This is a genomic window from Streptococcus sp. 517s (genome assembly GCF_054445985.1).
On the sequence record NZ_CM136847.1, the window covers coordinates 100,001 to 215,343 of the forward strand.

A 115,343-nucleotide genomic window follows, 5' to 3' on the forward strand; every position below is an offset into this window, starting at 1 on the left:
AGGAACGGTTGAGTTTCGCAGTGTTTGTACTCAGCCGCTTGATAGGACTTTTGCTTCTGCAGCCTTTCACTTGGGATTGTTGGTTAATTTAGACAAACTGGAATCTTACTTAGAAGCAGCACCTTTCTTTAAAGTATTTGGGCGTAATTATAAGTTTTTAAGGCGACAATTTTCTAAAAAACAACTCACAGATGAGGAGGAAGCTGCGATTCGAGAGTTTTCTAAAGGCTTACTCCTTCTAGCTGAGCAAGGACTGGAGAAGAGAGGCAAGCATGAAATGACCTACTTACAGCCTTTGAAAGAAGAATTGGGACTATAATTTCTCTTATAAAGCGAGAATTTTCTGAAAAATCATGATATAATGAAAGAGACTATAGATAAAGGATAGAGAGTAATGACATTAGTTTATCAATCAACGCGTGATGCCAACAATACAGTAACTGCCAGCAAAGCAATTTTGCAAGGTTTAGCGACGGATGGTGGTTTATTTACACCGCTTACTTATCCAAAGGTGGATTTGGACTTTGAAAAATTGAAAGATGCTTCTTACCAAGAAGTGGCTAAATTAGTTTTGTCAGCCTTTTTAGATGACTTTACTGCGGAGGAGTTGGACTACTGTATCAACAATGCCTATGATAGTAAGTTTGATACTCCAGCTATTGCGCCATTGGTGAAACTGGATGGGCAATACAACTTGGAACTCTTCCATGGTTCAACCATTGCCTTCAAGGATATGGCCTTGTCTATCTTGCCATACTTTATGACGACGGCCGCTAAAAAGCATGGTTTGGAGAACAAAATCGTCATTTTGACAGCGACATCTGGTGATACTGGGAAAGCGGCTATGGCAGGGTTTGCGGATGTGCCTGGAACTGAAATTATCGTCTTTTATCCAAAGGATGGTGTCAGCAAGGTACAAGAGTTGCAAATGACTACTCAGACTGGCGACAATACTCATGTTATCGCTATTGATGGAAACTTTGATGATGCGCAAACAAATGTGAAACATATGTTTAACGATATAGCTCTTCGTGAAAAGTTGGCTGCCAATAAACTGCAATTTTCATCAGCTAACTCTATGAACATTGGTCGTTTGGTACCACAGGTTGTTTATTATGTCTATGCCTACGCTCAGTTGGTCAAGGCTGGTGAGATTGTGGCTGGTGAAAAGGTCAATTTCACAGTACCAACAGGAAACTTTGGAAACATCTTAGCTGCCTTTTATGCTAAGCAAATTGGTCTACCAGTTGGCAAATTGATCTGTGCTTCAAATGACAACAATGTCTTGACTGACTTCTTTAAAACACGTGTTTACGATAAGAAACGTGAGTTTAAGGTGACGACTAGTCCATCTATGGATATCTTGGTATCTTCAAACTTGGAGCGCTTGATTTTCCATCTTTTGGGAAATGATGCGGTTAAGACAGCTGAACTCATGAATGCCTTGAATACACAAGGACAATATGAATTGACAGACTTTGATGCAGAGATTCTGGATCTCTTTGCAGCTGAATATGCGACTGAGGAAGAAACAGCAGCAGAAATTAAACGTGTTTATCAAACAGATGCCTATATTGAGGATCCACATACGGCGGTTGCCTCAGCAGTTTATAGAAAATACCAAGCGGCTACTGGCGATGAGACTAAGACAGTGATTGCTTCAACAGCTAGTCCATACAAGTTCCCAGTAGTTGCAGTAGAAGCTGTAACAGAAAAAGCAGGTTTAACTGACTTTGAAGCTTTGGCTCAATTACATGAAATCTCAGGAGTGGCAGTGCCACCAGCAGTTGATGGCCTTGAAACAGCACCGGTTCGTCATAAAACAACAGTGGCAGCTGCTGATATGCAAGCAGCAGTGGAGGCTTATCTAGGGCTTTAAGACAGAGGGAGTAAACTCGGTTGGGAAACCAACTGAGTTTCTTTTCATCAGGAGGAGAGATTGTTTAAGAAAAATAAAGACATTCTTAATATTGCATTGCCAGCTATGGGTGAAAACTTTTTGCAAATGCTCATGGGAATGGTGGACAGTTACTTGGTCGCTCACTTGGGACTGGTAGCTATTTCGGGTGTTTCAGTGGCTGGCAATATTATCACCATTTATCAGGCGATTTTTATCGCTCTGGGAGCTGCTATTTCCAGTGTTATTTCAAAAAGTTTGGGGCAGAAAGATCAGTCCAAGCTAGCCTACCATGTGACTGAGGCGTTGAAGATTACTTTACTATTAAGTTTCCTTTTAGGAGCTTTGTCTATCTTCGCTGGACAAGAGATGATAGGACTCTTGGGGACGGAGAGGGATGTAGCTGAGAGTGGTGGAATCTACCTATCTTTGGTGGGTGGATCAATTGTTCTCTTGGGCTTGATGACGAGTCTAGGTGCCTTGATTCGTGCAACGCATAATCCGCGTCTACCCCTCTATGTTAGTCTTTTATCCAATGCCTTGAATATTCTTTTTTCAAGTCTAGCTATTTTTATCCTTGATATGGGCATAGCGGGTGTTGCTTGGGGGACTATCTTGTCTCGTTTGGTTGGTCTTGGGATTTTGTGGTCGCAATTAAAACTTCCTTATACGAAACCGACTTTTGGACTGGATAAAGATTTACTGACCTTGGCTTTGCCAGCAACTGGAGAGCGGCTTATGATGAGGGCTGGAGATGTAGTGATCATTGCTTTGGTCGTTTCTTTTGGGACGGAGGCAGTGGCGGGAAATGCAATCGGGGAGGTTTTGACCCAGTTTAACTATATGCCTGCCTTTGGTGTCGCTACGGCAACGGTCATGCTGGTAGCTCGAGCAGTTGGAGAGGATAATTGGAAAAGAGTAGATAATTTGAGCAAACAAACCTTTTGGCTTTCTCTGCTTCTCATGTTACCCTTAACTCTCAGTATCTATGCCTTAGGGATACCACTGACTCATCTATATACGACGGATCCTATAGCAGTCGAAGCGAGCGTTTTGGTGGCACTATTTTCTCTATTGGGAACTCCCATGACGATAGGAACAGTCATCTATACTGCAGTTTGGCAGGGTTTGGGGAATGCTCGACTTCCCTTTTATGCAACAAGTATTGGGATGTGGTGTATCCGCATTGGAACAGGATATCTGATGGGGATTGTTCTTGGTTGGGGTTTACCTGGTATTTGGGCAGGGACTCTTTTGGATAATGGTTTCCGTTGGTTATTTCTACGTTACCGTTACCAGCGTTATATGATGTTGAAAGGATAGAAGATGCAAAAAACAGCTTTTATTTGGGATTTAGACGGGACTTTATTGGATTCTTACGAAGCGATTTTGTCAGGGATTGAGGAGACTTTTGGTCAGTTTTCTATTCCTTATGATAAGGAGAAAGTGAGAGAGTTTATCCTCAAGTTTTCTGTGCAGGATTTGCTTGTGCAGGTGGCAGAAGATAGAAATCTGGATGCGGAAGTGCTCAATCAGGTACGTGCCCAGAGCTTGGCTGAGAAGAATGCTCAGGTAGTTTTGATGCCATGTGCGCGTGAGGTGTTGAATTGGGCAGACCAAGTAGGGATTCGGAACTTTGTTTACACTCATAAAGGGGACAATGCTTTTGCCATTCTCAGAGACTTGGGGTTGGAATCCTATTTCAAAGAGATTTTAACCAGTCAGAGTGGCTTTGCGCGCAAGCCCAGTCCAGAAGCGGCGACCTATCTGCTAGACAAGTATCAGCTGGATCCTGAGAACACCTATTATATAGGAGACCGGACTTTGGATGTGGAATTTGCCCAGAATAGTGGGATTCGAAGCATTAACTTTTTAGAATCTTCTTTTGAAGGCAATCACAGGATTCAAGCACTAGCAGATATTCCTCATATTTTTGAGAGTAAGTAACGAGAAGATTGTGTCAGTTTTGTGACAGAAACCTAACAAACTATTTCAAGTAATCGAGTTTGTTACAGGGAATAGACAGTTCTATTAAATAGGCCCGAGAGGGCTTTTTTTTTCTTTTTTTGTGTTATGATAGACGGGTACTCATTTGAAAGGAATATGAACGAATGAAGAAAAGAATTATTTTTGCCTCAACAGTAGCCTTGTCATTTGCCCCAGTATTGGCAACCCAAGCAGAAGAAGTCCTTTGGACTGCACGTAGTGTTGAGCAAATCCAAAACGATTTGACTAAAACGGACAACAAAACAAGCTATACAGTACAGTATGGTGATACCTTGAGCACCATTGCAGAAGCCTTGGGTGTAGATGTCACAGTTCTTGCTAATTTGAACAAAATCACCAATATGGACTTGATTTTTCCAGATACTGTCCTCACTACAACTGTCAATGAGGAGGAAGAAGTGACGGAAGTTGAAATCCAAACTCCTCAAGCAGATTCTAGTGAAGAAGTGACGACTGCGACAGCTGATTTGACGACCAACCAAGTAACAGTCGATGAACAGACGGTTCAAGTAGAAGATCTTTCTCAACCAATTGAGGAAGTACCCAGTGCAACCGAGACGGAAAAACCAGCAGAAGTAGCGCCAAATTCAGAAGCTTCTGAGATCGCGACTGCTACTGAAGAGACACCATCTACAGAAGAACCTGTGGCAGAAGAATCAGCTGAAACGACTCCAGAAGAAGCACCAGTTGCAGAAACAACTGAATCAACTAGTCCAGTTGAAGAAGAAACTCCTCAAGCGCCAACACTAAGTACTGAAGAAACGACAACAACGACTCCAGCAGAAGCCCCAGTAGCAACTGAAACACCTGCTGATACAACAGGAACAAGTGCAGCAGAAGAAACAACAAATTCTGATACTACAACTTTGACTTATCAAGCAGAGCAAAGCCAAACTCCTTCAAGAATTTATTCAGCTCCAGCGGCTCCTGACTATGCAGGACTTGCTGTAGCTAAGTCTGAGAATGCTGGTCTTCAACCACAAACTGCAGCCTTTAAAGAAGAAATTGCCAATTTGTTTGGAATTACATCCTTTAGCGGCTACCGTCCTGGTGACAGTGGAGACCATGGTAAAGGATTGGCCATCGACTTTATGGTCCCAGTGAGTTCAGCACTTGGTGATCAAATCGCGGAATACGCGGTTCAAAATATGGCTAGCCGTGGTATCAACTACATCATCTGGAAACAACGTTTCTACGCTCCATACGATAGTAAATATGGACCAGCCTACACTTGGAATCCAATGCCAGACCGTGGTAGTGGGACCGAAAATCACTATGACCACGTTCACGTATCAATGAATTAAGAATAATAAGAAGCTATACATTTAAAAGTGTAGCTTCTTTTTGTGTAAAATAGTATTGATAAGTGAAATAAAATCTAAAACATGTTAAAATGTAAGCGAATACAAAACCATACTAACGCTTTTAAGCATAGAGAGAAAGGATGAAGTGAATGACAAATCGATTAAAAACTCCATTTGAGAAAACAAGAGATGATTTTGAAGAGGAATTTTGTGGTGAAATTGTCGAATTCTTGATTTTTACCCTCCAAAATGTAACTGGGGCCGCTTCTTTAAAAGATGGTTGTAAAATGCCGTCCGTTCATTTTAAAGCTAGTGTCAATGTTGCAACCCAGGAATTCTCTGAACGTGAGGGACGTTTGGAATGGGTATTGACTCCTGAGGAATTTGAAGAAAAGAGATGGGGCTTTAGTTTTGAACCCTACAAAATTCATCATATCAAATGTCAAAAACGCCCCTTCATGGAGTTAGAGCCATATATGTCAGAAGTAGCTAATAACTGCTATCACTTGCTGGAATACCTAGATGACCAATCCTCAGACTCTAGGTTAGAGACCTTGATTGAAACCTATCAAAAACCGGTCATCATTCAAGACGATATTGGCGAATTCACCTTAAACAGAGCCTATTCTTGGTTTGAAGGATTTATCACTTACGAGGGTGGTAAGATTCATGCTATCTTTGCTGCGAGTGCAGATGAAAGTCTCCCTCCAAGTTCTTTTGATGATCTAAAGAAATTTATGGGAACTTTCCAAGTTCAAGATACCCGGATTAAAGACTATATTGTCAAAGAACTGTGGGAAACAGCTCAAGACTGGATAGATTCAGATGAAAATGATGTGGAGTTAACAGAAGAGTATTTTACCAACTCTCTTTCCTTGAGTGAACTATCGATCAACGAAGACGGGGAATTGACCCTCTACTATGATGATAGCGAGGAAATTTTTGCAGGTCATGCCATCGAAGTTGTCATTGATAAAGAGGGAGAAATCCTTCGAGCAGATTTGGTAGGTTAGTGCTGGATTTTATCTAGAATATAGAAATAATAGCCTTTTGGGATTGAAACCAAGAGGCTATTTTTCGTGAGTAAGCAAAATAGTTGCGTTTTTAATCTTTTTGTAATACACTTGATAAATCAATAGTTGATAAATCAAGTGTATGCAAGGAGGTAGAAATGAAAAAAATTAACGACTTACTGTACCAGCTCCATTTAACAGATCAGATGATCACTCAACTTTTTGAGAAACAATTGGGAATTAGTTTGACCCGCTATCAAATCTTGCAGTTTTTACTGCAGCAGTCACCCTGCAACCAGATTGCCGTTCAGGAGAAGTTGCAAATCGACCAGGCGGCCTTGACCCGTCATTTTAAGATACTAGAGTCAGAGGGCTATGTCAGTCGCAAGCGTAATCCGGCCAATCAGCGAGAAGTCTTAGTTGAATTAACCCAAGAAGCCAAGAATCAACTCTTAGTCAGTCCGCCTAAACATCATTTGCGAGTGAAGGAACAGATGGAGAGCATCTTATCGACAGCCGAGCAGAAAGAGCTGACAACTTTACTGACGAAACTAGTGTCAGGTCTAGAAAAAATAGAATTTTAAGGAGAAAACGATGTCAATCATTACTACTATTTTAGCAACCCTTGTTGCCCTCGAACATTTTTATATCTTTTATTTGGAGAGTATGGCAACACAATCGGATGCAACCAGCCGAGTCTTTAATATGGACAAGGAAGAGTTGACTAGACCCTCTGTCACCTCACTGTTTAAAAACCAAGGGATTTATAATGCTTTGATAGGGGTCTTTCTCTTGTACGGGATTTATTTTTCGCAAAGCTTGGAAATTGTGACCATCTTTGTTTTATTTGTGCTTGGTGCAGCGACCTACGGTTCTCTGACAGCAGACAAGAAGATTATTCTGAAGCAAGGTGGGCCTGCTATTTTGACTCTGCTGAGTATGCTACTTTTGAAATAAGAAAACCAGCGTTTTGAACGACGCTGGTTTTTGTAGGTTCTTATCCATTTCGACGTTTACGGGCTAGTAGGACTCTGTAAAAGAAGATGTGATTGTTTTGGATATAGGGAAGGATTGAAAAACTAGCAATTCCAAAGGTGATCCAGTTGAGGAAGTACCAAGGGAATAGTTGTAGGTCGAGGACAAAGCGCTGGAATTTATAGCCTTTCATCAAGAAACGGCTAGTTTTCAGGATTTGGCTTGGTTTAGCCTGTCCTAAATCCAGAGTGTCGCAGAGGAGGAATTCTACCTGTGAGTAGGCATAATGTTGCGGAACGTAGAGGATGTTCCCTACAATCATCAAGATGAGACTCGCGAAAAAGTAGAGGCCAAAGGTCAGAAGGAACTGCTCGGTTTCAATGGATGAGAGGTCTAGTTTTGGAAATTCTGGATGTAGGGCGACAAATCTCCGAGCCAAGAGATTGCTATAAAAGAGAAAATAAACGCCTACTAAGTTTGGAATGCTCCATAAAAAGAGGTAGAAACGTTTGAGGAGCAGAGTTAGGAAGGTTTGCGAGAAGCGCTCTTCAGCAAAGAGGGTCAGGCTTGATTTTACTGAAAGTTCCGTATCAGGATCCTTGAGAAGTCGGAGTGTCGCAAAGGCAGCACCTGCTAGAAAAATAGCGCTCATAAAAGAAACCACTAGCGGGAAGAGATAGGCTTGGAGCACTTGTGCCAGCATGCTGAAAAAGGATTGCTCTAAAACACTTTCCTGGAGACGAGCCAAAGGGTTGAGAAAGCCTGATAAGATAACCAGTATGCTAGGTAAGAGATAGACGAGAAAGAGGCGGGGATTTTCGGCCTGAAAGTTCCTAGTCTGCAGACGAATAGTTTTTAAATCAATTTTTGGGTGTTTCATTCTTTCATTATACCATAGTTCGTGACAGTTCCTGGTTTTTTTGATAAAATCATACAGTATGCCTTTGGGCACAAAGTATGAACTGGGACTGTCTTTCCCAGCTTCGGAGGTAGAAAATGTCAGATTCACCAATCAAATACCGTTTGATTAAGAAAGAAAAACACACAGGAGCTCGTCTGGGAGAAATCATCACCCCGCACGGTACCTTTCCAACGCCTATGTTTATGCCAGTTGGGACCCAAGCTACTGTCAAGACCCAGTCGCCAGAGGAGTTGAAGGAGATGGGATCAGGGATTATCCTGTCTAATACTTATCATCTCTGGCTTCGTCCTGGAGATGAACTCATCGCACGCGCAGGCGGTCTCCACAAGTTCATGAATTGGGATCAGCCAATCTTGACGGATAGTGGTGGTTTCCAGGTTTATTCCCTAGCAGATAGCCGAAATATCACAGAAGAAGGCGTAACCTTTAAAAACCATCTCAATGGTTCTAAGATGTTCCTATCGCCAGAAAAAGCCATTTCTATTCAGAATAATCTAGGTTCAGACATCATGATGTCCTTTGATGAATGTCCTCAGTTTTACCAACCTTACGACTACGTTAAGAAATCCATCGAGCGTACTAGCCGTTGGGCTGAGCGTGGTTTGAAGGCTCACCGTCGTCCACAGGACCAAGGTTTGTTTGGAATTGTACAGGGGGCAGGCTTTGAAGACCTTCGTCGTCAGTCAGCTCATGACCTTGTCAGCATGGACTTTCCAGGCTACTCTATCGGTGGTTTGGCAGTAGGAGAAACGCACGAAGAGATGAATGCAGTTTTGGACTTTACAACCCAACTACTACCTGAAAATAAACCTCGCTATTTGATGGGTGTAGGAGCGCCAGATAGCTTGATCGATGGGGTGATTCGTGGAGTGGATATGTTTGACTGTGTCTTGCCGACTCGTATCGCTCGTAATGGGACTTGTATGACTAGTCAGGGTCGTTTGGTTGTCAAAAATGCCCAGTTTGCTGAGGACTTTACGCCGCTAGATCCTGAGTGTGATTGCTACACATGTAAGAACTATACACGCGCTTATCTTCGTCACCTGCTCAAGGCTGACGAAACCTTCGGTATCCGCTTGACAAGTTACCACAATCTTTACTTCTTGCTTAACCTGATGAAGCAAGTGCGACAAGCCATCATGGACGACAATCTCTTGGAATTCCGTGAGTATTTTGTTGAAAAATATGGCTATAATAAGTCAGGCCGTAATTTCTAAAGTGTAAAAATAGAATACTGGAATCCTAAGTTTTCTCTTAGGATTTTTCTTTTTTTTTTGATAAAATAAGGTGTATTATGGAATAAAATTAGATGTTTTTACGATCTAATTGAGTGGGGAATAAACTCGTATGCGTATTAAATGGTTTTCCTTGATTAGGATTACAGGTTTACTTTTGGTGCTCTTGTACCACTTCTTTCAAACGATCTTTCCTGGAGGCTTCTTTGGGGTAGATGTCTTTTTCACTTTTTCAGGATTTTTGATCACTGCCCTCCTTTTAGAAGAATTTGGGAAAAAACGCCAGATTGATTTGTTGGGCTTTTTTAAGAGACGGTTTTACCGCATCGTGCCACCTGTAGTTCTGATGGTTTTGGTGACCATGCCCTTTACCCTCTTAGTTCGCCAAGACTATGTTGCTGGAATTGGTGGCCAGATTGCTGGAGTTCTCGGTTTTATGACCAACTTCTATGAGATGTTAACAGGGGGAAGTTACGAATCCCAGTTCATTCCGCATCTCTTTGTTCACAACTGGAGTCTGGCTGTTGAGGTTCACTACTATATTCTTTGGGGCTTAGCGGTTTGGTTCTTATCCAAACGCTCAAAATCTAGTAGCCAATTGAGAGGGATGGTCTTTCTCCTTTCTGCGGGAGCTTTCATCATTAGCTTTTTCTCCATGTTTGTTGACAGTCTAATAGTTAGTTCCTATTCATCTGTCTACTTTTCAAGTTTGACCCATGTCTATCCCTTCTTTTTAGGAAGCATTTTGGCGACGGTTGTAGGTGTTCGTCAGACGAGTGATTTAGTCAAGCAGTTTGATCGGACGTGGGATCTTCGCCAGAATCTACTGGTGTTTGCTGCAGGTCTCTTGGTATTAGTGCTCTTGACTTTCTTTGTCAAGTTCACTTACCTGTTTGCGTACTTATTTGGCTTCTTGCTAGCAAGTTTAGCAGCAGTGACCATGATTTTTGCTGCGCGTGTTTTGCATGAGAAAACGCCTGAGATACAAGAACCTCATATAATCACATTTTTAGCGGATACCAGCTACGCGGTTTATCTCTTCCACTGGCCTTTTTATATTATCTTTTCGCAGTTGATGAGCAATCTGCCCGCTGTTATTTTAACCGTTATCTTTTCCTATTTCTTTGCTATCCTATCCTTCTATATTATTGAGCCACTGATTGCCGGTAAGACCAACGCTTTAGTTAGAAAAATCACTAAACTGCACCATATCAAACCTATTAGTGCTAGTGTTGTGGGTGCCTTTTCCTTACTTACTTTGATTATCATAGCTATGGCTCCTCAAGTTGGAGCTTTTGAGACAGACTTGATGATCAATGGTTTCAAGCAAGCTCAGACCAATATAGGACAAACAAAGACTCTTGCTGAACAAGCTGAAGTCAGTCGTCTAGGAATTTCTGAGGGAACAAGCCTAATAGGAGATTCGGTAGCCTTACGTGCCAATACAGCCTTAAAAGAGGCGCTTCCTGATGCAAATATCAATGCTCAGGTTAGTCGAACGACCAAGCAAGCTAATGACATCATGCTCAATAACAGTCAGAATAAGGCGCTGCTAAAAACTGTTGTCATTGCAACGGGAGTCAACAATCCTGAAGGTTATAAGAATGACTTGGACAGCATCGTGAACAATCTACCGAAAGGACACCATCTGATACTGGTGACCCCTTATGAGGGAGATAAGAGCAAGGACACTTATACATCAGTGGAGCAGTATGCGGCTTATGCGAGAGAATTAGCTGAAAAGAACCCATATGTGAGCATCGCTGACTGGAATAAGGTCGCTAAGGAACACCCTGAAATCTGGGCTGGAACTGATCAAGTCCACTTTGGAAATGATAGCAACATGATTGAAGAAGGTGCTAAACTTTACGCAGAGACGATTGCAGCTGCTGTTAAGGCTGCTCAAGAACTGCCTGTGAAATCAAAATAAGATCAAAGAGTTGGAGAAATCCAGCTCTTTTAAAATATCTCTAGAAAATAGGTCTATACCATTTACAAATGAAAAAGAAAGGTTTATAATGTAATTGACATAATAAATTGTAGAATCAATCTTTTAAGGAGGTTATCATTATGCCTAACTATATTAAAGCGGATCAGTTTTTCTACCCACACGGGGTTCGTCGTGGTGGTTACTTGGAACTTGTGGATGGTAAGTTTGGAAAGCATGTGGAAGAGATTCCTGAAGGCGCTGACATCATTGACTATACAGGCTACAGCATTGCCCCAGGACTTGTGGATACCCACATTCATGGTTTCGGCGGTGTGGATGTCATGGACAATAACATCGAAGGTACCCTTCATACCATGAGTGAAGGATTGCTTAGCACGGGTGTTACCAGCTTCTTGCCAACGACGTTGACTTCCTCTTATGAACAATTGCTTGCAGTAACAGAAAATATTGGTGCTCGATACCAGGAAGCAAGTGGAGCCAAGATTCGTGGAATCTATTTTGAAGGGCCTTATTTCACAGAGAAATACAAGGGAGCTCAAAACCCTGCCTATATGAAAGACCCTCGTATGGATGAGTTTCGTGCTTGGCAAAAAGCAGCCAATGGTTTGCTCAATAAAATTGCCCTTGCACCAGAACGTGAAGGTGTAGAAGACTTTGTTCGTACGATTACGGGCGAAGGTGTGACCGTTGCTCTTGGACACTCAAATGCGACTTTTGATGAAGCTAAAAAGGCAGTCGATGCTGGAGCAAGTGTTTGGGTACATGCCTACAACGGAATGCGTGGGTTGACTCACCGTGAGCTCGGTATGGTGGGAGCCATGTATGAATTGCCACATACTTACGCAGAGTTGATCTGTGACGGTCATCACGTGGATCCAAAAGCCTGTGACATTTTGCTCAAACAAAAAGGAACTGAAAATATCGCCCTTATCACAGACTGTATGACAGCTGGTGGCTTGGAAGACGGAGATTACATGTTGGGAGAATTCCCGGTAGTAGTTGCTAATGGAACTGCTCGCCTCAAATCTACAGGCAATTTGGCAGGTTCTATCCTCAAACTCAAAGACGGTTTGAAGAATGTGGTCGAATGGGGCATTGCGAATCCGCATGAAGCAGTCATGATGGCCAGCCTCAACCCAGCAAAATCTGTTCACATCGATGATGTCTGTGGTCAAATCCGTGAAGGTTACGACGCCGACTTTATCGTTCTAGATAAAGATTTGGAATTGGTAGCAACCTACCTAGATGGTGTGAAACGTTATCAAGCCTAAGAAGATAAAAAATAGGGGTCAATAAGGGACTCCTATTTTTATTATCAGATGAAAATAATAGGATTAAAGAAATTTCTAATGTGGGAAACAAGCAAAATCCTTTTCTTGTATTAAAAAATTAGATATAATATACGGTACAAAGGAAGTAGTAAGAATGTATCGTGTTATAGAAATGTACGGAGATTTTGAACCGTGGTGGTTCATAGAAGGTTGGGAAGAAGATGTCATCATGAGTCAATCTTTTGACAAGTATTATGATGCTCTAAAATATTATAAATCATGCTGGTTTGAGCTGGAAAAGAAGAATCCTCTTTATAAGAGTCGGAGTGATTTGATGACTATTTTTTGGGATCCTGCTGATAAACGCTGGTGTGATGAGTGTGATGAGTATTTGCAGCAGTACCATTCTTTGGCACTTTTACAAGATGGGCAAGTCATCCCCGATGAAAAGCTACGTCCAGGTTATGAAAAACAAACAGGTCAAGAAAAACACCGTTCTTGCCGTATGAAATGGAGATAAAAAGTAACTTTTTAAGTTACTTTTTTTATTTTTTTGCGAATAGTTAGATAAGGAGGGCGGTATGGTACAAGAAATTGCACAGAAAATTATTGCGACTGCGAAAGAAAAGAAGGCTCAGGATATCTATTTTATCCCCAAGGGAAAGTCCTACGAGCTTCACATGCGGGTTGGAGACGAACGATGTCTCGTTGACTCCTATGAGTTTGATGTTTTAGCTGCTGTGATTAGTCATTTTAAGTTTGTAGCGGGTATGAATGTAGGGGAGAAGAGACGTAGTCAGCTGGGATCTTGCGACTATCAGCGTGGGGAGAAGGTGTCTTCTCTGCGTTTGTCTACCGTAGGAGATTATAGGGGACATGAGAGTTTGGTTATTCGTTTGTTGCACGATGAGGAGCAGGAACTGCATTTCTGGTTTCAGGATATGAACGAACTGGGTGAGCAGTACAGGCAACGGGGCCTCTACCTTTTTGCGGGTCCGGTCGGCAGTGGCAAGACGACTCTGATGCACGAATTAGCCAAGTCCCTGTTTAAGGGGCAGCAAGTTATGTCTATCGAAGACCCAGTAGAAATCAAGCAGGAAGACATGCTCCAGTTACAGTTGAATGAGGCGATTGGCTTGACCTATGAAAATCTCATCAAACTGTCTCTCCGGCATCGTCCTGACCTCTTGATTATTGGTGAAATTCGGGATAGCGAGACGGCACGTGCAGTGGTCAGAGCCAGTTTGACAGGGGCGACAGTCTTTTCAACCATTCATGCTAAGAGTATCCGAGGTGTTTATGAACGCCTTCTGGAGTTGGGTGTGACGGAGGAGGAACTAGCAGTTGTTCTGCAAGGCGTCTGCTACCAGAGATTAATCGGGGGAGGAGGAATCGTTGACTTTGCAAACAAAGACTATCAAGAACACCAGCCAACTAGCTGGAATGAGCAGATTGATCAGCTTCTTAAAGATGGACATATCACAAGTCTTCAGGCTGAAACGGAAAAAATTAGCTACAGCTAAGCAGAAGAAAATCATCACTTTGTTTAACAACCTCTTCTCCAGTGGCTTTCATTTGGTGGAAATTATTTCTTTCTTGGGCAGAAGTGCCCTGCTAGAAAAGGACTATGTGGCCCAGATGCACCAAGGCTTGGCTCAGGGGAAATCATTCTCAGAAATGATGAACAGCTTGGGCTTTTCAAGTGCTATTGTGACCCAGTTATCTCTAGCTGAAGTGCATGGAAATCTTCACCTGAGTCTGGGGAAGATAGAAGAATATCTGGATAATTTGTTCAAGGTCAAGAAGAAGTTAATTGAAGTGGCGACCTATCCCCTGATTTTGCTGGGATTTCTCCTGCTAATCATGCTGGGGTTGAGAAACTATATACTTCCCCAACTGGACAGTAGCAATATTGCCACTCAAATCATCGGCAATCTGCCACAAATATTTCTGGGACTAGTGCTGGTTTGCTCTCTATCTTTACTTTTAGCCCTCACTTTCTACAAAAGAAGTTCCAAGATGCGGGTTTTCTCGATGTTGGCACGGGTTCCCTTTCTAGGAATCTTTGTCCAGACCTATCTGACGGCCTATTATGCGCGTGAATGGGGCAATATGATTTCACAGGGGATGGAGCTGACGCAGATTTTTCAGATCATGCAGGAACAGGGTTCTCAGCTCTTTAAAGAAATCGGTCAAGATTTGGCTCAAGCCCTGCAAAATGGCCGCGAATTTTCTCAAACCATAGCGAGATATCCATTCTTTAAGAAGGAGTTGAGTCTCATCATCGAGTATGGGGAAGTCAAGTCCAAGCTGGGGAGTGAGTTGGAAATCTATGCGGGAAAAACTTGGGAAGCCTTTTTTACCCGAGTCAACCGCACCATGAACTTAGTACAGCCATTGGTTTTTATCTTTGTGGCCCTGATTATCGTTTTACTTTATGCGGCAATGCTTATGCCCATGTATCAAAATATGGAGGTAAATTTTTAAAATGAAAAAACTCATGATAAATTTAAAAAAAGCCAAGGTTAAAGCTTTCACTTTGGTAGAAATGCTAGTCGTCCTTTTAATCATCAGCGTTCTTCTCTTGCTCTTTGTGCCCAATTTGACCAAGCAAAAGGATGCCGTAGATGACAAAGGAAAAGCTGCTGTTGTCAAGGTCGTGGAAAGCCAGGCAGAACTTTATCGTTTGGATAAAAATGATGATGCCAGCCTCAGCAAATTACAAGCGGACGGTCGTATCACTGCTGAGCAAGCCAAAGCTTATAAAGACTACCATGCAAAACAAAAAACAAGCCAAACCGTTGCAGATTAAGGCCTTTACTATGCTTGAAAGTCTCTTGGTTTTGGGACTTGTGAGTATCCTTGCTTTGGGCTTGTCCGGCTCAGTTCAGTCCAGTTTTGCAGCGGTGGAAGAGCAGATTTTCTTTATGGAGTTTGAAGAACTCTATCGGGAAACGCAAAAACGCAGTGTTGCTAGTCAGCAAAAAACCAGTCTGAACTTAGATGGACAGACGATCAGCAATGGCAGTCAAAACTTGACCGTTCCTAAAGGAATTCAGGCGCCATCAGGACAGACGATTCACTTTGACCGAGTTGGGGGCAATTCGTCCCTGGCTAAGGTGGAATTTCAGACCAGCAAAGGAGCGATTCGCTATCAATTATATCTAGGAAATGGAAAAATTAAACGCACTAAGGAAACAAAAAATTAAGGCAGTGATCTTACTAGAAGCAGTAGTAGCGCTAGCTATATTTGCCAGCATTGCAACCCTCCTCTTGGGACAAATTCAGAAAAATAGACAAGAAGAGGCAGAAATCTTGCAAAAGGAAGAAGTCTTGCATGTAGCTAAGATGGCTCTGCAAACAGATCAAAATCAAGTGAAGGTAAATGGAGTGGAAATCCAGGTGTTTGCTAGTGAAAAAGGAGTGGAGGTCTATCATGGTTCAGAGAAGTTACTCGACCTTAAAGAGCAGTAAGGTAAGAGCGTTCACTCTTTTAGAATCCCTGATTGCCCTTATTGCCATCAGCGGGGGCTTGCTCCTCTTTCAGGCTATGAGTCAGCTCCTCATTTCAGAAGTTCGTCACCAGCAGCAAAGCGAGCAAAAGGAGTGGCTCTTGTTTGTGGATCAACTGGAGGCAGAGTTAGAGCGTTCGCAGTTTGACAAGGTGGAAGGCAATCGCCTCTACATGAAACAGGATGGTAAGGATGTATCTATAGGGAAGTCTAAATCGGATGATTTTCGGAAGACCGATACCAGCGGACGGGGCTACCAACCTATGGTTTATGGACTCAAATCAGCACAGATTACAGAGGAAAATCAAGTGGTTCGTTTTCGTTTCCAGTTTCAAAAAGGCTTAGAAAGGGAGTTCATCTATCGTGTGGAAAAAGCAAAAAGTTAAGGCAGGAGTTCTCCTCTATGCAGTCACCATGGCAGCCATTTTTAGCCTTTTGTTGCAGTTTTATTTGAATCGGCAAGTAGCCCATCACAAAGATTTTGCCCTAAACAAAGAAAAGTTGGCAGCTTTTGCCATGGCCAAGCGAAGCAAAGAGAAGGTTGAGCAAGAAAGTGGGGAACGAGTCTTCAACTTAGGAAAAGTCAGGTATCAAAATACGAAAACAGGTTTTGCAACAAGTGTTCGAATGAATAAGAGCAATTATGAATTTCTCTTTCCTCCGATGAAAATCCAAGAAAAGAAAACAGCTAAAAAGGAAGAGGTAGCGACTGATTCAAGCAATCAAGCAGGGAAGAAAAAATCAGAAGAAAAGCCTGAAAAGAAAGCCAATTCCTAGGCAATTCAACTTCTTTGTGTTAAACTAAAAGCATGAAACATGATTTTAATCACAAAGCAGAAACCTTTGATTCGCCCAAAAATATCTTTCTTGCAAATTTGGTTTGTCAAGCAGTTGAAAAACAGATTGCTCTTCTATCAGACAAGGAAATATTGGACTTTGGTGGTGGGACAGGTCTATTAGCCTTGCCCCTGGCCAAGCAGGCTAAGTCAGTTACCCTTGTAGACATTTCAGAGAAAATGCTGGAGCAAGCCCGTTTGAAAGCAGATCAGCAAGAAATCAGGAATCTTCAACTCTTGGAGCAGAATTTACTGGCAAATCCCTTGGAGCAACAATTTGACCTGATTGTTGTTAGTCGGGTTCTTCATCATATGCCTGATCTAGATGCGACTCTTGCCATGTTTCACTATCATCTTAGGGAGAATGGACAAGTCCTCATTGCTGATTTTGTCAAGACAGATACCAACCATCACGGTTTTGAATTGCCTGAACTGGAAAATAAGCTCGCCCAGTTTGGTTTTTCGAGCATTGACAGTCAGATTCTGTACAGTGCAGAAGGTCTTTTCCTCGGAAATTACGCAGAGCTCTTTTTAACTGTAGCCCAAAAATCACTCGCTGACTAAAGCAGTGATTTTTTCTCTTCAGATGGAAAAAAGGAGGGAAATTTGATAAGATAGGAATATGAATTTTGAAAAAATAGAACAAGCTTATACGTACTTACTAGAGAATGTCCAAGTCATCCAAAGTGATTTGGCAACCAACTTTTATGATTCCTTGGTAGAGCAAAATAGTATCTACCTAGATGGCGAGACCGAGCTAGAACAGGTCAAAGAGAACAATCAAGCCCTTAAACGCTTAGCGCTTCGTAAGGAAGAGTGGCTCAAGACCTACCAGTTTCTCTTGATGAAGGCAGGACAAACGGAGCCTTTACAGGCCAATCACCAGTTTACACCAGATGCCATTTCTCTCCTCTTGGTACTTGTTGTAGAAGAGTTGTTTGAACAAGAGGAAATTAGCATCCTCGAAATCGGTTCTGGTATGGGGATTTTGGGGGCTACTTTCTTAACTTCTCTTGCTAAAAAAGTAGATTACTTGGGAATTGAAGTGGATGACTTGCTGATTGATTTGGCAGCAAGTATGTCAGATGTGATTGGTTTACAGGCTGGATTTGTCCAAGGAGATGCCGTTCGTCCGCAAATGCTTAAAGAAAGCGACGTGGTCATCAGCGACTTGCCTGTTGGCTATTACCCAGACGATGCCGTCGCTTCACGCTATCAAGTGGCTTCTAGTCAAGAGCATACCTATGCCCACCATTTGCTGATGGAGCAAGGCCTCAAGTACCTTAAGTCAGATGGCTATGCTATTTTTCTAGCTCCGAGTGATTTATTGACCAGTCCTCAAAGTGACTTATTAAAAGGGTGGCTCAAAGACGAAGTGAGTCTGGCTGCTATCATCGCTCTGCCAGAGGATATTTTCTCAACTGCAAGCCAAGCTAAAAGTATTTTTGTCTTACAGAAGAAAAGAGATAAAGTAACAGAACCCTTTGTCTACCCTCTTACTAGCTTGCAAGATCCATCAGTTTTGTTGACCTTTAAAGAAAATTTTCAAAATTGGAGCAAAGGTACTGAAATATAAAAGAGATTTTGTTATAATAGATGAAAACGCTTAAAAAGAGGTATCATCTTATGACAAAAACAATTGCAATCAATGCAGGAAGCTCAAGCTTGAAATGGCAACTTTATCAAATGCCTGAGGAAAAAGTTTTGGCTAAAGGCTTGATTGAACGTATTGGATTGAAAGATTCAATTTCAACAGTAAAATTTGACGGTCGTTCGGAGCAACAAATTCTTGATATTGAAGACCACACGCAAGCCGTTAAAATTTTATTGGATGACTTGATTCGTTTTGACATTATCAAAGGGTACGACGAGATTACAGGTGTCGGACACCGCGTCGTTGCAGGTGGTGAATATTTCAAGGAATCAACAGTTGTTGAGGGAGATGTGATAGAAAAAGTTGAGGAGTTGGGACTCTTGGCTCCTCTTCACAATCCAGCCAACGCAGCTGGAATTCGTGCATTTAAGGAATTGCTTCCAGATATTACCAGTGTTGTTGTATTCGATACTTCATTCCACACAACCATGCCAGAAAAGGCTTATCGCTACCCTCTACCAACTAAATACTACACAGAAAACAAGGTTCGTAAATATGGTGCCCACGGGACAAGCCACCAGTTTGTCGCAGGAGAAGCAGCGAAACTTTTGGGCCGTCCTCTAGAAGATTTGAAATTGATTACCTGCCATATTGGTAATGGGGCTTCTATCACAGCTGTTAAGGGTGGGAAGTCTGTGGATACTTCTATGGGATTCACACCACTTGGAGGTGTGATGATGGGAACTCGTACAGGAGATATTGACCCTGCTATCATCCCTTATCTCATGCAATATACAGAGGATTTCAATACCCCAGAAGATATTAGCCGCATTCTCAATCGTGAATCAGGGCTCATGGGAGTTTCTGGTCAGTCAAGCGATATGCGTGATGTGATTGCTGCCATGGAAGCAGGAGACCATGATGCGACTTTGGCTTATGAAATGTATATTGATCGTATCCAAAAACATATTGGCCAATATCTTGCAGTCCTAAATGGAGCAGATGCAATTATCTTCACAGCAGGTATCGGTGAAAATGCAGCAAATTTCCGTGAGGATGTCATTTCAGGTATCTCTTGGTTTGGTTGTGATGTAGATCCAGAAAAGAATGTCTTTGGTGTAACGGGAGACATCTCAACGGACGAAGCGAAAATACGTGTCTTGGTTATTCCAACAGATGAAGAATTGGTGATTGCACGCGATGTTGAGCGCTTGAAAAAATAAGTAAATACACGTAAAATTTGATTGTGAAAAGAAGTTGGGAAAGAGATTTTCCAGCTTTTTTATGTAGAAAATGTCTAAAACCTTGCTGTTATTGGCTTTTTTAAAAAATATGGTATAATAGTAGTAATTTAATAGATGGAGTTGAGTTTTGAAGAAAAGCTTTCGTGTAAAAAGAGAGAAAGATTTTAAGGCGATTTTCAAGGACGGAACGAGTTTTGCCAATCGAAAATTTGTTGTCTACCAATTGGAAAACCAGCAAAACCATTTTCGAGTAGGGCTGTCCGTCAGCAAAAAGCTGGGGAATGCAGTTACCAGAAATCAAATTAAGAGACGAATCCGACACATTCTACAAAGTGTAAAAGGGAGTTTGGTAGAGCATGTCGATTTTGTCGTGATTGCCCGAAAAGGGGTGGAAACCTTGGAATATGCAGAGATGGAGAAGAACCTACTCCACGTATTGAAGTTATCAAAGATTTACCAGGAAGGAAATGGGAGTGAAAAAGAAACTACAGTTGACTAGTTTGTTGGGCTTGTCCTTGTTTATCATGACGGCCTGTGCAACAAATGGTACAGCTAGCGATATAACAGCAGACTCGACAGATTTTTGGAGCAAATTCGTCTATTTTTTTGCTGAAATTATCCGCTTTTTGTCCTTTGACATTAGTATCGGAGTGGGGATTATCCTCTTCACAATCTTGATTCGGACGATTCTATTACCAGTCTTTCAGACACAGATGGTTGCCTCTAGAAAAATGCAAGAGGCTCAACCACGCATCAAGGCTTTGCGAGAGCAATATCCGGGTCGTGATATGGAAAGTAGAACCAAGCTAGACCAGGAGATGCGTAAGGTCTATAAAGAGTTAGGGATTAAGCATTCATCCTCACTCTGGCCAATTTTAATACAAATGCCGGTTCTCTTGGCGCTCTTTCAAGCCTTGAGTCGAGTAGATTTTTTGAAAACAGGTCACTTTTTATGGATTAATTTGGGAGGAGTAGATACAAGTTTTGTCCTTCCGATTTTGGCGGCAGTCTTTACCTTCTTGAGCAGCTGGTTATCGAATAAATCTTTATCCGAAAAAAGTGGAGCTACGACAGGGATGATGTATGGTATGCCTGTATTGATCTTTGTTTTTGCCATCTCCGCCCCAAGTGGTGTAGCCTTATACTGGGCTGTATCCAATGCTTATCAAGTTCTGCAAACCTATTTCTTGAACAATCCTTTCAAGATTATTGCTGAAAGAGAAGCAGTGGCACAAGCAGAAAAAGATTTAGAAGGCAAGAAGAGAAAAGCCTTGAAAAAAGCACAGAAAAAGAAAAAATAAGGAGGAATCTGGTAATGGTATTATTTACAGGTTCAACGGTTGAAGAAGCAATTCAAAAAGGATTGAAAGAATTAGGCATTCCAAGAATGAAGGCCCACATCAAGGTCGTTTCGAAAGAGAAAAAAGGATTCTTAGGCTTGTTTGGTAAGAAGCCAGCTCAAGTTGATATCGAAGCGATTAGTGAAACGACAGTGATCAAGGCCAATCAGCAGGCCGTCAAGGGTGTTCCCAAAGAAGTTAATGAAAAAAATGAACCCGTGAAAACAGTAAGTGAAGCAACTGTTGATTTGGGACATGTAGTGGAAGCCATCAAAAAGATTGAAGAAGAAGGTCAAGGTGTCTCTGAAGAGGTCAAGGCTGAAATCCTGAAAAATGAAAAGCATGCCAGCACGATTTTGGAAGAAACAGGCCATATTTCAATTTTAAATGAATTGGAATTAGAAAATACTACCGAGAAAGTGGAATCTGCTCCAGAAAAAGAAACTGAAACGCAGGAAGAAACAAGCCAATCTTTGGAAGACTTAGGCTTGACAGTAGAACCAAGTTATGACATCGAACAAGTGGCAACTGAAGTGGCTAGCTACGTTCAAACCATTGTAGATGATATGGATGTTGAAGGGACGATTTCAAGCGACTACAATCGCCGCACCATCAATCTTCAAATTGACACTAACGAACCAGGTCGTATTATCGGCTACCACGGAAAAGTCTTGAAAGCTCTTCAACTGTTAGCGCAAAATTACCTTTACAATCGCTATTCAAGAACGTTCTACATCACGATCAATGTCAATGATTACGTTGAACACCGTGCAGAAGTCTTGCAAACCTACGCTCAAAAATTGGCGACTCGCGTTTTAGAAGAAGGACGTAGCCAACAAACAGATCCAATGTCAAATAGCGAACGCAAGATTATCCATCGCATTATTTCACGCATGGATGGCGTGACGAGTTACTCTGAAGGTGACGAGCCAAATCGCTATGTTGTCGTAGATGCAGAATAAGCAAAGCAAAATCAGGTTCATCCTGATTTTTTGCTAGGAAAGGAAAGATTCAGATATGCTGAAAGCAGTTAGAGAATACCTATCATTTGCAGGGGTTCAGTATCGCAATCCTGATAAAGCTGGCGATGAAAGAGAAAAGATGTTGGACTTGCGGCAAAAAGGTCAAGAGGCCCGAAAGGCTTTCACAGAATTGGCAAAAACCTTTCAAGCAAGTCATCCAGAGTGGAAACTGCAACAGACTAGCCAGTGGATGAACCAAGCGCAACGTTTACGACCGCATTTCTGGGCCTATCTACAGAGAGACGGACAAGTGACAGAACCTATGATGGCTCTTCGTTTGTATGGAACACCTGCTAATTATGGGATTTCTTTGGAAGTCAGTTTCATCGAGCGCAAGAAAAATGAGCAGACTTTAGACAAGCAAGCCAAGGTTTTAGAACTTCCAGCGGTAGAAGGAATTTATTATCTGGTCTATTCAAATGGGGAAAGTCATAAGATGGAGGCTACTGAGGAGAACCGTCGTACTTTACGCGAGAAGGTGAGAAGTCAGGAAGTCCGTAAAGTTTTGGTTAAGGCAGATGTTTCCTTCAATGAAAATCAGTCAGTAGAAGCGATATTGGAGGAGCTAGAAAGTGCTTATACGCACTTGTTGCCGTACTATGAAGTGACGAGGGAATAGAAAATCAAATGTGTTAGATGAACGCAAATTGTTTTATTGCTATTCTATGCATTTTTTCATATAATAGTAAAATAGGGTGTGTGATTCATTAATCACCTCAAAGAGAAAGGAAATTCTATGTCAAATCTATCTGTTAATGCAATTCGTTTTCTAGGTATTGACGCCATCAACAAAGCAAACTCAGGTCACCCAGGGGTGGTTATGGGGGCTGCTCCTATGGCCTATAGCCTCTTCACAAAACAACTTCGTATCAATCCAGCTCAACCAAACTGGATCAACCGCGACCGTTTTATTCTTTCAGCAGGACACGGCTCTATGCTTCTCTATGCCCTTCTTCACCTTTCTGGTTTTGAAGATGTCAGCATGGATGAAATCAAGAGCTTCCGCCAATGGGGTTCCAAAACACCTGGTCACCCAGAATTTGGCCATACAGCAGGGATTGATGCTACGACAGGTCCTCTAGGGCAAGGGATTTCTACTGCCACTGGTTTTGCCCAAGCAGAACGTTTCCTTGCGGCGAAGTATAACCGTGAAGGCTTCAATATTTTTGACCACTATACTTATGTGATCTGTGGAGACGGAGATTTGATGGAAGGTGTCTCAAGTGAGGCGGCTTCATACGCAGGCTTGCAAAAACTTGACAAGTTGGTTGTTCTTTATGATTCAAATGATATCAACTTGGATGGTGAGACAAAGGATTCCTTTACTGAAAGTGTTCGTGATCGTTACAATGCCTACGGTTGGCATACAGCCTTGGTTGAAGATGGAACAGACTTGGAAGCTATCCATGCGGCTATCGAAGCTGCTAAAGCTTCAGGCAAACCATCTTTGATTGAAGTGAAGACTGTGATTGGATACGGTTCTCCAAACAAACAAGGAACTAATGCTGTACACGGTGCTCCTCTTGGAGCAGATGAAACTGCGGCTACTCGCCAAGCCCTCGGTTGGGACTATGAACCATTTGAAATCCCATCTGAAGTATATGCTGATTTCAAGGAAAATGTTGCAGACCGTGGCGCATCAGCTTATCAAGCTTGGACTAAATTAGTTGCTGATTATAAAGAGGCTCATCCAGAACTGGCTGCAGAAGTAGAAGCTATTATCGACGGCCGTGATCCAGTTGAAGTGACTCCGGCAGACTTCCCAGCCTTAGAAAATGGTTTCTCTCAAGCAACTCGTAATTCAAGTCAAGATGCTTTGAACGTTGTAGCTGCCAAGTTACCAACTTTCCTAGGTGGATCAGCTGACCTAGCTCACTCAAACATGACTTATATCAAAACGGATGGACTTCAAGACGACGCTAATCGCTTGAACCGCAACATTCAGTTTGGTGTTCGTGAATTTGCAATGGGAACGATCTTGAACGGGATGGCCCTTCACGGTGGACTTCGTGTATACGGTGGTACTTTCTTCGTCTTTTCTGACTATGTGAAAGCAGCTGTCCGTTTGTCAGCCTTGCAAGGACTTCCTGTGACTTATGTCTTTACCCACGATTCAATCGCAGTTGGTGAAGATGGTCCAACTCACGAACCAGTTGAACACTTAGCAGGTCTCCGTGCCATGCCAAATCTAAATGTTTTCCGCCCAGCAGATGCGCGTGAAACTCAAGCAGCTTGGTACCTTGCAGTGACAAGTGAGAAAACACCAACTGCCCTTGTCTTGACACGTCAAAACTTGACTGTCGAAGAGGGAACAGACTTTGACAAGGTTGCAAAAGGTGCCTATGTTGTCTATGAAAATGAAGCAGACTTTGATACGATCTTGATTGCGACAGGTTCAGAGGTTAATCTAACTGTCGCAGCTGCCAAAGAATTAGCTAGTCAAGGCGAAAAAGTCCGCGTAGTCAGCATGCCATCTACAGATGTCTTTGATAAACAAGATGCAGCATACAAAGAAGAAATTCTTCCAAATGCAGTTCGCCGTCGTGTTGCAGTCGAAATGGGTGCAACTCAAAACTGGTACAAATATGTTGGCCTTGATGGTGCAGTTCTCGGTATTGATACATTTGGAGCATCTGCCCCAGCGCCAAAAGTATTGGCAGAGTACGGATTTACGGTAGAAAATCTAGTCAAAGTCGTTCAAAACTTGAAATAATCACAAAAATCTGAGTCCTCACTCTGATTTTTTATAACCATAAAAACAAGGCACAATCTTGTAAAAGTAGCTGAAATTTGATATAGTAGTCCTATGTAAAAGACAAAGGAGAAAACAATGAATCCAAATATTACTTTTTTAATCATGCTTGTAGGTATGATGGCTTTGATGTTCTTTATGCAACGTTCTCAAAAGAAACAAGCTCAAAAGCGTATGGAAAGCTTGAACAAGCTTCAAAAGGGCTATGAAGTTATTACAATTGGCGGCCTTTACGGAACAGTGGATGAAGTAGACACTGAGAAGAGAACAATCGTACTTGATGTAGATGGCGTTTATTTGACTTTTGAATTGGCTGCTATCAAGACCGTTTTACCGCTCAAAGAGGCTGTGACACCAGAAGGAACAGTTGTTGACGAAAGCGGAGCAATCGAAGAATAAAACGGGACCTGTCACTCCCGTTTTTCTATGAAGTAAGAGGAAAAGGGATGAGAAAAATAGTATTTGTGTGCTTAGGAAACATCTGCCGTAGCCCCATGGCAGAGTTTGTAATGAAATCCATGACGAGCGATTACCAGGTTGAGAGTCGTGCGACTTCATCTTGGGAACATGGTAATCCGATTCATAAGGGAACGCAAGGAATTTTCCAGCAATATCAGATTCCGTATGACAAAGACAAAACATCACTCCAGATTCGTAGAGAAGATTTTGAGTCATTTGATTATATTATCGGTATGGATGCTTCAAACGTTTCAGATCTGCGTCAAATGTGTCCTCAGGAATTGCAGTATAAGATCTACTCTTTTGCATATGAAAGTGTTCCAGATCCTTGGTATACAGGAGATTTTGAGGAAACCTATGCTCGCATCACAAGTGGATGTCAAAGCTGGCTAGATCGATTAGAAAATGAGAGTGACAATGGAAAAGCTTAAACAAATCTATGAAAAGTATAGAGTTTACCTAACTCGCCCTAGGCTAGAGTTCATTGCAGTAGTCGTAATTGCACTCTGTGCCCTTTCAGTATTTCTACTAAATACACCTAAAAAGGGTGCCCTGACACTTGATGGCGGTGCCCTTGTTTATGATGGTACCCTGGTACGAGGGAAAATGAAAGGTCAGGGGACCATGACCTTTGAAAATGGGGACCAATATACAGGTGATTTCAATAATGGAGCCTTTAATGGAAAAGGAACTTTCCAATCAAAAGATGGCTGGAAATACGAAGGTGATTTTGTAAATGGTCAGGCTGAAGGTCAAGGGAAGTTGACTACAGAGCAAGAAGTCGTTTATGAAGGGACCTTTAAACAAGGCGTTTTTCAGCAAAAACAGTAGTCTCCAAGTTAGGAGACTATTTTTCAAAACCGGAAAGAAAGCGCTTTCTATATTTGAATTCGATAAATAACTATCAACCAGAGAAAACTTTGTGAAATAAAAAAATATTTTTCATAATTTCACAATCGTCCAGTCAAAACTCTCTTGTGCAGCTATATTGAGAAAAAAATCACAAACTCGGAAAATTTCTTTGTGAAATGTTTATGAAACTGTTTACAAAGTATAAAAAAAGAGTTATAATAAACTTGTGAAAAAATTAACAAAGGATAGTATCCTTAAAGGCTATGGAGGATAATATGGCTGATAAAAAAACAGTAACACCAGAGGAAAAACAACTTGCTGCTGAAAAGCATGTCGACGGTCTCGTGAAAAAAGCCTTGGTTGCGCTTGATGAAATGCGCAAGTTGAATCAAGAGCAAGTTGACTACATCGTAGCAAAAGCGTCTGTTGCAGCACTTGACGCGCATGGTATCCTTGCACAACACGCAGTTGAAGAAACTGGTCGTGGTGTATTTGAAGATAAGGCGACAAAAAATCTATTTGCCTGTGAACACGTAGTGAACAATATGCGTGGAGTTAAAACAGCTGGAGTTATCGAAGATGATCCAATTACAGGTTTGACGAAGATTGCGGAGCCGGTCGGAGTTATTTGTGGTATCACTCCAACAACAAACCCAACTTCAACAGCGATTTTCAAATCATTGATTGCTTTGAAGACACGTAACCCAATTGTTTTCGCCTTCCACCCATCAGCTCAAGAATCTTCTGCTCATGCTGCACAAATCGTTCGTGATGCAGCCATCGCAGCCGGTGCACCTGAAAACTGTGTTCAATGGATTACAGAGCCATCTATGGAAGCAACTGGGGCACTTATGAACCACGAAGGTGTTGCGACTATCCTCGCAACTGGTGGGAATGCTATGGTTAAAGCTGCATACTCATGTGGAAAACCAGCTCTTGGGGTAGGTGCCGGAAACGTTCCTGCCTATGTAGAAAAATCTGCTGACCTTCGTCAAGCTGCTCATGACATCGTTATGTCTAAATCATTTGATAATGGGATGGTCTGTGCATCAGAACAAGCGGTTATCATTGATAAAGAAGTGTATGACGAATTTGTAGAAGAATTCAAATCATACCATACTTACTTTGTCAACAAGAAAGAAAAAGCGCTTTTGGAAGAATTCTGTTTTGGTGCAAAAGCTAACAGCAAGAACTGCGCTGGTGCAAAATTGAACCCAAATATTGTTGGTAAACCAGCAGCATGGATTGCTGAGCAAGCAGGATTCAAAGTACCAGAAGGTACAAATATCTTGGCTGCTGAATGTGCAGAAGTTGGAATTAAAGAACCATTGACTCGTGAAAAATTATCACCTGTTATTGCAGTTTTGAAAGCTGAAGATACTGAAGATGGACTTAAAAAAGCTCGTCAAATGGTTGAATTTAATGGTCTAGGACACTCAGCTGCTATCCATACAAAAGACGAAGCTCTTGCAAAACGTTTCGGTACGGAAATAAAGGCAATGCGTATTATCTGGAACTCTCCATCTACCTTTGGTGGTATCGGTGATGTATACAACGCCTTCATTCCATCATTAACACTTGGATGTGGTTCATATGGACACAACTCAGTTGGTGATAACGTATCCGCTATCAACCTTCTTAACATCAAGAAAGTAGGAAAACGTAGAAATAATATGCAATGGTTTAAAGTTCCTTCAAAAATCTACTTCGAACGTAACTCAATCCAATACCTTCAAACTTGCGAAGGTATCGAACGTGTCATGATTGTTACCGATAAATCAATTGAAAAACTCGGTTTTGTACAACGTGTGATTGACCAATTGAATCTTCGTAAAAACAAAGTCACGATTCAAGTCTTCTCAGATGTTGAACCAGATCCAGATATCACAACAGTTCGTCGTGGTGTTGAAGTAATGCGTTCGTTTGAACCAGACACTATCATTGCCCTTGGTGGTGGTTCACCAATGGATGCAGCTAAAGGTATGTGGATGTTCTATGAACAGCCAGACGTTGACTTCGGTGACCTCGTTCAAAAATTCATGGATATCCGCAAACGTGCCTTCAAATTCCCATCACTTGGTAAGAAAGCACAATATATCGGTATTCCAACAACATCTGGTACAGGTTCAGAAGTAACACCGTTTGCAGTTATCTCTGACAAGGCAAACAACCGGAAATACCCAATCACTGACTACGCTTTGACACCAACCATTGCAATTGTTGACCCTGCTTTGGTAGAATCTGTTCCAGCATTTATTGCTGCTGACACAGGTATGGATGTCTTGACACACGCAACTGAAGCTTATACTTCTAACTTTGCCAATGACTATACAGATGGTATTGCTCTTCAAACCATCAAGTTAGTCTTCAAATACTTGGAAAAATCTGTAAAAACAGCTGACCCAGAAGCCCGTGAAAAGATGCATAATGCCTCTACAATGGCTGGTATGGCCTTTGCAAATGCCTTCCTTGGAATGAGTCACTCAATGGCGCATAAGATTGGTGCTGTTCACCACACCATTCACGGACGTACAAATGCTATTTTACTTCCTTATGTTATCCGTTATAATGGAACTCGTCCATCTAAAACTACAACATGGCCTAAGTACAATTACTGGAAAGCTGATGAAAAATTCCAAGATATCGCTCGTATGCTAGGTCTTCCTTGCTCAACACCAGAAGAAGCGGTTGAAGCTTATGCCAAAGCAGTTTACGATCTTGGTGAAGCAGTTGGAATCACAATGAACTTCAAAGGCTTTGGAATTGATGAAAAAGCTTGGAAAGACAGCTTGCATGAAATTGCCTTACTTGCTTACGAAGACCAATGTTCACCTGCAAACCCACGCTTGCCAATGGTAGCTGACATGGAAGAAATCATGGCAGATGCTTACTATGGTTATGCAGAACGACCAGGACGTCGCAAATAATTGTTTATCAGCCTAGAGGCAGGAGTTATCCTGTCTCTTTTTTGTGAACTCAGATAGACTTAGAATTAAGGTTGAGTGTGGAAATGGAGATAATATACGGACATTATAAAAGATTGTAGGGATATATTTAAAAATTAAAGAATAAGTGAATGAAAAGGAGTGGAAAAGTAGAAAAGCAAGAGAGAAAATCGACGCTAAGTGTCTAGAGTTTTGGGAAAGTGAAAAATCAAATATCATATAACCTGAGAGAGAGCGAGAAAATCGCTCTCTTTTTTCGTTGCAAAAATTAAAGAAAGGAGAAAAAATGTCAGATAATATTGAAATTGTTATGGATATTGATTCGTTAGAAATTTTCGATGTAATAGATCTTGATAAGAATGAAAATATGGTTGATTGTATCCCTGAAGGAAATTCTGAAGAAAAGGTATCTCCATACGATGACCTCGATAGAGTTTGGCTTGCGGACGGCTATTATTATAAGCCCTCTAGTCTACTTTGGGAAGTTATTAAAGACGATGTTATTCATGAATTAAAGCCTAGAAATAAACATGGCAGTTATCCTTACTCCAGAAGAGCAAGAGATGGAACTTGGGGGCAAACTAGCCAATTGACTCAGGATCAAGCCTTGTGGTTGACTCTAGAGTTTAATCCAGAATTGATGGGATATGTGTAGGAAAATAAATGATATATCTTAATTCGACAATTTGTTGATATCAAAAAACCCTGGTATCTAACCAGGTAAAGGGGGTAACGAATGAAACTATTAGTAAGAATCTTTACTAAAGTGACCATGTATACTTTTTTAGGCTACGCCTTGTTTATGATTAGGTTGGTAGGTGGAGGTCAAACTTTATTGTCCTTATTACTGATTAGTTTCACTGTGACCGCCTTAATTTATTGTTGTACAGTTATTGAATCATTTTTAAAACAAAGAAAAAAATCCAATAAGCGATAGTGAACACATAAGCGGGATAATTCTTAACAGATTTCTTAAAGAACGCATTAAATCCAATCAACAACGGACTAAGAATGGTTGAGAGGACTAGAGTGATATAGAGAACTGTAAGAATGATAGTACTACTAGAGTGTTGAGAGATGAGTTCAAGGGCTTTTGGTATAAAGCTGTTGAAAAAACTCTTTACTATATTTTCCCAAGAAGATAAATCAGGGGAGGTACTCACCTTATCCAGTATTGATCGAAGGTTAGTTGGGATTTGATTATTAACCGAGAATACTGTCGTTAGAATACTTAGGACAGAAGGAATCATTTCAGTGATTAGTAGCTTCATGTCTTTTGATTTGAAATAAACATAGCAATTGACAACGATAAGTAGAATGATTTGAGTCATAATAATTACTTGTTTATGTTCTTGAATAAGACCAAGAAGCAAATTTCCTAAAGATAGTGTAACGACTAAAAAAATGATGGCCCAGATACCAGGATTATCCGATGAGCTACTGGGCTGAGAGTCGCCGTATGTTACAAATATATTGTTTGTAACTCTTTGATCAATGTATTGATTTCCCCGCCCATAATGCGTTTGATTATTATTTTTGTCTAGCATGTCACCTCCATGACCACCTACCAAAAATTATTATAACACAATATATATTTGAGGAGTTATTATGTCTAATAGACTTAAAAAACTAAGAAAGGAAAAACTCGATGAGTATTCTGATTATATTTAATCTAATTTTTGCTATTGCTTCATACGGCATGTTTATCAGCTCTTATCACAGAAATAAACCCTTTGTGCTTTTTCTAGTTATTTTCATCATAAATGCTTTTGCAGTTTTATTATCACTATTCAACTATTTTGGACTAATCAAGTAAAGAAAGGATTACCTATGAAACAACACCAAACAAAGGTCTCAAGGTTGACTAGAGACGTAATGATTTTAGATTTGATGAATACAATGGGATGGACTAAAAGCCGTGCTATTGCAGCTATTGAAGAGTTAGAACAAACTCATCTTGTCTATTTTCCTGAAGCTGGTGGCTTGAGATTACAAGTTGTAGGAGGCTACTAATGGCAGATATCACGATTGACCAACTAGCCACTCTAACTTTTTATCAAATTCCAGAAATCTTTTTCACCCGTATTCAACACAATGAGAACGGCTATGTCAAATTGACTAGTTCTTACACGGGTCTCTCATCTGATGCTAAGTTAGCTTATGGCGCTCTTTATAATCGTTGTAAATTAAGTATCAGTTCATTCCAGAAGGGAAATAGAGATTACGTTGATGAAAATGGAGCGGTCTTTCTAATTTTTACAGTTTCTGACCTGATGCTGCTATTGGATAAGGGAAAGATGAAGGTTACTAAGATCAAGAAAGAACTGCAAGAACATGGTCTCTTACGAGAAGTTAGGCAAGGGCTCAATAAGCCAAATAGACTTTATCTTCAGCTAGTGGATGCTAATTTAGAAATAGTGGAGCACTATTCAGCTGAGGGTGAGTTACTGAAGAGGGTTAATGCTTTTGGTAAAGTTCTATATGAAAAAGCACCCCAAAGCATTGGTAATAGCGAAAGTATCAAAAACGGACGTCCGCAAAATGGACTTCAAAACGTCCACGAAGCGGACGGAATAAATACAGAGAGGAGTCAGACAGAGTCCTCATACGATACTAATCGATACGAGGGCGAATCATCTTTATCTGGTTTATCAATTTCTGAAGCGTTTAGAATGGGGCAACATGGTTTTCTTTCTCCTCAACTAGTTCAGAAACTCAGTTTATTTGGAAAAGATGCAAAAATTCTTGAAAATAAAATCTATCAAGCAAAACGCCAAGTTGAGAAGAATTATAACAACCTCTTAGCTGATCAGGAAATTTACGGAGAGGTTTGGCTGCAAGATCTTGAACGTGAGCTTGATAAATTGATTTTCAAAATTAAAACAGGAGAGGCTGAAGGAAAAACAATCCAGAATATACCAGCCTACTTCTACAAAATGATGATTCGTTTTTGGAAGATGGCTCTACTCATCGAAAAAGAACAGGGCTTCATGGAGGTATCAGGACAAAGTGAGTACGCTAGAAAATTCCCTGATGAGTGTCCAAGTCTGATTGCACGTTATTATCCAGACAAACTACCGGAAACGAAACTCAATAGCTATTTATCAGAATTGTCTAAGAGAGTTGAAACATGTTAAAAGATGAATTTAGACCAATTGATGGTAAAGTGCTAACGATAGGTCGCAGCCCGAAGGAGAAAATCTACACGATTCCCAAAGCTGTTTTTGATTTACCGAAAAAAGAAAGAGCTGAGAAACTCAGCCCAATTTTCTCATCATGGCAACAGAAAGAGGATTAATTTTATGGGATTGTTTACTAACCAAGAGAGAATTTACAGAGGGCAAGCTATGAAGGCTACACCTTCCCAACCAGTTCAAGAGATTGAAATGATTGTAGAGTATTTTGATAAAACGGTAGACAGTATTTCCGTCACTTCCAACTTAGAGGAACTAGAAAAATTGGTATCAAGTTCATTTGGAACAGGAGCGAGCATGAATTTTACATCAGCGACTCCACCGTTTTCTATCAATCCTTGATGGGTGAAGAAGATAACTTATCGGACAAAATAAGGAACAATATCAGGAGGATAGTAATGTTTAAACTAGTTACAATGGCTTTATTATTGATCTTAGCTTATGGAATAGGGCTTGTCATGCTGGAGCTGAAGAATGCTCCTCTGATGGATGATGAAATACCATCAAGTCCAAATAATGAAGGAGACAAGTAGATGTGAGGAAACAAACACAAAATCGTATCAGAGACTTACGAAAAAAGGCCAGGTTGTCACAACAAGCCTTGGCTGATCAGATAGGGGTGTTTCGTAACACTATATCGAACTGGGAAACAGGATATAGTCAGATAAGTCTGGAGAATGCTAAAAATGTGGCAGAATATTTCGGGGTAACCATTGACTACCTGTTAGGGTCAGAATCGGACCAAATGTAGTCCAGTTAAATCCATTTTGACCGAGAAGTCATTAAACTACAGACCTTTGAAAACTGAATACAAGGCTTGCCCTGATACAGCGTGGCTATGGATAAAAAAGAAACGGGGGCGAGCAGCAAACTAGAAAAGGATATCTAGTCCAGCCACTGAACGAAAAAGCATGATAAAGATCATAAGCTGAAGGAGTAAGGGTTCCTAGACTATAAACCCAGCGCATGAAATACCGATGTAAAAATACGTTTTTACACAGCACGGCGTTATTTCGCCTTTCAACTTCAAGGAGAAATCTATGATAGATGAAACAACTGTCCGCTTAAGGGACTTAAAAAACTTAGGAAAACAAGGAGGTGCGACAGCTCGCTTAGAGGACGGAACAGACCTTATCCTGAAGCCAGACTATGCAGTCAAACAGGCTAGAGGATACGTAGACGGTGTTCTAAGGGATGTTGAATTTCATTTGCCTTATAAAAAGGTTTATGATCAAATTCGCACTATCAAAAAAGGAAGCCACATAGTGGCTAGGAAAGTCAGAAGTCCATCGGGAGTGGAACTTCGCTTGACAGGAAAAGGCTACCAGCCTAAGAATACTAAAAATTAGAAAAGGAAAAAGTAAAATGAACAAGAAACAAGTATTAGCTACACTCGCACTTTCAACTCTCGCGCTTTCACAAGCTGGCTTTGCATCGGCAGACGAAATTGCACCAATTGATTCTTCTGCTCCAGCGACAGAAGTTGTTACGCCGACAGCACCAAGCGCTTCAACAGAAACAGAGGCTCCAGCAAATCAGTCAACAGAGCCTTCAGTTACTCCAGTTGATCCGACAGCTCCTTCAGACAAGGATAACGAAGGAAGCCTTGACGGAGTGCCAGCTGATAAACCAGCACCTTCAGATAAGGCGCAAGACAAGGATAATGCAGGTAGCCTCGATGGTGTTCCAACACCATCAGATAAACCACAAGACAAAGACAACGCAGGAAGTCTTGATGGAGTGCCAGCTGATAAACCAGCGCCTTCAGATAAGGCGCAAGATAAAGATAACGCAGGTAGCTTAGATGGTGTTCCAGATGAAAAGCCAAAAACTACTGATCAAGCGAATCAGCAAGGGAAGTCACAAATTGGAACCACTTCAAGCTCAACAGGTCAGGCGGTGCATGATATTACGAAAGCACCTGTTCAAACCAGTACAGGTGATTCCATTGTCAGCACTAAAGATGGAAATCTTGTCCTTGAAGATGGCTCTGTAGTTGCTCCTGAATCGCTTGGAGGTGTTACGAATGAAGACAAGACCATCAGTGTTTCAACTGCAGATGGTAAAATGGTGACTTTGCCAAACACAGGAACAGAAAAAAGTTTCCTAGCTGCAATCGGTGGAATGTTGTTTACAGCGGTTGGTTACTTCTACAAGAAAAAATTATTTTAATTAAGTGAAGGAGAAAGAAATATGACAGAAAAAACACAAGGACACGGATATTTCCGTAAGAAAAAATGGGCTAAAGGCTTAGTATCAGGAATTGCAGTTGCAGGTATTGTAGCCTTCTCTGCAGGCTCAGCATTTGCGGATGAAGCAGTCCAACCTGAAAGCAAAAACGACAACAACGCATACGCTAAACAAGCTGGTAAAACAACAGGAAGCCAGCCTGTAGCAATTGATAATGGAGCAGTCACAAAGGCTGCTGAAAAAGCAAAAGAAGCAGGGGTGAACGTTTCTGAGGGTCATCCAGTTGATAAGGGGACAGATACCACTGCTCCAAAACTTGAACAGTCTAAGTCTGAGATTAAACAAGATCAGGATAAACAAGTTCAGGAACTTGAAGCTACAACTACAAAACAAGTTCAAAACAATGAAGCCTTCAAGGGGGCTCAGGAAGCTATTCACGCTAACAATCAATTTGTAGCTGATGAAAAAGCCAAGCATGGAGGGGAAACAACTGTCTCAGTGACCAATGACAGTTCGACTGCCACAGATGGGACAGCAGACCAAAACAAGAAAGCTACTCAAACAGCTAAACAGGTCTTGTCAGATAACCAACAAGCAGTAACAAAATACCTGGGTGAAAAATCTAAGTATGATGCTACTGTCAAACAGGCTACGATTTTGAATCAGGCTGTAGAAACCGCTGCTACAGAGTTGAAGAAACAGGACGTAACAGTTAATGTAGTGACACGTACAGTCTCTTCAGTCGCAGAAGTAGAAGCGCTACAAAAGCAAAATGAACAAGCTATTGCGACCGCAAAAAGAAAAGTTGAGCTCAACAAGGCTCTTCTTGATGCCTACTCAGAAAGCCAAACTGCTAGTAAAGAAGTCAATCAGGATGCTGATCGTAAATCAACAGAATTGAAAAAATCTGGTGTACTTCTCAATTCTAAAACCCAAGAAATTTCTTCAGCTGATGAAGCTAAGCAAATTGGGAAACAAAACCAAGCAGCTTATGATCAAGCTAAGCAGGCTCAAGCGGAATGGCAGAAGAAGTACGATGAGCTTCGTGCCAAAACAAGTACGGAAGGCTACACTAAAGAAGTAGTCTTGCAAGCCCTTAGCGTTGCGACAGCAAATCCTGAAGCAACAGTGGACTCCTCTGCTCCAGGAGCGCAGGTAACCACTAAAGATTACATCGCTTCCTCAAATGGAACGTCAGGCTATACTCGTGTTCTTGACTCGACTAAAGTCTTGAAATACAAGGATGTTGGCACTGGATGGAAAACAGAAGTTGACTACACTAATCTGAAAGGTTTGACTGTTTCAACTGCAGATGGTAAAAAGCATGATATTTCTCGTATCCATCGAAAATTCGAGATTGTAAACCAAGGTAAAACGGGCCTAAATGATGTATATGTTCTAAATGACCCGACTGAGGGCTTTGTAGTAGCTCGTAATGATGGAGCTGGTGGAGCAGCAGACTACATGAATTTCTTGGTTACGGATACCTACTACTACAATGTGGATGGGAAAGAAGTAGCCTTCCAAGCAAGTGAAAAGACTCCTGCAACCCTAACCTATTCCTCACTCAATCACAATCGTATTGGTTGGGAAGGTGCGAAAGCCATTAACGGAACTCATGTTGAAATTAACGGATCCACTGTTACAGAAAACAAAGATTACGGTTATGTTTACGCTGAAGAGTACAACCGCCAAGAAGATGTGGGGCATCTTTGGGATACATCTGACTCACCTTACCAATACAAGGGTGCTGCTCTTGGTGTCTTTAAGGAAGGGACAGCCTTCACAACCGAATTTATTCAATGGGATGGACCAGAAAGTCCAAATGGCCAAACCTATTGGTTCGCTTTGAATACAAAGGTTGTAACGCCAGTTGTTGAAGTTCCAGCTACTGCAACTATCACAAAAACAACCGTGAAACCTGTCAAAACGAAACCAATCGATGCTAACCTGGTCAATGCGAAAAATCCAGCCAAACCAACTTTGGCGCTTAGAACCGTTTCTGAAACTAAAAATCAGAAATTGTCTGCAAGCTATCACGGCTATAAATTGCAGTATAAGCCAGTTGTCAGCAAATCTGTAGCAGATACAGACAAGACTAACACAGATGGGCAAACAGTAGCTAAAAACGCTACTCAGACCTATACATTGACCCATGAAAATATCTATGCGAACCTTAAAAAAGGGGACAAGATTACCATCATTGATCCACTCGAAGCTGGAGCAGTTCCTGATGTAGCTGTTACAAAGGCAGCTGCAGAGAAAGCAGGATGGGGCGTTGCTTACGATGCAGGAAAGAATACTTACACCTTTACTGCAATTTACGAAGGGAAACGCTTAGAAGCTCCTGTGATTACTTGGAAGCCAATCTATGATAAAGGTTTCTATGATAACACCTATAAAGTGTTAGTGAATAACTACGAGGTGTACTCAAACACTGTTACGAACTACACACCGAAACCACCAAAACCAGTTAAAGCGGTTCTAGATCGTGCTGGTAAGGACATCAATGGTGCTACAACATTTGATCGCAACGTGACCTTCCGCTTGATGACTGACTACAGTCCTTATACCAAAACACTTGCTTCAACACAAGCGATTGGTAAGAAGTTTGGAATCTTTGATGATGTTCAAGACAAAGCCTTCACAGTTGACCACAGCAAGATCAAGATGACTGCTGCAGGTAAAGACGTGAAAAACATGTTTGACATGTATCACGTCCTTTCAGACAAAGGTCGTACAGATGCAATCAATAAAATCCTGAAGGAATTGAACTTGAATCCTAAAGGTGAGTTCTATCTCTGGATAGCAAAAGATTCCAAGAGTTTCTATCAAAACTACGTGAAACCAAATAAGAATGTTACTGTTGATCTCCCAGCTAAACTCTTGGTTAAAGCAGGGGAGAAAGTTGAAAATAGCTTTAATCAAATCGACTTTGGAAATAGCTATATTTCTAACTTGGTGACTGTTCAAGTTCCTGATGTGAGTCCAGAGAAACATGCCCTGGATCAAAAGGATAATAAAAAAGTCTTGGACGGCCAAGAAGTACAGATTGGCCAATATATTCGCTATCTACTTGACGGTGTAACCGTGCCTACTAAACACGATAGCCTCTTCCAATATGATGGTAGTGACCAGTTGGATGTGGTTCATGATCGATTCACAGGTAAGTGGTCAGGGATTTTCAAAGGGACAGAGTACACAGCTGAGAAAGACTTGGTTCTTCCTTATGACGTTGTTCTGAAGGATGGTAAAGTAGTCAAAGCTGGTGATCATCTCGCTAAAGGTACAACTTATGCCTTCTTGTTTGAAGTGAACCAAGATACGGATCCTAACTTCCTTAAGAAAATTGTGACCGTTAAATGGAACGAAAAGGAAGGCAAATGGTCGTATGTTATTAACCAGGACTTCTTAAACTCATTAGGTGTAAAAGGCACGTTCGATGCAGACTTCTATCTAGAAGTCGAACGAATCTCAGCTGGTAAGGTTGAGAATACCTTTATCAATACAGTCAATTTACAAGAGATGACGGCTAAAGTGACAACCACAACGCCAGAACCTCCAAAACCAGAGCCTAAAGAACCACACAAGCCACAACCACAAGCATCGCTGCCAAACACTGGAACTGCAGCAAGCATGCTTCCAACTTGGGGTATGATTTTGGGATTGATAAGTCTTGCAGGAGCTGGGCTTCGTAAGCATAAAAAATAGAACATCTAGAAATTCCCCCTCATCTATGGTATAATGAAGCCATAAAAAAGAGGGGGAAGAGAGATGAGAAAGGACACGAAAATGGATGCACATGTGACTAGAAGTGGATATAGATACTACACTCCAACTAAAACAAAATCAGAAGTCACCAAACCTGAAGCAGAGAAGAAGTGGAAAAAAGGCCTACGTTGGCTAGGAAAAGCCATCTGGTCAGGAATAAAGAACTTACCGAGTGTGATTGCGAGAGCTGCCGTTTTGATGGTTGCGACTCCACTCATGTTTCTCCTCTTTATCTTTAATCTGATTAAGAGCTTGATTGCGACAGCAATTGGTTGGTTTGTGTTTAAGACTGTATCTTTCTTCGCTATAGGTTTTGGATTACAGGGATATGTTTTCCTAACTAGGCAGAACATTCCTGCTCCAGAATGGTTTAATAATCTGATGACAGATTTTGTTTTCCCTCACGGGGTTCCAATCTATTACTGGTGGGAAACGACCATTATCGTTGTCTTGGCTGTGATTACAGCCCTCTCTCTAACCTTTCGTCCAGAGGATGAAAAATAGTATTAAATAAACAAAGTAGGTACTAGGAATCTTTCTTAGTACCTTTTTTTATAAAAGAAAGTGAGAAAAAAGAATGGATGCAGTTGTAGATTTAATTAACAAACTTGGAAATTTCGGTGGGATTATGGGTATTGGTTGGGCCGCTTGGGGTGCCTTGGACTTAGCAATAGGAATCAAACGTGAATTGGATGATAAAAAGGATAAAGGTCTTCAGAGTATGATGCTGGGCGCCATTGTTGGTGGTGTTTTAAAAGCCCTCTTTACCGCTTTGGCAACAGCTCTTCAATCTTTTAGTTAGGCAGATAAAGAAAAAGGAGGTGGTTTTATGAACCAATCCACACTTGATCAACTAACCATGAGTCTGAAAGACTATAATGCGACAGCCTATGAATTGATGGAAACTGTTTCGGGTTCGATGGAGAAGGTAGCACTTTTGCTGCTTCTCCTTTTTATGGGGATTAACCTCATGAATTGGCACCAACAACTTAAAAGCAATGGTGGGGAGCTGTCTTTTCAGCTTTGGATTGAGGAGATTCTCAAGTATGCCCTCGCCCTCTTCTTTATTCTCTATGTGGATGCGATTTTTGATGCTTTGTCTTGGTTGTTCAATGTTATTATCAAATCTATTGCTAGCTTGGGAATTAAAGAGATAAAAAATGATGCTGAGTTCAGTTGGACAAATTTGAACTGGATGGCTAAGTCAATGCTACAGTTTATTTATAATGTTGTTGATTTCGTTGGTCAGATCTCAACTAAGTTATTGATCTTGTTACGCTCCTTTACGCTTTACACGTATAAGGGAATCGCTAAAATTATTGTCGCTTGTTACATGGTGGATAGCTTACGTCCAATTTGCTTCGGCTTCTTTAAGCTCTATATTGCAGCTGTCCTTCAGGGATTGATTTTAGTGGTTATTATCATGCTTTATCCAGCAATTGTAACCAACGATCTTTTGACAGTTGATAAGACTGGAGCTTGGACAACTGCCTTAGTTGCCATCGCTAAAGGAATTATTTACATTGTCATGCTCTTTGGCAGCCAACGTATGGCCAAAAATATCATGCAGGTGAACTAGGAGAAAAAATGTTTAAAAAGCACTCACAGAAGCATCAGCAAGTGCTAGGAAATATTTGGAGAGTTATTTTAAAAACAGTAGTCTGGGGGCTACTGTTTTTACTTAGGGCTCTCTTTTTCTATTACTTGTGCCGTAGAGCTCTACAGCCACATTGGCTGGCTATCGTAAGTGGTATTATTTTAGCGTGTGGAAGTGAATTTATTTTCTTTAGAAAAGATAATTGGAAGAAAGGAACAGAATGACACGTTTAGGAAGTGAATTTTTAAAGGCTTTAGATAGCTACGAAAGGCCAGTTATAGGATATATGACACTGAGGCAGTTAGTGCTACTATTTGGTATCGCATTGACAGTAGTTGTCACTACTATCCTCTATTGGCTGAAGGCACCCGATACCATTCTTTACGGCGTTGATATTTTGTTATTAGCGCCTTTCGTTATTTTCGGGTGTTATTTTGATGAAAAAATTAAAGATAATGTTCGTTTCATGTTAACCAAGCAGGAACGCTCTTATCAGACAGATTATGACAGAAAGGAATACACAAGAAATGAATTTATTCGGCCGAAAGAAAACCCCGAAACTCTCTAAGGAAGAACGGGAACGGGCCAAACGTCTAAGACGTACCATGACGGCCTCTACACAGAACAGCCTTAATTATCAATGGCTGACACCTGATGGACTTATGAAAATTACAAATGATCAATTTTCAAAGACCTACCGCTTAGGTGATACAAGCTATATCACTGCAACAGATGATGAGCGAATTGATATCATTGAAACAAACGCTGATATTTTTAATTCGCTGGACATTGACAATGATATGCAGCTATTGATCCTGAATCGTAGGGTAGAAAGCAATAGTTTATCTTCTATCCGCTATGATTTGGTTGGAGATGGATATGACGATTATCGTAGAGAATACAATGCGATGATCAATGATCGTTTCTCTCAGGAACAAAATACCTTTAAGGTAGAAAAATATCTGACGATTACAACCCAAACAGACCAGGATCATCAAGCTAGAAGAATTCTCGATGATACAGCCAGTGTTATTGAAAGCCAATATAGTGGCTTAGGAATCTCCTTTAAGGAGTTAGAGGGATTAGATCGTCTTCTTATCTTCCGAAAACTCTTAAGACGAGAAGACTTTATTGATTTTAACTATGAAGACATCGCTATTTCTGGATTATCAACTAGGGACTTTGTAGCTCCGAACTATCTGAGGTTTGAAAAAGATCACATGAAAATTGATGATTGTTTTGCAAGGGTGATGTATGTTAGACAATATCCTACCTTCCTGAATGACAAACTGATTAAAAATATCCTGGATACAGGAATTGAGCTAGCTATCAGCTTGCATGCGAAGCCTTATGATACTGCAGATGCCCTGAAGAAAATCAAGACAGTTAAGTCAAGTGTACGCAGGGAAATGATTAAGAGTCAGAAAGCTGCCGCAAAAGAAGGCTATGGAAGTGACCTGGCTGTTGGTGGGAAGGCTGTGGAGACATCACGTGAAACAGAAAAATGGACTGAGGAACTCCAGGACAATGACCAAAAAATGTTTTCAGGTGTGATGACGATTTTCTTCATGGCTGATAGTCTAGAAGAGTTGAATATCTACACTGAGCAGGTCCAACGATCTGTACGTAAGAACACGGTAGAACTGGATAAGTGCTATTTGTACCAGGAAGAATCATTGAATACGATTCTACCGATTGGGATTCCATTTATCAACGTGAAACGCCGTTTTATGAGAGATATGACTACCAGTAACTTGGCCACACAAGTCCCATTTACCAATGTAGATCTTCGATCTAACAGTCCACGTGCAATTTATTATGGCCAGAATCAGCTATCTAAGAACGCTATCACAGTTGACCGTAAGAAAGACTTGAATACAGGTTCAGGTTGTATCTTTGGAACTTCAGGATCAGGAAAGTCAGTTCTTGCTAAAGGAGGAGAGATTATTCCTACAACTTTAAGTTACCCTGAAGATAATATTATTATCGTCGATCCTGAAGATGAATACACTGTTATTGGTCGAGAATTAGATGCTGAAATTATTACAATCGCTCCTGGATCACAACATCACTTCAACTTATTGGATCTACCTGATAAGGATAAACTGCAGGCAGAAGATAGTGATCCGATTGGCCAAAAATCAAACCTTTTATCAACCTTGTTTGAGAATATATTCTCTGAAGTATCAGACGATGAATTTGCGATGATTGACCGTGTAACGAGACAGACCTATGAGGAATTTGAAAACCCAACCTTTAAGGATTGGCAAGCAGTTTTGGAACGTCAACCTGAAGCCGTTGCTAAGGATCTAGCACTGAAGGCAGAACCTTATACTATTGGTTCAAATGATATCTTTGCACACCCTACCAACGTCAATATGAATAGCCGCTTTATTATCTTTAATCTCAAGCAGTTGAGTGGTAAACTGAAGCCATTTGCCCTCCTGGTGATTCAGGACTTCATCTGGAACCAGGTAGTCAATAATCAAGGAAAAACTATTACATGGTTGTACTTTGATGAGTTGCAGCTCTACTTCAAGAATAAACTGCAGGCAACCTTCTTTACTGAACTCTACTCACGTATTCGGAAGTATGGGGCCATCCCAACAGGGATTACACAGAACCCAGAGACTGTTTTATCTACGGAAGAAGGTAGAAAGCTAGTCGCAAACTGTGAGTTTCTAGCCCTCCTGAAGCTGAAGCGGACAGACCTAGAAGCCCTGGAGCAGGTTATTCCTCTTACGCCTTCACTGGAGCGATTTGTCTTGCGCCCAAAAGCGAAAGGTACTGGTTTGATCGTGGCTGGGGATACGATTGTACCATTTGAAAATCCTATCCCTAAAGATACCAAACTGTATCAATTGGTTGCGACAGATAGTTAAAAAAATAGAAAGAGAGGTGATTTCTTTTGTTTGAAAGTGATCCCAATCAATTAAAACAGGAGCGTAAGCGGAGAATCAAAGAAGGATCCTCCCTCAATGCAGAAAAACATCCTAAAGAAGTACGTTTAGACTCAAAAGTTGTGTTTAAGGAAGCTAAGAAAAATTATCGCTTAGCTATCAAAGATTATAATCTACACAAAGGACCTCAAGCAACAGCGAGAGGTCTTTTTTTTAAGCAACAGCTTGATCGAGCAAAGTTGGAAAAACAAGTTGCAACAACGCTCTATAAACGAGCTAAAAAAGCTGATGACAGCTATATTCCCAATCGTATAAAGAGACGAACAAAACAAAGCACTCGAATGAAAGCGAGACACGACGTTGAGAAGACAGTCAGAGATAATGAGATTCTTGGAGACTGGGTTCAGGCGAGGCAAAACATTCGTCAATTTAAGTACCAGGTAAACGCCTCTAAAAGAGCGTTAAATGCTGTAGGAAGTCTGTCTAAGTACTCAATCAAGCATAGTTACAGTAGGGCAAATAAGACCTATAATTTTATCAGAGGGCGAGGGTATACTCGAACACCTAGAGAGTTCTCCTGGGAAGGAAAACTCAGCAAAAAGATGAAACAGGCTAGAAATCGTCTAACTCGTTCAAAATTTGGGAAGGTATCAAGAGGTACAGGGAAGGTTTTGAAGGCTGCGACAAAGCCTCTACGTTCCATCTTATCCAATCCATTAGCAGTTAAGTCCTATTTCTTGATGTTCCTCATCTTTGCTGTTCTAGGGATATTTATGGCAATATTTGGAGGCGGTGGTCCTGTCCAACAAAATGAATTTGACCTGAATAAGTCCTGGCTTCAGATCAGTAAACGAGATCGAGAGAAGTCCAATGATAAGGTAGACTATTGGACAAACATCGATGACATGATCTTTTTCATGAACTTTCGCTACGGCAGTGAGTGGAAACCAGAAAGTAACTGGAATGAGGGAACTGGTGGAGAATGGGCTGGGACATTAGGTTTCAATCACTATTCGGATGCCTTGAATGATCTTTGGAATCATTTGAATGATGATCCTCATAATTTGAAAAAGATGGCTGATTTATATGGCTCCTCGTCAGACCTCAAGTGGGCTAAGTTGAGTGATAGCGAGTTAGAAGAGTATAAAGAACTAGAGGAGTTGACTAAAGAGGTTGGTCGATACCCCTCTTATCAAGAATTAGCTAACCCCTTTTACCAGGAGGATGACCCTTCTTATCAAGCTCCTCTAGTTATCCTGAAGCGGTTTGGTTATACCTCTAAGAGTGAAATCTATGAGAAAACACAACTAAAAGCTTCAACAGGGCAAGCTATAAGAGCTCCTCTTGAGGGTAAAGTCAGTGTGACAGATGATACGACTGTATCCATCAAAACAGATAAAGCCATCTTTACTTATGAAGATGTAGGAAATATCCGTGTTTCTGATGGTGATCAGGTCAAAGCTGGAGACGAGGTTGGGAAGGTAACGGCAAATGGTTACCAGGTCATTCAGTATCAAAAATTGGAGGAAAAAGAGACAAAGGATAAGAAAGAAAAGTGGACATCAGTCAATCCAGGCTTTTACTTTCAATCTGTCACGTATAATCAGACAACCTCAGTCATTACTACACTTGATGGTGATTTAGGACAAAAGTCACGAGCGATAAAAGACTACTTGAAGCAAAAGGTACCAGGGCTAACAGATAATGGTTTGGCAGCCATGCTTGGGAACTTTGCGACTGAAAGCAATATCAATCCTAAACGTGCTGAAGGAGATTACCTTAGCCCGCCAGTAGGAGCAGATGCTTCTTCCTGGGATGATGAATCCTGGTTAGCTATAAGCGGACCTGCTATCTATGACGGTGGGTATCCAAATATTCTTCATCGAGGTTTAGGGTTAGGCCAGTGGACAGATACAGCGGATGGTTCCACTAGGCATACTTTATTATTGAATTATGCAAAATCCAAAGATAAAAAGTGGTACGATTTAGAGCTGCAGTTGGATTTTATGCTGGAGGGAGATACTCCTTACTACATCACTGAACTGACATCGATTTTAACCAGCACAGAAGATGTAGAGACACTTACAGAGCGTTTTCTGGTTAATTGGGAAGGGAACTCTGGAGACAAGGTCTTAGAGCGCCAGAATAATGCTAAGCAGATCTACGCTTTTCTTACCCAACAAGTTCGAGGAGGTGGAGCGTTAGCATCCTCTTGGGATTTCCCTGCAGAGTATCAGTCAAAAGTGGAACACCCTCCTACACAGGCCTCCATGACGACACAACAAGGAAGCGGCTACCCAGTTGGTCAGTGTACTTGGTATGCCTATAATCGTTTAGTTGAACTAGGAACGATTACAGACTTATCAGGAGCTTATGGTTATCTTGGCAATGGTCAGGATTGGGTGGCAAGCCTGGTCGCAAAAGGATGGCGATATAGTACGTCGCCAACGAAAGGGGCTGTTGTATCAGTTCTAGGTGGATTTGGTGGGACACCAGGTGAATACGGACATGTTGCGATTGTGGAAGCCGTGAACCCAGACGGTTCATTCCTTGTTTCGGAATGTAATATCCAAGGAGTACAGGATAAAGTTCATTTTTCTGTTCTCTATCCAGCTTACTACTATACATTTGCGACACCAAATTAAAAAAGAAAGAAGGTAAATCATGAAAATGATAGATATGGAGAAATTGAAACTCCTTAAAATAGGAGCAATCCTCATAGGAGTTGTGTTAGTTCTAGGATTCGTATTCTGGATTGGTGCAGCAACCTCAGCGCAAAATAAAGCTAAACAGGAAGCTGAAACTACGCAACAAGAAACCAAAGCAGAGGGAAGCGAACTAACGCAAGAATATGTAAAGGAATTTTTGACGGCTTACTTCAATAAGCAGGATCTTGGAGAAAATAGAAATCGCTATTTGCCCTATATGACAGAAGCTGCTTACAATCAGGAAGTGAACTCTGAAGAAGAACCATCGGTACAAACCTATAAGGGCTATGTAGTGGATACACAGATGAAGTCTTCTACCATCTACATCGATCAAGAAAATAATGTTGCCTTAGCTCAAGTGAGATACACTCAGACACAGTTACAGAAGAAGTATGATTATACTAACACCCAAACAAACGTAGGATCTTCAAGAACCATACGGATTCGCTTCAGCAAGCAAGATGGGAAATACCTGGTAAATCATATTGACCCCATTTTGATTGTGGACAGCTTGAACGCCAGCGAAAAGGCAAGTATTCCATCATTAAATAAACCAAGCACTAACCAAACACAAAGTACAGAAGGGAAAAAGGAATAATGACAAAATTAGAAACTTTGGAAAAACAAAAACAGAAAGCGGAAGACCGCTTAGCTGAGTATATGACTAAAGTCAAGAGGGAAGAAGAGAGACTGAAGGAGCTAGAAACTCAAATCATTCTGGCCAAACATGAGGAACGGTCAAACTACTTGGCCAAACATAATTTAACCTGGGCTGATATTGAAACAGCTCTTGCTGAAGGAAAATTGAAAGGAGCTGAAAAACATGTACCGTCTAACCAATCTGACACAAAACACGACCACAACGTATAAGAATCGAGACCTTGTGTATCAAGCTCTGGAGCGAGAAAATGCCAAGGTGAAACACCAGGAGGCAGAGGCTGTTTTACTGGTAGAAGAACTGGATAAAAAGAATGTAGTGATCTATCAAGAAGATATTTATTTGCCGTTTGAGGGGATCGCAGATAGCCTCTTCCTGAAGCCTGGGACGGTGAAACACGAGGAGGTGGGGTCAAAAGAAGCAAAAACCTCTCTCTTTAAGCGTCAGGCTAAAACAAAACGTGGAACACAGATTCCTGAAGAAAAAGCAGAAGTCCCTTCCTTGAAAGATGAAACTCTCAAACCTGCAACCTCTTCCAAACGCTCTTTTTGGGTGTATTTAGGAAGAGTTCTGGTGTTATTTGGTCTAGTAGGAAGTCTGACAGTTGCTGGCTTATCAATTACGCTAGTTTACCATCAAGAAAAGCAACTATCGGTCGTATCCAAGGAACTTTCTGATTTAAAAACCATTCAGTCAAAAACAGGGGAACTAGATGCTTTTTCACGTTACTTTTTACCAGTCTATTACTCTGATAAAGGGAAGATGGATGATTTTGTAGCTCCTCAGTTAGTGCTAGACAGACAATCAGGTCAACTGCAGTCAGTGATTTTGGAGTCTAGCTTGATGGTCGATGAAGCAACCTATCAACTGACCTATGTGGTGGCCGTGAAAGACGGGGAAAACAGAAGTCAGAAACGCTTAGTAGTTACTGTAAAGGAAGAACCTGAAGCACGTTATGGTTTCCAGGTTATTGCTAAGCCAGAACTATCCAATTATCCAAAATAAAGGAGGGCTTACATGGATCAAGAAAAGGTCAGTCATTCCCTGACATTAAAAGGAAAAGTAACCCTAGAGATGACAATACAAGCTCTATATGCACTCGCAAAAGCCCACTATGACAAGAATCAACATAAGGTAGCGAATCGAACTTTTGAAGGGGAGACGCTATTCAATGACTTTATGGCCACCAAGTCTGAAAAAGACGTTGAGAAGTTACTAAACAGTGAAGTCCACTTGGCCAAGCTAAAGCATTACTTGGAAGAGTATAAGGTGGGTTTTACTTATCATCAAAAAGATGGGACAACCTATCTCTTCTTTGAAACAAAAAATCGTCCCCTGGTAGAAAAGGCTCTCAAAGAGATGTTAGCAGACATCACGAAAAGCCCAGAAAAATTAGAGGAGTTTGCGAAAAAGGTACTGAAGAAACCACACGAAATGACTCCTGAAGACAAAATAGCCTACTACAAGAGTCATACGGTGTATAAGGGAACTATCCCTGTAGTGACGAAGGATATTGGGAAGGAGAAAGCACGATGATTAGAAAGCCTATATGGCCCTACCTGGTGGTGGGGCTATTTTCATTTGTAATTTTCCAGTCCTTTTACCATTACTACCAACTTTCGACTGCAGCAGTACCTTTTATGGGAATGTTGCGACTTCGTTGGTTGCTAGAACACTGGGAACGCTTCTCTTTTTTTCTCTTCTTTGACTCAGAAGCCTTATATGCAGGGTTGATTGGATTTAGTCTCCCAATGCTTGTCTATGCCTCCATGGATAAGAATTTATATCGTCAGGGAGAAGAACAAGGTAGTGCTCGTTTTGCGACTTTGAAGGAAATGAGACGATTTGAAGACGTTGATTTTGAGAAGAATATGATTTTTTCAAAACAGGTCAAAATGGGGCTATTTAACTTTCGCTTAGCCTACAATGTGCAACTCAACAAAAATGTGATTGTTATTGGTCTTCCAGGAGACGGTAAAACCTTTACGTTTGTATTGCCAAATTTAATGCAGTTGAACTCAAACTTTGTTGTGACGGATCCCAAAGGAAACCTAGTACACGAAGTTGGGAAGATGCTTGAGAAGGCAGGCTATGCTGTTAAAATCTTTGATTTGATCCGGCTCAAGAATTCAGATCGGTTTAATCCTTTTCATTACATGAAGTCTGAGCTAGATATTGATCGTATCTCTGAAGCAATTACTGAGGGAACGAAGAAGAGTGAGCATACTGGAGAAGACTTCTGGGTTCAAGCAGAGTTGATGCTGCAACGTGCATTGATTGGTTATCTCTATTTTGACTCTAAGGATCCTGAAACAGGAGTCCAGTTATACATGCCAAACTTGGGTCACGTTGCGGATCTATTAAGAAATATATATCGAGAGGATCCAGATGTCCCAAGTCCTGTTGAGCAGATGTTTGAAGAATTGAACGAACACCAGCCTAACAACTATGCCTACAAGCAGTGGAAACTATTTCAAAACTTTAAAGGCGAAACAAGAAATAGCGTGGTTGCCATTTTGTCTTCTCGCTATTCTATTTTTGATCATGAAGATGTACGAAACTTGATCAGTGAGGATACCATGGAAATGGATACCTGGAATACGAAAAAGACAGCTGTTTTTATTGCTATTCCTGAAACCAATAACGCCTTTAATTTTCTTTCCTCAATCTTGTTTGCGATTGGCTTTGAGGTTCTCACACATAAGGCTGATGATATCTTGCAAGGTAAAGTACCTGGCTACAGTAGAAAAAATCTTCGCCACATTCAGTTTATCTTCGATGAGTTTGCGCAAATTGGCCGTATTCCAAACTTCGCCCAGGTTCTATCTTCTATTCGTAGTCGTGAGATGTCTATTAAGATTATCATTCAAGCTGTCAATCAGCTAGAATCACTTTATAAAAGTGATTGGAAGACGATCTTTAATAACTGTGCCACTCACCTATTTTTAGGGACGAATGACAAGGATACGATGGAATACTATTCTACAAGGTCAGGTAAGCAGACGATACGCACCCGATCCACTTCAAAATCGCATAGTTATCGGAATGGATCATCAAGTGAAAATAAACAAATTCAAGGCCGTCCACTTTTAACTCCAGATGAAGTCGCAAGAATTGGGGTAGAAGAAGGATTGGTCTTTATTTCTAAACAAAATGTTTTCAGAGATAAAAAAGCAAGTGTCTATGATCATCCTAGAAAAGATGAGATTGCAAGTTCTCCTGAAGATACAGAAAACTGGTACGAATATACTCGAAAGGGAACCGACATCGATGGCTTGCTTTTATATGCCAACGATTTGACTCCGCAGCTAAAAGAGTTATTTGTGGCCTAACATATAGAAAGGACAGAAGGATGCAAACACCCAAAACACAATTAGGATACCTGGAGAGTATCTCACAAGTTTTAGCACTAAAACCAGAAAATTTAGCTACAGAACGTTATGCTATTTGGCAGCTATTCAAACAGGCAGATGAGGAGACTTTCTATCAATTAGCTCCTCATCTTTTTGTAACAACGAATCAGGAAGATCCATTAGTAGTTAGTGAACTAGATGCAACTCCTGAAGGTTATCTTTTATTCAAGGAATTGGTCGAGGAGGAAACAGGATGGTTTTAACAAAAGCACAGGCAAAATCGCTGGATATTTTAGAAGTAGCTCGTAGCCTAGGAATGGAAATGAAGCGAAAGTCACATCGAGAGTATTATTGGGCCGAGCATGACTCGTTTAAGATTGATACTGTGAAGAATACCTGGCATTGGTATTCTCAAAACCTCTTTGGTGATACCATCAATCTCGTGCAACAAATGCAAAATGTCAGCTATAAAGATGCTATGGTATTCTTGGAGACAGGTTCCTTTCCTGAAGCAAAACCAGTAGAGGAAGAGCGCAAACCTTTCAACTATACACTAGCGCCTTACGAACAACCATTTGTAGAGGCGAGAACCTATCTCAAGGAGATTAGAGGTCTCTCTGATGATACAATCGACTTCTTCCTGGAGAAGGGAGTATTAGCCCAAGCTAAACGTAAGGATAAAGAGGGTGTTATAGAAGATGTCTTAGTTTTTAAATACTTGGACAGAAATCAGCAACTGGTAGGTGCGAGCCTTCAGGGACTTGTTCCTGATCAGGAACGTCATCCAGGTAAGGGCTACTTGAAACAAATCATGTATCAATCAGAGGCTATCAGTGGCTTAAACGTTTCTATAGGCTCTCCTGAGCGTTTAATTGTGACAGAGGCACCAATTGACCTTATGAGCTATTATGAGCTTCATAAGGGCGAATTAAACGATGTTCAACTGGTTGCGATGGAAGGATTGAAAGAGGGAGTATTATCCCACTATGTTCTTGAAATTTTACAGGATCGAGGGGAGATTGCGATGGATGAAAGGGATTATACCAAGTCTAGCGAACTAACACGTACCTCGAGATTCCTATCTGTTGCAGCAGAAACCTCTACACTTTTCCAAGATCACAAATACGATGATCTCATCACGCTGGCAGTTGATCGTGATAAAGCAGGTACAGACTTTATTACCAAACTACGGGAGAAGAAAATCCCAGTTATCGATGCAAGACCACCACAACGTGAAGGCCAGGAGAAGACAGACTGGAATGAGATCCTGAAGCAGGAAAAACAGCTGGAGAAAACTGAGGAAATTCACTCATCAAGTTCTTTTCCTGATACCAGCCACCTTTCTCCTGAAGATGCAGCGTGGTTGAAGGAAAACTGGAATAATATAGGTTTTTCAGTAGAGCCTAGAAAACAAATGGTTATTGATTCGGACAAAACAGTGACCTATGAAAAACCTTCCAATCCTCTTGGAGATGGTAGGGAGCCCAAAAAACAAATTCAGAGCACAGAAAAAGCTCCTGAGAGTTCTCAGGAGCAAATGAATGATAGGGCCAGTGGTGGAGAGGGCTATTCACAGCACGATGCTGTAGGCAGCGCCGAACCTGAAGCTGAATCATCAGCAACCTTTGAGCAAACTGTTACCAGTCACCCGACATCACCCTATCGTTACTTACATTTTAGCACAACTTTTGAGGAAGTGCAACGAAGACAATCGAAATACCATCCAATTACACCTGATGATTTGAAAAGAATGAATCAGTACGCTGGTTCTATTCAGAAATCATCTCAATGGTATTTAGAGGAATTAGCGAACAGTAAAATCTATTATTTCTATTCCAATAATGGAGAGGTGAGTTTGCTAGATGTCAATTTTAAACGAGAAAACTTTTTACACTTAACAGGAATTAGGCCTGTTGTTCCAGGTAAAAATGCTGGAGATTTTGTAGTCGACTTTGCTGAGGGAAGGGGGGACTATAATCAAATACTGGTTAGTAATAGTCTAAAAGAAAAATTACAAGTTATTCCTATGTTAGAGGATATTCTTGATCCTAAATCGTTTGTTTTGGATAACCTAGATGAAGTGAGAATTGCGCAACGACTTAACTTTTCAGAAGCTATTAAGAGTAAAGACGAGGATTTCTTGCTTCTTTTCAAAGATATAGGAGAAGAACGTGTCCCTGCATCTCTCATGAAAATCAAGAGAGATCTAAGAGTTGATGTCAAGAAAACCAAGGAAAAAGTTATTCTTGGTGTTTTCCGTGAACGTGATGGCCACATTGAACAGTTATCTATCAATGAGGATTATGTCAAGGATAGAGGCAATGAGTTGCAAACCATTTTGAAAGATGGCTTGTTTGAAGAAATCAAGCCTGATACAACTAAAGAAATTGAACAAACAACGCCAGAGAATACACTGAATAACTCCCTACTTGATGCGAATAGGTTTACTCAAGTCTTAGATACTGTCTATAATTTAGGCGTGCCTAGTGACATCTCAAAAACTCCAAAAGAATTTCATCAGGAATGGAATCAGTATCTTGACTATGCGAAACAGTACAATGATAAATTTGATCAGATTGTTGCTGCAGCAGGAGAAGATAATCTCCTGGATAAAAATTCCGACTTTTATAGAGACTGGCATCAAGATCATATCTATAAGGAACACTACCATGTACGCCTTCAATGGTCTGAGGAGCGCCCAGATGGGCCTAGATTGCCCTTTAAAGAAACAGAGCTGATATCTTATCAAGATTTTGCTAGAGAGCTTTACAAGGCCAATCAGAACTTCTATCAGCTACATCAGGAAGGGCTAGAACAAGTGACTGGTGGTCATCCAGAAGCCTACATCTCTCCAACTAAGATCCAGTTTAGTATCTATGCTCCTGATGGTGAACTGATCCAGGATGGCATCCGTTACGATATTGGGGACGAGATTAACCCAATCGCTCACAAAGAAAGACTTGGAACACGAGAAATGCGAGAGCATCCAGAGTTGATGAAGATAGATGGGGCATTATTCAATCAGTATCATCTGGAGAGATTGGCGAGTGAACAAACCATCGAAAACATCCGGGATGAATTTGAAAAAGAACAAGGGGAAGAAATCAAACTAGAAGAACAAGCCCACAACAAACAGGAGTTGAAACGTGATGCGGATGCTGACGGTGTTTCTGATGAGGAGGAGTTGCTTCAGGGAACGAATCCGTATGATTTTAGATCGAAACCAGGTTCTAAACCAGAGGTCGAAGAGGGTCTACAAGCGGAAGAAGTTGTTTTAGCAGCTAGCAGTCTTGCAGTCGCAGATTTTATTCAAAATAAAGATATGACAGGATTAAGTCGTCACCTTAAAGAAGGAATTAAGGAGTTTCTGGATTCGGATAAGTACAGAGACTATCTAACGAAAATGAGCCAACTAAATAATTATTCTAATCGTAACTTACGCTTAATTCTTGCACAAAATCCTGAAGCAAGGCAAGTAGCTTCTTTCAAACAGTGGAAAGAAAACTTTGGCCGTTATGTAAAAAAAGGTGAGAAGGCTTTACGTATTTTTAAACCTATGACGAAGATCAAAAAGGATGAAAATAACCAACCAATATTGGATAAAAATGGGAAGCCAGAAACTGTCACATTCTTTGGCCTAGTACCAGTCTTTGATGTTAGTCAGACAGAAGGAAAGGAGATGCCAAAAGCTGCAGAAGTGAAAGAACAGCTGACTGATTTGGACTATGCAAATCTTTACCGTGCCCTAATGGTTATTGCAAAAGAAAATGATGTATCGGTTCGATTTGAAGAGATGGAAAATAATAAACATGGATATTATTCTGTCCAAGAAAATCAAATTGTTTTACGTAGTAATGAGATGAACAAGGCTCAAATTATTAAAACTTTCTTACATGAAATGGCTCATGCAGAGTTGCATCATGCAGATAATCCTCAAAAGGAAAATCTAACTAGAAGCACTGCTGAACTCCAGGCTGAAAGCGTCGCTTATGTTGTTTCTTCATACTATGGTATTGATACGTCAGAGTATTCCTTTAACTATCTATCTGGGTGGTCTGCTGATAAAGAGACGCTTGCTGATTTAGAAGCACAGTTGGATATTGTCCAACAAGAAGCTAAAAGTTTAATGGTTCGGATGGATCAAGCATTGGAACAATTAAGATTGAGTCAGGAGAAACAAACGCAGCGCAGTTTTGAACAAAAACTAGAGAAGTTTAAAGGTCAGACTCAGCAAGCTGTAGAAGATCACAAGCAGGAGTTGAAACGTGATTCACCAGCAAAAAAAGAGAAGGGTTTCTCGAAATGACCGAACGGGACACCCCAAATAAACCCAAGGTCAAATTAAAAACAAATCATCATCAAGGAGGACAAAACTCATGACCAATGAACAAGAAGAACAACTGATTATCATCCTTTCAGACTTTATTCCAATCATGGATGGAGACAAGATTCTAGGGATAGCTTCAAATGCTAGGGACTTGACTCGCCAAAAAGTTCTGGAGCAATTAGAGGAAGAACGTGCCCAACTTCCTGAAGGAGATCCAGCCCTTTTGGAGTGGGAAGAAGAAAATATTAAGCTTCTAAAATCAATAACAGATGAAGAGTTTCAGTCTGCAGTTACTGAAAGAATCATCCTAACAAAGATTGGAGCGGGGAGGACTAACTTCCAACCTTTAACTGAAGAACAACTTTCTGACTTAGCTGAAAAGCTACAAGGTAAAAAAGAAAAAGCGGAAGAGAACGTCCCTCAAAAATCGTCTATACTTAAAAATATTTTTGGCTGGTTTCACTAAAAGACCAATCAAAAAAGAGAAGAGAAGGACTCTAAAAAGTTAAGACTAGGGGCTTGGGGATTTCCCCAAAACTGAGAAAATCAAGAAGGAAAACTGCATGGTTCTCCTTCTCTGATTTTTTTAAATTTCGCAAATGGATATCCATTTGCTACGCTTGCCGGAAGGAAGTCAGGGGCTGATGCCTAGACAGAAAGTGACAGAAATTCTGATAGAAAGAGGATAAAAAATAATGCAGAAACGAGAAAATAGGAAACGCTATATACAAAAATTGATACGACTAACACCAGAGGAAGATCGTCAAATTAAAACGGCGATGGCCCAAATGGGAGTTCCATCTTTTCAATACTATGCGAAGAATCAATTGGTGCAAGGAAAAGTGGTGCAAATTGATTTTTCTGAATTAAAAGACCTTCGAGTTGCCATCAATCGAGTTGGGACGAACATCAACCAAATTGCTAAACATGCTAACGAAAATCAAGGGGTTACGACAGAAGAAGTGGCACAAGTTATTGACTATCTATCTGAGTTGAAAGAGATGGTAGCTGCCAAACTTTCTAGCGCAGAAAAACAGAGTCTACAGGAACGGAAACGAACGGTAAGGGGTGATATAGAAGAATGGTAGTTATTAAATCTCCAACTCAAATTAAAACACCAGCTAATTTGAAGAGAGCTGTTAATTATATTCTGAATGAAGCGAAAACTCTTGTATCAGGAACTGCAGAAAGGGATCTTGATTTTCCTCTTGTCTATCATGATAGTGAACTTCAAATGAAGCTAGTATCTGGCAATGGGATCTCTGATTTTAGCGTAGCAGATGAAGAAATGGTCATGACAAAATTGGCTGCAGCCTTTAAAAAAGGAGATGATGACTTGAAAGAATTATCTTCAGGAAAACAAGTATTGGCCCATCACATTATCCAGTCTTTTTCTCCAGATGATAACTTGACTCCTGAGCAAGTTCATGAAATTGGCCGCCAAACGATGTTAGAATTGACAGGTGGAAATTATGAGTTTGTGATTGCAACACACACGGATAAAGACCATCTTCATAATCATATCATACTCAATACAACCAATACCTCAACGCTCAAGAAATTTCGTTGGGAAAAGAAAACTTTGAAAAATTTGAGGGCAATATCGGACAAGCATGCGGCACGTTATGGCGCTAAAATTATTGAGCCTACTATGAAAAATTCTTATACAAAGTATTCTGCTTGGCGGAGACAAAATAATTATCGGTTTGAAATTAAGGAGCGTCTGGATTTTCTTCTGAAGCACTCTTTATCGTTAGAAGATTTCAAACATAAAGCAGCTGCGCTTGATCTTCAGATTGATTTCTCTGGTAAATTTGTGAAGTATAAATTACTTGATCAGCCACAACAAAGAAATGTCCGAGATGATACATTATCGAAGAAAGGACTCTATTCTCTTGAAAAAATAAAAGAGAGAATTTCTAAGAATCAGTTAGTTTTTGATGTGGAGGAATTGAAAGAACAATATCAAGAATCAAAAGAAAAAACGGCAAATGATTTTGAATTGAAATTGGAAGTGGAATCCTGGCAGGTCGAACAAGAAAGCAAGCAAGGTATTTACGTACAGATGGATATGGGAGCTTTAAATAGTGGTACCATTTTAATACCTTCTCATAAAGTTGATAAAAATGAGGATGGAAATTATACCATCTATATCAAAGAGAAAGACTATTTTTATTTTCTCAATCCGGATCAATCTCAAAAAAATCGGTACATGATGGGCTTGACTGTTGCAAAACAATTAGCCAAACAAAATGGCGAAACACTTGTAACTAAAAATGCTCAAATTTACTCTATGCGTGAACTGATTAAGGAATATAATTTCTTAGTCGAGCACGGCGTGACAGATGGAGCACAATTTCAACATTTGGAGGAGCGCTTTAATGAAAAGATAGAGGCTACCCAGGAGGAATTAAGACAGCTAGATGAGCGACTTGGACGTTATCATAAAATTGAAGGAGCACTTTTAGCCATCCAGCAATCTCCAGAAAATAGTCTTGCGGCGGTACAACTATTGGATGCTTTAGGAGTTCCAAAAGATATGGGGTTGGAAGATGTTAGTCAACTGATCAAACAATTTCAAATTGAAAAAGGAGCCCTACAAGAGTTCTTTGACGATACTCTAAAACATTACACAGATTATAGAGATATTAAGGAGCACGTGCGTAGTCGGGAAGAGAAAGTAGATCGAAGTTTTGAAGATGAAAAAACTTTGTAAAAGTTTCTGATGTTTTCAATCTAGTCATGATTTCAGTACAATAGAGAGTATGTTTAGATTTGATGAAAAAGAATTTGTCGTAGAACTAGATCGCAAACGTGAGCAGCAATTCCTGAAGCGAGTAAGAGATTATGACGAGCAGATAGCTCCCTCCATGAGACTGAAGGGGTATAAACGGATAGACAGTACAGAGAGGACAGTTGTCTTTACATTTGGAGAGATGACCTTTTCTAGGAATCGCTGGCGAAAGGGAAAGAGAAGTTGTTATCCTGTAGATGAGTGGCTAGGCTTAGAAAAGTATATGCGTTATTCTCCGGAGATGATTTTTCACATGGCAAAACACGCTTCCGTTTTATCCTACCGTGAAGTTTGTCGAACCGTTAAGATGGCTTATCGCCTGGAGATAACAAAGGATGCTGTGTTGAAGTCTGTAAAAATGGCAGGCAGACTCTTTTCAGAGAGGGAACGCTATCGGCTTTTTAGAGGTGATGAGCAACCGAAAAAAATCCAGGCAGATAAAATCTACCTGGAGGGAGATGGTGTGCTCGTCAAGACAACATCAAGCAATGATGAACGACACAATACAGACTTAGCCCATTTTCTGATTCATACGGGAGCGAAGAAGAATGGAAATAATCGGTATGTACTCGAGAATAAGCATGAAATTATCCATACAAGCCATGAGCAAGCAAAGGAAGAATTGATAGACTATCTCTACAATCATTTTGAAATAACTGATCGAACTCTTCTTATCACTAACTCGGACAATGGTAAAGGATATACTCGAAGAGTATTTCAAGAAATCAAGAAAGCTCTACGGATTAAGCGTCATGAGCATTTCTGGGATGCTTATCATGTCAATGAAGAATTAAAAAGATTCCTGAAGCCGTACCCATCAACACTACTTGATCTGGCTTTTAAGGCTATCCAGACACATCAGAGAAGCCTTCTTCAGACCGTACTAGATACAGTAGAGTCTCTTATAGAAAGTCAGGAGGCTTTTGATAGCTTTTACAATTTCCGTAAAAAATTATTGAGAAATTTTGGGGATACCAGACCACCGAAACTTAGAGGGTTGTCCTCTCATGGTATTGGGGTAATGGAGAGTCAACACAGAAAGGTCACCTACCGTATGAAACATCGAGGGATGTATTGGTCTATTGAAGGAGCTTGTACTATGGCTAGGATGATACTCCTTGAACGAATTGATCAGCTATACGAATTGTTTTTCGGGGATTGGCGGAATGAGTATGAGGAGTATAGGGCGAGCCGTTTAGGAGCAGGATTTCTTGTTGACCACCGTCCTCATGGAGCCGTTATACGAAAACGAGGGCGTAAGCGAAAGTAAGGAAAAGGTAAAGAAAATCCTCTAAAAAATGCAATTTTAGAGGTCTTTTTGCCATGCTTTTTAGACAAAACAGTTGCTTTTTTGCCTAATATGTGTTACAATAGTAAAGTAAATGAAAACGAAAAAGGTGTAGAAGCAGCAACTCCTACACCACCGATTAAGACAAACACACACTTTGCTTAATCAGTCAAACAATATTGTAGCATAAATAGTGCAATATAGTCAAGGGCTGGGGTAAAGTGAGGAACTTTTTCCAGTTTTTTTGTCTGAAAAATCTCGCTTTCTTATTGAGTTATAAGGATATTTGATTATTCCCAAAAATTTAGACACAAAGAAATCGACGCCCATACTTGCAATTAAACTCAAATAGTTATATAATAGGTGTGTTGAAAGGTGATTTGTAGTGATTCAAGTTACTCTTTTCACAATAAAATTTTCATGATTTTCATAAGGAGGAAATCACTAATGGTAGTTAAAGTTGGTATTAACGGTTTCGGACGTATCGGTCGTCTTGCTTTCCGCCGTATCCAAAACGTAGAAGGTGTTGAAGTTACTCGCATCAACGACCTTACAGATCCAGTGATGCTTGCACACTTGTTGAAATACGATACAACTCAAGGTCGTTTCGACGGTACTGTAGAAGTTAAAGAAGGCGGATTTGAAGTTAACGGTAAATTCGTTAAAGTTTCTGCTGAACGTGATCCAGAACAAATCGACTGGGCTAACGACGGTGTAGAAATCGTTCTTGAAGCAACTGGTTTCTTTGCTACTAAAGCAGCTGCTGAAAAACACTTGCACGCTGGTGGTGCTAAGAAAGTTGTTATCACTGCTCCTGGTGGATCAGATGTTAAAACAGTTGTATTTAACACTAACCATGATATTCTTGATGGTACTGAAACAGTTATCTCAGGTGCTTCATGTACTACAAACTGTTTGGCTCCAATGGCTAAAGCTCTTCATGACAACTTCGGTATCGTTGAAGGTTTGATGACTACTATCCACGGTTACACTGGTGACCAAATGGTTCTTGATGGACCACACCGTAAAGGTGACCTTCGCCGTGCTCGTGCTGCTGCAGCTAACATCGTTCCTAACTCAACTGGTGCTGCTAAAGCAATCGGTTTGGTTATCCCTGAATTGAACGGTAAATTGGACGGAGCTGCTCAACGTGTTCCTGTTCCAACAGGTTCTGTAACTGAATTGGTAGCAGTTCTTGATAAGAACGTTACTGTTGATGAAGTAAACGCAGCTATGAAAGCAGCTTCTAACGAATCATACGGTTACACTGAAGATCCAATCGTATCTTCTGATATCGTAGGTATGTCATTCGGTTCATTGTTTGACGCAACTCAAACTAAAGTTCTTGACGTTGACGGTAAACAATTGGTTAAAGTTGTTTCATGGTATGACAACGAAATGTCTTACACTTCACAACTTGTTCGTACTCTTGAATACTTTGCAAAAATCGCTAAATAATTCTTGAGTCGATAAAAAAGCAAGGCTTTCTGGCCTTGCTTTTTTTGTATATATAAGAATAGATGATAATGTCATCCATTCTTTTTTAATTCTTTTTCAAAAGTATCCGATAGAACAGTGAAACTCAATTTTTCTAAGGTGAGTGGATGGGTAAAAGAAAGGCGAAAGGCATGAAGCATAAGCCGACTTGTTTTTGATTTACTATTATAGAGAGGGTCGCCCAAGATAGGATACTTGTGATGAGAGAGGTGAACACGAATCTGATGCGTTCGACCGGTCTTTAGTTTGCAACGGACAAGAGCTGTTTTGTTTGGGAATTGCTTTAATCGGCTTACATGCGTTTCAGCATATTGCCCATTTTTTGCATCAACTACTCTTTTTCTGCGATCATGACGATCACGCCCGATTTTATCTTGAAAGACAAGTTCCTTACTCTCTACTCGTCCTTCTACGATTGCCCAGTACTCGCGAGTAATTTCCTTTTTCTCCAACAAACGATTGAGGATGGGCAGGATAAAAGGGTTCTTAGCAAAAAGCACTAGCCCACTGGTTTCCATATCTAGACGATGAACGACATAGCAAGTCTGCCCGACGTAGGCAGAGACATGATTGAGAAGGGCGATTTCGTTTGGTTGGTTACCGTGAGTTTTCATACCCTCAGGTTTGTTGACGACAATAAGATGTTGGTCTTGATAAACTTCTTGAACGAGGTCTGGATTTCCCCAAAGGATTTCCTTTTTGGGATAATCTTCCTCGTCAAAAGTCAATTGGCAAATATCCCCTGGCTTCACCATCTCGTTCCAGTGAACTTCTTCGTGGTTAATTAAGATGTTCTTCTTGGTTCTCAAAAAATGACGAATTTTTCTAGGAATGAGGAGTTGTTCCTCTAGAAATTGTTTGACCGTCATTTGAGGCAAGGCTTCGGGTAATGTAAATGTGAATTGCATACAGATATTGTAACAAAAAAAGTCCTATTTGGATAGGGAGTAGCTAAATTCTTGAGTTCCTATGGTGAAGATGATAAAATAAACGCATGAAATTAGATAAATTATTTGAGAAATTTCTTTCTCTCTTTAAAAAAGAAACGAATGAATCAGCGGGCTCTGATTCGACTAGCATGCGTCGTTCTCGGAGCGATAGAAAAAAATTGTCCCAAGTTGGCCCAATTCGGAAATTTTGGCGTCGTTATCATCTGACAAAGATCGTTATCATTTTAGGGTTAAGTGCAGGTTTGCTAGTAGGAACCTACCTATTTGCGATAGCCAAGTCTACCAATGTCAATGATTTGCAAAATGCCTTGAAAACGCGAACTCTGATTTTTGACCGCGAAGAAAAAGAGGCGGGAGCCCTATCAGGTCAAAAGGGAACCTATGTTGAACTGACAGATATCAGTAAAGACTTGCAAAATGCTGTCGTCGCGACAGAGGACCGTTCCTTTTATAAAAATGATGGGATAAACTACGGTCGTTTCTTTCTAGCCATCCTTACAGCGGGTCGTTCTGGAGGGGGGTCTACCATCACTCAGCAGTTGGCAAAAAATGCCTATCTTTCTCAGGACCAGACCGTTGAACGGAAGGCCAAGGAGTTTTTCCTTTCCTTAGAGTTGACAAAGAAATACAGTAAGGAGCAAATCCTTACTATGTACCTCAATAACGCCTACTTCGGAAATGGGGTGTGGGGGGTTGAAGATGCAAGTAAGAAATATTTCGGTGTATCGGCTTCACAACTAACGCTTGATCAGGCGGCTACTCTAGCAGGAATGCTCAAGGGGCCAGAATTGTATAATCCATTAAATTCTGTTGAAACTTCAACCAACCGTAGGGATACTGTTTTGCAAAATATGGTTGCAGCAGGTTATATTGATAAAAATCAAGAGACCGAAGCAGCTGGAGCAGATATGGCTTCTCAACTGCAAGATAAGTATGAAGGGAAGATTTCGGATTATCGTTACCCGTCCTATTTTGATGCAGTTGTCAACGAAGCCGTTTCCAAGTACAATCTCACAGAAGAAGAGATTGTCAACAACGGCTATCGAATCTATACAGAACTTGACCAAAACTACCAAGCCAATATGCAGGTTGTTTACGAAAATACCTCACTATTTCCAAAGGCAGAAGACGGAACACATGCCGAATCAGGTAGTGTCGCTTTAGAGCCTAAAACAGGTGGAGTGCGTAGCGTTGTTGGCAGCGTAGCTGGCGATGACAAACCAGGCTTCCGAAATTTCAACTATGCCACTCAGTCTAAGCGTAGCCCAGGATCAACTATCAAACCTTTAGTGGTTTATACGCCTGCAGTAGAAGCAGGATGGGCCTTAAACAAGCAACTGGATAATCATACGATGCAGTACGATAGTTATCAAGTGGACAACTATGCAGGGATTAAAACTTCTCCTGAAGTACCTATGTATCAGGCTTTGGCTGAATCACTCAATTTACCGGCAGTTGCGACTGTAAATGCATTAGGTATTGACAGAGCTTTTGATGCTGGGGAGAGATTTGGTCTGAATATGGAAAATGTTGATCGAGTTCTTGGAGTTGCTCTCGGTGGAGGCGTAGAAACGAATCCCCTCCAGATGGCGCAAGCCTATGCAGCCTTTGCTAATGAAGGTCTGATGCCTGAAGCGCATTTTATCACTCGTATTGAAAATGCCAGTGGTCAGGTTATCAAGAGTCATAAAAATTCTCAAAAACGAGTGATTGATAAGTCGGTAGCCGATAAAATGACCAGCATGATGCTAGGAACATTTACCAATGGTACAGGAATTAGTTCATCGCCAACAGATTATGTTATGGCTGGAAAGACGGGTACTACTGAGGCTGCTTTTAATTCAGTATATACTAGTGACCAGTGGGTGATTGGTTATACTCCAGATGTGGTAATTACCCACTGGCTCGGCTTCCCGACGACGGATGAGAACCATTATCTAGCAGGTTCGACCTCAAATGGAGCAGCCCATGTCTTTAGAAGTATGGCTAATACCATTTTGCCATACACCCCAGGTAGCACTTTTACAGTTGAGAATGCTTATAAACAAAATGGTATTGAACCAGAAAATACGAAAAAGCAAGTTGTTGAAAATGAGACAAACCAGTCTGAGGACCCGATAGGAGATATTCGTAGTCGTGCACAAAATCTTGTAGATGAAGCAGGACGTGCGATTTCAGAAGCTAAGATAAAAGAAAAAGCCCAGACAATATGGGACTCAATCCTTAATCTATTTCGTTAAGAGGCTTGTCAAAGCCTAGGTTTCTTGTTATAATAGATAAGATGGAGGCGTTATGGCACTAAAAAAAGCAAGCCTAGCTTGTGCAGTTTGTGGTTCAAGGAATTACTCAATCAAAATTAGTGGGAACCCCAAGCCAACACGACTAGAAGTAAATAAATTTTGTAAACATTGTGGGAAATATACGACACATAGAGAAACGAGATAGGAGAGAACGATGGGTTTTATTAAGGATATTTTTAAACTTCTTAAAGAAACAACGTGGCCAACTCGCAAGGAAAGCTGGAGAGATTTTCGCTCTATTATGGAATACACAGCCTTCTTTGTGGTCATCATTTACATTTTTGACCAGTTGATTGTTTCAGGTTTGATTCGATTTATTAACATTTTTTAGAAGAAAGGCGGAGAAGTTCTGCTAACTTCCTTCTATATGTATGAAAGGAAATATCATGGATAGTTTTGACAAAGGATGGTTTGTTCTACAAACTTATTCTGGCTATGAAAATAAGGTAAAAGAAAATCTATTGCAACGTGCACAAACGTATAACATGTTGGATAATATTCTACGCGTTGAGATTCCAACACAAACCGTGCAAGTTGAGAAAAATGGAAAGAAAAAGGAAGTTGAAGAGAATCGCTTTCCAGGTTATGTCCTTGTAGAAATGGTCATGACCGATGAAGCATGGTTCGTCGTTCGAAACACACCAAACGTAACAGGATTCGTCGGATCCCACGGTAACAGATCAAAACCAACTCCGCTATTGGAACAAGAAATCCGTGATATTCTAGTTTCAATGGGACAAACTGTTCAAGAGTTTGATATTGACGTTGAAGTTGGTCAGACTGTCCGCATCATTGATGGCGCTTTTGCAGACTACACAGGTAAAATTACTGAAATTGATAACAATAAAGTGAAGATGATTATCTCTATGTTTGGTAATGATACGATTGCAGAAGTAAACCTAAACCAAATTGCAGAATTATAACCCCAGAGAGGCCTTGCCTCTCTTTTTATGTGCCGTTGAGAGAGGAAGAAGTATAGAATAGAGGAAATAGACCCATGGGTTCGTGTATTTTGCTAAACTAAATGCAGAAAGGAGAGGTCTATGAATCTAAAAGAATTATACGAAGAAACGAAGGGGATTGTCCATAAGTGTCGCAAAGATTATCATTTGCATCTGTGGGAGAAAGAAGACTGGGACCAGGAGGGCATGATGTGCCTCTATGAGCTGGTCAGTCACCATCCAGAGTTACTAGAAGATGAACGCCATCGATTATATGTCTGCTTTAAAACAAAATTCCGGAATCGTATTTTAGATTATATCCGTAAACAGGAAAGTCACAAGCGTCGTTTCAACAAAGAACCCTATGAAGAGGTGAGTGAGATTAGCCATCGTCTAGGAGAAAAAGGACTCAGACTGGATGATTATTATCTCTTTCACGAACTTCTAAAGAATTACAAATCAAAGCAGTGTAAAGAAAAACAAGAGTTAGTGGACCGTCTCATGGGAGGAGAAGTCTTTAGAGGACGTAAAGCTCTTCTAAGAGAACTTTCCCTTATCTTTTCAGAATTTCGATAAAGAGGAAAAAAGATCTTGACAAAGTAGGAAAAGTAGGTATAATAGAAAGAGTTGAAAAGCTCAAGGTCCGTTGGTCAAGGGGTTAAGACACCGCCTTTTCACGGCGGTAACACGGGTTCGAATCCCGTACGGACTATGAGTGTATCACAGGTGAGAAAAAAAGTAAAAAAAAGTTTCAAAAAAGTGTTGACATAGGTCAGCAGCTGTGATATACTAATATAGTTGTCGCTTGAGAGAGATTGAGTGACAAAGACCTTTGAAAACTGAACAAGACGAACCAATGTGCAGGGCACTATAACTAAGGTTATAGTACTGAACAATGAAAAAACAATAAATCTGTCAGTGACAGAAATGAGTGAGAACTCAAACTTTTAACGAGAGTTTGATCCTGGCTCAGGACGAACGCTGGCGGCGTGCCTAATACATGCAAGTAGAACGCTGAAGAGAGGAGCTTGCTCTTCTTGGATGAGTTGCGAACGGGTGAGTAACGCGTAGGTAACCTGCCTGGTAGCGGGGGATAACTATTGGAAACGATAGCTAATACCGCATAAAATGGATTATCGCATGATAATCCATTGAAAGGTGCAAATGCATCACTACCAGATGGACCTGCGTTGTATTAGCTAGTTGGTGGGGTAACGGCTCACCAAGGCGACGATACATAGCCGACCTGAGAGGGTGATCGGCCACACTGGGACTGAGACACGGCCCAGACTCCTACGGGAGGCAGCAGTAGGGAATCTTCGGCAATGGACGGAAGTCTGACCGAGCAACGCCGCGTGAGTGAAGAAGGTTTTCGGATCGTAAAGCTCTGTTGTAAGAGAAGAACGAGTGTGAGAGTGGAAAGTTCACACTGTGACGGTATCTTACCAGAAAGGGACGGCTAACTACGTGCCAGCAGCCGCGGTAATACGTAGGTCCCGAGCGTTGTCCGGATTTATTGGGCGTAAAGCGAGCGCAGGCGGTTAGATAAGTCTGAAGTTAAAGGCTGTGGCTTAACCATAGTACGCTTTGGAAACTGTTTAACTTGAGTGCAAGAGGGGAGAGTGGAATTCCATGTGTAGCGGTGAAATGCGTAGATATATGGAGGAACACCGGTGGCGAAAGCGGCTCTCTGGCTTGTAACTGACGCTGAGGCTCGAAAGCGTGGGGAGCAAACAGGATTAGATACCCTGGTAGTCCACGCCGTAAACGATGAGTGCTAGGTGTTAGACCCTTTCCGGGGTTTAGTGCCGCAGCTAACGCATTAAGCACTCCGCCTGGGGAGTACGACCGCAAGGTTGAAACTCAAAGGAATTGACGGGGGCCCGCACAAGCGGTGGAGCATGTGGTTTAATTCGAAGCAACGCGAAGAACCTTACCAGGTCTTGACATCCCTCTGACCGCTCTAGAGATAGAGTTTTCCTTCGGGACAGAGGTGACAGGTGGTGCATGGTTGTCGTCAGCTCGTGTCGTGAGATGTTGGGTTAAGTCCCGCAACGAGCGCAACCCCTATTGTTAGTTGCCATCATTTAGTTGGGCACTCTAGCGAGACTGCCGGTAATAAACCGGAGGAAGGTGGGGATGACGTCAAATCATCATGCCCCTTATGACCTGGGCTACACACGTGCTACAATGGCTGGTACAACGAGTCGCAAGCCGGTGACGGCAAGCTAATCTCTTAAAGCCAGTCTCAGTTCGGATTGTAGGCTGCAACTCGCCTACATGAAGTCGGAATCGCTAGTAATCGCGGATCAGCACGCCGCGGTGAATACGTTCCCGGGCCTTGTACACACCGCCCGTCACACCACGAGAGTTTGTAACACCCGAAGTCGGTGAGGTAACCATTTGGAGCCAGCCGCCTAAGGTGGGATAGATGATTGGGGTGAAGTCGTAACAAGGTAGCCGTATCGGAAGGTGCGGCTGGATCACCTCCTTTCTAAGGATAAGGAACTGCGCATTGGTCTTGTTTAGTCTTGAGAGGTCTTGTGGGGCCTTAGCTCAGCTGGGAGAGCGCCTGCTTTGCACGCAGGAGGTCAGCGGTTCGATCCCGCTAGGCTCCATTGGTGAGAGATCACCAAGTAATGCACATTGAAAATTGAATATCTATATCAAATAGTAACAAGAAAATAAACCGAAACGCTGTAGTATTAATAAGAGTTACTGACTGAAAGGTCAGAAAATAAGGTTAAGTTAATAAGGGCGCACGGTGGATGCCTTGGCACTAGGAGCCGAAGAAGGACGTGACAAACGACGATATGCCTTGGGTAGCTGTAAGTAAGCGATGATCCAGGGATTTCCGAATGGGGGAACCCAACAGGTACTACCTGTTACCCACATCTGTTAAGGATGTGAGGAGGAAGACGCAGTGAACTGAAACATCTAAGTAGCTGCAGGAAGAGAAAGCAAAAGCGATTGCCTTAGTAGCGGCGAGCGAAACGGCAGGAGGGCAAACCGAAGAGTTTACTCTTCGGGGTTGTAGGACTGCAATGTGGACTCAAAGATTATAGAAGAATGATTTGGGAAGATCAGCCAAAGAGAGTAATAGCCTCGTATTTAAAATAGTCTTTGTACCTAGCAGTATCCTGAGTACGGCGGGACACGAGAAATCCCGTCGGAATCTGGGAGGACCATCTCCCAACCCTAAATACTCCCTAGTGACCGATAGTGAACCAGTACCGTGAGGGAAAGGTGAAAAGCACCCCGGGAGGGGAGTGAAATAGAACCTGAAACCGTGTGCCTACAACAAGTTCGAGCCCGTTAATGGGTGAGAGCGTGCCTTTTGTAGAATGAACCGGCGAGTTACGATATGATGCGAGGTTAAGTTGAAGAGACGGAGCCGTAGGGAAACCGAGTCTGAATAGGGCGCATTAGTATCATGTCGTAGACCCGAAACCATGTGACCTACCCATGAGCAGGTTGAAGGTGCGGTAAGACGCACTGGAGGACCGAACCAGGGCACGTTGAAAAGTGCTTGGATGACTTGTGGGTAGCGGAGAAATTCCAAACGAACTTGGAGATAGCTGGTTCTCTCCGAAATAGCTTTAGGGCTAGCGTCGACATCAAGATTCTTGGAGGTAGAGCACTGTTTGGGTGAGGGGTCCATCCCGGATTACCAATCTCAGATAAACTCCGAATGCCAAAGAATTATGGTCGGCAGTCAGACTGCGAGTGCTAAGATCCGTAGTCGAAAGGGAAACAGCCCAGACCACCAGCTAAGGTCCCAAAATAATTGTTAAGTGGAAAAGGATGTGGGGTTGCACAGACAACTAGGATGTTAGCTTAGAAGCAGCTATTCATTCAAAGAGTGCGTAATAGCTCACTAGTCGAGTGACCCTGCGCCGAAAATGTACCGGGGCTAAAACAATTTACCGAAGCTGTGGATACCTTTATAGGTATGGTAGGAGAGCGTTCTATGTGTGGAGAAGGTGTACCGTGAGGAGCGCTGGAACGCATAGAAGTGAGAATGCCGGTATGAGTAGCGAAAGACAGGTGAGAATCCTGTCCACCGTAAGACTAAGGTTTCCAGGGGAAGGCTCGTCCGCCCTGGGTTAGTCGGGACCTAAGGAGAGACCGAAAGGTGTATCCGATGGACAACAGGTTGATATTCCTGTACTAGAGTATGTAGTGATGGAGGGACGCAGTAGGCTAACTAAAGCAGACGAATGGAAGAGTCTGTCTAAGCAGTGAGGTGTGAATTGAGTCAAATGCTTAATTCTATAACATTGAGCTGTGATGGGGAGCGAAGTTTAGTAGCGAAGTTAGTGACGTCACACTGCCAAGAAAAGCTTCTAGCGTTAAACATACTCTACCCGTACCGCAAACCGACACAGGTAGTCGAGGCGAGTAGCCTCAGGTGAGCGAGAGAACTCTCGTTAAGGAACTCGGCAAAATGACCCCGTAACTTCGGGAGAAGGGGTGCTGACTTTAGGTCAGCCGCAGTGAATAGGCCCAAGCAACTGTTTATCAAAAACACAGCTCTCTGCTAAATCGTAAGATGATGTATAGGGGGTGACGCCTGCCCGGTGCTGGAAGGTTAAGAGGAGTGCTTAGAGGTAACTCGAAGGTATGAATTGAAGCCCCAGTAAACGGCGGCCGTAACTATAACGGTCCTAAGGTAGCGAAATTCCTTGTCGGGTAAGTTCCGACCCGCACGAAAGGCGTAATGATTTGGGCACTGTCTCAACGAGAGACTCGGTGAAATTTTAGTACCTGTGAAGATGCAGGTTACCCGCGACAGGACGGAAAGACCCCATGGAGCTTTACTGCAGTTTGATATTGAGTGTCTGTACCACATGTACAGGATAGGTAGGAGTCTAAGAGATCGGGACGCCAGTTTCGAAGGAGACGTTGTTGGGATACTACCCTTGTGTTATGGCCACTCTAACCCGGATAGGTGATCCCTATCGGAGACAGTGTCTGACGGGCAGTTTGACTGGGGCGGTCGCCTCCTAAAAGGTAACGGAGGCGCCCAAAGGTTCCCTCAGAATGGTTGGAAATCATTCGCAGAGTGTAAAGGTATAAGGGAGCTTGACTGCGAGAGCAACAACTCGAGCAGGGACGAAAGTCGGGCTTAGTGATCCGGTGGTTCCGTATGGAAGGGCCATCGCTCAACGGATAAAAGCTACCCTGGGGATAACAGGCTTATCTCCCCCAAGAGTTCACATCGACGGGGAGGTTTGGCACCTCGATGTCGGCTCGTCGCATCCTGGGGCTGTAGTCGGTCCCAAGGGTTGGGCTGTTCGCCCATTAAAGCGGCACGCGAGCTGGGTTCAGAACGTCGTGAGACAGTTCGGTCCCTATCCGTCGCGGGCGTAGGAAATTTGAGAGGATCTGCTCCTAGTACGAGAGGACCAGAGTGGACTTACCGCTGGTGTACCAGTTGTCTTGCCAAAGGCATCGCTGGGTAGCTATGTAGGGAAGGGATAAACGCTGAAAGCATCTAAGTGTGAAACCCACCTCAAGATGAGATTTCCCATGATTATATATCAGTAAGAGCCCTGAGAGATGATCAGGTAGATAGGTTAGAAGTGGAAGTGTGGCGACACATGTAGCGGACTAATACTAATAGCTCGAGGACTTATCCAAAGTAACTGAGGATACGAAGTGTGAGGTTTACTTGATATTTGATAGATATTCAATTTTGAGTAGGTATTACTCAGAGTTAAGTGACGATAGCCTAGGAGATACACCTGTACCCATGCCGAACACAGTAGTTAAGCCCTAGAACGCCGGAAGTAGTTGGGGGTTGCCCCCTGTGAGATATGGAAGTCGCTTAGCTCGAGGGAGTTTAGCTCAGCTGGGAGAGCATCTGCCTTACAAGCAGAGGGTCAGCGGTTCGATCCCGTTAACTCCCATATAGGTCCCGTAGTGTAGCGGTTATCACGTCGCCCTGTCACGGCGAAGATCGCGGGTTCGATTCCCGTCGGGACCGTTTAAGATAACGGAAGTTATTTTAGACTCGTTAGCTCAGTTGGTAGAGCAATTGACTTTTAATCAATGGGTCACTGGTTCGAGCCCAGTACGGGTCATACTTGCGGGTTTGGCGGAATTGGCAGACGCACCAGATTTAGGATCTGGCGCTTAACGGCGTGGGGGTTCAAGTCCCTTAACCCGCATAATAGAAAGTAGCCGGCTTAGCTCAGTTGGTAGAGCATCTGATTTGTAATCAGAGGGTCGCGTGTTCAAGTCATGTAGCCGGCATTTTTTTATATAGAATAAGAGGTCGATGCGAACGTAGTTCAGTGGTAGAACACCACCTTGCCAAGGTGGGGGTCGCGGGTTCGAATCCCGTCGTTCGCTTAGAGAGGCCGGGGTGGCGGAACTGGCAGACGCACAGGACTTAAAATCCTGCGATTGGTAACGATCGTACCGGTTCGATTCCGGTCCTCGGCATATAATGATGAGCACCCTTAGCTCAACTGGATAGAGTACCTGACTACGAATCAGGCGGTTAGAGGTTCGACTCCTCTAGGGTGCATTTTTTCTATTTAACGCGGGAAGTAGCTCAGCTTGGTAGAGTACTTGGTTTGGGACCAAGGTGTCGCAGGTTCGAATCCTGTCTTCCCGATTAATTATGGGGATACTGAAGGGTATCTTTTTTATATGTGTTAAGGAGATTCTGGGAGTCTTCTTTTTTGTTTTTAAGGAATGAATTTAGGAAAACTAGCAGGGTTTAAGGAATGGTAGTGGCTATATATTTTCTTTAATTATGGTAAAATAGTAAGAGAATAATGTGAGGAAATTGGATGTCAAGTAAGTTTGAAATTTTAATGAATCAAATAGGAGTCTCTGATCAATTGAGACAGGATCCTGCTCTTGTTAATGCAAGTATTGAGCGTGTTGTGGTTCATAAAATTAGTAAGATTTGGGAATTTCATTTTGTATTTTCTAATATTTTACCGATTGAAATCTTTTTAGAGTTAAAGAAAGGGCTGAGTGAGGAATTTTCTAAGACTGGAAATAAAGCTGTTTTCGAAATCAAGGCTCTTTCTCAAGATTTTTCAAATGAACTCTTGCAGTCCTACTATAAGGAGGCTTTTTCTGAAGGTCCATGTGCTAGCCAAGGGTTTAAGTCTCTTTACCAGAATTTAAAAGTTCGTGCGGAAGGAAACCAACTCTTTATTGAAGGTTCAGAGGCGATTGATAAGGAACACTTTAAGAAAAATCATCTTCCTAATTTAACAAAGCAACTTGAGAAGTTTGGTTTTCCAGCTTTTGTCTGCCAAATCGAAAAGAATGATGCTCTTACACAGGAGCAGGAGGAAGCCTTCCATATGGAGAATGAACAAATCGTTCAGGCTGCTAATGAGGAGGCTTTGCGTGCTATGGAACAACTGGAACAGATGGCTCCTCCTCCAGTAGAAGAGAAACCGGTCTTTGATTTTCAGGCTAAAAAGGCTGCGGCAAAACCAAAATTGGATAAGGCTGAAGTTACCCAGATGATTGATGTGACGACTGAGGAGAATAGTTTGGTCTTTGAAGGGGTCGTTTTTGATGTGGAGCATAAGGTGACCAGAACTGGTCGCGTTTTGATCAACTTTAAAATGACGGACTACACTTCAAGTTTTTCAATGCAAAAATGGGTTAAGAATGAAGAAGAGTCTCAGAAGTTTGACATCATTAAGAAAAATTCCTGGCTTCGTGTTCGTGGAAATGTGGAGATGAATAACTTCACACGAGATTTGACAATGAACGTGCAGGATGTGCAGGAAGTTGTTCACTATGAGCGGAAGGATTTGATGCCGGAAGGTGAGCGTCGGGTTGAATTTCATGCTCATACTAATATGTCGACCATGGATGCTCTGCCAGAAGTAGAGGAAATTATTGCGACAGCTGTAAAGTGGGGACACAAGGCGGTTGCCATCACGGACCATGGAAATGTTCAGTCCTTTCCACATGGCTACAAGGCAGCTAAGAAAGCAGGAATTCAGCTGATCTATGGAATGGAAGCCAATATCGTTGAAGACCGTGTTCCTATCGTTTACAACGAAGTAGAGATGGACTTATCAGAAGCGACCTACGTGGTTTTTGACGTGGAAACGACGGGACTTTCAGCTATCTATAATGACTTGATTCAAGTTGCGGCTTCTAAGATGTATAAGGGAAATGTTATTGCTGAATTTGATGAATTTATCAATCCTGGCTATCCCTTGTCAGCCTTTACTACCGAGTTGACTGGAATTACAGATGACCATGTCAAAAATGCCAAACCACTGGAACAAGTTTTACAAGAATTCCAAGAATTTTGCAAGGATACGGTTCTAGTTGCCCACAATGCTACCTTTGACGTTGGCTTTATGAATGCTAACTATGAGCGTCATGGTCTGCCTAAGATTAGCCAGCCAGTTATTGATACGCTGGAGTTTGCTAGAAACCTCTATCCTGAGTATAAACGTCATGGTTTGGGACCTTTGACCAAGCGTTTTGGTGTGGCACTGGACCACCACCACATGGCCAACTACGATGCGGAAGCTACTGGTCGTTTGCTCTTTATCTTTATCAAGGATGTAGCAGAAAAACATGGTGTGACTGATCTGGCTAGACTGAATATTGATTTGATTAGTCCAGATTCTTATAAAAAAGCTCGGATTAAGCATGCGACCATTTATGTTAAGAATCAAGTAGGTCTAAAAAATATCTTTAAGCTGGTTTCTTTGTCCAATACCAATTACTTTGAAGGAGTGCCACGGATTCCCAGAACAGTTCTAGATGCCCATCGGGAGGGATTGATTTTAGGGTCAGCTTGCTCTGAAGGTGAAGTTTTTGACACAGTCGTTTCCCAAGGTGTGGATGCGGCGGTTGAGGTGGCCAAGTATTATGACTTTATCGAGGTCATGCCACCAGCTATCTATGCACCATTGATTGCTAAAGAGCAGGTTAAGGATATGGAGGAACTCCAAACTATTATCAAGAGTTTGATAGAGGTGGGAGACCGTCTTGGCAAACCTGTTCTGGCTACGGGAAATGTCCATTATATCGAACCGGAAGAAGAGATTTACCGTGAAATTATCGTCCGTAGTTTGGGACAGGGGGCTATGATTAACCGAACCATTGGTCACGGTGAACATGCCCAACCGGCTCCTCTGCCAAAGGCTCATTTTCGAACAACCAATGAGATGTTGGATGAATTTGCTTTTTTGGGCGAGGAACTGGCTCGTAAACTGGTTATTGAAAACACCAATGCCTTGGCAGAAACCTTTGAGCCTGTTGAGGTGGTTAAGAGTGACCTGTACACGCCTTTCATTGACAAGGCGGAAGAAACGGTTGCTGAGCTGACCTACAAGAAAGCTTTTGAGATTTATGGAAATCCGCTGCCAGATATTGTTGATTTGCGGATTGAAAAAGAATTAACATCCATACTGGGGAATGGATTTGCCGTGATTTATCTGGCTTCCCAGATGCTGGTGCAACGTTCCAATGAACGGGGCTACTTGGTTGGTTCTCGTGGGTCTGTTGGGTCCAGTTTTGTTGCGACCATGATTGGGATTACGGAGGTTAATCCTCTCTCTCCTCATTATGTTTGTAGTCAGTGTCAGTATAGTGAATTTATCACAGATGGTTCTTATGGTTCAGGATTTGATATGCCCGATAAGGATTGTCCAAACTGTGGCCACAAACTCAGTAAAAATGGGCAGGATATTCCGTTCGAGACCTTCCTTGGTTTTGATGGAGACAAGGTTCCCGATATTGACTTGAACTTTTCGGGAGAAGACCAGCCTAGCGCTCACTTGGATGTGCGTGATATCTTTGGTGAAGAATATGCCTTCCGTGCAGGAACGGTTGGTACGGTGGCTGCCAAGACTGCCTATGGCTTTGTCAAGGGCTATGAGCGGGACTATGGGAAGTTTTATCGTGATGCAGAGGTGGAACGCCTCGCTCAGGGTGCGGCTGGTGTCAAGCGGACAACAGGGCAACACCCGGGGGGAATCGTTGTTATTCCTAACTACATGGATGTTTACGATTTTACGCCTGTTCAGTATCCAGCAGATGACGTGACGGCTGAATGGCAGACGACTCACTTTAACTTCCACGATATCGATGAGAATGTCCTCAAACTTGATGTACTGGGGCATGATGATCCGACCATGATTCGGAAATTGCAGGACTTGTCTGGTATTGACCCTAATGAAATTCCCATGGATGATGAAAGCGTTATGGCTCTCTTTTCTGGAACGGAAGTTTTAGGGGTGACGCCTGAGCAAATTGGAACTCCAACAGGGATGCTGGGAATTCCAGAGTTTGGAACCAGCTTTGTACGTGGAATGGTAGATGAGACACATCCGACGACTTTTGCGGAGTTGCTTCAGCTGTCTGGTCTATCCCACGGTACCGATGTGTGGCTGGGGAACGCCCAGGATCTGATCAAGCAAGGGATTGCGGACCTATCGACTGTTATCGGTTGTCGGGACGATATCATGGTTTATCTCATGCATGCTGGTCTTGAACCTAAGATGGCTTTTACTATCATGGAACGGGTACGTAAGGGCATGTGGCTAAAGATTTCCGAAGAGGAGCGAAATGGCTACATCGAAGCTATGAAAGCCAATAAGGTACCAGAGTGGTATATCGAGTCCTGTGGGAAAATCAAGTATATGTTTCCCAAAGCCCATGCGGCCGCCTACGTTATGATGGCTCTTCGAGTAGCCTTCTTCAAGGTTCACCATCCGATTTATTATTACTGTGCCTACTTCTCTATCCGCGCCAAGGCCTTTGATATCAAGACCATGGGTGCGGGCTTGGATGCTATCAAGCGCAGAATGGAAGAAATCGCTGAAAAACGGAAGAACAATGAAGCCTCTAATGTGGAAATCGATCTCTACACAACTCTTGAGATTGTCAATGAAATGTGGGAACGTGGTTTCAAGTTTGGTAAACTCGATCTCTACCGTAGTCAGGCGACAGAATTCCTCATTGATGGGGACACTCTCATCCCGCCATTTGTAGCAATGGATGGTCTGGGAGAGAACGTTGCTAAGCAGTTGGTGCGAGCGCGTGAAGAGGGTGAGTTCCTCTCTAAGACAGAACTTCGCAAGCGTGGCGGACTGTCATCGACCTTGGTTGAAAAAATGGATGAAATGGGCATTCTCGGCAATATGCCAGAGGATAACCAGTTGAGTTTGTTTGATGATTTGTTTTAAAAAAATTCAAAAAAGTTAAAAGATGGACGAATTTTTTGATTAAACTGAGAAAAACTTAACAGTAGATTATTTATAGAAACAGGAGTACGGATTTATGGTTCAAAAAATTGACTTCCATCTTCATACTATTGCAAGCATAAAAGATTCTGATTTCATATTTTCATTAGATTGGTTGAAAAATTATGTTGAGGAAATGGAATTAGATGCGATAGCAATAACAAATCATGACTTATTTGATAAAGAAAATTTTGAAGAAATTACAGTAGCCTTAGACAAGGTTAAAGTTTACCCTGGAATTGAGCTTACCTTAGATGTTGGACATGTAAATATAGTCTTTCCTATAGACTGCATTGATGAACTATTAACTTTTTCAGATTGGTTATCTCAGATTCATCAGACCCAGTCGGATAGTATAACTTGTGAACAGTTATGTGACCAATTACCTTGTTGGGAAAAAGGTATTTACATATTTGAACTTGGGAAGAGCAAAGGAATAAAAAAAGTACCAGACGTATTAAGTAGTGTTGTGCATGTTGGTGGTGTGCCTAACCAACTAAGATTCAATATTGCTCATAATAATCCTGATAGTTTAGTTCCTTGTCTATTTAGTGACGCTCACGCTACAGATAATGATACAGATAACCGAAATGATATTCAAAAATTGCGAAACAAACAAACCTATCTACAAATTGATTCATGTGAGTGGGAAGATATAAAAAGATGTTTGTATGATAGGAATAAAGTAAGCATAAATAAGGACAATCTGCAAGATGTCATTAACATTAACGGAGTAAATGTTTCTTCAGGGCTTAACTTAGTAGTAGGAAAACGTGGAACTGGAAAAACTCATTTTTTGAATAAGATAAAAGAAGAGTACAGCGAAGATGAGTACTATGAAATAAAGCAATTTGAAACTGCTCGAGCTGATGAATATATTGAGAAACAAAGAAAAGAACAAGGTTTATCAGCTCTACATTCTTGGCAAGGAAAATACAAAAATCAATTTTCAAAGATTAAAAATTATTTAAATAATAACGAAACTGAACAAGAAAATATTGAATGCTTTTTGAACGATGTCAAAAGATTTGCTAATGAAATGGCTAGGAGTGAATCAAGTCAAAAATATTTACTATTTAAGGAGACTGAATTTGAATTTTCCAGCATAGAGTATATAGAAACTGCACTTTCAAATATTAAAGGAGTTATTGAAAAAGATGAAATATGGAAACTGTTGTCAAATAGTGTTCAAAAGAAAAATAATTTTGTTGATGTTTATTTAGAGCTTAGAAACTTATACATAGAATTTAGAAAGGATAATGAGATTAAGAAAAAAGTTAATAAAATAATGACAGAGGTTAAATCTACTGTTACAGCCCGAACAGGAATTTCAAATGTTCAAGAATGTAGTATTAACAAAATAATTCACAGACAACAATTGGAGAAAAAAATCAATGAATTTTTAAATAGTATTGTCACTAAGAGTCCACAAAAAAACGAACGCCTACACGGCTATCAAATACAAGTTAATTTAGTTCCGTATGAATCTGCTAGTCAGTTTCAAAAAGAAATTGGAACGAAAGAAGCTGTCAATAATGATTTAATGGAAGCTTATAAAAACAAAGATTTTATTACTTTTTTAAATAATTTGAAGTGTAAAAACTTTTACAATGAAGCAAATTTCGCAGAATATTTAGTTCGTAAAGAAGTTAAACTTCTTGACTCAGATGGAGTCCCTGCTTCAGGTGGCCAAGCTGTAGGGTTCGCCTTGATGTTGAGGTTAAATGAAGCTAAAAATAAGCCGATTATACTAATAGATGAGCCAGAATCCTCTCTGGATAATGCTTATATAAAAAGTGAGTTGAATACTGAATTAAGACAACTTGCGAGAAATAGCATGGTTGTAGTCATAACACATAATTCTACATTAGGAACACTACTAGAGCCAGATTATTTGATTGTAACTTCAAAAGACAATAACGGAAATTATTCTATTATGTCAGGGGAATTCAGTTCTAGTAAAATAAAAGATTCTATAAATGGTCTCGAAGAAAAAAGTCATGATAAATTTATTGAAGCGATGGAGTCTGGGATAGATTCTTACACTAAGAAGGGAGAAATATATGCAAATCTTAATAGTTGATACAGAGTGTCATTTTTTGATAGATAACAATAGGATAAAACCTGAAGACCTATCTAAGGACCATTTATTAAAATTGTTCAATGAAATTTATCAATTAGAAGACATTAATGTAATACAAATTCCTCAAGAAGATGAGATTAATAACATCAAAAATCCCGTAGAAAAAGAAATTGTTAATCAAATTATCCAAAAAGTAGTAGAATTTGTTAATAACCTAGGGCAAATAAAGCAAGATATAGAGTCATCATTTCCATGCCTTGATTAAAAAGATACATTTTCAGATAATGTTGTTAACCAAAACATTATCCTCCTCCAATCCATGTTTGCTGTGACCTTTACTGCCAATCGTGATAGTCGTTGGTTATATGAAATCTTGCAATTCCTATTCAACCATATTGAAGAGTTAAATCAAGCAGAGTTTGCTAGTCTGTTTAAGGATTTTTTTTGAAAAAATGGTAGTGAGATATGCTGAAGAAAGTTTGTTTGACAAGGATGGAAATATCAAAAGATATGGCGCCATTCTTGTTTATGATTTCAATTTTATAGATTATATTTTATGGAAAAATCGTTCAGATTTAAAAGGAAAGTATTTGAGTGTTGCATCTGAAAATTTTAAGTTTACCTATCGTCGCTCTATAGAGCACTGGTTTCCACAACATCCAAATAGTGATGAAATAGTTGAAAAGATTGATGATAAATTTTTGCACTCCTTCGGGAATCTTTGTATCATTACTGATAGTCAAAATTCGAAGTTTGGAAATTTAGTTCTGAGTGCAAAATATAAACAGTGGGAAGGAATTTTCAATCGCCAGAGTTTAAAATTACAGATGATGGCAGAAATAACTTCAAAAAAAATAGATGGGGTATTGGTGAGATTCAATCTATGGAAAAAGAAGTGGAAAGATATGTACACAATTTTTGTAATAACTAATTAAAACAAGCTTTAGTAAGCTTGTTTTTTAAAATACCAATATATGTGATATACTAGTAAGGGAAGAATTTTTGCGGAAGATAAACCTGCTGAAAAGGTTTTTGACTATCAGTTAGAGCTGGCAGATGAAACAATTATTCTATCGACAGCACTCTTGTCTGGTGCTATTGCTTTAGCAGGATTATTTTCTGCTTTGAAAGAAAAATAGAAAAGGAAGAATAGAATGGTTTTACCAAATTTTAAAGAAAATCTAGAAAAATATGCGAAATTATTGGTTGCGAACGGAATTAATGTGCAACCTGGTCACACTTTAGCTCTTTCTATTGATGTGGAGCAACGTGAGTTGGCACATTTGATCGTGAAAGAGGCTTATGCCTTGGGTGCGCATGAGGTTATCGTTCAGTGGACAGATGATGTGATTAACCGTGAGAAATTCCTCCACGCTCCGATGGAGCGTCTGGACAATGTGCCAGAATACAAAATTGCTGAGATGAACTATCTCTTGGAGAACAAGGCTAGCCGTCTTGGTGTTCGCTCATCTGACCCAGGTGCCTTGAACGGAGTGGACGCTGACAAGCTTTCAGCTTCTGCTAAAGCTATGGGACTTGCGACGAAGCCAATGCGTATCGCAACGCAATCCAACAAGGTTAGCTGGACTGTAGCAGCCGCTGCTGGACTTGAGTGGGCTAAAAAAGTCTTTCCAAATGCTGCGAGCGATGAAGAAGCAGTTGATCTCCTTTGGGACCAAATCTTTAAAACTTGCCGTGTCTACGAAGAAGATCCCGTGAAGGCCTGGGAAGAACATGCAACCATCCTCAAGAGCAAGGCAGATATGCTTAATAAGGAGCAATTCTCAGCCCTTCACTATACAGCGCCAGGGACGGATTTGACACTTGGCTTGCCGAAGAACCACGTTTGGGAATCAGCTGGTGCTATCAATGCGCAGGGAGAAGGATTCTTACCAAATATGCCGACAGAGGAAGTATTCACAGCGCCTGACTTCCGTCGTGCAGATGGCTATGTAACCTCTACAAAACCACTTAGCTACAACGGAAACATTATTGAGGGGATTAAAGTAACCTTCAAAGACGGTCAAATCGTGGATATTTCAGCTGAGAAGGGTGATCAGGTCATGAAAGACCTTGTCTTTGAAAATGCGGGCGCTCGTGCCTTGGGTGAATGTGCCTTGGTACCAGATCCAAGTCCAATTTCACAGTCAGGGATTACCTTCTTTAACACTCTTTTCGATGAAAATGCTTCAAACCACTTGGCTATCGGAGCAGCCTATGCGACTAGCGTTGTTGGTGGAGCAGAGATGAGCGAAGAAGAACTTGAAGCTGCGGGCCTGAACCGTTCAGATGTTCACGTGGACTTTATGATTGGTTCGAATCAAATGGATATCGACGGTATCCGTGAGGATGGAACGCGCGTACCGCTCTTCCGTAATGGAGACTGGGCAATTTAAGGAGAAACTATGCTTGGAAGTATGTTTGTCGGTCTCTTAGTAGGACTCTTGGCAGGTGCTTTGACCAATCGTGGAGAGAGCATGGGATGCTTTGGAAAAATGTTTCTCGGCTGGATTGGTGCCTTTTTGGGCCACTTGCTCTTTGGAACTTGGGGTCCAATCCTAGCAGGAACAGCTATTATCCCAGCTGTGTTAGGTGCCATGATTGTATTAGCCATTTTCTGGAGACGAGGAAGCTAATTTCCTAAGAATAAAAGAAAAGGAGGGAGGGACTTGCTCGCCCTCCTTTTGAGTATGATATAATAGTTCTATGAGATTAGATAAATTTTTAGTTGCCTGCGCTGTAGGGAGTCGAACTGAGGTCAAAAACTTGCTCAAGGCTGGGCGCGTAATGGTAAATGGTAAAAAAGAAAAGTCAGCTAAACTGCAGATCAATGAAGAAAGAGATGAGATTCGCTTTGATGGCCAAGTGCTAGAGTATGAAGAGTTTGTCTACTACATGATGAACAAGCCCCAAGGAGTTATTTCAGCGACTGAAGATTCCAAGCATAGAACGGTTTTAGACTTGCTGGATGACTTGGCGCGGACCAAGGAAGTTTTTCCAGTAGGGCGCTTGGATATCGATACGCATGGTCTTCTGCTCTTGACCAATGATGGTCAGCTTTCTCACGCTCTTCTTTCACCAAAACGTCATGTGGATAAGACCTATCTGGCGCAAGTCAAGGGAATTATGACCCAAGAAGATGTGGAGAGATTTGCCAAGGGCATCCCGCTCAAGGACTTTACCTGTCAGCCGGCTAAGCTGGAGATTGTGTCGGTAAATCCAGTAAAGAATCAAAGTCTAGTTCGCGTGACCATTGCAGAAGGGAAGTTTCATCAAGTCAAACGAATGGTGGCCTACTGTGGCAAGGAAGTGGTGGACCTACAACGTTTGACGATGGGAACTTTAGTCTTGGACGAGAACTTAGAACGAGGAGAATGGCGTCGCCTGACCAAGGAGGAGTTAGAGGTTCTCCTTGCGAGTATTGCTTAATTTAATTTACGCTAGAAAAGGTGAGGAGAATGTCCTTGCCTTTTTAAGTTTTTCAGTTGCTTCCTTTGTGAAAAGAGTTATAATAGACAGTAGAATAAAAGGAGGAATCTATGAACGCGATTCAAGAATCATTTACAGATAAATTATTTGCTAACTATGAAGCAAATGTCAAATACCAAGCGATTGAAAATGCTGCCAGCCATAACGGAATTTTTGCAGCCCTAGAACGTCGCCAAAGCTATGTAGACAATACACCTGTTTTCTCATTGGATTTGACCAAGGACAAGGTTACTAACCAGAAAGCATCTGGTCGTTGCTGGATGTTTGCAGCCCTTAATACCTTCCGTCACAAACTCATCTCTCAATACAAACTTGAAAATTTTGAGTTGTCACAAGCCCACACTTTCTTCTGGGACAAGTATGAAAAATCTAACTGGTTCTTGGAGCAAGTGATTGCGACTGCAGACCAAGACTTGACGAGCCGTAAGGTTAGCTTTCTACTCCAAACTCCTCAACAAGACGGTGGACAATGGGATATGGTCGTTGCCCTCTTTGAGAAATACGGTGTCGTTCCTAAGTCTGTTTATCCTGAGTCTGTTTCATCTAGCAGCAGCCGTGAGCTCAATGCCATCCTTAACAAATTGCTTCGCCAAGATGCTCAAATCTTGCGTGACTTGCTCGCTTCTGGTGCAGACCAAGCGACTGTTCAAGCTAAGAAAGAAGACCTCTTGCAAGAAATCTTTAACTTCCTTGCTATGTCACTAGGTCTTCCACCACGTAAATTTGACTTTGCTTATCGCGATAAGGATGATAACTACCAAAGCGAAAAGGGTATCACACCACAAGAGTTTTACAAGAAATATGTCAATCTTCCTCTAGAAGACTACGTTTCTGTTATCAATGCTCCAACTGCTGACAAGCCTTACGGCAAATCTTACACAGTTGAGATGTTAGGAAATGTGGTTGGTAGCCGTGCAGTTCGCTACATCAACGTTCCAATGGAACGCTTGAAAGAATTGGCGATTGCCCAAATGCAAACAGGAGAAACTGTTTGGTTTGGTTCAGATGTCGGCCAACTTAGCAACCGCAAAGCTGGAATCCTTGCGACAGATGTTTATGACTTTGAATCAAGCATGGATATTCAACTCACTCAAGACAAGGCTGGACGTTTGGACTACAGCGAAAGCTTGATGACTCACGCCATGGTCTTGACAGGTGTGGACTTGGACGAAAATGGCAAGTCAACCAAGTGGAAGGTTGAAAACTCATGGGGAGACAAGGTCGGTACAGATGGTTACTTCGTTGCCTCAGATGCTTGGATGGATGAATACACTTACCAAATCGTTGTCCGTAAGGAATTGCTGACAGCAGAAGAACAAGCTGCTTATGAAGCAGAACCAATCGTACTTGCACCATGGGATCCAATGGGTGCCTTGGCAGAATAAAGTATAAAGAAAAGAGGTTAGGGGAATCCTAGCCTCTTTTTAAGTTCTTCTTAAAGTGGCGATAGATGATGCTTGCCAAGGGAGTTCTTCTTATTTTGGGTCTTTAAGTGACAGAGAAAGAGATATGTGTTACTATAGTAGTACAAAAGGATATCGGAGTAGAAATGAAGTATTTAAGCAGTCAAGACATTAAGGATCGTCAACGAAATATCAGCGATATTAAACCCTATAAAACAACCAAGGAAATCATTTTTTCAAATATCTTTACCTTCTTTAATGCCATGAACTTGGCTCTGGCAGTTCTGGTAGCCACAACCTTGCGATTTGAAAATATGCTCTTTTTAGGTGTGATTGCTATCAATACAGCCATTGGGATTTTCCAAGAAGTACGTTCAAAAAATGCCTTGGAAAAGCTGAGTTTGCTTGGTAAAAGTAAGTACAAAGTCAACCGAGATGGTCAAACGATCGAGATTGATCCAGAGGACATCGTTCTGAGTGAGTATCTGCATCTCAATCTGGGTGATCAGGTGCCTGTTGATGCAGAAGTCCTTGAAGGGAATATTGAAGTTGATGAGTCCTTGCTGACGGGTGAAAGTGATTTGGTCTTTAAAACGGTTGGTGACCAGCTGATGAGCGGAAGCAATGTCGTCAGCGGTACTTGTCTGGTTACGGCAACGGCTGTGGGTACAGATAGCTATATTAACAAACTCGCAAAATCCAGCAAAGAATTCAAAAAATACCCTTCTCAACTGCGCGATTACATGGATAAGATTTTAAAAATCGTCTCTATCTTGCTGGTGCCAGTTGCCATTCTGCTCTATGTCAGAGGTTTTAGTCTGGGGCGGACTTATGTTGAGATTGTCTTGGGAAGTTCAGGTGCCTTGGTCGGCATGATTCCAGAGGGTTTGATTCTCTTGGTCAGTATCTCCCTTGCGGTAGCGGCCATGAAGCTGGCTAAAAAGAAGGTTCTGGTGCAGGAGCTATACTGTGTAGAGACCTTGGCGCGGGTAGATGTTCTTTGTTTTGATAAGACAGGTACCATCACGACTGGTAATATGAAGGTCCAAGAAATGGATGCTAATGTAGCAGAGAAACTGTCTTCTTATCTAGCCTATTTTGACGATGAGAATGCGACTTCGCGAGCTCTGAAGACTTACTTAACCTGTGAGAAAAAGTGGAAAGTTCAAGAGGTCGGTGCCTTTTCAAGCAAAAACAAGTATTCCTTTGTCCAAGTAAAAGAGGGCGGGACCTATTTCTTCGGTGCTTATGAATTTCTAGGCTTTACTCAGCCGATGGATGCCTACTATGAACATCTAAAGCAGCAAGGTTTTCGAATCTTGACACTTGCCCATAGTAAGGACCACATCATGAGTCCAGCCAATATGGAACTACTAGGGCACGTCGTTTTGTCGGATGAGATTAAGGACAATACCAAGGAAACCTTTGACTATTTCGAATCTCAAGGTGTTGAAGTGAAGATTATCAGTGGTGATAATCATGTGGCTGTATATGGGGTGGCTCGTAAGGCAGGTTTTAAGGAAGAAGCCCGTGCGATTGATATGACCAAGGTGAGTGAACAAGATTTTGAAAGAGTGGTCTTGGAACACGAAATATTTGGTCGTGTGACACCTGAACAGAAGCAAAAGATGGTATCTATTTTGCAAAATGCTGGTAAAACAGTTGCAATGAGTGGTGACGGGGTCAATGATGTTCTAGCTCTTAAGAAAGCAGATATTAGTTTCGCAATGAAGGGAGCAACGAGTGCAGCCAAAAGTGTATCCAATATTGTTTTTCTAACAGATGACTTTGCAGTATTTTATGATATCTTGATGGAAGGGCGCCGTGTCATCAATAACATCCAAAAGGTAGCCTCTCTTTTTCTAACAAAGACCTTCTTCTCCATCGTGTTTGCGATTTTGAGTGTGGTATTTGGTTTGGAGTTTGCTTTTATCCCCATTCAGTTTACAATCATTTCAGCCATTACGATTGGGATTCCATCTTTCTTCCTAACTTTTGAGTCCAATAAAGAAAAGGTCAGCACACATTTTATGCGAGATATTTTGACCAATGCTGCGATTGGTGGTGGCATTCTAGTAGCTAGTGTTCTCCTGACTAACTTCTTTATCACTGTCCCAGGTCAGGTCAAATTTATTTGCTTCCTCCTTGCTTTGATCAATGGTCTGTGTCTAGTTGCCAAGGTCAGCATTCCCTTTAATCGATACAAGCTGGTCTTACTCGCACTTTTAAGTCTTACAGCCCTTGTTGGCGTACTTGCCAATACATTTATCCTGCAAGGAGCGTTTGTGCCTTTAGAAGCCACTCAAATGCTCTATGTAGCCGTCCTATCAGTGGTGATTGGGGGCTTGCATTATCTGACTAGAAGAAAAAGTTGATACACAAAAAAAGAATCAGGATCAAATCCTGATTCTTTTTTATCTATATTCTCGATGGTTTGGATTACATGATACCGAGGAAACGAGCTGCAATACCTACTGCAAAGAGAGCAAGGATGATTGCGATTGGTGATACTTTTTTCTTAAGCAACCACATGCAGAGGAAAGTAAGGAGAAGTCCCATCAATCCTGGAATCAATGAGTTCAACTGACCTTGAAGTGTTTGTGGTTGAACGCTATCCAAACTCAAACCACTAAGAGCCTGACCAAGAATTCCCTTCAATTCTCCACCTGTTACAGGTCCTTCTGGGAAGTTGATGTAGGCACCTTCAGCCAATTGTTTACCAGGAAGGTTAACAGTGAAGTTGATAGATACCCAACGTTGTACAAGAACGGCAAGGATGAACATACCAAGGATAGATGCCCCTTTAGTGATGTCTTTCAAGATACCACCAGACATGTCTTTAGTGATTTCAGATCCAGCTTTGTAACCGAACTCTTGTGTGTACCATAGGAAGGCCATACGGATAGCATTCCATCCGAAGAAGAAGAGAAGGGGACCAACAATGTTACCAGATGCAGCAAGTGATGCACCAAGGGCTCCAAGGATAGGACGAACTGTAAACCAGAATACTGGGTCACCGATACCAGCAAGAGGTCCCATCATACCGATCTTAACCCCTTGGATAGCCGCGTCGTCGATTTCAACACCGTTAGCGCGTTCTTCTTCAAGTGCAAGAGTAACCCCCATGATTGGAGCAGCGACGTATGGGTGAGTGTTGAAGAACTCAAGGTGACGCTCAAGAGCAGCCGCTTGGTCTTCTTTTTTAGTGTACAATTTTTTGATAGCTGGGATCAATGAGTAAGCCCAACCCAAGTTTTGCATACGCTCGTAGTTCCAAGAACCTTGAAGGAATTGTGAACGCCACCAAACTTTTTGACGATCTGATTTTGATAATTGAATTTTTTCAGCCATGATTGTTCCCCTTTCTAGTAGTCTTCTAGGATATCACCGATTGGGTCGTTAGAAGTCGCAGCTCCGCCGCCACCGTTTCCGCCTTGTTTTGTAAGGTTAAGGTAGATGAAAGCAAGGGCAACACCGATGACACCAAGGGCAATCAAAGTCAATTGAGAAATTGCTGCAAGAGCAAAACCGATAGCGAAGAATGGCCATACTTCACGAGTTGCCATCATGTTGATAACCATAGCGTAACCAACGGCAACGACCATAGCACCACCGACAGCCATACCACCATTCAACCATTCTGGCATTAGGCCAAGAGCGTCTTGAACAGCAGAAGCAGGGATAGCGATAAGGAAGGCTGCAGGGATAGCGATACGAAGACCTTGGAGAACAAGGGCAAAGTAGTGAGCGCGTTCAACAGCCGCAATGTTTCCTTCTTTTGCAGCTGCGTCAGCTGAGTGAACCAAGGCAACTGAGATTGTACGAACAATCATTGTCAAGAAAAGTCCAGCTACGGCAAGAGGGATAGCTGTGGCTGTTGCGACGGCGATACCTTCAGTAGTAAAGTTACCACCTTTGATCAAGATGATCGCTGCGGCAACAGATGCAAGAGCAGCGTCAGGAGCTACGGCAGCTCCGATGTTAGCCCAACCAAGGGCGATCATTTGAAGAGATCCACCAAGCATAACACCTGCTTCAAGGTTACCTGTTGCAAGTCCGATAAGGGTACATGCGACGATTGGTTGATGGAATTGGAATTGGTCGAGGATACCTTCAAGACCTGCAAGGAAGGCAACAACTACAACCAAGATAGCAGAAATGATTGAAATATCTGACATGGTTTTATTCCTTTTCTATTTAGTTTTAATAAAGTATTTAATCCTGTTTTCAAAAATGATAAAACAGATTAAAATTATTGAACGTTCGCTTTGTTAATCAAGTCAAACAAATCTTTTTTCGTGTCGTTTGGTACTTTACGTACATCAAATTCAACACCGAGGTCACGCATTTTTTCAAATGTTGCAACATCATCTTTGTCCATAGACAAGACGTTGTTAATCATTGTTTTACCTGTTGAGTGAGCCATAGAACCAACATTAAGGGTTTTGATTGGCACGCCACCTTCGATGGCACGAAGGGCATCTTGAGGTGTTTCAAACAAGATAAGAGCATGTGTGTTACCAAAACGAGGATCTTTTGCAACTTCAATCAATTTTTTGATTGGTACAACGTTCGCTTTTACTCCGTTAGGAGCAGCTTGCTTGATCAATTCTTTACGCAACTCGTCGTTTGCAACGTTATCTGAAGCAACGATGATACGGTCTGCTTTTGAATCTGGTGTCCAAGCAGTTGCGACTTGTCCGTGAAGAAGACGTGTGTCAAGACGGGCAAGATTGATTTTCAATTTACCGTCTCCGATAACAGTTCCTTCTGGAATAGCAGCTTGGGCAACTGGAGCAGCCGCAGCACTAGCCACTTCCTCAACTGGATTGAGCTCTTCTGGAAGAGCTTTGATGCCATCTTTGGCTTCTTTAATGATATTCGCAGCGACTTTATCCACACCTGCAGTAGCGTCCATAAGGCGCTCAGTGTAGGCTTGAATCAACATCGGCAAGTTAAGCCCTGTGATGATGGCAAACTTACGCTCAGGATTTTCTCCCATCACGCGGCTAGCTTGGTTGAACGGAGATCCACTCCAAAGGTCAGCCAATACTAGAACCTCATCTTCTGCGTCAAATGCAGCCACAGCGTTGTTGAATTTAGCGTAAAGATCATCTGGACCTTCATTTGGCATAAAGGTTACAACTTGAACCTTTTCTTGTTCACCAAAGATCATAGATCCAGACTGATGAATACCCGCAGCAAATTCGCCGTGGCTCGCAATAATGATTCCGATACTCATTATTGTCATTCCTCCTTTTAAAATGTTTGACTTATAGGTTTCCTAAAAAACCTCAGACGTACTTAGTATAAATCGTTTTCATATAAAAATCAACTACTTTTTCGAAAATTGTAAAAGTTTTCAATGAAAATGGGCTTACAAAATGTTAATATATAAATAACTTCAAAAAATATATGAAAATAACAATAGAAAATTTAATATAAAAATACTGAAAATGAGTTACCTCTATGAAAATAGAATGAAAATAAAAAGGAAAGATTGCAGGATAGCAATCCTTCTTTTTATAGGAATAAATTTTGTAAAGCGTGGGCAACTCCATCTTCTTCATTGGTCAGAGGAAGTTGTTCGTCTGCATATGGAAGAAGAGCAGGATTGGCGTTTTTCATAGCATATCCCTTGCCTGCAAACGCCAACATTTCGGTATCATTATGCTCATCACCAAAGGCGATTAAGTCTTTTTTATCATGATTCATAACATTGAGCAAGTACTCTAGAGCAAAGGCTTTGTTTACCCCTTTGGGTGTACATTCGAGGATGTTGAGGGGGCCACCCCAAGTATTGATAGCTAGTTGATGCTGATAAAAACGATTCATCTCGTCCGCTAGAGCGTATTTGTCTTCAACCCTTGTTTGCAAGAGAATGCAGTTAGGATTCTTGGTTACTCGTTCGGGGTTGAATTGATTTTCCGGTTGGAAGTTCTCTACGCCAAATAGTTTAGGGTCCGCAATTTCTTCATTCGGAGCTGTAATGTAAAATTTCTTACGGTATTCTCCTGCAATAAAGTCGGCCTGGATATCCTCTTTACGTTTGACCATATCTAGGAGATATTTTTTGTCCAAGGTTAAGCATCTTTCGTGCTCCCAAGCCTGTCCTGGTAGATGGGTAAGGGAACCATTAAAGTTAATCATAGGAGTATGTAGCTCTAGTTCGCGGTAGAAGTCTTTTGCCATCCGATACGGACGTCCTGTCGTGATGATGACATGGTGTCCTTTTTCTGAAATTTTTTTGATTGTCTCTTTGGTAAAATCGGAGAGCTTGCTTTCGCTATTAAGCAGGGTTCCGTCCAAATCGACTGCAATAATTTTTTTAGTCATATAAACCTTCCTAGTCGTTTCCAGATAAGATGTCTACTATTATATCAAAAAGAAAGAAGAAAAGCAGACTCGAGATAAAAAACAAAAATTGCTCCAATTTGGTAAATAAACATATTGAAAAAGTGAATGATAAGTGATATAATACTAATATTGTTCGTAAAAAACAAAAGGAGATTTATAATGGATAAACTATTTAAACTAAAAGAGAACGGGACGGACGTTCGTACGGAGGTTCTCGCTGGTTTAACAACTTTCTTTGCAATGAGTTACATTCTCTTTGTAAACCCACAAATGCTTGCGCAGACAGGGATGCCTGCTCAAGGTGTTTTCCTAGCAACGATTATTGGTGCAGTAGCTGGTACCCTGATGATGGCCTTCTATGCGAACCTGCCATACGCTCAAGCACCAGGTATGGGACTCAATGCCTTCTTTACCTTTACAGTCGTATTTGGACTTGGTTATTCATGGCAAGAGGCCTTGGCTATGGTCTTTATCTGTGGGATTATTTCACTAATCATTACCTTAACAAATGTTCGTAAAATGATTATTGAATCCATTCCCAATGCGCTTCGTTCTGCTATTTCAGCAGGTATCGGTGTCTTCCTTGCCTATGTAGGGATTAAGAATGCTGGTCTTTTGAAATTCTCTATTGATCCAGGAAGTTATACAGTTGCTGGTGAGGGTGCTGATAAGGCCCAAGCAGCCATTACAGCAAACTCTTCAGCAGTTCCAGGTCTGGTTAGCTTTAATAATCCAGCTGTTTTAGTGGCTATTGCAGGTTTGGCGATTACGATTTTCTTTGTTATCAAGGGTATCAAGGGAGGAATTATTCTTTCTATCTTAACAACGACAGTTCTTGCTATCGCTGTTGGTTTGGTTGATGTATCAAGCATTGATTTTTCTAATAACCATGTGGGTGCAGCCTTTGAAGATTTGAAGACAATCTTTGGTGCAGCACTTGGCTCACAAGGATTGGGTGCTTTAATCTCAGACACTGCTCGTCTACCGGAAACACTTATGGCTATTCTGGCCTTCTCGTTGACAGATATTTTTGACACAATTGGTACCTTGATTGGTACAGGTGAAAAAGTCGGTATCGTAGCGACAAATGGTGAAAATCACCAATCAGATAAGTTGGATAAGGCTCTTTACTCTGACTTGATTGGTACTTCAATTGGTGCTATCGCAGGTACTTCAAACGTAACGACTTATGTTGAGTCTGCTGCTGGTATTGGTGCGGGTGGACGTACTGGATTGACTGCCTTGGTAGTTGCGATTTGTTTTGCAATTTCAAGTTTCTTTAGTCCACTTTTGGCAATTGTCCCATCAGCTGCGACGGCTCCAATTTTAATTATCGTTGGGATTATGATGCTCGGTAGCTTGAAAAACATCCATTGGGATGATATGGCTGAAGCTGTCCCTGCCTTCTTTACATCTATCTTCATGGGATTCAGCTACTCTATCACACAAGGGATTGCAGTTGGTTTCTTGACTTATACGTTAACAAAAGTTGTCAAAGGTCAAGCAAAGGACGTGCACGCGATGATTTGGATTTTGGATGCCTTGTTTATCCTTAACTATATCAGTATGGCGCTTTAAATGATATAAATAGTAGAAAGGGGGATTACCTCCTTTTACTATAAGGAGGTATATCATGAAAGAAAAGACGATCTGGCAAGAGATTTGGGACAGAGGGAAGTGGATCCTCATCCTTTTAGCAGCTTTTGTCCTATCACAATTTCCTTTAGGGTTATCCGCTTGGTTGATTTCTAGACAATTTCCGCTTTTGCAGTCAGGACTCTTAGTTGGTGCCTTGTCTATTGTCGTTTTGGTAGTATTCATCATTGGTGCGCGGAAAACAAAGCTTGCTACTTTTAATCTATCTTTTTTTAAAGCTAAGGACCTAGCTCGCTTGGTATTGAGTTATCTAGTGATCTTTGCTACTAATTTGTTGGGCTCCGCTTTGCTTCGCATGATGAATGAAACAACGACGAGTAATCAATCAACGCTGAATGGTTTGGTTCAGAATAGTTCCTTGATTTCTACCTTCTTCTTGATTGTATTGGTTGCTCCTATTTGTGAGGAAATTTTGTGTCGTGGGATTATTCCCCAAAAGATCTTCCGTGGAAAAGAAAAACTAGGTTTTATTGTGGGTGCAATCGTCTTTGCCTTGCTCCATACGCCAACCAATCTGCCTTCTGTGATTATTTATGGAGGGATGTCAACGGTTCTGACTTGGACAGCCTACAAGACGGGACGTTTGGAGATGTCAATCCTGCTTCATATGATTCTCAATGGTATTGCTTTTTGTTTAATAGCCTTGGTAGTCTTGATTAGTAGAAATCTAGGCCTATCATTCTAAGCCATTGACCTACTTGGAAAAGATGAATACTAGCGTGTCCATCTTTTTCTTTTTATGGTAAAATAGAGAAATAATATGGTAAAGAAACTTAAGGAAGTGACCGTTATGTCCAATAAAGTCAACCACGTAAAAACAGCTATTTGTGGAATTATCAATGTAACCCCAGACTCCTTTTCAGATGGTGGTCAATTTTTTGCTGTTGACCAGGCGCTCCAGCAAGCTCGTAAATTGATAGCTGAAGGAGCGAGTATGCTAGATATCGGTGGAGAATCGACTCGCCCGGGCAGCAGCTATGTAGAGATAGAAGAGGAAATCCAGCGTGTTGTTCCAGTTATCAAAGCTATTCGCAAGGAAAGTGATGTCCTCATTTCCGTCGATACATGGAAAAGTCAGGTGGCAGAGGCTGCCTTGGCTGCTGGTGTCAATCTGGTAAATGACATTACGGGTCTCATGGGAGATGAGAAAATGGCGGATGTGGTTGCTAAGGCTGGAGCGAAAGTGGTTATCATGTTTAATCCAGTCATGGCTCGACCTCAGCACCCTAGTTCGCTCATATTTCCTCATTTTGGTTTTGGGCAAGCTTTTACAGAGGAAGAGTTAGCTGACTTTGAAAAAATGCCAATTGAAGACTTGATGGAGGCTTTCTTTGAACGAGCTCTAGTGAGAGCGAATCAAGCTGGAATTGCAAGAGAAAATATTCTGCTGGATCCAGGAATTGGCTTTGGTCTGACCAAGAAAGAAAATCTGCTCCTTCTACGGGATCTGGATAAACTACACCAGCAAGGCTATCCAATTTTTCTTGGAGTTTCGCGTAAGCGATTTGTCATCAATATCCTAGAAGAAAATGGTTTTGAAGTTAATCCTGAGACGGAAGTCGGTTTCCGCAATCGGGACACAGCTTCGGCTCATGTAACCAGTATCGCTGCGAGACAGGGTGTCGAAGTAGTGCGCGTGCACGATGTAGCCAGTCACAAGATGGCGGTTGAAATTGCGTCAGCCATTCGTTTGGCAGAAGATGCGGAAAATATAGATTTAAAACAATATAAGTAAGATGAACGAAATTCAAAACAATCAGTGGATTGTCAACTACCGGACGGACCAACCGCATTTTGGCTTGGAGCGAATGGTAGAACTCCTAGCTCTGCGAGGCAATCCCCATCTCAAACTTAAGGTTATCCATATTGGAGGGACCAATGGCAAGGGGTCTACCATTGCTTTTTTGAAAAAGATGCTGGAAAAGCTAGGTCTAAGAGTTGGTGTGTTCAGCTCGCCCTATCTCATTCATTATACGGATCAGATTAGCATCAATGGGGAATCCATCCCCGAAGCGAAACTAGAAGCCCTCATGGCAGACTATCAGTCTTTGCTTGAGGGGGAATCTGCTGACAATTTGCAGGGAACAACTGAGTTTGAGATTATCACAGCTCTAGCTTATGATTACTTTGCCTCAGAGCTAGTAGATGTGGCCATCATGGAAGTCGGCATGGGTGGCCTTCTGGATAGTACCAATGTTTGCCAGCCAATTTTGACAGGGATTACGACCATTGGACTGGACCATGTAGCCCTACTTGGGGACACCTTGGAGGCCATAGCAGAGCAGAAGGCTGGTATTGTCAAACAAGGTATTCCCTTAGTGACAGGTCATATTGTTCCTGAAGCCTTGGCTGTGATTGATCCTATTGCAGAAGCTAAAAATGCGCCGCGACTTGTCTATGGAAGTGATTATCAAGTCAGTCATCAAGAAAGTGTGGTAGCGGGTGAAATCTTTGATTATACCAGTTCTGTCAGACAAGGTCGTTTCCAGACTGGTCTGATTGGTTTACATCAGATAGAGAATGCGGGGATGGCGCTTGCCCTCCTAGACACTTATTGCCAGGAGACTGGGCGAGAATTAGCAAGTAATGCCTTGGTTGCTCAAGCTTTGAAAGAAACCAGATGGCCAGGGCGTTTGGAGGTCGTGTCAAGAGACCCCTTGGTGATTTTGGATGGGGCCCACAATCCCCATGCGATCAAGGCTTTATTAGCAACCTTGCAAGAACGCTTTGCGGATTATCATAAGGAAATCCTCTTTACCTGTATCAAAACCAAGGCCTTGGAGGATATGCTGGATTTGTTGGAGGAAATCCCAGATATCGAGCTTACCCTGACACATTTTGACGATAGTCGGGCGACTGATGAAAGCGTGCTGAAAGAGACAGCCAAGTCTAGAAATCTCAATTACCAAAGTTGGCAGGATTTTCTAGAGCAGAAATTGACAGATAGAAAAGAAGAGAAAAAAACAGTTAGGATTGTCACGGGCTCCTTGTATTTCTTGAGCCAAGTGAGAGCCTATCTGATGGAGAGGAAGAACGAGAATGGATACACAAAAGATTGAAACGGCTGTAAAAATGATTATCGAGGCTGTTGGTGAGGACGCTAACCGCGAGGGCTTGCAGGAAACACCCGCTCGTGTAGCTCGTATGTACCAAGAGATTTTTTCAGGTCTTGGTCAAACTGCTGAGGAACACTTGTCAAAATCCTTTGAGATTATTGATGACAATATGGTGGTAGAAAAGGATATTTTTTTCCACACCATGTGTGAACACCACTTTCTGCCCTTTTATGGGAAAGCTCACATTGCCTACATTCCAGATGGTCGTGTGGCAGGCCTGTCTAAGCTGGCCCGTACGGTTGAAGTTTATTCTAAAAAACCACAAATTCAAGAACGTTTGAATATTGAAGTGGCTGATGCCTTGATGGACTATCTGGGTGCTAAAGGGACCTTTGTTGTCATTGAGGCCGAGCATATGTGTATGAGCATGCGTGGTGTCAGAAAACCAGGTACTGCGACTTTGACAACAGTCGCTCGTGGTCTATTTGAAACAGATAAGGACCTCCGAGATCAGGCTTATCGTTTAATGGGACTATAATACCCTTCGAAAATCAAATTCAAACCACGTCAGCTTCACCTTGCCGTACTCCAGTACAGCCTGCGGCTAGCTTCCTAGTTTGCACTTTGATTTTCATTGAGTATAAAAAGAATCCGCTTCATGCGGATTTTTCTAGAAAGGACTAGTTATGGATCAACTGCAGATTAAAGATTTGGAAATTTTTGCCTATCATGGTCTCTTTCCAAGTGAGAAAGAATTGGGGCAGAAGTTTGTTATTTCCGCAAGCTTATCCTATGATATGACCAAGGCGGCGACAGACTTGGATTTAACAGCCTCTGTCCATTACGGAGAACTGTGTCAGCAGTGGACGACCTGGTTTCAGGAAAGCACTGAGGACTTGATTGAAACGGTAGCCTACAAACTCGTTGAACGTACCTTTGAGACTTATCCTCTTGTCCAAGAGATTGAGTTGGAACTAAAAAAACCTTGGGCTCCAGTGCATTTACCGCTAGATACCTGCTCGGTGACCATTCACCGTCGTAAGCAGCAGGCCTTTATCGCTCTAGGAAGCAATATGGGGGACAAGCAAGCAAACTTGGAACAAGCCATTGACAAACTGCGAGTTCGAGGTATCCATATTCTCAAAGAATCCAGTGTCTTGGCGACGGAACCTTGGGGTGGTGTGGAGCAGGATAGCTTTGTCAATCAGGTGATTGAAGTAGAAACCTGGCTACCGGCTCCAGTCTTGTTAGAAACATTATTAGCCATTGAGTCAGAAATGGGACGGGTTCGAGAGGTGCATTGGGGGCCTCGCTTGATTGATTTGGACCTGCTTTTTGTGGAGGACCAGATTATTTACACAGACGAGCTCATCTTGCCTCATCCTTATATAGCAGAACGCCTCTTTGTCCTTGAGCCGTTAGTGGAAATAGCTCCCCATTTTATCCATCCGATCCTAAAGCAACCAATTCGATACTTGGTTGACCAGTTGGAGCAAGGAAATGCCTAAACTTTCCGAGACCTATAGCAAGTGGAAGAGTATCGGGGAGGGACTACTTGCTATTGTTTTAGGGCTTCTCTTGATTCGTTTTGGACAAGTTATTCCGAGGATGGGGTACCAGTTGCTGATGGGCTACTTTTCCTTATCAGCAGTTTGGCACTTGTTGACTCGCTGGTTTCAGGATAAAAAACGTCGGGAAAATATCTTTGTAACTCTGGCCAAGCTGGTGGTCGCGGCTCTCGTGTTTGACTCTATCATCTTGCAAGACCTTGCCCTCTATCTCCTAGTCTTTGTCATTGCGAGCTACCAGCTGTTTACGGGTGGCATTAGTCTTGTGACCTGGTCTCTCTATCGAAAAAATGCTATTCATCCTCGGCTCCATCATCTCTTCGATGCTGTATGGATGATAGGATTTGGGATTTATAGCATCTCTCCTTTTCACGATGCAGCGAATTTTGAATTGCTCTTGCTTGGGTTTTACTTGCTCATGCTAGGGGCTAGTAGCCTTCGGGACGGTTTCTTTTTTGAAAAGATAGAAAACAATCCCAAGCTGAAACGACGAATGCGAATGACCCTGCCTATCTTTGTGACAGCGCTAATCCCTATCAGTACCTTACGAAAACTAAATGAGTGGCTGGCAAATCATGAAAGCCAAGAAAGGGAAGTTCATTCGGAAAGAAAAAACGACCAGACGGTGGATCTGGAAATTTTTATCCATACCTCAGAAACCTCCTTCTTCCTAGCCATGGGACATGTGGATATTTGTTATCAAGGGACGGTTATTTCCTATGGTTCCTATGATCCCCACTCGGAGCGTTTATTCGGCATGGTTGGAGACGGTGTTTTGTTTAAGGCCAATCGGGAAAAATACATTGAGCTTTGTAAGAGGGAAAGTCAGAAGACTTTGTTTGCTTATGGTCTGAGTTTGACGAACCAACAGAAAGTAGCCATCCAAGCCCGTTTAGCAGAGATAGAAGATCTGTTAATTCCTTGGGAACCAAGCTCGCAGTTGATGAAAAGAAGAGAGGGAGAGGTCAAGCATACCTACTCCTACCAACTGAAAGAGGAAGCGGATGCGACCCTCTATAAATTCAGCTCATCCGAGTTTAAGACCTACTTTGTTCTCAGTACCAATTGTGTTTTGCTGGCAGACTCTATCGTGGGAAAAGCTGGGACTGATATATTGAGTCCCCAAGGTTTCATTGTGCCAGGGACTTACCAGGATTACCTTGATTTAGAGTACACAAAGCCAAACGGTCTAGTTGTTAGTCGCTCTATTTATTAGAAAAAGAAAACTCTAGTTCCTCAGCAGTTTGCGCTGAGAAGCTAGAGTTTTTAAAATAGGTCATTTTCTTCTGGAAGGAGGATGGTTTCTCTGCCGTCTAGGTCTAAAACAAGGACCCTAGGCGGGTAAAGCGGATCGAAAGGATGATTGAAATCAAAATCGATGCTAGTCGGAAGGTGCTGACTAGAAAAATGGAAGGTGATGGTCCCCTTATTGTTGAGCAGTTGAAACTCAAGTTCTTCTTCTAATTCAAAGACATTTTTCAGGAAATGATCGATAATATACCATAAAGAGTCAATGACATCGTCAGGCAGGCTGGTCACAACACCAAAACTAGCGGAACGTCTCTGTGTATTTGTAAAAGCCATGTTTTCCTCCCCCTTTTATTTTTCCTTATCATACAGCAAAATATCTCAAAAATCAAGAAATCGTACTCGCTTTTTCAAAATGAGAATGAAGAATGAAATTTTTTCAAAGTTTCTCCTAAAAATACTTGAAAGTGTTTACAATAAGTGATAAAATGGAGTAAGTAGATACGTGAAAGCGAAATTTTCAATATAGAAAGGAAACAGAATGAACACAGATGATACAGTAACGATTTATGATGTTGCCCGTGAAGCTGGGGTCTCAATGGCAACTGTTAGCCGTGTCGTTAATGGCAACAAGAATGTTAAAGAGAACACTCGAAAAAAAGTCCTAGAAGTGATTGATCGCTTGGACTATCGTCCAAATGCGGTAGCACGTGGTTTGGCTAGCAAGAAAACAACGACAGTCGGAGTTGTGATTCCTAACATTACCAATGGTTATTTCTCAACGCTTGCTAAGGGGATTGACGACATTGCTGAAATGTACAAGTATAACATTGTCCTTGCAAATAGTGATGAAGATGATGAAAAGGAAGTTTCAGTAGTCAACACTCTCTTTTCAAAACAAGTCGATGGGATTATCTTTATGGGCTATCACTTGACTGAAAAGATTCGTTCAGAATTCTCTCGTTCACGGACACCGGTTGTTCTTGCTGGTACTGTGGATGTTGAACACCAACTTCCAAGTGTGAATATCGACTACAAACAAGCAACGATTGATGCTGTGAGCTACCTTCTCAAAGAAAACGAAAAAATTGCTTTTGTGAGTGGACCACTTGTCGATGATATCAATGGCAAGGTTCGTTTGATCGGTTACAAGGAAGCCTTGAAAAAAGCTGGACATTCTTATAGCGAGGGTTTGGTCTTTGAATCAAAATACAGCTATGACGATGGCTATGCCTTGGCAGAACGCTTGATTTCATCACAAGCTACAGCCGCAGTTGTAACAGGTGATGAATTGGCTGCGGGTGTCCTAAATGGTTTGGCTGACCACGGTGTGTCTGTGCCGGAAGAGTTTGAAATCATTACTAGTGATGATTCACAAATCTCACGCTTTACCCGTCCAAACTTGACAACTATTGCCCAACCTCTTTATGACCTTGGTGCCATCAGTATGCGTATGTTGACGAAGATTATGCACAAGGAAGAGTTGGAAGAACGTGAAGTTCTCTTGCCTCATGGTTTGACAGAGCGTCGTTCAACACGAAAACGGAAATAGAAAAAATCAGGGAATCGTGAAGATTTCCTGATTTTGCTTTCTAGAGTAGGGTTTAGCCTTCCATATAGTCTTTCAAAGCCTGTCCTTTTAATCCTGCATTGAGGGCGATAAGGAGTTTCAAGCGGGCTTTTTGAGCGTTGAGTTCTTTGACAAAGAAAACACCAGCTCGTTGCAGCTGTACCCCTCCACCTTGGTAGGCGTAGACAGGTTCAGCAATGCCGTTAAAGCACCGTGAGACCAAGGCGACTGGAATTCCTTTTTGTAGAAGGCTTTCTAATTTTTGAGCCGTTTCTTTGGGAATATTACCAGCTCCGAAGGCTTGGATAATCAATCCGTCCAATTGTTCCAAATCCAGCATATCAATCAGCTCATCTGTCATACCAGCATAAGCCGAGATGATAGGAACTAATCCTTGTATGTGATCAAGGTCAAAGCGGACACGGGGCTCAGCTGTTTTGAAGTAGAGGATTTCGTGTTTCATAATCAGACCAAGTGGTCCGTGCGTTGGAGTCTGGAAGGTGCTGACGTTGGTCGTATGTGTTTTGGTGACATACTTGGCAGCGTGGATTTCATCGTTCATAACGACCAAAACTCCTTTGCCAGCAGCCCTGTCATCGCTAGCTACTCGTAAAGCACTTAGGTAATTATAAACACCATCACTACCGAGTTCGTTGGAGCTGCGCATGGCCCCTGTTAGAACGATGGGGATGGGCGGGATTTTCATGGTATCAAGGAAGTAAGCTGTTTCTTCTAAGGTATCCGTACCATGTGTGATGACTACTCCATCGTAGTTATTAGCTTCCTCTTTGATTTTATGATAGAGTGCAAGCATATGCTTGGGTTTGATATGGGGGCTTGGCAGGTTAAAAAAGTCTAGGGCATGAACCTCAATCCCTTCAAGTGGATTGGAAACATGGTTCATGGGATTGTCCTGACTAGTTACAACGGCACCAGTGGCGTCTGCTTGCATGGAAATAGTCCCACCTGTATGCAAAACAAGGATTTTCTTAGGCATGATTTAGTCACTCTTTCTGAAATGTGGTATAATCATTGTAACACAAAAGGGGAGAATGGGATAGGATGGAAGTCAAAGCTGTTTTTTTTGATATCGATGGAACGCTAGTCAACGATCGCAAGAGTGTTTTGAAATCCACTAAGGACGCGATTAAGATTGTCAAAGAGCAAGGGGTACTTGTTGGAGTAGCGACAGGACGAGGGCCGTTTTTTGTCAAGGAATTGATGGAAGACTTGGACTTGGACTTTGCGGTGACCTACAATGGCCAATACATTTTTAATAAAGAAAAGGTGCTCTTTGCAAGCCCAATTGCTAAGTCAAGCCTGCGTCAACTGATTGCTTACGCTAAAAAGGAGCGTAAAGAAATCGCTCTTGGAACTGAGCATGCCGTTGTTGGTTCGAAGATTATGTCATTTGGTCTCGGCTCCTTTTCTCAACTGGTTAGTCGTTTTATTCCGACTGTGCTGACAAGAACTGTTAGCCGTTCCTTTAATCGAATGGTCAGCAAGGCAGTTCCTCAAAAGGAAGACGACCTACTTAACTTGATTAATCAACCCATTTATCAAGTTTTGATGCTGATGACGCCAGAGGAATCTGAGAAAGCTGCAAGTGATTTTGAAGATTTGAAATTAACTCGAAGCAATCCTTTTGCAGCAGATATCATCAACCAAGGAAATTCCAAACTAGAAGGCATTCGCCGAGTAGGAAAAGAATATGGCTTTGATCTCAACCAGGTCATGGCCTTTGGTGATTCAGATAACGACCTGGAAATGTTAGCAGGTGTCGGTATGTCAGTCGCTATGGGAAATGGCAGTAGCAGTGCCAAAGAGGTTGCTAAACACATTACAGCAAGCAATCAACAAGATGGCATCCACAAGGCGCTTGAGCACTTTGGCGTTTTAGCTTCAGAAAAAGTGTTTGTCAGTCGGGACTACCACTTTAATAAGGTCAAGACCTTCCACCACATGATGGATGAACGAACTCAAGAAGAGCCACAGGCATGGGATGCTGAAGGTGCAACCCACCGCGCAGACTTTAAAATTGAAGAATTAGTAGAGTTTGTCCGCGCTGCAAGTTCTTCAGAGGAAGAATTTCAAGACTCCCTTGCAAGCATGCATGAGGCACTTGATAAGGCGGCAGAGAAAGTGGCGAAAAAGACACCTGCTAAGCAAAATCTGGTCGGTCAAGTGGATGCTTTGATCGACACACTGTATTTCACGTACGGCAGTTTTGTTTTGATGGGAGTGGATCCAGAACGCATTTTTGATATTGTTCATGAAGCAAATATGGGAAAGGTCTTCCCTGATGGAAAAGCTCATTTTGACTCGGTTACGCACAAGATTTTAAAACCGAATGACTGGGAAGAAAAATATGCTCCAGAACCTGCCATTAAACAGGAGCTACAACGTCAGCTTAAGGCTTATGAGCGACATAAAGAAAGAAATAGAAATAATAAGTAACAAAAAGGAGCTCTAGGCTCCTTTTTTAATAATTATAATGTTTTTTCACTTTCTCTTACGACCAGCAAATCGACTTTTGCATGGCGGAGAATATATTCAGATGAAGAACCGACTAAGAGGCGTTCAAAGGCATTGAGACCTGTAGCACCAACTAAAATCAAGTCAACATTTTCTGCGTCCGGAATCGTCCGAGCGAGGAGAGTTTTGGGATTTCCCATTTCGATGACGATGTGGATATCCGTTAAACCAGCATCTTTTGCACGCTTTTCATACTCTTTCATCATACTTTCAGCATCTGCTTGGAGTTCTTCGTAAACTTCAGCATCAAAGGTAGATACGCTTTGAAGAGCGCGTGTGTCAATAACATGGACAATGGTGAGCTTGGATTCATTGCGTAGAGCAGTGTAAACACCTTTGACGAAAGCCAAGTCCGCTTCTTTAGAACCATCAATTGCGACCATAACATTTTGGTAACGTTGTGCCATAATGAAACCTCCTGAAATTTTCTTACTTTTATTGTAACCCTTTTCACTAAAGAAGTAAAGTAAAAATCATATTTTAAACCATATTGTTGGTCATAGACTTAGTGCGTATATAGAAATAAAAGAGAGAATTGGTGAGAATTCCCATTGTCCATTTTTTTCTTTTACTTCCTTGTTTATGGAAGCTTGTCGCAGCGACTTTCTAGTGGTATAATGTTACTATCCTGACGAATTGAGGAAAAAAGATGAAAGAATTTAACAAATCTAGCAAGCTAGAGCATGTTGCTTATGATATCCGTGGTCCTGTTTTAGAAGAAGCCATGCGTATGCGAGCAAATGGAGAAAAGATTTTACGCCTGAATACAGGGAATCCAGCAGAATTTGGCTTTACAGCGCCAGATGAGGTCATTCATGATTTGATTATGAATGCGCGTGATAGCGAAGGTTACTCTGATTCTAAAGGGATTTTCTCAGCCCGTAAGGCTATCATGCAGTATTGCCAACTGAAGAAATTCCCAAATGTGGATATTGATGATATTTACCTTGGAAATGGTGTCAGTGAGCTGATTGTCATGTCCATGCAGGGGCTTTTGGACAATGGAGATGAGGTCTTGGTACCTATGCCAGACTATCCTCTCTGGACAGCGGCTGTCAGCCTAGCTGGGGGAAATGCCGTTCACTATATCTGTGATGAGGCTGCAGAATGGTACCCTGATATTGACGATATCAAGTCAAAAATTACTTCCAATACCAAGGCTATTATTCTCATCAATCCAAATAATCCGACAGGAGCCCTCTATCCCAAGGAACTCTTGTTGGAGATTATTGAGATTGCACGTCAAAACGACTTAATTATCTTTGCGGATGAAATCTACGATCGTATGGTCATGGATGGTCATGAGCATGTCTCAGTAGCTAGTCTGGCTCCAGATGTCTTCTGTGTCAGCATGAATGGTCTTTCAAAATCTCACCGTATCGCTGGTTTCCGTATAGGATGGATGGTCTTATCTGGACCTAAGACACATGTCAAGGGCTATATTGAAGGTCTTAATATGCTGTCTAACATGCGCCTTTGCTCTAACGTTTTGGCTCAGCAAGTCGTACAAACCTCGCTAGGTGGGCATCAGTCGGTGGACGAATTGCTCCTTCCTGGTGGACGGATCTACGAGCAAAGAAACTTCATTTACAATGCCATCCAAGATATCCCAGGTTTGTCTGCGGTCAAGCCGAAGGCGGGACTTTATATCTTCCCTAAAATTGACCGCAATATGTATCGCATCGATGATGATGAACAATTTGTCCTCAATTTCTTGAAGCAAGAGAAGGTTCTATTGGTTCATGGTCGCGGTTTTAACTGGCAAGAACCAGACCATTTCCGTATTGTTTATCTCCCTCGTGTAGATGAATTAGCACAAATCCAAGAAAAGATGACTCGTTTCTTGAAACAGTATCGTAGATAGGGCTTACATGAGAAAAAGCTGGAAACATTTGCCTAGAGCTATTGACAAAAGTATCAGAATCAGATAGAATAGTAAAGTATGTTTAGTAACTGATCACTTTATAGCCGGCTAAACGAATACAAAATCTATGAGGAGGTATTCATCGTGAAACGTACTTATCAACCAAGTAAAATTCGTCGTGCGCGCAAACACGGATTCCGTAACCGTATGTCAACTAAAAACGGTCGTCGCGTATTGGCAGCTCGTCGTCGTAAAGGACGCAAAGTTTTGGCTGCATAATCCAAACAAATTCAGCAAAGAAGTCAGTAGGAACTCGAGTCTACTGGCTTTTCTTTTTATCTTAAAGGGTGCATTGTCCACGAAATCGGTCATTTCAGATGAAACTCATGGAGGGCTCATTTAAAAGGTCACATACAAAAAACTCAAAATCAGATATAAGTTACTGATTTTGAGCTTTTGTTTATTCTTTTAAGTGATAAGAGTAGCTAGCGACAACGACGTCTTCGTGCCATCTGAGAGCATATTTTAGTTTGAGGCTCATTTGATTGTGCAGGATATTTTGCCAAGGCTTGTTAGGGATAAACTGTGGGACAAGGACTGTAACGGTATAGTTTTTTTGCTTAGCTTCTTGGGCGATTCGTTTGACATACTTAACGCTAGGGGTGATGATGTCGCGGTAGCTGGTATTGATATTCTTCAGAGTGATACTTGGGAAGTAATCGGCAAATTCCTGGAGGATTTCTTGGTCTTTTTCCGCCGTTTCTTTAGTAGAAATGTGCATGGCCAACACTTCGTCACCGATACTTTGAGCGTAGTTAATGGCTCCGACACTTACTCGAGTAACATTTCCTACTAGGACAAGGACAAGGTTACCGTCATAAGTGCGCTTTTCAATTCCTTCGTAGAGTCGCAGTTGTTTTGCCACTTTTTGGTAATGGTTGTGAATGGACAAAAAGAGGAAAGTTAGAACTAGGATAATTGGGAAGAATGGCCAGATATCACCTAGTCTGAAGAGGAGTAAAATGAGGACAATAGCATAACAAATGATGGCCCCAAGGATATTAGCAAAGGCAGGTTTTAAGAAGTTTGCTCCTTTTTCCTTTTTCCAATGGCGAATCATCCCAGTCTGAGAAAGGGCAAAGGGAACGAAGACCCCGATAGTATAAAGAGGAATCAAGCGTTCAGTATTCCCATTAAAAATGAGAAGAAGGATCATAGCCCCAAAGGCCAGAGTTAAGATACCGTTGGAGTAGCCAAGGCGATCCCCTTTTTCCATAAAGAGATGAGGCATGTACTTGTTTTTGGCCATATTGTAGGACAGCATAGGGAAGGCTGAAAAGCCAGTATTTGCAGCTACAGCTAGAATCAAGGCTGTTGAGAACTGGAAGAGATAGTAGCTAGCATGACCAAAGAATGAATCACCAAGAATGCCCTTGGCCATTTGCGAGAGGATGGTTTCTCCGTGTTGAGGCGTGATACCCATCCAGTAGTTTAGGAAGGTAATGCCTGCAAAAAGAAATCCTAAAATCAGCGACATGATGGTCAAAGTCTGAGCAGCATTCTTTTCTTTCGGAGTTTTAAAAAATGGTACCGCATTTGAAATAGCTTCAACCCCTGTCAGAGAGGCAGAGCCACTGGTAAAGGCTCTTAGTAGGAGAACGATGGAAAGGCTCGGAACAGTTTGTCCAATGGTTGAAGTCGCCTGATAGTTTAGGGACCCTGTAAATAGTTGAAAGAATCCATAAAGCAAGAGAAAGACGGTACTGAAGATAAAGAGGTAGACGGGAATCATCAGAGAGCTGGCAGATTCTTTCAATCCTCTTAAATTCAAGAGCATGAGCAGGCAGACTAGGAAAATAGAGATATGAAGATTGTAGGGATGGAGGGCAGGGATGGCTGCTGTAATAGCATCAGCTCCAGACGCAACGGATACGGCTACTGTCAGCATATAGTCAACAAGGAGGCTACCACCTGCAATCAAGCCTAGTTCAGGGGAGAGATTTTCCCGAGTGACCATATAAGCTCCTCCGCCTTGAGGATAGGCGTGGATGATTTGACGATAGGAAATGGTCAAACTAGCGAGCAGTAAGAGGACAAAAATACCGATAGGGAGGCTCCACCAAATAGCGAGAGGAGAGAGACTGACTAAAACGAGAATGACTTGTTCAGGTCCATAGGCAATAGAAGACAGGGCATCACTGGATAACATTGCAAGTGCCTGCATTTTTCCAAGTAATCCCCCTTCACCGTCTGTGAGGGACTTGAGTGGTCGACCGATAAAGGTATATTTTAATTTTCTAAACATTTTCTTTTCCTTTGATGAAAATTTCAATAAGTGTTATTATACTGCTTTGAAAAAGGGCAGTCAAGGGAGAATGACTGGTTTTTGGATATTTTTCCAAGCCGAGGGATGCTATTTTTGGTATAATAGATGGAAGAAAATGAGGTTAGAAGAGATGATTTTTGATACGCACACACATTTAAATGTAGAAGAATTTGCAGGACGTGAGGCCGAAGAAATCGCCTTGGCTGCTGAGATGGGTGTGACACAGATGAATATTGTTGGTTTTGATAAGCCAACCATTGAACGAGCCCTAGAGTTGGTAGATGAGTATGAGCAACTCTACGCAACTATTGGCTGGCATCCAACGGAAGCAGGGACATACACAGACGAGGTCGAAGCTTACTTGCTTAAAAACCTAAAGCATCCCAAGGTTGTTGCTTTAGGTGAGATTGGTCTGGACTACCATTGGATGACAGCACCTAAGGAAGTGCAGGAGCAGGTTTTTCGTTGTCAGATTCAGTTATCTAAGGATTTGAACTTGCCTTTTGTGGTCCACACTCGTGATGCGCTAGAAGATACTTATGAGATTATCAGGAGCGAGGGCGTTGGTCCTCGTGGTGGAATTATGCACTCATTTTCAGGTTCTTTGGAGTGGGCTGAGAAGTTTGTCGAGCTTGGAATGACTATTTCTTTCTCAGGTGTGGTGACCTTTAAAAAAGCGACGGATATCCAAGAGGTTGCTAGGGAACTTCCTTTGGACAAGATTTTGGTAGAGACGGATGCCCCTTACCTGGCTCCTGTTCCTAAACGTGGCCGTGAAAACAAAACAGCCTACACACGCTATGTGGTAGATTTTATCGCGGATTTGCGTGGGATGACGACTGAGGAGTTAGCCGCAGTAACAACTGCAAATGCAGAACGTATCTTTGGATTGGACAGAAAGTGATGAAAGAAAAAATTTCCCAAGTCATCGTGGTCGAAGGCCGCGATGATACAGCCAATCTCAAACGTTACTTTGACGTAGAGACCTATGAGACACGAGGGTCGGCAATCAATGACCAGGATATAGAGCGGATTCGTCGCCTGCATGAACTGCATGGAGTCATTGTCTTTACAGATCCTGACTTTAACGGTGAGCGCATTCGTTGCATGATTATGACGGCCATTCCAACTGTGCAGCATGCCTTTCTCAAACGAGATGAAGCAGTGCCCAAATCTAAGTCCAAGGGACGGTCTCTGGGAATCGAACACGCCAGCTATGAAGATCTAAAAACAGCGCTGGCTCAGGTGACAGAGCAATTTGAAAACGAGAACGAGTTTGACATCAGTCGTGGTGACTTGATTCGCCTAGGTTTCTTGGCGGGAGCAGACAGCCGTAGACGCCGAGAGTATCTAGGTGAACAGCTCCGCATTGGCTATTCCAACGGCAAGCAACTCCTCAAGCGTTTAGAGTTGTTTGGGGTAACCTTGGCAGAAGTGGAAGAGACTATGGAAAGTTATGATAATAGCTAGATAGCCCAAAAATACAAAGGGAATGTGTTACAATAGAGGTACTTAGATTTATTTTGATAGCGTTCAAATAGAAACTTATAAGGACAGAACGAAATGAAAATCCGAGTTGATAGAGATTCTGTGTGTATGGGGGACGATGTACTGCCTCATGAGGTGGAATTTGAAGTTCCTGATGACATGACGGTGAAAGATTTTTTTGAATTTCTAGAAAAGGGACGTTATTTGCCGTCTGTTCAAGGAAATAATGTGGCCTGGGAACTCCGTAATCGGAATGGTGAACAAGGTGTTTATTTCACTAAAACAGGAGAGATTATCCATCCAGATGGAGTATTAAAAGAGATGTTGGAAGGAATTACGGAGACACCCTTATTTGTTTTGCTCTATCATTATACCCCGGAAGCATACTATATTAGAAAATAGAATAAATGAGAATTGCAGATGATGTCCTGACCGAGGTTGAACTGGTCATGTATTGTTATCGTCCCTTGGTGCTTTTATGAAACATCTTTTTAAATGAAGTCTAGGTTTTCGATTGGGCATGAAAAATTGGAAACTTTATAGTTTTATCTACATCCTACTTGAACCACTAACCTTTTTCAAAGATTGTGAAAGGAAATGATATGGCAAATAGAAGTTATATTTACTTAAAAAACGGAGATGAAGCCCGTATTCTAACAGAGGGAATTTACACAATACCCTATTTTTGGCAATTGTTTTGGGATGAAGACGATTTAAAAGCTCCGATTGCTCTCTGGAAAACAGCAGAAAAACTGGAAGAAGATGAAGAGCAAGCAGAAAGATTTTACCAAGAGCAGAATGTAGATATCTTGCTTTCTATTGAAAAATTCCAGCAGAATGCCCTCAAAAACCGATCTTTTTTAGAAGAGAATGCCCCGCAATCCGTGCAACTATATGATGACTTTGTCCGCTATATTCTTGCAAATGTCAAAGACGGTGATGTGCTCGGATTTGATCTTTTAGATGTTGTTTTTATGGACCAAGTGTCTGTTGTTTCTGATAAACTGTTAAAAAATATACGAGCCATTCGGGAAAATCGACCCAAAGATTTAGATTTTTCTGTGACAGAAAAGAACTTAATTGGTCTTGCTATGGGCTTTCCTGATTATTATGCTTCAGAATTATTGCCAGAAGACAATATTGTAGATTCGGTTGCCTATCAGGATGAACTGAAGAAAATGAACCCCCAAGAAGATAAGAAAGTGCTAGATACGACTGGAGCTGATTCAAAAGGGAACAAGTCTCGTGTTCTTTTAGTGTTTTGGATTTTGTTGGCACTAGTAATTATGTGGGTTTTATATATTATTTTTAGCTAATAAATAGAAAAGAGAATAAATGAGAATTGCAGATTATAGCGTGACCAAGGCAGTGCTGGAGCGTCACGGTTTTACTTTTAAAAAGTCCTTCGGGCAAAATTTCCTGACGGATACCAATATCCTTCAAAAAATCGTGGATACAGCTGAAATTGATGATCAGGTTAATGTCATCGAAATCGGGCCAGGGATTGGTGCCTTGACAGAATTTTTGGCTGAGCGTGCGGCAGAAGTTAAGGCTTTTGAAATTGACCACCGTTTGGTGCCAATTTTGGCAGATACCCTACGTGATTTTGACAATGTGACCGTGGTTAACGAGGACATTCTCAAAGTTGACTTGGCTCAGCATATCCAGAATTTCAAAAATCCTGAATTGCCGATTAAGGTAGTTGCCAATTTGCCCTACTATATCACAACGCCTATTCTCATGCATTTAATCGAGAGTGGCATTCCTTTTAGTGAGTTTGTCGTCATGATGCAAAAAGAAGTGGCGGATCGCATCTCAGCACAGCCCAATACCAAAGCTTACGGTAGTTTGTCGATTGCTGTTCAATATTACATGACAGCAAAGGTTGCCTTTATCGTGCCTCGTACGGTCTTTGTACCAGCACCAAACGTGGACTCAGCTATCTTGAAAATGGTGCGCCGTCCAGAACCTGCCGTAGCAGTGGAAGATGAACAGTTTTTCTTTAAGGTTTCCAAGGCTAGCTTCACTCATCGTCGCAAGACCTTATGGAACAATTTGACAGGCTACTTTGGGAAGACCGAAGAAATCAAGGACAAACTGACCAAGGCTTTGGACCAGGCAGGCTTATCTCCATCTGTGCGTGGGGAAGCTCTCAGCTTAGAAGAGTTTGCCAGCCTAGCAGATGCGCTTAAAGGACAGGGACTCTAAGATGCAGGGACAAATCATTAAAGCCTTAGCAGGATTTTACTATGTAGAGAGTGATGGCCAAGTCTATCAGACACGTGCGCGTGGGAATTTCCGTAAAAAAGGTCACACACCCTACGTCGGAGACTGGGTAGATTTTTCTGCTGAGGAAAATTCCGAAGGTTATATCCTCAAGATCCACGAACGGAAAAATAGTCTGGTCCGTCCGCCTATTGTTAATATTGACCAAGCGGTGGTTATCATGTCGGTCAAGGAGCCGGATTTTAATAGCAATTTGTTGGATCGCTTCTTGGTTCTTTTGGAGCACAAGGGTATCCATCCCATCGTCTATATTTCTAAAATGGACTTGCTGGAAGATAGGGAAGAATTAAGTTTTTACCAACAAACCTATCGTGCCATTGGTTACGACTTTGTGACTAGTAAAGAAGAACTTTTGCCTTTGTTGACAGGAAAAGTGACGGTCTTTATGGGGCAGACAGGTGTTGGAAAATCAACCCTCCTCAATAAAATCGCACCAGACCTCAATCTTGAAACAGGAGAGATCTCAGACAGTCTAGGTCGTGGTCGCCATACCACTCGAGCTGTTAGTTTTTACAACCTCAATGGGGGTAAAATTGCGGACACACCAGGCTTTTCATCACTGGATTATGAAGTGTCAACGGCTGAAGACCTCAATCAGGCCTTTCCAGAGATTGCCAGTGTCAGTCGAGATTGCAAGTTCCGTAGCTGTACCCATACCCATGAACCAGCTTGTGCGGTTAAGCCAGCTGTAGAAGAAGGCGCCATTGCAACCTTCCGTTTTGACAACTACCTGCAATTCCTCAGCGAAATTGAAAATCGCAGAGAAACCTATAAAAAAGTCAGCAAAAAAATTCCAAAATAAGGAGAAACCTATGTCTCAATACAAGATTGCTCCGTCAATTCTGGCAGCAGATTATGCCAACTTTGAACGTGAAATCAAGCGCCTAGAAGCAACTGGTGCAGAATATGCCCATATCGATATCATGGATGGGGACTTTGTACCACAAATCAGTTTTGGTGCAGGTGTGGTTGAAGCTCTTCGGCCTCATAGCAAGATGGTCTTTGACTGCCACTTGATGGTGGCGAATCCTGAACACCACTTAGAAGATTTTGCGCGTGCAGGTGCAGACATCATCAGTATCCATGTAGAAGCAACGCATCATATTCATGGCGCTCTTCAAAAGATTCGTTCGCTCGGTGTCAAACCTTCGGTTGTCATCAATCCAGGTACGCCTGTCGAGGCGATTAAGCACGTCCTTCACCTAGTTGATCAAGTCTTGGTCATGACGGTTAACCCTGGCTTTGGTGGTCAAGCTTTTCTGCCTGAAACCATGGATAAGGTTCGTGAGTTGGTTGCCCTTCGTGAGGAAAAAGGTTTGAACTTTGAAATCGAAGTCGATGGCGGGATTGATGACCAGACCATTGCTCAAGCTAAAGAAGCTGGAGCGACCGTTTTTGTAGCAGGATCCTATGTCTTTAAGGGAGATGTCAATGAACGAGTGCAAACTCTCAGAAAACAACTGGACTAGGGTTGCCGTTTTTGCAGGCGGAGACCGCGGTCATTATCGGACGGATTTTGATTGCTTTGTCGGTGTGGATCGAGGCTCACTCTGGGTCTTGGAAGAAGATCTGCCTCTCACTCTAGCAGTTGGAGATTTTGATTCGGTGACTGCAGACGAGCGTCAGTTGATTCAAAAACGTGCCCAACATTTTGTCCAAGCCCAGCCAGAAAAGGATGATACGGATCTGGAATTGGCTCTCTTAACCATCTTTGAGCAACATTCTCAGGCTCAGGTGACTATTTTTGGGGCTTTGGGTGGTCGAATTGACCATATGCTGGCTAATGTCTTTCTGCCTAGCAATCCCAAGTTGGCACCCTATATGCGCCAGATAGCGATTGAGGATGGGCAAAATGTGATTGCCTATTGTCCAGAAGGGACCAGTCAGCTAGAGCCCCGTTCAGACTACGATTATCTAGCCTTTATGCCAGTTCGGGATAGCCAGTTGACCATTATCGGAGCCAAGTATGAGTTGACAGAGGAGAATTTTTTCTTTAAAAAAGTGTACGCTTCTAACGAATATATAGATAGGGAAGTTGCGGTAACTTGCCCAGATGGCTATGTCGTCGTGCTGCATAGCAAGGACAGGAGGTAGGATGGAGACTGTATTATTACTATTATTAATTGCCAACCTAGCTGGGCTCTTTCTGATTTGGCAAAGGCAGGATAAGCAAGACAAATACCTAGCCAAGAGTTTGGAGGATCAGGCAGACAATCTTTCAGATCAACTGGATTATCGCTTTAAACAAGCTAGACAAGCAAGCCAGTTAGACCAAAAAGACTTGGAAGTGGCTGTCAGCGACCGTTTGCAGGAAGTGCGAATGGAGTTGCACCAAGGGCTGACGCAAGTTAGACAGGAGATGAACGAGAATCTCCTTCAAACCAGAGATAAGACCGACCAACGTCTCCAAGCCTTGCAGGAATCAAATGAGCAACGTTTGGAACAAATGCGCCAGACGGTCGAGGAAAAGTTAGAGAAGACCTTACAGACGCGATTGCAGGCTTCCTTCGAGACAGTTTCCAAGCAACTGGAGTCGGTCAATCGAGGTTTGGGAGAGATGCAGACAGTTGCCCGCGATGTCGGTGCCCTTAACAAGGTTCTCTCTGGAACCAAAACGAGAGGGATTCTGGGAGAATTGCAACTGGGGCAAATCATTGAAGACATCATGACACCTGCCCAGTACGAACGAGAATTTGCAACAGTTGAAAACTCCAGTGAACGAGTGGAGTATGCCATCAAGTTACCTGGACAGGGTGACCAGGAATATGTCTACTTGCCGATTGACTCCAAGTTTCCACTGGCGGATTATTACCGCTTAGAAGAAGCTTATGAAGCAGGAGATAAGGACGAAATTGAACGCTGTCGTAAGTCACTCTTAGCAAGCGTCAAGCGCTTTGCCAAGGATATCAAGAGTAAATATTTGGCGCCACCACGGACGACCAATTTTGGAGTCTTGTTTGTTCCGACAGAGGGACTCTACTCAGAGATTGTTCGCAATCCGGTCTTCTTTGATGATTTGAGACGGGAGGAGCAGATTATTGTTGCTGGTCCAAGCACCTTGTCGGCCCTGCTTAATTCTCTATCAGTTGGCTTCAAAACTCTCAATATCCAAAAGAGTGCAGATCATATCAGCAAGACCCTTGCTAGTGTCAAGACCGAGTTTGGCAAGTTCGGGGGAATTTTGGTTAAGGCACAAAAACATCTCCAACATGCCTCTGGCAATATTGATGAATTATTAAACCGTCGTACTACAGCTATCGAGCGGACGCTCCGTTACATTGAGTTATCAGAAGGTGAGCCTGCGCTTGATCTACTCCATTTCCAAGAAGATGAGGAAGAATATGAAGATTAGTCACATGAAAAAAGATGAGCTGTTTGAAGGTTTTTACCTGATCAAGTCAGCTGACCTGAGACAGACGCGTGCTGGGAAAAACTACCTAGCCTTTACCTTCCAAGACGATAGTGGCGAGATTGAAGGAAAACTCTGGGATGCCCAACCTCATAACGTTGAGGCCTTTACCGCAGGGAAAGTAGTCCACATGCAGGGGCGCAGAGAAGTTTATAATAATACACCTCAAGTCAATCAAATTACTCTCCGCCTGCCTCAGCCTGGGGAACCCAATGATCCAGCTGCCTTCAAGATCAAGTCACCAGTCGATGTCAAGGAAATCCGTGACTACATGTCACAAATGATTTTCAAAATTGAAAATCCTGTCTGGCAGCGTATCGTTCGCAGTCTCTACACCAAGTATGATAAGGAATTTTACTCCTATCCAGCTGCCAAGACCAACCACCATGCCTTTGAAACGGGTTTGGCCTATCATACAGCGACCATGGTGCGCTTGGCAGATGCCATTAGCGAGATCTATCCTCAGCTCAATAAGAGCCTCCTCTATGCCGGGATTATGCTGCATGATTTGGCCAAGGTTATTGAGTTGACGGGACCAGATCAGACGGAGTACACAGTGCGAGGCAATCTCATTGGCCATATAGCCCTCATCGATAGCGAAATTACCAAGACAGTCATGGAACTCGGCATCGATGATACTAGAGAAGAAGTGGTGTTACTGCGCCATGTCATCCTCAGTCACCATGGCTTGCTAGAGTATGGTAGTCCAGTCCGTCCACGTATCATGGAGGCAGAGATTATCCATATGATTGACAATCTAGATGCCAGCATGATGATGATGTCAACAGCTCTAGCTTTGGTGGATAAAGGAGAGATGACCAATAAAATCTTCGCTATGGACAATCGTTCCTTCTATAAACCAGATTTAGATTAATAATTTAAGAAAAACGAGCATTTTTTACGCAATAATGTTCGTTTTTTTATGTGAATATGGTATAATGGATAAAATATCAAAATTAAATGGAATGGTAAATAAAAATGAAATTAAGAAGAAGTGATCGGATGGTTGTCATTTCCAACTATTTGATTAATAATCCATACAAACTAACAAGTCTCAATACCTTTGCAGAAAAGTACGAATCTGCTAAATCATCGATTTCAGAGGACATTGTGATTATCAAGCGTGCCTTTGAGGAAATCGAAATCGGCCATATTCAGACTGTGACTGGAGCAGGTGGTGGCGTTATCTTTACACCATCAATCTCTAGTCATGAAGCCAAAGAAATGATCGCAGACTTGCGTGACAAACTTTCAGAAAGTGACCGTATCTTGCCGGGCGGCTATATCTACCTGTCTGATTTGCTTAGTACGCCTGCCATTTTGAAAAATATTGGGCGCATCATTGCCAAGAGCTTTATGGACCAAAAAATCGATGCCGTTATGACAGTAGCAACAAAGGGTGTTCCGCTCGCAAATGCAGTTGCCAATGTCCTCAATGTTCCATTTGTCATTGTGCGTCGTGACTTAAAAATTACCGAAGGTTCAACGGTCAGTGTCAACTATGTTTCAGGTTCAAGCGGTGACCGCATTGAGAAAATGTTCCTTTCAAAACGTAGCCTCAAGGCAGGCAGTCGTGTCTTGATTGTGGATGACTTCTTGAAAGGTGGGGGAACTGTCAATGGGATGATCAGTCTCTTGCGTGAGTTTGATTCGGAACTAGCTGGTGTCGCAGTTTTTGCAGACAATGCCCAAGAAGAACGTGAAAAGCAGTTCGATTACAAGTCACTCTTGAAAGTAACCAATATTGATGTTAAGAACCAATCCATCGATGTTGAGATTGGAAATATCTTTGACGAAGACAAATAAGAAATAGAACTAAAGGTTGGAACGATTGTCCCAGCCTTTCTTTGCAAACAGAATAGAAGGATGCTTATGAAAACACCATTTATCAGCCGTGAAGATTTAGAAACGATTGTTTCCGAATTCCCGACTCCCTTTCACTTGTATGACGAGAAGGGGATTCGTGAAAAAGCAAGAGCCGTCAACCAGGCCTTTTCCTGGAACAAGGGCTTTAAAGAATATTTTGCAGTCAAGGCCACTCCAACTCCAGCCATCTTGAAAATTCTCAAAGAGGAAGGTTGTGGTGTGGACTGTTCTAGTTATGTGGAGCTTTTGATGAGCCATAAACTGGATTTTCCTGGTTCTGAGATCATGTTCTCTTCTAACAATACCCCAGACCAAGAGTACGCCTATGCGCGTGAATTAGGTGCGACCATTAACTTGGATGCTTTTGAAGACATTGAACATCTGGAGCGAGCGGCAGGCATTCCAGAAATCATCTCTTGTCGTTACAATCCTGGAGGCGTTTTTGAGCTAGGAACAGATATCATGGACAATCCTGGGGAAGCCAAGTTTGGGATGACCAAGGACCAGCTTTTTGAAGCCTTTGCGATTTTGAAGGAAAAAGGAGCCAAGACATTTGGGATTCACTCTTTCCTAGCATCCAATACTGTCACCCATCTCTACTACCCAGAGTTGGCGCGTCAGCTCTTTGAATTGGCTGTTGAAATCAAGGAAAAGTTGGGCATTTCACTAGACTTTATCAATCTTTCCGGCGGAATCGGAGTCAATTACCGTCCAGATCAGGAGCCAAATGACATTGCTGTGATTGGTGAGGGAGTTCGTAAGGTTTATGAGGAAGTCCTTACGCCAGCAGATCTTGGTCAGGTTAAGATTTTCACCGAATTGGGTCGCTTTATGTTAGCCCCTCACGGAGCTCTCGTTACAAGAGTCACTCATAAGAAAAAAACCTATCGTACCTATCTGGGCGTGGATGCATCAGCAGTCAACCTCATGCGTCCAGCCATGTATGGGGCCTACCACCATATTACCAATCTGACCCATCCAGATGGACCTGTTGAGGTGGTAGACGTGGTCGGTTCACTCTGTGAAAACAATGATAAATTTGCCATTAATCGCGAACTGCCTCATACAGAAATCGGTGATTTGCTGGCAATTCATGATACAGGTGCACATGGATTCTCCATGGGTTATCAGTACAATGCAAAACTACGCTCGGCAGAAATCCTCTATACCGAAGAAGGCAAAGCCCGCCAAATCCGCCGTGCAGAGCGCCCTGAGGACTATTTTGCAACCTTGTATGGTTTTGATTTTGAATCGGATCATTAAAAGAAATTGAAAATGAAAGTGAAAAACAGATTGCTTTCTAAAAAATAGACAAAAAAACCTTGTTTTTCACCTTACTCGTGATATAATAAAACTATAAAACGGTTTCAAGGAAGGTGACGATATGTCTGAAGAAACAATTGACTATGGACAAGTGACAGGAATGGTGCATTCGACAGAGAGTTTTGGGGCGGTAGATGGCCCTGGGATTCGGTTTATTGTCTTTTTGCAGGGTTGTCACATGCGTTGCCAGTACTGTCATAACCCCGACACATGGGCTATGGAGACCAATAAATCACGCGAACGCACAGTAGACGATGTCTTGACAGAAGCCCTTCGCTACCGTGGCTTCTGGGGAGACAAGGGAGGAATCACTGTTAGTGGTGGAGAAGCCCTCTTACAGATTGATTTCCTAATTGCCCTCTTTACCAAGGCCAAGGAAAAAGGAATCCACTGTACCTTGGATACCTGTGCCCTTCCATTCCGTAACAAACCACGTTATCTCGAAAAGTTTAATAAACTCATGGCAGTGACAGACTTGGTTCTATTGGATATCAAGGAGATTAACGATGAACAACACAGGATTGTTACCAGCCAAACTAATAAAAATATCTTGGCCTGTGCAAAATATCTATCAGATATTGGGAAGCCTGTGTGGATTCGCCATGTGCTGGTTCCAGGCTTGACAGACAGAGATGAGGACTTGATTGAACTTGGTAAATTCGTCAAAACCCTCAAAAACGTTGATAAGTTTGAAATCCTACCTTATCACACTATGGGGGAATTCAAGTGGCGTGAACTAGGAATTCCTTATTCGCTCGAAGGGGTAAAACCACCAACAGCAGACCGTGTCAAGAATGCCAAAAAACTCATGGATACAGAAAGCTATCAAGACTATATGAAACGTGTACATGGATAAAAAAGAAGCCTGATGGGAACATCAGGCTTTTGTGATGCAGAAAAGGCCTAGCCTTTCAGCTAAGCCGTTGCCTTATTTTCTAGAATGTTGTTTACCAGCATTACGTTTT

General features: G+C 41.8%; 109 protein-coding genes, 11 tRNA genes, 3 rRNA genes and 1 pseudogene (2 of these 124 running past the window's edge). 112 read left to right on the forward strand and 12 right to left on the reverse strand.

Annotation, left to right across the window (positions count from 1 at the left end):
- The 8 genes from ACVX3R_RS00535 to ACVX3R_RS00570 form a co-directional block, all read left to right on the forward strand.
- A protein-coding gene (locus tag ACVX3R_RS00535) for a glutamate--cysteine ligase family protein (protein WP_458795083.1) crosses the window boundary here: on the forward strand, positions 1–319 show its final stretch. The gene continues 959 nt to the left of window position 1, outside the view; 319 of the gene's 1,278 nt are visible here — the last part of the coding sequence; its start codon lies off the left edge, out of view; the stop codon is at positions 317–319.
- Between the two features lie 75 nt (positions 320–394).
- Positions 395–1,879 carry a threonine synthase gene (gene thrC / locus ACVX3R_RS00540; RefSeq protein ID WP_458795084.1) on the forward strand — a complete coding sequence of 495 codons (1,485 nt, stop codon included), beginning with the start codon at positions 395–397 and terminating at the stop codon, positions 1,877–1,879.
- Between the two features lie 60 nt (positions 1,880–1,939).
- A complete protein-coding gene (locus ACVX3R_RS00545; protein WP_458795085.1) occupies positions 1,940–3,220 on the forward strand; it encodes an MATE family efflux transporter in 1,281 nt (426 codons plus the stop codon).
- A 3-nt stretch (positions 3,221–3,223) separates the two neighbouring features.
- Positions 3,224–3,844: an HAD family hydrolase gene (locus ACVX3R_RS00550; protein ID WP_458795086.1), complete on the forward strand. Its 621-nt coding sequence runs from the start codon at positions 3,224–3,226 to the stop codon at positions 3,842–3,844.
- Positions 3,845–4,008: 164 nt separating this feature from the next.
- Complete coding sequence (locus ACVX3R_RS00555) at positions 4,009–5,208, forward strand: LysM peptidoglycan-binding domain-containing protein (protein ID WP_458795087.1); 1,200 nt, start codon at positions 4,009–4,011, stop codon at positions 5,206–5,208.
- Between the two features lie 149 nt (positions 5,209–5,357).
- The gene (locus tag ACVX3R_RS00560; protein ID WP_000184913.1) at positions 5,358–6,221 is read left to right on the forward strand and encodes a DUF2262 domain-containing protein; all 864 of its coding nucleotides are present in this window, start codon (positions 5,358–5,360) and stop codon (positions 6,219–6,221) included.
- A 158-nt stretch (positions 6,222–6,379) separates the two neighbouring features.
- Positions 6,380–6,805: a MarR family winged helix-turn-helix transcriptional regulator gene (locus ACVX3R_RS00565; RefSeq protein WP_000723482.1), complete on the forward strand. Its 426-nt coding sequence runs from the start codon at positions 6,380–6,382 to the stop codon at positions 6,803–6,805.
- 10 nt (positions 6,806–6,815) lie between these two features.
- Complete coding sequence (locus ACVX3R_RS00570; RefSeq protein WP_458795088.1) at positions 6,816–7,178, forward strand: DUF1304 domain-containing protein; 363 nt, start codon at positions 6,816–6,818, stop codon at positions 7,176–7,178.
- 40 nt (positions 7,179–7,218) lie between these two features.
- Here ACVX3R_RS00570 and ACVX3R_RS00575 read toward each other — a convergent pair whose 3' ends face one another.
- Positions 7,219–8,076 carry a DUF975 family protein gene (locus ACVX3R_RS00575; protein ID WP_458795089.1) on the reverse strand — a complete coding sequence of 286 codons (858 nt, stop codon included), beginning with the start codon at positions 8,074–8,076 and terminating at the stop codon, positions 7,219–7,221.
- A 116-nt stretch (positions 8,077–8,192) separates the two neighbouring features.
- Between ACVX3R_RS00575 and tgt the strand changes: the two genes are divergently transcribed.
- The 24 genes from tgt to ACVX3R_RS00695 all read left to right on the forward strand — a co-directional run bounded on the left by tgt (position 8,193) and on the right by ACVX3R_RS00695 (position 29,786).
- Positions 8,193–9,335: a tRNA guanosine(34) transglycosylase Tgt gene (gene tgt, locus ACVX3R_RS00580; protein WP_001285249.1), complete on the forward strand. Its 1,143-nt coding sequence runs from the start codon at positions 8,193–8,195 to the stop codon at positions 9,333–9,335.
- Between the two features lie 130 nt (positions 9,336–9,465).
- A complete protein-coding gene (locus tag ACVX3R_RS00585) occupies positions 9,466–11,283 on the forward strand; it encodes an acyltransferase family protein (RefSeq protein ID WP_458795090.1) in 1,818 nt (605 codons plus the stop codon).
- A gap of 140 nt (positions 11,284–11,423) precedes the next feature.
- Entirely contained in the window at positions 11,424–12,575 is a 1,152-nt protein-coding gene (gene nagA / locus ACVX3R_RS00590; RefSeq protein ID WP_458795091.1) for an N-acetylglucosamine-6-phosphate deacetylase, read from the forward strand.
- A 154-nt stretch (positions 12,576–12,729) separates the two neighbouring features.
- Positions 12,730–13,095: a DUF1033 family protein gene (locus ACVX3R_RS00595; protein ID WP_167266647.1), complete on the forward strand. Its 366-nt coding sequence runs from the start codon at positions 12,730–12,732 to the stop codon at positions 13,093–13,095.
- Between the two features lie 61 nt (positions 13,096–13,156).
- Entirely contained in the window at positions 13,157–14,098 is a 942-nt protein-coding gene (gene comGA, locus ACVX3R_RS00600; protein WP_458795092.1) for a competence type IV pilus ATPase ComGA, read from the forward strand.
- On the forward strand, positions 14,046–15,062 hold the full coding sequence (comGB, locus tag ACVX3R_RS00605; RefSeq protein WP_458795662.1) for a competence type IV pilus assembly protein ComGB: 1,017 nt from the start codon (positions 14,046–14,048) through the stop codon (positions 15,060–15,062). Before comGA ends, comGB begins: the two co-directional genes overlap by 53 nt.
- 1 nt (position 15,063) lies before the next feature.
- Complete coding sequence (gene comGC / locus ACVX3R_RS00610; RefSeq protein ID WP_061853386.1) at positions 15,064–15,387, forward strand: competence type IV pilus major pilin ComGC; 324 nt, start codon at positions 15,064–15,066, stop codon at positions 15,385–15,387.
- Complete coding sequence (gene comGD / locus ACVX3R_RS00615; protein WP_458795093.1) at positions 15,350–15,784, forward strand: competence type IV pilus minor pilin ComGD; 435 nt, start codon at positions 15,350–15,352, stop codon at positions 15,782–15,784. Before comGC ends, comGD begins: the two co-directional genes overlap by 38 nt.
- A complete protein-coding gene (gene comGE / locus ACVX3R_RS00620; protein WP_458795094.1) occupies positions 15,747–16,049 on the forward strand; it encodes a competence type IV pilus minor pilin ComGE in 303 nt (100 codons plus the stop codon). The genes comGD and comGE overlap by 38 nt, the downstream gene beginning before the upstream one ends.
- Positions 16,012–16,473 carry a competence type IV pilus minor pilin ComGF gene (gene comGF, locus ACVX3R_RS00625; RefSeq protein WP_458795095.1) on the forward strand — a complete coding sequence of 154 codons (462 nt, stop codon included), beginning with the start codon at positions 16,012–16,014 and terminating at the stop codon, positions 16,471–16,473. Before comGE ends, comGF begins: the two co-directional genes overlap by 38 nt.
- Positions 16,451–16,864: a competence type IV pilus minor pilin ComGG gene (gene comGG / locus ACVX3R_RS00630; RefSeq protein WP_458795096.1), complete on the forward strand. Its 414-nt coding sequence runs from the start codon at positions 16,451–16,453 to the stop codon at positions 16,862–16,864. The genes comGF and comGG overlap by 23 nt, the downstream gene beginning before the upstream one ends.
- A gap of 32 nt (positions 16,865–16,896) precedes the next feature.
- Positions 16,897–17,487, forward strand: coding sequence for a class I SAM-dependent methyltransferase (locus tag ACVX3R_RS00635; RefSeq protein WP_458795097.1), 591 nt, complete (start codon positions 16,897–16,899; stop codon positions 17,485–17,487).
- A gap of 58 nt (positions 17,488–17,545) precedes the next feature.
- The gene (locus ACVX3R_RS00640; RefSeq protein ID WP_458795098.1) at positions 17,546–18,499 is read left to right on the forward strand and encodes a class I SAM-dependent methyltransferase; all 954 of its coding nucleotides are present in this window, start codon (positions 17,546–17,548) and stop codon (positions 18,497–18,499) included.
- Positions 18,500–18,549: 50 nt separating this feature from the next.
- Positions 18,550–19,740, forward strand: coding sequence for an acetate kinase (locus ACVX3R_RS00645; RefSeq protein ID WP_458795099.1), 1,191 nt, complete (start codon positions 18,550–18,552; stop codon positions 19,738–19,740).
- A 148-nt stretch (positions 19,741–19,888) separates the two neighbouring features.
- Positions 19,889–20,260: a ribonuclease P protein component gene (gene rnpA, locus ACVX3R_RS00650; RefSeq protein WP_000748120.1), complete on the forward strand. Its 372-nt coding sequence runs from the start codon at positions 19,889–19,891 to the stop codon at positions 20,258–20,260.
- A complete protein-coding gene (locus ACVX3R_RS00655) occupies positions 20,235–21,062 on the forward strand; it encodes a membrane protein insertase YidC (protein ID WP_458795100.1) in 828 nt (275 codons plus the stop codon). Before rnpA ends, ACVX3R_RS00655 begins: the two co-directional genes overlap by 26 nt.
- A 14-nt stretch (positions 21,063–21,076) precedes the next feature.
- Positions 21,077–22,063: an RNA-binding cell elongation regulator Jag/EloR gene (gene jag, locus ACVX3R_RS00660; RefSeq protein WP_458795101.1), complete on the forward strand. Its 987-nt coding sequence runs from the start codon at positions 21,077–21,079 to the stop codon at positions 22,061–22,063.
- 55 nt (positions 22,064–22,118) lie between these two features.
- Positions 22,119–22,742 carry an HI_0552 family protein gene (locus ACVX3R_RS00665; RefSeq protein WP_458795102.1) on the forward strand — a complete coding sequence of 208 codons (624 nt, stop codon included), beginning with the start codon at positions 22,119–22,121 and terminating at the stop codon, positions 22,740–22,742.
- Positions 22,743–22,859: 117 nt separating this feature from the next.
- A complete protein-coding gene (gene tkt, locus ACVX3R_RS00670; protein WP_458795103.1) occupies positions 22,860–24,836 on the forward strand; it encodes a transketolase in 1,977 nt (658 codons plus the stop codon).
- A 117-nt stretch (positions 24,837–24,953) separates the two neighbouring features.
- Entirely contained in the window at positions 24,954–25,274 is a 321-nt protein-coding gene (gene yajC / locus ACVX3R_RS00675; RefSeq protein WP_001069056.1) for a preprotein translocase subunit YajC, read from the forward strand.
- A 47-nt stretch (positions 25,275–25,321) separates the two neighbouring features.
- The gene (locus tag ACVX3R_RS00680) at positions 25,322–25,765 is read left to right on the forward strand and encodes a low molecular weight protein-tyrosine-phosphatase (RefSeq protein WP_458795104.1); all 444 of its coding nucleotides are present in this window, start codon (positions 25,322–25,324) and stop codon (positions 25,763–25,765) included.
- Positions 25,752–26,165 (forward strand): hypothetical protein, encoded by a 414-nt coding sequence (locus tag ACVX3R_RS00685; protein ID WP_458795105.1) that lies wholly within the window; start codon positions 25,752–25,754, stop codon positions 26,163–26,165. Before ACVX3R_RS00680 ends, ACVX3R_RS00685 begins: the two co-directional genes overlap by 14 nt.
- Positions 26,166–26,461: 296 nt before the next feature.
- A complete protein-coding gene (adhE, locus tag ACVX3R_RS00690; protein ID WP_167266667.1) occupies positions 26,462–29,113 on the forward strand; it encodes a bifunctional acetaldehyde-CoA/alcohol dehydrogenase in 2,652 nt (883 codons plus the stop codon).
- Between the two features lie 304 nt (positions 29,114–29,417).
- Positions 29,418–29,786, forward strand: a complete 369-nt coding sequence (locus ACVX3R_RS00695) for a hypothetical protein (RefSeq protein ID WP_458795106.1) — start codon at positions 29,418–29,420, stop codon at positions 29,784–29,786.
- 235 nt (positions 29,787–30,021) lie between these two features.
- Here the strand turns inward: ACVX3R_RS00695 and ACVX3R_RS00700 are convergent, their stop codons facing one another.
- Positions 30,022–30,678, reverse strand: coding sequence for a hypothetical protein (locus ACVX3R_RS00700; protein WP_458795107.1), 657 nt, complete (start codon positions 30,676–30,678; stop codon positions 30,022–30,024).
- A 465-nt stretch (positions 30,679–31,143) separates the two neighbouring features.
- Between ACVX3R_RS00700 and ACVX3R_RS00705 the strand changes: the two genes are divergently transcribed.
- The 28 genes from ACVX3R_RS00705 to gap all read left to right on the forward strand — a co-directional run bounded on the left by ACVX3R_RS00705 (position 31,144) and on the right by gap (position 59,369).
- Positions 31,144–32,268: a replication initiator protein A gene (locus tag ACVX3R_RS00705; protein ID WP_458795108.1), complete on the forward strand. Its 1,125-nt coding sequence runs from the start codon at positions 31,144–31,146 to the stop codon at positions 32,266–32,268.
- Positions 32,262–32,429, forward strand: coding sequence for a hypothetical protein (locus ACVX3R_RS00710; protein ID WP_458795109.1), 168 nt, complete (start codon positions 32,262–32,264; stop codon positions 32,427–32,429). The genes ACVX3R_RS00705 and ACVX3R_RS00710 overlap by 7 nt, the downstream gene beginning before the upstream one ends.
- A 4-nt stretch (positions 32,430–32,433) precedes the next feature.
- Complete coding sequence (locus ACVX3R_RS00715; RefSeq protein WP_458795110.1) at positions 32,434–32,667, forward strand: thiopurine S-methyltransferase; 234 nt, start codon at positions 32,434–32,436, stop codon at positions 32,665–32,667.
- A 56-nt stretch (positions 32,668–32,723) separates the two neighbouring features.
- Positions 32,724–32,858 (forward strand): hypothetical protein, encoded by a 135-nt coding sequence (locus ACVX3R_RS00720; RefSeq protein ID WP_256963772.1) that lies wholly within the window; start codon positions 32,724–32,726, stop codon positions 32,856–32,858.
- Positions 32,859–32,860: 2 nt separating this feature from the next.
- On the forward strand, positions 32,861–33,076 hold the full coding sequence (locus ACVX3R_RS00725) for a helix-turn-helix transcriptional regulator (RefSeq protein ID WP_061909488.1): 216 nt from the start codon (positions 32,861–32,863) through the stop codon (positions 33,074–33,076).
- 289 nt (positions 33,077–33,365) lie between these two features.
- The gene (locus tag ACVX3R_RS00730) at positions 33,366–33,674 is read left to right on the forward strand and encodes a hypothetical protein (protein ID WP_000564688.1); all 309 of its coding nucleotides are present in this window, start codon (positions 33,366–33,368) and stop codon (positions 33,672–33,674) included.
- Between the two features lie 16 nt (positions 33,675–33,690).
- Complete coding sequence (locus ACVX3R_RS00735) at positions 33,691–34,497, forward strand: LPXTG cell wall anchor domain-containing protein (protein WP_458795111.1); 807 nt, start codon at positions 33,691–33,693, stop codon at positions 34,495–34,497.
- 21 nt (positions 34,498–34,518) lie between these two features.
- Positions 34,519–38,226 carry an SspB-related isopeptide-forming adhesin gene (locus ACVX3R_RS00740; RefSeq protein WP_458795112.1) on the forward strand — a complete coding sequence of 1,236 codons (3,708 nt, stop codon included), beginning with the start codon at positions 34,519–34,521 and terminating at the stop codon, positions 38,224–38,226.
- A gap of 63 nt (positions 38,227–38,289) precedes the next feature.
- On the forward strand, positions 38,290–38,790 hold the full coding sequence (locus ACVX3R_RS00745; RefSeq protein WP_458795113.1) for a hypothetical protein: 501 nt from the start codon (positions 38,290–38,292) through the stop codon (positions 38,788–38,790).
- A gap of 73 nt (positions 38,791–38,863) precedes the next feature.
- The gene (locus ACVX3R_RS00750; RefSeq protein ID WP_458795114.1) at positions 38,864–39,088 is read left to right on the forward strand and encodes a hypothetical protein; all 225 of its coding nucleotides are present in this window, start codon (positions 38,864–38,866) and stop codon (positions 39,086–39,088) included.
- A 27-nt stretch (positions 39,089–39,115) separates the two neighbouring features.
- Positions 39,116–39,865, forward strand: coding sequence for a hypothetical protein (locus ACVX3R_RS00755; RefSeq protein WP_458795115.1), 750 nt, complete (start codon positions 39,116–39,118; stop codon positions 39,863–39,865).
- A gap of 8 nt (positions 39,866–39,873) precedes the next feature.
- Positions 39,874–40,107 carry a hypothetical protein gene (locus ACVX3R_RS00760; RefSeq protein ID WP_458795116.1) on the forward strand — a complete coding sequence of 78 codons (234 nt, stop codon included), beginning with the start codon at positions 39,874–39,876 and terminating at the stop codon, positions 40,105–40,107.
- Positions 40,104–40,451 carry a PrgI family mobile element protein gene (locus ACVX3R_RS00765; RefSeq protein WP_000197456.1) on the forward strand — a complete coding sequence of 116 codons (348 nt, stop codon included), beginning with the start codon at positions 40,104–40,106 and terminating at the stop codon, positions 40,449–40,451. The genes ACVX3R_RS00760 and ACVX3R_RS00765 overlap by 4 nt, the downstream gene beginning before the upstream one ends.
- Complete coding sequence (locus tag ACVX3R_RS00770; RefSeq protein WP_458795117.1) at positions 40,411–42,765, forward strand: VirB4-like conjugal transfer ATPase, CD1110 family; 2,355 nt, start codon at positions 40,411–40,413, stop codon at positions 42,763–42,765. The genes ACVX3R_RS00765 and ACVX3R_RS00770 overlap by 41 nt, the downstream gene beginning before the upstream one ends.
- A 26-nt stretch (positions 42,766–42,791) precedes the next feature.
- Entirely contained in the window at positions 42,792–45,428 is a 2,637-nt protein-coding gene (locus ACVX3R_RS00775; RefSeq protein WP_458795118.1) for a phage tail tip lysozyme, read from the forward strand.
- A 19-nt stretch (positions 45,429–45,447) separates the two neighbouring features.
- Positions 45,448–46,089 (forward strand): hypothetical protein, encoded by a 642-nt coding sequence (locus ACVX3R_RS00780; protein ID WP_458795119.1) that lies wholly within the window; start codon positions 45,448–45,450, stop codon positions 46,087–46,089.
- Positions 46,089–46,361, forward strand: a complete 273-nt coding sequence (locus ACVX3R_RS00785) for a type III restriction endonuclease (protein WP_458795120.1) — start codon at positions 46,089–46,091, stop codon at positions 46,359–46,361. The genes ACVX3R_RS00780 and ACVX3R_RS00785 overlap by 1 nt, the downstream gene beginning before the upstream one ends.
- Entirely contained in the window at positions 46,315–47,154 is an 840-nt protein-coding gene (locus tag ACVX3R_RS00790; protein WP_458795121.1) for a hypothetical protein, read from the forward strand. Before ACVX3R_RS00785 ends, ACVX3R_RS00790 begins: the two co-directional genes overlap by 47 nt.
- Positions 47,155–47,166: 12 nt before the next feature.
- On the forward strand, positions 47,167–47,685 hold the full coding sequence (locus tag ACVX3R_RS00795) for a hypothetical protein (RefSeq protein WP_458795122.1): 519 nt from the start codon (positions 47,167–47,169) through the stop codon (positions 47,683–47,685).
- Entirely contained in the window at positions 47,682–49,481 is a 1,800-nt protein-coding gene (locus ACVX3R_RS00800) for a VirD4-like conjugal transfer protein, CD1115 family (RefSeq protein ID WP_458795123.1), read from the forward strand. Before ACVX3R_RS00795 ends, ACVX3R_RS00800 begins: the two co-directional genes overlap by 4 nt.
- A gap of 20 nt (positions 49,482–49,501) precedes the next feature.
- A complete protein-coding gene (locus ACVX3R_RS00805) occupies positions 49,502–49,765 on the forward strand; it encodes a hypothetical protein (protein ID WP_125452398.1) in 264 nt (87 codons plus the stop codon).
- Complete coding sequence (locus ACVX3R_RS00810; protein ID WP_458795124.1) at positions 49,756–53,808, forward strand: PBECR4 domain-containing protein; 4,053 nt, start codon at positions 49,756–49,758, stop codon at positions 53,806–53,808. Before ACVX3R_RS00805 ends, ACVX3R_RS00810 begins: the two co-directional genes overlap by 10 nt.
- Before the next feature lie 70 nt (positions 53,809–53,878).
- Complete coding sequence (locus ACVX3R_RS00815) at positions 53,879–54,295, forward strand: hypothetical protein (protein ID WP_458795125.1); 417 nt, start codon at positions 53,879–53,881, stop codon at positions 54,293–54,295.
- Positions 54,296–54,524: 229 nt separating this feature from the next.
- Entirely contained in the window at positions 54,525–54,917 is a 393-nt protein-coding gene (gene mobC, locus ACVX3R_RS00820) for a plasmid mobilization relaxosome protein MobC (protein WP_458795126.1), read from the forward strand.
- Entirely contained in the window at positions 54,911–56,545 is a 1,635-nt protein-coding gene (locus ACVX3R_RS00825; RefSeq protein ID WP_458795127.1) for a relaxase/mobilization nuclease domain-containing protein, read from the forward strand. Before mobC ends, ACVX3R_RS00825 begins: the two co-directional genes overlap by 7 nt.
- 49 nt (positions 56,546–56,594) lie before the next feature.
- Positions 56,595–57,893 carry an ISLre2 family transposase gene (locus ACVX3R_RS00830; protein WP_458795128.1) on the forward strand — a complete coding sequence of 433 codons (1,299 nt, stop codon included), beginning with the start codon at positions 56,595–56,597 and terminating at the stop codon, positions 57,891–57,893.
- A 90-nt stretch (positions 57,894–57,983) separates the two neighbouring features.
- Complete coding sequence (locus ACVX3R_RS00835; RefSeq protein ID WP_458795129.1) at positions 57,984–58,076, forward strand: thiamine biosynthesis protein ThiS; 93 nt, start codon at positions 57,984–57,986, stop codon at positions 58,074–58,076.
- Between the two features lie 282 nt (positions 58,077–58,358).
- The gene (gene gap, locus ACVX3R_RS00840) at positions 58,359–59,369 is read left to right on the forward strand and encodes a type I glyceraldehyde-3-phosphate dehydrogenase (RefSeq protein ID WP_000260673.1); all 1,011 of its coding nucleotides are present in this window, start codon (positions 58,359–58,361) and stop codon (positions 59,367–59,369) included.
- Positions 59,370–59,440: 71 nt separating this feature from the next.
- On the opposite strand, the gene ACVX3R_RS00845 is transcribed toward gap, so the two are convergent.
- Positions 59,441–60,316 carry an RluA family pseudouridine synthase gene (locus tag ACVX3R_RS00845; protein WP_458795130.1) on the reverse strand — a complete coding sequence of 292 codons (876 nt, stop codon included), beginning with the start codon at positions 60,314–60,316 and terminating at the stop codon, positions 59,441–59,443.
- A gap of 86 nt (positions 60,317–60,402) precedes the next feature.
- Between ACVX3R_RS00845 and pbp2a the strand changes: the two genes are divergently transcribed.
- The 28 genes and pseudogenes from pbp2a (at position 60,403) to ACVX3R_RS00985 (ending at position 84,201) form a co-directional block, all read left to right on the forward strand.
- Complete coding sequence (gene pbp2a, locus ACVX3R_RS00850) at positions 60,403–62,598, forward strand: penicillin-binding protein PBP2A (RefSeq protein WP_458795131.1); 2,196 nt, start codon at positions 60,403–60,405, stop codon at positions 62,596–62,598.
- A 52-nt stretch (positions 62,599–62,650) separates the two neighbouring features.
- Positions 62,651–62,803, forward strand: a complete 153-nt coding sequence (rpmG, locus tag ACVX3R_RS00855) for a 50S ribosomal protein L33 (RefSeq protein WP_001809375.1) — start codon at positions 62,651–62,653, stop codon at positions 62,801–62,803.
- 9 nt (positions 62,804–62,812) lie between these two features.
- Positions 62,813–62,989: a preprotein translocase subunit SecE gene (secE, locus tag ACVX3R_RS00860; protein ID WP_000505776.1), complete on the forward strand. Its 177-nt coding sequence runs from the start codon at positions 62,813–62,815 to the stop codon at positions 62,987–62,989.
- A gap of 55 nt (positions 62,990–63,044) precedes the next feature.
- On the forward strand, positions 63,045–63,581 hold the full coding sequence (gene nusG, locus ACVX3R_RS00865) for a transcription termination/antitermination protein NusG (RefSeq protein WP_000376732.1): 537 nt from the start codon (positions 63,045–63,047) through the stop codon (positions 63,579–63,581).
- A 120-nt stretch (positions 63,582–63,701) separates the two neighbouring features.
- Positions 63,702–64,175, forward strand: coding sequence for a sigma-70 family RNA polymerase sigma factor (locus tag ACVX3R_RS00870; protein ID WP_458795132.1), 474 nt, complete (start codon positions 63,702–63,704; stop codon positions 64,173–64,175).
- A 64-nt stretch (positions 64,176–64,239) separates the two neighbouring features.
- Positions 64,240–64,311, forward strand: a tRNA-Glu gene (locus ACVX3R_RS00875).
- A 234-nt stretch (positions 64,312–64,545) separates the two neighbouring features.
- A 16S ribosomal RNA gene (locus tag ACVX3R_RS00880) occupies positions 64,546–66,093 on the forward strand.
- 51 nt (positions 66,094–66,144) lie between these two features.
- Positions 66,145–66,217: transfer RNA gene (locus ACVX3R_RS00885), tRNA-Ala, on the forward strand.
- Between the two features lie 123 nt (positions 66,218–66,340).
- Positions 66,341–69,242 (forward strand): 23S ribosomal RNA (locus ACVX3R_RS00890).
- Between the two features lie 76 nt (positions 69,243–69,318).
- Positions 69,319–69,434, forward strand: a 5S ribosomal RNA gene (rrf, locus tag ACVX3R_RS00895).
- Together the 16S, 23S and 5S rRNA genes with 11 tRNA genes alongside form the textbook arrangement of a ribosomal RNA operon.
- Positions 69,435–69,438: 4 nt before the next feature.
- Positions 69,439–69,511: transfer RNA gene (locus ACVX3R_RS00900), tRNA-Val, on the forward strand.
- 4 nt (positions 69,512–69,515) lie between these two features.
- Positions 69,516–69,588: transfer RNA gene (locus tag ACVX3R_RS00905), tRNA-Asp, on the forward strand.
- Positions 69,589–69,612: 24 nt separating this feature from the next.
- A tRNA-Lys gene (locus ACVX3R_RS00910) sits at positions 69,613–69,685 on the forward strand.
- A gap of 5 nt (positions 69,686–69,690) precedes the next feature.
- Positions 69,691–69,772 (forward strand) — tRNA-Leu (locus ACVX3R_RS00915).
- Between the two features lie 12 nt (positions 69,773–69,784).
- A tRNA-Thr gene (locus ACVX3R_RS00920) sits at positions 69,785–69,857 on the forward strand.
- 27 nt (positions 69,858–69,884) lie between these two features.
- Positions 69,885–69,956, forward strand: a tRNA-Gly gene (locus ACVX3R_RS00925).
- Between the two features lie 7 nt (positions 69,957–69,963).
- Positions 69,964–70,049, forward strand: a tRNA-Leu gene (locus ACVX3R_RS00930).
- An 11-nt stretch (positions 70,050–70,060) separates the two neighbouring features.
- A tRNA-Arg gene (locus ACVX3R_RS00935) sits at positions 70,061–70,134 on the forward strand.
- Between the two features lie 16 nt (positions 70,135–70,150).
- Positions 70,151–70,224, forward strand: a tRNA-Pro gene (locus ACVX3R_RS00940).
- 178 nt (positions 70,225–70,402) lie between these two features.
- Positions 70,403–74,794, forward strand: a complete 4,392-nt coding sequence (locus ACVX3R_RS00945) for a PolC-type DNA polymerase III (RefSeq protein ID WP_458795133.1) — start codon at positions 70,403–70,405, stop codon at positions 74,792–74,794.
- A gap of 94 nt (positions 74,795–74,888) precedes the next feature.
- A complete protein-coding gene (locus ACVX3R_RS00950; RefSeq protein WP_458795134.1) occupies positions 74,889–76,934 on the forward strand; it encodes a hypothetical protein in 2,046 nt (681 codons plus the stop codon).
- Complete coding sequence (locus ACVX3R_RS00955) at positions 76,915–77,199, forward strand: hypothetical protein (protein WP_458795135.1); 285 nt, start codon at positions 76,915–76,917, stop codon at positions 77,197–77,199. Before ACVX3R_RS00950 ends, ACVX3R_RS00955 begins: the two co-directional genes overlap by 20 nt.
- Positions 77,200–77,202: 3 nt before the next feature.
- Positions 77,203–77,865: pseudogene (locus ACVX3R_RS00960) on the forward strand (GmrSD restriction endonuclease domain-containing protein); the annotation flags it as partial.
- 223 nt (positions 77,866–78,088) lie between these two features.
- Positions 78,089–79,330, forward strand: coding sequence for an aminopeptidase (locus ACVX3R_RS00965; RefSeq protein ID WP_458795136.1), 1,242 nt, complete (start codon positions 78,089–78,091; stop codon positions 79,328–79,330).
- Between the two features lie 9 nt (positions 79,331–79,339).
- Positions 79,340–79,570: a GlsB/YeaQ/YmgE family stress response membrane protein gene (locus tag ACVX3R_RS00970; protein ID WP_247943324.1), complete on the forward strand. Its 231-nt coding sequence runs from the start codon at positions 79,340–79,342 to the stop codon at positions 79,568–79,570.
- Positions 79,571–79,640: 70 nt separating this feature from the next.
- A complete protein-coding gene (locus ACVX3R_RS00975; RefSeq protein ID WP_458795137.1) occupies positions 79,641–80,363 on the forward strand; it encodes a pseudouridine synthase in 723 nt (240 codons plus the stop codon).
- Between the two features lie 110 nt (positions 80,364–80,473).
- Positions 80,474–81,808 carry an aminopeptidase C gene (gene pepC / locus ACVX3R_RS00980; protein ID WP_458795138.1) on the forward strand — a complete coding sequence of 445 codons (1,335 nt, stop codon included), beginning with the start codon at positions 80,474–80,476 and terminating at the stop codon, positions 81,806–81,808.
- 164 nt (positions 81,809–81,972) lie between these two features.
- Positions 81,973–84,201: an HAD-IC family P-type ATPase gene (locus tag ACVX3R_RS00985; protein WP_458795139.1), complete on the forward strand. Its 2,229-nt coding sequence runs from the start codon at positions 81,973–81,975 to the stop codon at positions 84,199–84,201.
- 64 nt (positions 84,202–84,265) lie between these two features.
- Here the strand turns inward: ACVX3R_RS00985 and ACVX3R_RS00990 are convergent, their stop codons facing one another.
- From ACVX3R_RS00990 to ACVX3R_RS01005, 4 genes are all read right to left on the reverse strand, one after another.
- On the reverse strand, positions 84,266–85,177 hold the full coding sequence (locus ACVX3R_RS00990; RefSeq protein WP_000818320.1) for a PTS system mannose/fructose/sorbose family transporter subunit IID: 912 nt from the start codon (positions 85,175–85,177) through the stop codon (positions 84,266–84,268).
- 14 nt (positions 85,178–85,191) lie between these two features.
- Positions 85,192–86,004 (reverse strand): PTS mannose/fructose/sorbose transporter subunit IIC, encoded by an 813-nt coding sequence (locus tag ACVX3R_RS00995; protein ID WP_084932891.1) that lies wholly within the window; start codon positions 86,002–86,004, stop codon positions 85,192–85,194.
- A gap of 74 nt (positions 86,005–86,078) precedes the next feature.
- On the reverse strand, positions 86,079–87,068 hold the full coding sequence (locus ACVX3R_RS01000) for a PTS sugar transporter subunit IIB (protein ID WP_458795140.1): 990 nt from the start codon (positions 87,066–87,068) through the stop codon (positions 86,079–86,081).
- 281 nt (positions 87,069–87,349) lie between these two features.
- Positions 87,350–88,162, reverse strand: coding sequence for a Cof-type HAD-IIB family hydrolase (locus ACVX3R_RS01005; protein WP_458795141.1), 813 nt, complete (start codon positions 88,160–88,162; stop codon positions 87,350–87,352).
- Between the two features lie 180 nt (positions 88,163–88,342).
- Here ACVX3R_RS01005 and ACVX3R_RS01010 point away from each other — a divergent pair, with 180 nt between their 5' ends.
- The 7 genes from ACVX3R_RS01010 to ACVX3R_RS01040 all read left to right on the forward strand — a co-directional run bounded on the left by ACVX3R_RS01010 (position 88,343) and on the right by ACVX3R_RS01040 (position 95,679).
- Complete coding sequence (locus ACVX3R_RS01010) at positions 88,343–89,761, forward strand: NCS2 family permease (RefSeq protein WP_084872192.1); 1,419 nt, start codon at positions 88,343–88,345, stop codon at positions 89,759–89,761.
- A gap of 55 nt (positions 89,762–89,816) precedes the next feature.
- Positions 89,817–90,524 carry a lysostaphin resistance A-like protein gene (locus ACVX3R_RS01015; RefSeq protein ID WP_458795142.1) on the forward strand — a complete coding sequence of 236 codons (708 nt, stop codon included), beginning with the start codon at positions 89,817–89,819 and terminating at the stop codon, positions 90,522–90,524.
- Positions 90,525–90,599: 75 nt separating this feature from the next.
- Complete coding sequence (gene folP / locus ACVX3R_RS01020; RefSeq protein WP_458795143.1) at positions 90,600–91,574, forward strand: dihydropteroate synthase; 975 nt, start codon at positions 90,600–90,602, stop codon at positions 91,572–91,574.
- A 1-nt stretch (position 91,575) separates the two neighbouring features.
- Positions 91,576–92,898, forward strand: a complete 1,323-nt coding sequence (locus tag ACVX3R_RS01025; protein ID WP_458795144.1) for a bifunctional folylpolyglutamate synthase/dihydrofolate synthase — start codon at positions 91,576–91,578, stop codon at positions 92,896–92,898.
- Positions 92,879–93,433, forward strand: a complete 555-nt coding sequence (gene folE / locus ACVX3R_RS01030) for a GTP cyclohydrolase I FolE (RefSeq protein ID WP_458795145.1) — start codon at positions 92,879–92,881, stop codon at positions 93,431–93,433. Before ACVX3R_RS01025 ends, folE begins: the two co-directional genes overlap by 20 nt.
- 148 nt (positions 93,434–93,581) lie before the next feature.
- Positions 93,582–94,403: a 2-amino-4-hydroxy-6-hydroxymethyldihydropteridine diphosphokinase gene (folK, locus tag ACVX3R_RS01035; RefSeq protein WP_458795146.1), complete on the forward strand. Its 822-nt coding sequence runs from the start codon at positions 93,582–93,584 to the stop codon at positions 94,401–94,403.
- Entirely contained in the window at positions 94,396–95,679 is a 1,284-nt protein-coding gene (locus tag ACVX3R_RS01040; RefSeq protein WP_458795147.1) for a DUF308 domain-containing protein, read from the forward strand. The genes folK and ACVX3R_RS01040 overlap by 8 nt, the downstream gene beginning before the upstream one ends.
- Before the next feature lie 50 nt (positions 95,680–95,729).
- Here the strand turns inward: ACVX3R_RS01040 and ACVX3R_RS01045 are convergent, their stop codons facing one another.
- Positions 95,730–96,047, reverse strand: a complete 318-nt coding sequence (locus ACVX3R_RS01045; protein ID WP_000886045.1) for a DUF960 domain-containing protein — start codon at positions 96,045–96,047, stop codon at positions 95,730–95,732.
- 205 nt (positions 96,048–96,252) lie between these two features.
- Between ACVX3R_RS01045 and ccpA the strand changes: the two genes are divergently transcribed.
- Entirely contained in the window at positions 96,253–97,263 is a 1,011-nt protein-coding gene (gene ccpA, locus ACVX3R_RS01050; RefSeq protein ID WP_057489261.1) for a catabolite control protein A, read from the forward strand.
- A gap of 52 nt (positions 97,264–97,315) precedes the next feature.
- Here ccpA and ACVX3R_RS01055 read toward each other — a convergent pair whose 3' ends face one another.
- Positions 97,316–98,278, reverse strand: coding sequence for an asparaginase (locus ACVX3R_RS01055; RefSeq protein ID WP_458795148.1), 963 nt, complete (start codon positions 98,276–98,278; stop codon positions 97,316–97,318).
- A 65-nt stretch (positions 98,279–98,343) separates the two neighbouring features.
- Here ACVX3R_RS01055 and ACVX3R_RS01060 point away from each other — a divergent pair, with 65 nt between their 5' ends.
- The gene (locus ACVX3R_RS01060) at positions 98,344–99,738 is read left to right on the forward strand and encodes a Cof-type HAD-IIB family hydrolase (protein WP_458795149.1); all 1,395 of its coding nucleotides are present in this window, start codon (positions 98,344–98,346) and stop codon (positions 99,736–99,738) included.
- 32 nt (positions 99,739–99,770) lie between these two features.
- Here ACVX3R_RS01060 and ACVX3R_RS01065 read toward each other — a convergent pair whose 3' ends face one another.
- Positions 99,771–100,223, reverse strand: coding sequence for a universal stress protein (locus ACVX3R_RS01065; RefSeq protein ID WP_000079164.1), 453 nt, complete (start codon positions 100,221–100,223; stop codon positions 99,771–99,773).
- 242 nt (positions 100,224–100,465) lie between these two features.
- On the opposite strand from ACVX3R_RS01065, the gene ACVX3R_RS01070 reads away from it, so the two are divergent.
- A complete protein-coding gene (locus ACVX3R_RS01070) occupies positions 100,466–101,680 on the forward strand; it encodes a pyridoxal phosphate-dependent aminotransferase (RefSeq protein ID WP_000657746.1) in 1,215 nt (404 codons plus the stop codon).
- 144 nt (positions 101,681–101,824) lie between these two features.
- Complete coding sequence (rpmH, locus tag ACVX3R_RS01075) at positions 101,825–101,959, forward strand: 50S ribosomal protein L34 (protein WP_000831902.1); 135 nt, start codon at positions 101,825–101,827, stop codon at positions 101,957–101,959.
- A 181-nt stretch (positions 101,960–102,140) separates the two neighbouring features.
- Here rpmH and ACVX3R_RS01080 read toward each other — a convergent pair whose 3' ends face one another.
- On the reverse strand, positions 102,141–103,985 hold the full coding sequence (locus tag ACVX3R_RS01080; protein WP_221161228.1) for an APC family permease: 1,845 nt from the start codon (positions 103,983–103,985) through the stop codon (positions 102,141–102,143).
- Between the two features lie 151 nt (positions 103,986–104,136).
- Between ACVX3R_RS01080 and ACVX3R_RS01085 the strand changes: the two genes are divergently transcribed.
- The 13 genes from ACVX3R_RS01085 to pflA all read left to right on the forward strand — a co-directional run bounded on the left by ACVX3R_RS01085 (position 104,137) and on the right by pflA (position 115,234).
- On the forward strand, positions 104,137–104,910 hold the full coding sequence (locus tag ACVX3R_RS01085; RefSeq protein WP_458795150.1) for a TatD family hydrolase: 774 nt from the start codon (positions 104,137–104,139) through the stop codon (positions 104,908–104,910).
- Complete coding sequence (gene rnmV, locus ACVX3R_RS01090; protein WP_458795151.1) at positions 104,910–105,476, forward strand: ribonuclease M5; 567 nt, start codon at positions 104,910–104,912, stop codon at positions 105,474–105,476. Before ACVX3R_RS01085 ends, rnmV begins: the two co-directional genes overlap by 1 nt.
- Before the next feature lie 93 nt (positions 105,477–105,569).
- Complete coding sequence (locus ACVX3R_RS01095; protein WP_458795152.1) at positions 105,570–105,896, forward strand: hypothetical protein; 327 nt, start codon at positions 105,570–105,572, stop codon at positions 105,894–105,896.
- 200 nt (positions 105,897–106,096) lie between these two features.
- Positions 106,097–106,810: a dimethyladenosine transferase gene (locus tag ACVX3R_RS01100; protein WP_458795663.1), complete on the forward strand. Its 714-nt coding sequence runs from the start codon at positions 106,097–106,099 to the stop codon at positions 106,808–106,810.
- Positions 106,811–106,829: 19 nt separating this feature from the next.
- The gene (rsmA, locus tag ACVX3R_RS01105; RefSeq protein WP_458795153.1) at positions 106,830–107,702 is read left to right on the forward strand and encodes a 16S rRNA (adenine(1518)-N(6)/adenine(1519)-N(6))-dimethyltransferase RsmA; all 873 of its coding nucleotides are present in this window, start codon (positions 106,830–106,832) and stop codon (positions 107,700–107,702) included.
- A gap of 1 nt (position 107,703) precedes the next feature.
- Positions 107,704–108,582: a ribosome small subunit-dependent GTPase A gene (rsgA, locus tag ACVX3R_RS01110; RefSeq protein ID WP_458795154.1), complete on the forward strand. Its 879-nt coding sequence runs from the start codon at positions 107,704–107,706 to the stop codon at positions 108,580–108,582.
- 10 nt (positions 108,583–108,592) lie between these two features.
- Positions 108,593–109,249, forward strand: coding sequence for a ribulose-phosphate 3-epimerase (rpe, locus tag ACVX3R_RS01115; protein WP_458795155.1), 657 nt, complete (start codon positions 108,593–108,595; stop codon positions 109,247–109,249).
- Entirely contained in the window at positions 109,212–109,874 is a 663-nt protein-coding gene (locus ACVX3R_RS01120) for a thiamine diphosphokinase (RefSeq protein WP_458795156.1), read from the forward strand. Before rpe ends, ACVX3R_RS01120 begins: the two co-directional genes overlap by 38 nt.
- Before the next feature lies 1 nt (position 109,875).
- A complete protein-coding gene (locus tag ACVX3R_RS01125) occupies positions 109,876–111,132 on the forward strand; it encodes a DNA recombination protein RmuC (protein ID WP_458795157.1) in 1,257 nt (418 codons plus the stop codon).
- Positions 111,122–112,063, forward strand: a complete 942-nt coding sequence (locus tag ACVX3R_RS01130) for a 3'-5' exoribonuclease YhaM family protein (RefSeq protein ID WP_458795158.1) — start codon at positions 111,122–111,124, stop codon at positions 112,061–112,063. The genes ACVX3R_RS01125 and ACVX3R_RS01130 overlap by 11 nt, the downstream gene beginning before the upstream one ends.
- Before the next feature lie 104 nt (positions 112,064–112,167).
- A complete protein-coding gene (gene purR, locus ACVX3R_RS01135; RefSeq protein ID WP_002874197.1) occupies positions 112,168–112,995 on the forward strand; it encodes a pur operon repressor in 828 nt (275 codons plus the stop codon).
- 66 nt (positions 112,996–113,061) lie between these two features.
- The gene (locus tag ACVX3R_RS01140; protein WP_458795159.1) at positions 113,062–114,318 is read left to right on the forward strand and encodes a diaminopimelate decarboxylase; all 1,257 of its coding nucleotides are present in this window, start codon (positions 113,062–113,064) and stop codon (positions 114,316–114,318) included.
- A 121-nt stretch (positions 114,319–114,439) separates the two neighbouring features.
- Positions 114,440–115,234 carry a pyruvate formate-lyase-activating protein gene (pflA, locus tag ACVX3R_RS01145; RefSeq protein WP_001288279.1) on the forward strand — a complete coding sequence of 265 codons (795 nt, stop codon included), beginning with the start codon at positions 114,440–114,442 and terminating at the stop codon, positions 115,232–115,234.
- Between the two features lie 72 nt (positions 115,235–115,306).
- Here pflA and yidC read toward each other — a convergent pair whose 3' ends face one another.
- Positions 115,307–115,343, reverse strand: partial view of a membrane protein insertase YidC gene (gene yidC, locus ACVX3R_RS01150; protein WP_061420056.1) — the end only. 893 nt of this gene lie beyond the right edge of the window; 37 of the gene's 930 nt are visible here — the last part of the coding sequence; its start codon lies off the right edge, out of view; its stop codon occupies positions 115,307–115,309.

What these genes read in the sequence shown, in the direction of transcription:
- ACVX3R_RS00990 (WP_000818320.1), bottom strand. Translation starts at nt 85,177, where the DNA reads ATGGCTGAAAAAATTCAATTATCAAAATCAGATCGTCAAAAAGTTTGG.
- ACVX3R_RS00770 (WP_458795117.1), top strand. Translation starts at nt 40,411, where the DNA reads ATGAATTTATTCGGCCGAAAGAAAACCCCGAAACTCTCTAAGGAAGAA.
- gap (WP_000260673.1), top strand. Translation starts at nt 58,359, where the DNA reads ATGGTAGTTAAAGTTGGTATTAACGGTTTCGGACGTATCGGTCGTCTT.
- comGC (WP_061853386.1), top strand. Translation starts at nt 15,064, where the DNA reads ATGAAAAAACTCATGATAAATTTAAAAAAAGCCAAGGTTAAAGCTTTC.
- ACVX3R_RS01015 (WP_458795142.1), top strand. Translation starts at nt 89,817, where the DNA reads ATGAAAGAAAAGACGATCTGGCAAGAGATTTGGGACAGAGGGAAGTGG.
- comGE (WP_458795094.1), top strand. Translation starts at nt 15,747, where the DNA reads ATGGAAAAATTAAACGCACTAAGGAAACAAAAAATTAAGGCAGTGATC.
- ACVX3R_RS00735 (WP_458795111.1), top strand. Translation starts at nt 33,691, where the DNA reads ATGAACAAGAAACAAGTATTAGCTACACTCGCACTTTCAACTCTCGCG.
- ACVX3R_RS00945 (WP_458795133.1), top strand. Translation starts at nt 70,403, where the DNA reads ATGTCAAGTAAGTTTGAAATTTTAATGAATCAAATAGGAGTCTCTGAT.
- comGD (WP_458795093.1), top strand. Translation starts at nt 15,350, where the DNA reads ATGCAAAACAAAAAACAAGCCAAACCGTTGCAGATTAAGGCCTTTACT.
- ACVX3R_RS01100 (WP_458795663.1), top strand. Translation starts at nt 106,097, where the DNA reads ATGGCAAATAGAAGTTATATTTACTTAAAAAACGGAGATGAAGCCCGT.
- ACVX3R_RS01120 (WP_458795156.1), top strand. Translation starts at nt 109,212, where the DNA reads ATGAACGAGTGCAAACTCTCAGAAAACAACTGGACTAGGGTTGCCGTT.
- ACVX3R_RS00970 (WP_247943324.1), top strand. Translation starts at nt 79,340, where the DNA reads ATGCTTGGAAGTATGTTTGTCGGTCTCTTAGTAGGACTCTTGGCAGGT.
- ACVX3R_RS00830 (WP_458795128.1), top strand. Translation starts at nt 56,595, where the DNA reads ATGTTTAGATTTGATGAAAAAGAATTTGTCGTAGAACTAGATCGCAAA.
- ACVX3R_RS00740 (WP_458795112.1), top strand. Translation starts at nt 34,519, where the DNA reads ATGACAGAAAAAACACAAGGACACGGATATTTCCGTAAGAAAAAATGG.
- adhE (WP_167266667.1), top strand. Translation starts at nt 26,462, where the DNA reads ATGGCTGATAAAAAAACAGTAACACCAGAGGAAAAACAACTTGCTGCT.
- ACVX3R_RS00695 (WP_458795106.1), top strand. Translation starts at nt 29,418, where the DNA reads ATGTCAGATAATATTGAAATTGTTATGGATATTGATTCGTTAGAAATT.
- ACVX3R_RS00950 (WP_458795134.1), top strand. Translation starts at nt 74,889, where the DNA reads ATGGTTCAAAAAATTGACTTCCATCTTCATACTATTGCAAGCATAAAA.
- rnmV (WP_458795151.1), top strand. Translation starts at nt 104,910, where the DNA reads ATGAAAGAAAAAATTTCCCAAGTCATCGTGGTCGAAGGCCGCGATGAT.
- ACVX3R_RS01000 (WP_458795140.1), bottom strand. Translation starts at nt 87,068, where the DNA reads ATGAGTATCGGAATCATTATTGCGAGCCACGGCGAATTTGCTGCGGGT.
- rsmA (WP_458795153.1), top strand. Translation starts at nt 106,830, where the DNA reads ATGAGAATTGCAGATTATAGCGTGACCAAGGCAGTGCTGGAGCGTCAC.
- ACVX3R_RS00700 (WP_458795107.1), bottom strand. Translation starts at nt 30,678, where the DNA reads ATGCTAGACAAAAATAATAATCAAACGCATTATGGGCGGGGAAATCAA.
- ACVX3R_RS00645 (WP_458795099.1), top strand. Translation starts at nt 18,550, where the DNA reads ATGACAAAAACAATTGCAATCAATGCAGGAAGCTCAAGCTTGAAATGG.
- jag (WP_458795101.1), top strand. Translation starts at nt 21,077, where the DNA reads ATGGTATTATTTACAGGTTCAACGGTTGAAGAAGCAATTCAAAAAGGA.
- ACVX3R_RS00710 (WP_458795109.1), top strand. Translation starts at nt 32,262, where the DNA reads ATGTTAAAAGATGAATTTAGACCAATTGATGGTAAAGTGCTAACGATA.
- ACVX3R_RS01045 (WP_000886045.1), bottom strand. Translation starts at nt 96,047, where the DNA reads ATGGCTTTTACAAATACACAGAGACGTTCCGCTAGTTTTGGTGTTGTG.
- ACVX3R_RS00785 (WP_458795120.1), top strand. Translation starts at nt 46,089, where the DNA reads ATGACAAAATTAGAAACTTTGGAAAAACAAAAACAGAAAGCGGAAGAC.
- tkt (WP_458795103.1), top strand. Translation starts at nt 22,860, where the DNA reads ATGTCAAATCTATCTGTTAATGCAATTCGTTTTCTAGGTATTGACGCC.
- ACVX3R_RS00845 (WP_458795130.1), bottom strand. Translation starts at nt 60,316, where the DNA reads ATGCAATTCACATTTACATTACCCGAAGCCTTGCCTCAAATGACGGTC.
- ACVX3R_RS00640 (WP_458795098.1), top strand. Translation starts at nt 17,546, where the DNA reads ATGAATTTTGAAAAAATAGAACAAGCTTATACGTACTTACTAGAGAAT.
- ACVX3R_RS01010 (WP_084872192.1), top strand. Translation starts at nt 88,343, where the DNA reads ATGGATAAACTATTTAAACTAAAAGAGAACGGGACGGACGTTCGTACG.
- ACVX3R_RS00965 (WP_458795136.1), top strand. Translation starts at nt 78,089, where the DNA reads ATGGTTTTACCAAATTTTAAAGAAAATCTAGAAAAATATGCGAAATTA.
- ACVX3R_RS00835 (WP_458795129.1), top strand. Translation starts at nt 57,984, where the DNA reads ATGTGTTACAATAGTAAAGTAAATGAAAACGAAAAAGGTGTAGAAGCA.
- ACVX3R_RS00955 (WP_458795135.1), top strand. Translation starts at nt 76,915, where the DNA reads ATGCAAATCTTAATAGTTGATACAGAGTGTCATTTTTTGATAGATAAC.
- yajC (WP_001069056.1), top strand. Translation starts at nt 24,954, where the DNA reads ATGAATCCAAATATTACTTTTTTAATCATGCTTGTAGGTATGATGGCT.
- ACVX3R_RS00705 (WP_458795108.1), top strand. Translation starts at nt 31,144, where the DNA reads ATGGCAGATATCACGATTGACCAACTAGCCACTCTAACTTTTTATCAA.
- ACVX3R_RS00800 (WP_458795123.1), top strand. Translation starts at nt 47,682, where the DNA reads ATGATTAGAAAGCCTATATGGCCCTACCTGGTGGTGGGGCTATTTTCA.
- ACVX3R_RS01085 (WP_458795150.1), top strand. Translation starts at nt 104,137, where the DNA reads ATGATTTTTGATACGCACACACATTTAAATGTAGAAGAATTTGCAGGA.
- ACVX3R_RS00595 (WP_167266647.1), top strand. Translation starts at nt 12,730, where the DNA reads ATGTATCGTGTTATAGAAATGTACGGAGATTTTGAACCGTGGTGGTTC.
- ACVX3R_RS00570 (WP_458795088.1), top strand. Translation starts at nt 6,816, where the DNA reads ATGTCAATCATTACTACTATTTTAGCAACCCTTGTTGCCCTCGAACAT.
- pflA (WP_001288279.1), top strand. Translation starts at nt 114,440, where the DNA reads ATGTCTGAAGAAACAATTGACTATGGACAAGTGACAGGAATGGTGCAT.
- ACVX3R_RS00815 (WP_458795125.1), top strand. Translation starts at nt 53,879, where the DNA reads ATGACCAATGAACAAGAAGAACAACTGATTATCATCCTTTCAGACTTT.
- ACVX3R_RS00720 (WP_256963772.1), top strand. Translation starts at nt 32,724, where the DNA reads ATGTTTAAACTAGTTACAATGGCTTTATTATTGATCTTAGCTTATGGA.
- ACVX3R_RS00635 (WP_458795097.1), top strand. Translation starts at nt 16,897, where the DNA reads ATGAAACATGATTTTAATCACAAAGCAGAAACCTTTGATTCGCCCAAA.
- thrC (WP_458795084.1), top strand. Translation starts at nt 395, where the DNA reads ATGACATTAGTTTATCAATCAACGCGTGATGCCAACAATACAGTAACT.
- folE (WP_458795145.1), top strand. Translation starts at nt 92,879, where the DNA reads ATGGATACACAAAAGATTGAAACGGCTGTAAAAATGATTATCGAGGCT.
- ACVX3R_RS01130 (WP_458795158.1), top strand. Translation starts at nt 111,122, where the DNA reads ATGAAGATTAGTCACATGAAAAAAGATGAGCTGTTTGAAGGTTTTTAC.
- ACVX3R_RS00795 (WP_458795122.1), top strand. Translation starts at nt 47,167, where the DNA reads ATGGATCAAGAAAAGGTCAGTCATTCCCTGACATTAAAAGGAAAAGTA.
- ACVX3R_RS00555 (WP_458795087.1), top strand. Translation starts at nt 4,009, where the DNA reads ATGAAGAAAAGAATTATTTTTGCCTCAACAGTAGCCTTGTCATTTGCC.
- folK (WP_458795146.1), top strand. Translation starts at nt 93,582, where the DNA reads ATGGATCAACTGCAGATTAAAGATTTGGAAATTTTTGCCTATCATGGT.
- ACVX3R_RS00995 (WP_084932891.1), bottom strand. Translation starts at nt 86,004, where the DNA reads ATGTCAGATATTTCAATCATTTCTGCTATCTTGGTTGTAGTTGTTGCC.
- ACVX3R_RS01125 (WP_458795157.1), top strand. Translation starts at nt 109,876, where the DNA reads ATGGAGACTGTATTATTACTATTATTAATTGCCAACCTAGCTGGGCTC.
- mobC (WP_458795126.1), top strand. Translation starts at nt 54,525, where the DNA reads ATGCAGAAACGAGAAAATAGGAAACGCTATATACAAAAATTGATACGA.
- ACVX3R_RS00985 (WP_458795139.1), top strand. Translation starts at nt 81,973, where the DNA reads ATGAAGTATTTAAGCAGTCAAGACATTAAGGATCGTCAACGAAATATC.
- ACVX3R_RS00790 (WP_458795121.1), top strand. Translation starts at nt 46,315, where the DNA reads ATGTACCGTCTAACCAATCTGACACAAAACACGACCACAACGTATAAG.
- nusG (WP_000376732.1), top strand. Translation starts at nt 63,045, where the DNA reads ATGGATAGTTTTGACAAAGGATGGTTTGTTCTACAAACTTATTCTGGC.
- nagA (WP_458795091.1), top strand. Translation starts at nt 11,424, where the DNA reads ATGCCTAACTATATTAAAGCGGATCAGTTTTTCTACCCACACGGGGTT.
- ACVX3R_RS01055 (WP_458795148.1), bottom strand. Translation starts at nt 98,278, where the DNA reads ATGCCTAAGAAAATCCTTGTTTTGCATACAGGTGGGACTATTTCCATG.
- ACVX3R_RS00730 (WP_000564688.1), top strand. Translation starts at nt 33,366, where the DNA reads ATGATAGATGAAACAACTGTCCGCTTAAGGGACTTAAAAAACTTAGGA.
- ACVX3R_RS00665 (WP_458795102.1), top strand. Translation starts at nt 22,119, where the DNA reads ATGCTGAAAGCAGTTAGAGAATACCTATCATTTGCAGGGGTTCAGTAT.
- ACVX3R_RS00765 (WP_000197456.1), top strand. Translation starts at nt 40,104, where the DNA reads ATGACACGTTTAGGAAGTGAATTTTTAAAGGCTTTAGATAGCTACGAA.
- ACVX3R_RS01095 (WP_458795152.1), top strand. Translation starts at nt 105,570, where the DNA reads ATGAAAATCCGAGTTGATAGAGATTCTGTGTGTATGGGGGACGATGTA.
- ACVX3R_RS00585 (WP_458795090.1), top strand. Translation starts at nt 9,466, where the DNA reads ATGCGTATTAAATGGTTTTCCTTGATTAGGATTACAGGTTTACTTTTG.
- ACVX3R_RS00760 (WP_458795116.1), top strand. Translation starts at nt 39,874, where the DNA reads ATGTTTAAAAAGCACTCACAGAAGCATCAGCAAGTGCTAGGAAATATT.
- folP (WP_458795143.1), top strand. Translation starts at nt 90,600, where the DNA reads ATGGTAAAGAAACTTAAGGAAGTGACCGTTATGTCCAATAAAGTCAAC.
- secE (WP_000505776.1), top strand. Translation starts at nt 62,813, where the DNA reads ATGGGTTTTATTAAGGATATTTTTAAACTTCTTAAAGAAACAACGTGG.
- ACVX3R_RS00745 (WP_458795113.1), top strand. Translation starts at nt 38,290, where the DNA reads ATGAGAAAGGACACGAAAATGGATGCACATGTGACTAGAAGTGGATAT.
- ACVX3R_RS01140 (WP_458795159.1), top strand. Translation starts at nt 113,062, where the DNA reads ATGAAAACACCATTTATCAGCCGTGAAGATTTAGAAACGATTGTTTCC.
- ACVX3R_RS00810 (WP_458795124.1), top strand. Translation starts at nt 49,756, where the DNA reads ATGGTTTTAACAAAAGCACAGGCAAAATCGCTGGATATTTTAGAAGTA.
- ACVX3R_RS00750 (WP_458795114.1), top strand. Translation starts at nt 38,864, where the DNA reads ATGGATGCAGTTGTAGATTTAATTAACAAACTTGGAAATTTCGGTGGG.
- ACVX3R_RS01040 (WP_458795147.1), top strand. Translation starts at nt 94,396, where the DNA reads ATGCCTAAACTTTCCGAGACCTATAGCAAGTGGAAGAGTATCGGGGAG.
- ccpA (WP_057489261.1), top strand. Translation starts at nt 96,253, where the DNA reads ATGAACACAGATGATACAGTAACGATTTATGATGTTGCCCGTGAAGCT.
- comGB (WP_458795662.1), top strand. Translation starts at nt 14,046, where the DNA reads ATGGACATATCACAAGTCTTCAGGCTGAAACGGAAAAAATTAGCTACA.
- ACVX3R_RS00975 (WP_458795137.1), top strand. Translation starts at nt 79,641, where the DNA reads ATGAGATTAGATAAATTTTTAGTTGCCTGCGCTGTAGGGAGTCGAACT.
- comGF (WP_458795095.1), top strand. Translation starts at nt 16,012, where the DNA reads ATGGTTCAGAGAAGTTACTCGACCTTAAAGAGCAGTAAGGTAAGAGCG.
- ACVX3R_RS00550 (WP_458795086.1), top strand. Translation starts at nt 3,224, where the DNA reads ATGCAAAAAACAGCTTTTATTTGGGATTTAGACGGGACTTTATTGGAT.
- ACVX3R_RS00685 (WP_458795105.1), top strand. Translation starts at nt 25,752, where the DNA reads ATGGAAAAGCTTAAACAAATCTATGAAAAGTATAGAGTTTACCTAACT.
- ACVX3R_RS00805 (WP_125452398.1), top strand. Translation starts at nt 49,502, where the DNA reads ATGCAAACACCCAAAACACAATTAGGATACCTGGAGAGTATCTCACAA.
- ACVX3R_RS01080 (WP_221161228.1), bottom strand. Translation starts at nt 103,985, where the DNA reads ATGTTTAGAAAATTAAAATATACCTTTATCGGTCGACCACTCAAGTCC.
- ACVX3R_RS00780 (WP_458795119.1), top strand. Translation starts at nt 45,448, where the DNA reads ATGAAAATGATAGATATGGAGAAATTGAAACTCCTTAAAATAGGAGCA.
- ACVX3R_RS00755 (WP_458795115.1), top strand. Translation starts at nt 39,116, where the DNA reads ATGAACCAATCCACACTTGATCAACTAACCATGAGTCTGAAAGACTAT.
- pepC (WP_458795138.1), top strand. Translation starts at nt 80,474, where the DNA reads ATGAACGCGATTCAAGAATCATTTACAGATAAATTATTTGCTAACTAT.
- ACVX3R_RS00680 (WP_458795104.1), top strand. Translation starts at nt 25,322, where the DNA reads ATGAGAAAAATAGTATTTGTGTGCTTAGGAAACATCTGCCGTAGCCCC.
- rsgA (WP_458795154.1), top strand. Translation starts at nt 107,704, where the DNA reads ATGCAGGGACAAATCATTAAAGCCTTAGCAGGATTTTACTATGTAGAG.
- ACVX3R_RS00575 (WP_458795089.1), bottom strand. Translation starts at nt 8,076, where the DNA reads ATGAAACACCCAAAAATTGATTTAAAAACTATTCGTCTGCAGACTAGG.
- ACVX3R_RS00560 (WP_000184913.1), top strand. Translation starts at nt 5,358, where the DNA reads ATGACAAATCGATTAAAAACTCCATTTGAGAAAACAAGAGATGATTTT.
- pbp2a (WP_458795131.1), top strand. Translation starts at nt 60,403, where the DNA reads ATGAAATTAGATAAATTATTTGAGAAATTTCTTTCTCTCTTTAAAAAA.
- ACVX3R_RS00565 (WP_000723482.1), top strand. Translation starts at nt 6,380, where the DNA reads ATGAAAAAAATTAACGACTTACTGTACCAGCTCCATTTAACAGATCAG.
- ACVX3R_RS01005 (WP_458795141.1), bottom strand. Translation starts at nt 88,162, where the DNA reads ATGACTAAAAAAATTATTGCAGTCGATTTGGACGGAACCCTGCTTAAT.
- tgt (WP_001285249.1), top strand. Translation starts at nt 8,193, where the DNA reads ATGTCAGATTCACCAATCAAATACCGTTTGATTAAGAAAGAAAAACAC.
- ACVX3R_RS01065 (WP_000079164.1), bottom strand. Translation starts at nt 100,223, where the DNA reads ATGGCACAACGTTACCAAAATGTTATGGTCGCAATTGATGGTTCTAAA.
- ACVX3R_RS01060 (WP_458795149.1), top strand. Translation starts at nt 98,344, where the DNA reads ATGGAAGTCAAAGCTGTTTTTTTTGATATCGATGGAACGCTAGTCAAC.
- rpe (WP_458795155.1), top strand. Translation starts at nt 108,593, where the DNA reads ATGTCTCAATACAAGATTGCTCCGTCAATTCTGGCAGCAGATTATGCC.
- comGA (WP_458795092.1), top strand. Translation starts at nt 13,157, where the DNA reads ATGGTACAAGAAATTGCACAGAAAATTATTGCGACTGCGAAAGAAAAG.
- ACVX3R_RS00870 (WP_458795132.1), top strand. Translation starts at nt 63,702, where the DNA reads ATGAATCTAAAAGAATTATACGAAGAAACGAAGGGGATTGTCCATAAG.
- purR (WP_002874197.1), top strand. Translation starts at nt 112,168, where the DNA reads ATGAAATTAAGAAGAAGTGATCGGATGGTTGTCATTTCCAACTATTTG.
- ACVX3R_RS01025 (WP_458795144.1), top strand. Translation starts at nt 91,576, where the DNA reads ATGAACGAAATTCAAAACAATCAGTGGATTGTCAACTACCGGACGGAC.
- ACVX3R_RS01070 (WP_000657746.1), top strand. Translation starts at nt 100,466, where the DNA reads ATGAAAGAATTTAACAAATCTAGCAAGCTAGAGCATGTTGCTTATGAT.
- ACVX3R_RS00715 (WP_458795110.1), top strand. Translation starts at nt 32,434, where the DNA reads ATGGGATTGTTTACTAACCAAGAGAGAATTTACAGAGGGCAAGCTATG.
- ACVX3R_RS00825 (WP_458795127.1), top strand. Translation starts at nt 54,911, where the DNA reads ATGGTAGTTATTAAATCTCCAACTCAAATTAAAACACCAGCTAATTTG.
- rpmG (WP_001809375.1), top strand. Translation starts at nt 62,651, where the DNA reads ATGGCACTAAAAAAAGCAAGCCTAGCTTGTGCAGTTTGTGGTTCAAGG.